Origin of the sequence: Natronosalvus caseinilyticus (assembly GCF_017357105.1) — an archaeon.
GTDB classification, from domain to species: domain Archaea; phylum Halobacteriota; class Halobacteria; order Halobacteriales; family Natrialbaceae; genus Natronosalvus; species Natronosalvus caseinilyticus.
The window spans coordinates 2,551,537-2,665,287 of sequence record NZ_CP071596.1 but is presented as its reverse complement, the minus strand read 5'-3'; the positions used below and the strand labels follow the sequence as shown (position 1 = coordinate 2,665,287).

Sequence of the window (113,751 nt, the reverse complement as noted above, 5' to 3'; positions counted from 1 at the left end):
AGGCCGAACGCGGGAACACCCAGCGGTCGTTTGCCCTCCGGTACGGGGCCTCGACGCCGGACGGCCGGGGATCGGACCGGTCGTATCGCGACGCGTTACACTTGGACGTCCACGCCTACGGCGGCGACCTCGCGCCAGCCCTGGGCTATCCCGAGCACACCGGCTTCTGGCGAGATCCAGACTCGCCCGCCGAGTTGTCGGCGTGGCCGAAGGGAGAGCACTGGACGTCGAACACGATCAGTCACAACACTGTCGTGGTCGACGAGTCCCCGCAGTCGGAAACCGAGGGTGGGTCACCCCACCACTTCAGGGAGACAGATCGGGTACGCCTCGCCGACGTCGACTCGACGGGCGCGTACCCGACGACGAGCCAGTACCGCCGCACCACTGCGATGGTGCGGATCAACAACCACCACTCGTACGCGGTCGACTTCTTCCGGATCGTCGGTGGCGATGATCATCGCTTCAGTTTCCACGGTGCGGCCGAGTCAACCACGACGAGCGGGCTCGACCTCGAGGCCCAGGACGGCGGAACCTACGCCGGACCAGACGTCCCCCGACCAGTCTACGGCGAGGAATCCGCCCACGACCGGAGGGTCGGCAACGGCTTCGACTACCTGGACGCCGTCGTCCACGACGACGACCCGGACGAGCGATTCAGCGTCGACTGGGAGGTCACGGACGCACCGGGAGTCGTCCCTGACGAAGGGGATGCCCACCTCCGGCTGACGATGGTCGGCGACGTCGACGAGGTCGCGCTCGCGGACGGCCGGCCGCCTCGTCACACCGGGAATCCGTGGAGCCTCCGCTACGCTCTCGCTCGACGTCACGGGTCGAACCTCAAGAGCACGTTCACCTCCGTTATCGAACCCTACCGCGAGTCGCGAAACGTCGAGTCGATCGAACCGGTACCCGTTCACTCGGACGACGGCGTTGCGAGAGCCGTGCAGGTGACGCTGTCGAACGGCCGTACTGACTACGTCGCCTACGCACCCGGCGACTCGACCTGCCGGGTCGGGGACGTGTTCCGGTTCGAGGGGTTCCTGGCCGTCTACTCCGAGCGCGACGGGGTTGCGAAGTCGGCGTTCCTCGAGGACGGATCGATGCTCGCGCCCGCTCGCGATGGACCGCCACTGATTCGCGATCAACCCGACGCATTCGACGGGCACGTGGTGGACTTCACACGCGAGCCGTCGCGGACGAACGAAATTCAGGTCCGACTGACGTCGGAGCATCGACCCGACGACGCCGACGACCTCGTCGGCGAGTGGCTCTACGTCGAGACGGGAACGGGCGCCGAAGCGTACCGCATCGAGGGCGCGACGAGCGACCGGGGCAACCAGCTCACCCTGGATATCGGCGAAACGACGACCGTCGAGAGGTACGTCGATCCGTCGAATCCCGACGCCGGCTACGAGTACACGATCGAATCGGGCGCACCGATGCGCATTCCGCTATCCCACACCTGGGAACGCGTCGACTGACCGTTCGAAAACAACTACGAGAACTCACGAATGACACGAATTCGACCATTGACAGAGACGAAACACGACGGCATATTCGGCGACGCACCGCTCGGAACCGACGCGACCCCTCGCGACGAAAAACATCGACCCTACGTTGAACTACAGCGGGTACTCGACCACCTCGAGATGGCCGGACGGCTGTTCTCGAGGACGACGGTCGGCACGTCGAACCAGGGCTGGGACATCGACATGATCTCGGTCGGCCGCGGCGACACGGACGTCCTGTTCGTCGGACAGCAACACGGGAACGAATCGTCCGGGTCGACGAGCCTCGTCGCGCTCTTGCACTACCTCGCGAGCGGAAAGTCCGAGGCCCACCTGGACGACGTGACCGTTCACGTCGTCCCGCGGGCGAACCCGGACGGCGCGGAGATCGAGTTCCGCGGGAACGTCGATCCGGACGCGCCGGACCCGAATACCGACGAGGGCATTTTCACGACGACCTACCAGGGTCGTGGCTGGGATCCGAACCGGTATCACTTCCCCGACTGGACCGAGAGTCGCCTCTACAGGCACCACCCGGAGCAGTTCCCGGAGAATCCGGTTCCAGAAGCGCGGGCAGTAACCGAGGCCGTCGATCGCGTCGACCCCGAATTGTTCGTCGACATCCACGGGCAGGGCGAGAAAACGACCGATGACGGAGCAGCCGTCACGCACTCGGTGATGTGGCCCGTCCTGGGAGAAAAGCCGGTTCCCGAGGACGGACTCACACTGTCCAAAAAGATGTGCGTGCAGGTCTACGACCACCTCAGCCGATTCGATCGCGTCGTCAGCCGATATCCGGCGACGGCAGCGTATCCCGGCGTCGCTCACAAGGCGTATGGATTACAGGACAGAGGGAGCATCATCTACGAAGTCGTCGAACCGAAGTCGGTCGATCAGTATCGGACTCGAACGCGCACGACGCTGCCGTCGCTCCTCTCGCTGATCGGAACGGCGGCTACCGGTGACATTCACGATCGCGATCCCGATCGCGTCGAGGAAATCCCACACGTCAGGTGAGTGTTCCGGTCGGGTAGAACGGTGAATGGAGTGGTGAACCTCGTCGTTCGTGACAATCGCACGACGTACTACCGATTCGACCCTCCAGAAGTCTCGACGTGACCGTCGCCGTTTTCTGGTGTCACCACTTGGACTACGTGTTTTCTCGAGGACGTCGGTTTCGTTCCGTACACTACCGAATTCCAGCTATCGGCGTGTGAATCCGTAACTCTTCGCGAACTGGTTCCTGGTGAAGTGTATGTATTCCATAAGTTTCAACTATTACTCTGAATACTGAGAGAATAGTTTCCGTTCGACTCGAGTCCCGAGCAAACGAGACGTCAGCTAGATCGGGAGACTGTCATCGACGAGTGGGGTGTTGCTGAATCCCAGGCCGAACGGGTGAACAAATCAGATACGCCAACCTTGTTATGACTCCTTTGGGCGGGTTTTGACGGCCGTTTTGGACGGACGATTCAGGTCACTGTCTCCTGATTGCCGCATCCAGAATTCGAACCGTATTCGGATTACCGGGAGTGCGTCGAGGAGTATTTAAAGCTTTATTGCCATTTATAGGACTAACCTCAAACGGAGCGTTTTGCTCTGGTACGAAGCGAGCTATCACCATTCAAAGTATAAAGTAAATTCGATAAAACTGGTATGCAGTTACCCGTCCCGTCTCGTTCGACCGCTCGAGCGACCTCACTCGCGGGCGGTTCGAGCCAGCAATCGTTGCGCTTCGCCGCTAACCTCCGGGGTCCGCCTGTCGATCCCTTCGCCGGAGAGCACCTCGAGCGCTGTCGTCGTGAGCCAGCGGTGGGACTCCGCCCGAATGACGTTCAACAGGACGAAGAGTTCCGCCCGTCGGGTTTCGGGATCCCAGATCGACCGCTGCAGTCGCGGGTCGTTCGGCGCCGAGCGTGCCCGCGAGAGGTTCGCCCCGACGCCCGTGTGGAGCCAGTTGGAGTACCGTTCGTAGAACACCTGAACGGCGATTTCTTGCCAGTAGGCCTCGAGCGTCGCCGCGTCGGTGGTGATCTCGGCGAGACGGTTGAGGTACGACAGGTAATCCTCACGATCGCGAGTCAGTCCGAGCGGGTGAACGACGCCGTCGACGGTCTCGGTTGGAACGAGTTCGACAGCAACCGGCGTCGACCCGTCGAATTCGACCTCCAGAACGAGCCCCCAGGACGTGTTCTCCTCGTCGGCCATGCTGTCGAACAGGAAGTTGCCGAGGCTGTAGAAGATTGCCCCGTCGCCGTAGCGCTCCCAGCCCTGGGGGACGTGCGGGTGGTGCCCGACGACGAGATCGGCCCCGATGTCGACGAACTCCCGCAGGAGCCCCTGGAGCTGGGGAGCCGGGAACGGGACGTACTCCACGCCGCTGTGGGCGACGACGACCACGCTGTCGTACTCGCGATCGGCCGCACGGATGGCCTCTCGAGCGCGGCGATCAGAGAACCACGCCGCCCCGTGGCCCCGCTCGTCGACGAGGTTGAACTCCTGTTCGCAGACGTTGACGATCGCGGTCGACCCGTTGGGCCCGACCGCGAGCGGTTCGTACGCTTCATCGGGCGTCGAGCCAACGCCCACGGTCGCGAGGTCGGCGTCGTGAAGCGCCTCGAGCGTCGTCACGACGCCCTCGGGTCCGTAGTCGCGGACGTGATTGTTCGCGAGCGTGCAGACGTCGAAGCCGACGTCCGCCACGGTTTCGGCCGTCCCGTCTGGGTTCTCGACGCACGGCCCGCTCTTGTCGATCGGCGTCGCCGCATCGGAGACGATAGGGGCTTCGACGTTGAGGATCGAGACGTCGGCCGCGCCGATCCGTTCTCGAAGGGGCGACGACACCGTTCGGTCGGCGGTCGGTTCGTCGTCCCGGTTGAGTGCGCAGTCGCCAGCGACGACCATCGACCAGCGGTCACCGCCGGATCGGTCGCGATCCGTTACGAGGTCGAGGTCGATCACCGTTTCCAGGTCGTCGCTCAAGACGGTCGAGTCTTCGACACTCGAGTCCTTCGAACGATCGTCACTCGTACCTCTCGAGCCCTCCTCACTCATCGGCTTCCTCGTTTCCCTGGCCAGCGGTTTCGGGATCGATTCGGAACCGGCTCTCGAGCGATCGGACGTCCATCGGCCAACCGGTTTTTTCGGCTCGACCATATACCTTTGCTCGAGCGCGAGGTCAGGCCTGGTCGGCGATCCAGTCGAAGATTGCGTCCCGTCGGTCCGTGGAGAACGCCTCGGGCGACTCCTCGGATCCGCCGCCGAGACGGGCCTCGTGATAATCGAAGCTCAACAGGTCGTCCGGCGCGCGGACCTCGAGCGCCTCGGGCACCCCGTACAGGTCGTAGACGGACCGGGCCTCGGAGACGCACCGAAGGACGTCCGCCTGTGGATGGGTCCAGTCGAGCGACGGGGCTACCGCGAGCGTCGGTCGGGGTGTGATCAGTCCGAGCACCTCGTGGAAGTCGAACGGGACTCGCTCAGGGTCGTCCCGAAACAGCCCAAGACGGGGTTGGAGCCCGTGCATGTGCGACAGTCGGCCGATCACCGCGTTGGCTCGTTCGGTTTCGGAATCGCTCGTCCGGAACGGCGCGAACCCACCGACCGAGGCGACGCCGGCAATGCGCTCGTCGAGCGCCGCCGCGTACAGCCCGACGGTGGCTCCGAGGGAGTATCCGAGGACGAAGATCCGGTCCGAGTCGATGCACTCGAGCCCCGAGAGTGTCTCGACGGCGGCCAACGCGTCGTCGACCAGCTTGCCCATCTTCGACCAGTTCGGGTGGCGCTCGTAGAAACGTTCACCCTCCTCGATCCGGGTGCCGAAGCCGAGTTGGTCGTAGGCGTACAGCGCGAACCCGCGGTCGGTGGCCCCCTCGACTGGGACCTGGCCACGTCCGCCCGCTCCGGACCCGGTGTTGTAGGCGTAGGGATGCAACCAGACGATGGCGGGCAACCGTTCGTCCGGACGGTCACTATCGGTCGACTGCGGATAGTAGAGGTCGCCCTCGACACGTTCGCCGTAGGTGCGCGACGGCGACAGCCACCGTTTCTCGACGCCGTCCGGCGGGTCGGGTCGACCGATGACGTCCGCGAGGTAGTCCGGTTTCCCGCCTCGACCCGCCTCCTCGAGCGAGGACGCCGGCGGGTCCGACGCGCGCGGCGGTCGCTCGCCGAAGCTCCAGCGGATGCGGTCCCGGAGAGTCGATTTTCGATCTGCCCACTCCTCGATCGTCTCGGCTCGGGTACCATCGTCGAGCAGGGGGTCCTCGAGTCCGCGTTCGGGGAATTCGGCGACGTCGATGTCATCGGCCGCCGTCCGACACCACTCCTCGAACGAAAAGTCGTGGTAGAGCCGCGTCGGGTCGTCGTACTCGCCGCGTCCGAACGCGTCGTCGAAGAAGTCGAGGATCTGGTGAATATCTCGCGTGGTCCTGGCGTGACGACCCTGGCGATACTGCAGGGCGAGTCGGTCGCCGGCGTCCAGGAGGTCGTAGACTGAGTTGGCGGAGTGGTACACCTGCGCGACGGCCCACGCACTCGTCGTCCGCTCGTTCAGCGCCGTGTGGACCAGACAGGCGCGCGGCGCGACGAGCGAGACGAGGTGGTTGGCGTCGACGGGGAGGCGATTCTCCCGGCCCACGAAGAACCGCCAGCGCGGGTGGAACCAGCTGCGCCGAAGCCGCGCATGGACCGACATATCGCCGGCGTAGCAGTCGTCCCGATCGAACCGTGCTGGAACGACGGCGCCGCTCCCGGCGCTACAGGGGGCGACCGCGGCGATGCGGTCGTCGAACGCCGCGGCGATCAGCGACTGCTTGCCGTTTCGCGACGCACCCGTGATCGCAATCTGATCGTCGTCAGCCTCGGGCACCGTCTCGAGGTAGTCAACGACGCGATGGGCGGCCCACGCCCGCCGAGCGAGCAACTGGAAGTCGTAGTCGGGGTAGTACTCCCCGTAGTCGGCCGCGTCGTCCCGGGCGTCGGCCGCCGCGTAGACGACGGCCGCGTAGCCCCGCTGGAGGGCGAGCAGCGCCCACTTGCGGTGGTTCCACTGGGTCATGAACACCGGAAACGGCCCTTCCCCGTCCGGGACCATGAGTTCGAGGTCGAGCGTCAGGTCGTGGTTCGGACCGAACTCGAGGCGGACGTCGCGAATCGTTGCTCCCTCAACTGACCGAGAGTCGAGATCGCTCGCCCGAACGTTCCCCGGTGCAGGGGGCATCCGTCCGTAGAGCCAGTGCTCGAGCTGGTGTTTGTATCGATCTCGCTGCTGTTCCCACTCCTTGCGGGTCGTAACCTCGGCGTGGCGTTCCCCTCCAGGTCCGTACTGAACGAGGGGGTCGGGAAGTTCGGCGAGTGCCGGCAACCGCTCGAAGTCTGGTGGAAGTTCGCCGGTCCGTTCTTGCCACTCGAGCCAGCTGTCGTCGCGGTGAGAGACGCGAGGATCGGAGCCGTACTCGTCGGCCTCTGGCGCGAGCAGGGGGCGCAGTTCATCGAGATAGTCTCGTCGCCGTTGTCTCTCCTGTGCAGACGATGGCTGTCCGTGGATACGTTCGGGGTGTAGCGGGTAGTCGTCGGGAGGTGTGTCTGCTGGCATGGTGTCGGTTGGTTCGATGGGTACTGGTCGGCCTCGAGAGTGAACTACCCCTGCTTACTCACTCGCTTGTGCTCGTTCCTTGAGGCGGGGGCTTCCTGTTTCCACGACGCGACTTGCAGACATGGAAACCGAGTCCACAGCGGTCGCAGTCTTCACAGGCGTTGCTTTGGAGTGAACCACTCCTAGTTTCGACAGACCACGCGATTTCACGTTCAACGCGGCGTTCCAATCCCTATCCAACTCGAACCCACACGCGGGACACGAGTGTTCCCGAACCCACAGCGGTTTCTCGGTTTCTACGCCACACGACACACACTCCTTCGTCGTGCCTCGTGGGTTGACTTCCACGTAGTGCGTGCCGTGCTTCTTGCAGTGATGTTTGAGTGCCGAACGGAAATCACTCCAACCCACTTCAGCCTTGTTCCGAGCGTTGCCCTCCGACTCCAGCATCGACTTCACGTTCAAGTTCTCGACGAACACGGCGTCGTACTCCGTCGCGTAGAAATGCGCGAGTTTGTGCTTGTAATCGCATTTCTTGTTCGACATGCGAGCGTGAACCTCAGCAACGCGGAGGCGCTGTTTCTCCCAGTTATTCGACTCGTATTGCTTTCGGGAGAGCGAGCGCTGCTCGCGTTCCAGGCGCTCTCGCTCATCGACCAAGTCGAGTCGCCCGATGGAGCAACCGTCCGAGTCGTGGATGAAGTTGAGTACACCGAGGTCGAGACCTACAGTGTCTTCGGCATTGATATCATCTGGAGCGGGTTTCTCTGGCGTCTCCGTGCTGATGCAGAACGAGGCGTACCACGCCCCGGTGGGTTCTTTCTTCACCGTAACCTCTTTGATAGCGTCGTGTGCTGGAAGGTCTCGGTGGAGTCGGATTGGGATTTCCAGGGTGTCGCCGCGGACTTTTTTGAGTCGGAGAATTGCTCGGCCTCGCGGGCCACTCTTCTTGTCGAGTTCGAAGCCCGATTGCCGATACGTGAACGACCTGTACTCTCGCGGTTTCTTCCAGTTCAACGAGCCAACATCGTACCCTTTGGCTTTCAACTTGCCGAGGTTTTGGATGTTGGTTCGGATACGTTCGACAGCTTTCTGCAAGACGGTTGAGTAGACGTTGGTGAGTCCTGCCCACCAGTCTTTCCAGGCTGGCAGTTCGTCTCGGACGCTCCAGACGCGTTGTCGAAGGGTTCCGTCGTCTTCTGGTATCTGGTTGAATTCGTAGAGTGCGTGGTTATACACTTGTCGCACGATGTCACGAGTCCAGTCGAGGCTCTCGCGTTGGTCGGTCGTTGGGAAGAGCCTGTATCGTGAACTGTACTCCATGCGACTTGTCCTCTGCTAGTGGTTGTGGTTAATTAAATGTTCTGATTAGAATGGTTTGACACTCGTGCGGGGGCTTAGCGCCCTCTCTTTCAGCTAAAGTCATTGGGTCGGTTGGGTCGACGTCCTCGGACTGACGTCCTCAGATCAGTGTCCGCAGCTCGACGTCCTCGAGTCGAGGTATTCGGATCGGTGTCCGCGGCTCGACGCACTCGCCCACTCGAGCTCGGTGGATGTCCCGGTCTATCTCACTGGACCTGATGCCCGATCTCTATTTATTGTACCTATCGCACCTATTTATTCTATCGCACCTATTGTACCGTTCTCGAGCCGCCTACCCGCTCGCCGAGCGCCTGCGCGTGCTGTAGGATCCGTTCTTCGGCGTTCGGGTCGAGCGGTCCCGAAAACGTCGACCGACGGATCGCCCCCTCGCTCTCGTAGCCACCCTCGGCCCTCACTCTGGCCGTCGGCACGTACGTGAACTCGTCGTTCGCGTACCCGGCCATCCAGACCGGCCCCTCGAGGCAATCCTTCAATTGAATCCCGTACTCGACGAGCACTTCGCCGCCAAGGGCCACCAGCGTGAGGTCGTCGCCGAAGCCGAACGCCTGTATCGGATACGGGTGCTCGGTTCGAATCGCACCGGTCTCCTCGAGTTCGTCGAGGAGCGCCTCCGCACGGACGCGCAGGTGTCGTACGTCGCCTTTCCGCATCGCCTCGAGTTCGTCCCTGCTCGGCGGGTCCTCGAACTCGAGTTCACAGTCCTCGAAGCCGGTTCTGAGCGGCCCTCGAACCGGCCGTCTTCGGGACTCGATCGCCGCGCGGACGGTCGTGGCCATCGTGCGTCCGTGGTGTTTCGCCAGGTCGACGTCACCGCGGGGGTATGGATTCTGGTCGCCGGCACAACCAAGGAGGCAGAGCGCAGTGACTCCCGGGTATCGTTCCTCGAGGTATCGACGGGCGAACCCGGCCCAGTCGCTGCAGTACTTCGTGAACGAGAGGGTCGTCGTGTGACACGCGTAGCCGAACACGATGGCCGAAGGCGTCGCTCCGTCGGTTGGGTTGCCCCCTCTGTCAGTCCTATCGGGCCCGTCGTAGGGTTCGACGACGAGAACCGGAACCTCGTGATCGACCGGTCCATCAGGGTTTTGCTCGTGGGCGATTCCGTCCTCGACAGGCAGTCGTCGATTCATCGCGAACCCACACCGGGCGTGGCTGTGACTGAGCCGTACCGGTGCTCGGTCCTCGAGTGCCTCGCCGATCACGGCGACCAGTTCGTCCTCGAGTCGTTCGCGATAGTCGGCCGCGTTCGTTCGATATCGCTCGACGTCGTCGGCGTACATTTTCACCTTGAAATCCCGGAACTCGGGTCCGCAGTGGGTGTGCGTCGCCGCGAGCACGATGGCATCGGGATCCAGTCCGTATGTCGCCTCACAGCGCTCTGTGACCGCGTCTCGGATCGCTCTCGGAATGAACAACACGTCGGCGGAGACGATGGCCGCGAGCATTCCCGACTCGTCCTCGAGCGCCAGCGCCGTCGCCTCGAGGTCGTGTTCGACGCCCGTGGCAGGGTCGTCTCGCTTTGCGAAGCCTGCCATCCACATCGGTTGCTCGGGCGTAATGACGCGGGTAGCGGTGCCGGCTTGCCACCCGTACTGGCTCGGCGACGTATCGCGTGCGTCTCGTGGCATCGAAGATCGGTTATCGGTTCGGTCCGATCCCATATGGGTGTGGCGGCGTTTCGTGCTCGGAGTGCTCGAGGTGCTTGAGGCGCTCGGAGTGCTCGAAGCGTTCGGAACACTCGAGCACCAGTCCTCGGCCGTTAGTGAGCGGTCAGTTCAGGCTGACAGACTCACGAGACTGCTACTCCGTCTGCGTGGAGGCGCCCTGCTGCTCGAAGATCGACGCAATCTCCTCGGCAAATTCGACGGCCCGCTCCGGCAATCCGTACTTCTCCTCGGAGCGATCGATCGCCCGCATCTTCTCGACGAACTCTCGCCGATGGTCCAGGTCGACGATGGTCTCACGGACGTCGAACGTCACTCTTCCGTCCTCGTCGGTCTCGAGCCACGCCTGGGTTCGTTGCTTTTCGTCGTAAGTGACCGTGTACGTCTCGTTGCCGATCACGTCCACGATGGTATCGAGGTCACCGATCTCGAGGTCCTCATCGTCGGTCTCGAGGTAGACCGTTCCGCCTTCGAGCCGCGTTTCGTAGCGTTTCATACGTTGGCGTAGCGTGAGTCACGCAAAAGTACGTTTGGATCACCAGGCGGTCGACCGGTCTTCTTTTCGGTCTCAGATTAGGCGACCCATCTCCTACCACCCTGGTCAGCCGACGACGTCCTCGAGCAGTGCCTCCCAGAGGGTGGGAAGGCCGTCCCACTCGAGGAACGCCGGCGGCGCCCAGTGGGGCGCACAGTCGGTGGTGAACGCGAACGACCGTCCGTCCCCGTACGAGCCGACGGCGACCAGAGGATCGTCGCCGACCGTCGCCCAGACGTCTGCGTCGGCGTCGGCGACGACCCGGTTGTAGCCGAGGACGGCGGGCCACTCGTCGTCGAGGGTCGCTCCTGGAACCCCTTCGTTCGTCGGCCGAACGCCGGCCGGCGCTTCCACCCGGTCGTCGCCGGGACCGATCGAGACCGGCAGAACGTCGGCGAGCGCGGTGCGGTCGTACCGCGCCTGGCCGTTGACGCCCGCGAAACTCATGTAGCCGCCGATCATCCCCAGTGCGCCGCCGTCTTCGACGTACGACGCCAGGAGTTCACAGCGGTCGACGTCGGCCTCGCCCCGCCGGACCTGCGGCGTGAGCTGGAGGGTGTCAGCGCCGATGTCGCTCAGGATCACGAGGTCGTACGCCTCGAGTTCGGCCCGCGTGCGAGGGAACTCGCGGGTCGCGACGTGACAGGGCTGATAGGTCACCGACGCCCCCGCGACCTCGAGGGCTGCTACGAGGTGGTCCGGTGCTTCGTCGTAGGACGCCCCGGTGAGGACGTCCTGTCCCTTGATCTCGAAGGTGAGCAACTGCCAGGACTCACCGGCGAGGAGTACGTTCGTCATGGGTCGCTCGACACGAGGGAGCGTCCGGGTATCAAGCCACCGGTCGTTGGCATGCACTGATGTCAGTCGCCAGCTATCGACGTCAGTCCTCATCGAGTCGTTTTCGAGCGTCGAACACCCCACTTTCGTCCCTGTTCAGGGCGACGGCCGAATACTATGCCCCTGGCCGGCACCAAGACAACGTTTGGGCGCCTGGGACAGCACGTCCACGAACGAGCGATCCCACGTCGTGGTACCTGAAACGGTTTGAGGAGGCTCGAATTGGCCTCGAGTTCCCCGTCGACGGGGACTGCGCTAATCGGGCGATGACGACGGTCGCATCGGGTTCACCGACGAGGAGGCTAAGTTAGCCCTCCTGGCAGACGTATACCGTATCGGGATGGCGCTTTCGAAGATTGTTCGGCTAATCGTTTTGAATAGCAAAACAAAGGGTGAGATTTGGTCACAAACTGTTACAAGCCTACGAGAGTCACGTTTTGTTTCTCTGTGGCAGTCTTACTCGATAGAATGGGCGTAAGAAGGCGATAGTGACGTTCGCTCTCGAGCGTAAACAGTTGTTTACGTATGGTAAACAATATCCGGCTTTTTTTACGCTCGCTATTCGGTCGTGACGGCGTTTGCGACTACGGTCGCTCGAGAATAGTGCCAGCGAGGTCGACTCCGTCCGCCACTTGTGGTGACGAGTGTTCGATTTTGGAATCTCGAAACCACCCGTGTGTCGAGAGTGCCACGTCTCTCACCGCAACGTACATTACAACTTGCCACCATGAACAGGTTAGTAACGATGCAGCTATGCGAATCGGATCTCCCGCAGGTGAGCCTGACGTGATCCCTCCTGGTCCCCGAACCCGACACGAACCGTTCGAATCGAACACCGTCGGCAGGCAGACAGTGATGCTGACAACCGTCGCCCGCCACCAGTTGCGAACGATGCGGTGCAACAGGAACGATGACCGTCACCGCGACGCTTACACGGTCGAACGAACTGACGACCACCTGGAGGCAACGAAATGACGGAGCGAACCGTTGGCTACGTCGGACTCGACCACCACCACGCCGAGCCATATCTGCAGACACTCGACGCGCTCCAGGCAAAGGCGACGGTAACGTGCGCATGCGAACCGAACCCGGCTTTCGACCCGTCCACCGTCGACTCCCTCGTTGACGCCCCCGTCTACGACTCTCTCGAGGCATTGCTGGCGGCCGAATCGGTCGACGTGGTCTTCCTCACGCTTCCAAACCGCGATACGCCCGACGCCATCGAACGGGCGCTCGACGCCGGGGTCGACGTCTACACGGAGAAGCCGGCAGCCCGCCAAGTGGCCGACCTCGAGCCCGTGCTCGAGCGGGCCGCCACCGCCGACGAAACCGTCTGCGTGTCGTATCCGTGGCAATCTCACCCGATCGCTCGAGACCTCCGTGGGCTGGTCGAAGACGGCTTCTTCGGCGACGTCCGCGCGTTCGAGGCGCGCTACGTCGCCTCCCAGCTGTCGTTCCGGGACACCGACCACTTCATCTTCGACGAGGACGCGAGTCGCGGCGGTATCCTCCAGTGGCTCGGCATTCACTGGCTTCAGCTGATCGACTCCCTCCTCGAGGAACCCATCGTACGCGTCAACGCGAACATGGTATCGGGTACCGAAGGGGTCGCCGTCGAGGACGTCGCGACGCTCCAGCTGGAGACGGCCGACGGGGCGATCGGGACGCTCCACTGCGGGTACCACCTCGGCGAGGGTGTCTACGACACCAGGTTCGACCTGTACGGAAGCGACGGACGAGGAAGCTGGGACCCGATGGGGCGGGAGTTCGGGTTCGACGGCGAGACGACGCTCGAACTCGACGACGCGAGCGGCGAGTGGGCGTGTACGCCTCACCGGACGATCACCCACGAGTACGACCCGGCACCGGGCTACGGTGGGTCGTGGGGCAAGGAGTTCGTCGAGGCGTTCTTCGAGGCCTGCGACGGCAAGCGCGATCCGCCGGTTTCGCTCGAGGACGCCGCTTCGGTCCTCCGGGTTCTCGACGCTGCCTACGAGTCCGCGGAGACGAGCGAGTGGATCGACGTCGATACGGACGCTTCCGCGACGTAGCCGCCCTCGAGGCCACCGCCACGCTTATAGGACGGTCGCCGGAACTACGATTCGTTACACCATGAGCGACTACACGGTTGGAATCGTTGGAACCGGGCCACATCCCGAGGGCTCGGATCACGACGGCTACTCCATGGGTCACCGCCACGCGCGGAGTTTTCGACGGGCCGACGGCTGCCAGGTGGCCGCCTGCGCGGACATCGTGGCCGATCACGCGGCCGCGTTCGGGGACGAGTTCGGTCTCGACGACGACCAGGTCTTCACGGACGTCCAGGAGATGCTCGACGGGGCGACCCCCGACGTCGTCAGCATCTGCACCCCGCCGTCGACGCACGGGGCGCTGGTCGAAACGTGTGCCCACCACGAGTCGGTGCAGGCGGTCCACTGCGAGAAGCCGATGGCCGAGACGGTCGGGGAGAGCCGGCGTCTCGTCGAGGTCTGTGAAGCCGCTGACGTCCAATTGACGATCAACCTCCAGAACCGGTGCAGCGACGCCGCTGGCGAGATCAAGCGGATCATCGAGGACGGGGCGATCGGCGACCTCGAGCGCGTCGAGATCGGTCGCCAGGACCTGCTCCAGACGGGGCTCCACCACGTCGACCTCGCGAACTACGTCCTCGGCGACGAACCGGTTGCGTGGGTGCTCGGGCAGATCGACTACCCGGACGAGCACGTCTGGTACACGAACATGCCGTCCGAACGCCAGGGGCTCGGCATGTGGGCGTACGAATCCGGCGTTCACGCGCTCTGTTCGACGGGCGCAGGTGCCGAGGCCGTGGGCCCCCACACCAATCGCTTCGTCGGGACCGACGGCGAGATTGAGTTCCAACTCGGAGACGAGTATCGCATTCGAACCGACGGCGAGTGGCAGACCGTCGAAGTCGGCGGCGGCCCCACCCAAGACGCGGCCATCGTGACGCTCCTCGAGGCCCTCGAGACCGGCGAGGAACCGATTATCAGCGGCCGACGAGCGCTCGGGTCGACGGAGATCGTCTTCGGCATCTGGGAGTCGGCGCGCAAACGGGGACGCGTCAGTCTTCCGCTGGACATCGAGGACAATCCGCTGGCTGCGCTCATCGAGTCAGGGGAGTTGCCGCCGGACGAGTGAGTGTGTGAGTACGCGAGTGCGGGAGTATTCGTATGAGCGAGCCGAGCGACGAGGGGAATGACGGGCCAAACGAGCGATGGCATACCAGGGCGAGACACCCTTCGAGCGGCGACCGACCGCGTACCCTGCCGCTCCCCCTATCTCTTTGGTGGCGGGGTCACAGTACCCACACATGGAGTACCGACGACTGGGCTCGACCGGACTGACGGTGTCGCCGCTGTGTCTCGGCACCTGGCGGTTCGGCAAGGAATCGAACGGGACGCTCGAGACGGATCGCGAGACCGCACACGACCTGCTAGACGCGGCCTGGGAGCAGGGGATCAACTTCGTCGACACGGCCAACAGTTACGGCGGCGGAAGGAGCGAACGCTGGATCGGCGAGTGGCTCGCCGACCACGACCGCGAGGATTTCGTGATCGCGAGCAAAGTGTGGTGGCGAACGCGTGGCGTGCCCAAGACGAGCCTCTCGCGGAAGTCGATCCGCTCGGAGATTCAGGACACGCTCGAGCGACTCGGCACGGACTACCTCGACGTCTACTACATCCACCGATTCGACGACGGGACGCCCCTCCGAGAGACGCTGCGAACCCTCGACGACCTCGCCCGAGAGGGCACCGTCCGCTACCTCGGGGCGTCTGCGGGCGCCGCCTGGAAGCTGACGAAGGCGCTCTGGGAGAGCGACCGCGAGGACCTCGAGCGATTCGAGATCACCCAGCCGCGGTTCAACGCCGCCTACCGGGACGAGGTCGCCGACTACCTCGACGTCTGTGCCGACCAGGGCCTGGCTGTCTGTCCGTACTCGCCACTCGAGGGCGGCTTCCTCACGGGGAAGTACGACCGCTACGGCGAGGCACCCGCCGGATCGCGGGGCGACCTGGAGGGGTGGAACGACCGGTTCGACGAGCGTCAGTGGCGCGTCCTCGAGGTCGTCCGGTCGGTCGCGACCGAGACCGGGGCGACTCCCGCGCAGGTCGCGCTCCGGTGGTGTATGGCTCGCGACCGGTTTACCTGCGTCCCTATAGTCGGCGCCCGGACGGTCGACCAGCTCGAGGAGAACGCGGGGGCGGTGGACCTGTCGGTGACCGACGACCAGCTGGACCGTATCACGGACGCCTACGCCGACGTGGAGGGAGCGCGATGACGATTCGCGTCGGCCTGTGTACGATCTCGGCCAAAGGGCGCTCCCTCGAGGAAGTCCTCGATCTGGCCGCTGAGGCCGGGTACGACGGCGTCGAACTCTGGGGCCGCGATCACGTCGGTGACGGCTCCGAGGCGACTTGCGAGCGGATCAACGAGGCGACGAGCGCTCGCGGCCTCGAGATTGCCTCCCATGGCTCGTACCTGCGCTGTGGCAGCGACGACTTCGCCGCCGACCTCGAGCACGAACTCGCGGTGACCGACCGCCTCGACACGGATATCATCCGAGTCTGGGCGGGTAGCCAGGAGTACGGTGATCACGACGAGGATCACTGGAATCGAGTCGTCGCCGATCTCGAGCAACTGACCGAGCGCGCCGCCGACTACGACGTGCAGATCACCGTCGAGAAGCACAACAACACGGTCACGCACACCCGCGAGGGCGCCAGACGGCTGATCGAGACGATCGACGACGAGCGCTGTTGCCTGAACTACCAGCCGGGCTTTTCGATTCCAGCAGCCGAACTCGAGCGCGAGGCCCAGGAACTCGCGCCGCTCTCGAATCAGCTTCACCTCCAGACGACGCGTGAGCGAACCGAACGCGCTCGCGCCCCGCTCGCGGAGGCGTACTACGACCTCGAGGCGATCCTCGAACCGTTCCTCGAGGGCGGGTTCGACGGCTTCGCGAACGTGGAGTTCGTGACCGACGAGCGTCCCTACCGGGAGGCGATCGAGGCCGACCTCGAGACCGTCCGATCCATCGTCTCGACGGGACGGTAACGTATTTGACGCTCCAGTGTTTCGTACCGGACAACGAGAATGCACGCACTCCGAGTCGCGCTGTTGAACGCCTCGTACAACGACGAGGCGACGGCGCGGAACTTCGATCGAGACGTACGAGCCGAGGTCCACTCGTTCGCGGTGGACGAAGGCGAACTCCCCGACACCTACGACTACGACGCCGTGATCGTCAGCGGGTCTGGCGCGTCGGTCTACGGCGACGAACCGTGGATTCCGCCACTGCTCGAGTGGGTAGACGAGGCGATCGATCGCGACCTTCCCGTGCTCGGCGTCTGTTTCGGCCACCAGTTACTCGCACACGTCCTCGGCGGCCGAGTCGAACCGATGGGGGAGTACGAAATCGGCTACCGGGAGATCGAACGCGTCGGCGATTCGCAGTTGCTGTCGAGTCTCCCCGACCGTTTCCTGGCGTTCACGACCCACTCCGACGAGGTGACGAAACTCCCGCCTGGAGCCGAACTCACCGCCGAGAACGACTACTCGATCCACGGCTTTCGCGCCGGCCACGTCTTCGGCGTCCAGTTTCACCCGGAGTACGACCGCGCAACCGCCGAACGGATCACCCGCGAGAAGGACCTGCCCGAGGAACGAATCGCCGCCGTCCTCGACGGGATCACCGAAGAGAACGTCGTCACGGCGGCTGACGCCAAAGTGCTGTTCGACAACTTCCTCGAGTACGTCGAGTCGCTGTCGGCCGAGCGGCCGACGAGCGAATCGCGAGCCTGACCGTTTTTCGAGCGTTCCTTCGTTTCAACGAACCTCGCTCGAGTACTTCGCCGTTCCACCCGAACACCGCTCGAGCGCCATACTGTTCCAGCGAATCCTGCTCGCTCGAGCGGTGGAACAGGCGGCGAGGTTCAGGTTGAGTACGTCGAACGAGGGTCTGGAGTTACTGTTACTCGACGAAAACGGGAACGTGAACGCCAGGACAGAAAATCGGAAACCGTGACCGCCTACTCCCGCGACCACACCGACGTCAGCGGAATCCGAACGTCGTCGCCTTCCTCGATGATGTAGTTGTACCCGCCGTCCTCGAGCCGGTCTGGGTCGACGAAATCACGGGTGAAGGTCTTCTCGCCGACGTCGACCGTCAGCAGGTTTCCGCGCCCGCCCTCCAGGGCCTCGACCGGATAGGAACCGTTCCCTCGGCCGCGCTGGTCGCGACCCAGGACCGGGTTCTCCGGGTCGGGTTCGCCCCGCCAGGGGTCGCGCTGGTCGTTGTCGACGTAGACGAATCCGGTGTGGCGCTCGAGGAGGTTCTTGTCGGCGGCAATTCGGATCGTCAGTTCGTTCTCGAGGCTCATCTCCCGGGTGAAGTCCTCGACGGTGCCCCGGACGAACCCCTCGGCTTCCTGGATGAGCGGTGATTCGTCGAGGGGCTCGAGGTGCGTTCCGTCCTGGACGTAACCGTACTCGGGCTCGCCGTCTTCGACCGAGTAGAGGCCGAAGAAGCCCTTGAACTCGAAGGTGTCGTCGACCGTCAGCGTGTCGGTCTTCTCGAACGAACAGACGACGTAGTCGGTGCGCCCGTTCGTCAGTTCGACTTTGACGGCGTGGCCCGGCCCGCCCGAAACCGGAACCTCCTCGATCGAGTCGACGACTCGGTCGCCGTCGAAGTGCTCGATCACGGACGTGTACGTCGTTTCGAGGTCCGATCCACGCCGGTTGAGGAAGGCGTACCTGAGGCTGTCCTCTGGCGCGGCGCCCCCGGAGCTGTTCGGGGGATAGCCGTTGGCCAGTTCGACGTCGTCGAAGTCGCCGAACGACGTGAGTCGCAGGTGGACACCGTCGGCGTCGTCGTCCCGCATGTTGAAGTGGTCCTCGATATCCCAGTCGAGGACGACCCGGTCTGCGGGGTCGTCGTCGCGTTCGACCTGGTCGAAGTAGTTGAGCCCGGCCCCTCGCGAGTCTGGCGACCGCGGACTGTTGTACGACGAATCTGCGTACGGCACGCCTTCTCCGGCTAACGTCCCGCCGTCCTGGGCCTCGGGGTTGAGGCCCTCGGTGGCGAGGTCGGCTTTCGTGGTGTGGAAGCCGTAACGGTGGTCGTCGCCGCCGGCGACGCGGAAGAAGTCCACGGCGTAGGAGTGTTCCTCGTCGACGGTGATCATCGCGGTCGTTCGCCGGTACTCGTCGGTCTCCTCGTAGACGTGAGGTGCCTCGACGTCGATCAGGTTCACCCGTTCGTCCTCGCCCTCGAAGTGTCGTGGCTGGCCGACCCAGTGGTGATCCTGGCCGCGTTCGTTGACTACGACCGTGTTGTGGCTGATCGTGTTGTCCGTGAAGAACTGTCGCGGCGGGTGGGAACCAGTGGCCTCGGGATAGCCGAGGTCCCGAGAGAGTTCCATCTCGTGGGCCGCACCGCCGATCTGTAGCGTATCGCGGTGAGCGTGCGGGGTTCCACCGCCGCCGATTCCGTTCCGGCCGTAATACATCCAGAACGCGCGCTTCGCGTTCCCCAGTTCGGCCGCGTCCCGACGTTCGCGGGCTTCTTCGTCGAACAACGTCAAGTAGTACAGCGCCATCTTGTACCCCCCGGAGTCGTCGTTCTTGCCGACGCACTCGAAGCGCATCGTGTTGGTTCCCGCGGGCAACTCGAGCAGGTACGAGATGGTGTCTCGACCGCTGCCATCGGCCATAAAGTCGATGGTGTCGACGTACTCGCCGTTGATGGACAGGTCGTAGATGCCGTAGGTGCTGACGAACAGCGTCTCGAGATCGAGTTCGTACTCGTCGGCGTCTGCGACGTCGAACTCGAACGTCCACCACTCGCCCGCCTGGCTGGCTTCGAACTGGATCGCCTCGTCGAAGCTGTCGTTGATCGGGGCGGAGGCCTCGGCGAACAGGTCGGACGTGTCGTAGGTTTCGCCGAAGGATTCGGTCGTGTAGTTCTCGCCGTCCCGGAGGGCTGCAAAGCCGAAGCCCGCAAGGTTCTGGCTCGGCAGGTCGAGGGGTCCCTCGGCGTCGACGATCGACTGGATTTCCTCGGCGAGTCCCTCGGGTTCGGCGTCGTAGATGGAGCCTCTGATTCCAGTCGTCGAGTAGCCGTTCGAGTAGTGCCACAGCTTGGCGAATCGGGAACCGCCCGTCACCTCGTAGCCGTCCGAAATGCCGCTCTGGCTCATCTCGTTGCCCGCCGGGTGGTGGGTGTCCCCGAGCGCAGGCGAGAATTCGTCCAGGAGCAGGAGGTCCGAGTTGATCTTGAGGGCGCTCTGGAACTTCGGATGCTGGTAGAGGTCGGCGCCGTCGAACCCGTCGTAGCCCTGCAGGTTCTGGGCGACTTGCAGGATCGAGGACATCCGGATCCGGTTGTAGCCGAGGGAGCCCTCGTGCCAGTACCCGTCGCGGTCGCACTGGTCGACGATCGGAGCGAGCACGTTTCCACCCGTCGTGTACCAGTTCTCGGGTTCCTCGTTCCAGACGTCGCCGTCGAAGTACTCGTTGCCGGGCTGGAAGATCCACTCGATGGCCTCCCGCGTATAGCCGTTCTCGCGCGTGTCGTCGAGCACCCGGGCCGAAATCGCGAGTGCCGACAACTGGCCCCGCCCAGGGGCGATCTGGGACGCCTTCGCGGCCAGGAAGATCTCCTGGATGTAGTTCTCCTCGATGTTCTCTCGGATACGCGCAACCGAATCCTTGGCGGCCAGTCCGGGGTATTCGTCGGTCTTCCCATCCAGGAATCTCACGACATCGTCCGCGACCGCCGGATCGTCGAGCGCGGGGAAGAACGCGTCGTAGGCGACAAGCAGCCGCCGGGCGAGGTTGCCCTCCCAGTGTGACCCGATGATGCGACCGGTCTGGCGGCCGCCGTGGCTGTTCCAGAAGCCGTGGGCGTTCTGCTGGTAGTCCGCGATCGTCATCTCGGGGTAGACGTCCGCGATCCGATCAATGAGTACCAGTCCGGCGACCGCGTACTTCGATTCCTCGGTGAGCAGGTAGGCGTCGACCAGCGCGTCGAGAATTCGACGAACCCCACCGGGGCGCCAGACGAACCAGTGGTTGTAGTAGGCGACGAAGTTCCACCGGTTGCCCTCGCCCATCCCGAGGTCGTCGTTCTCGTCGACCCAGCCCCAGCCGTCGTCGACGCCCCAGCCCTCGCCCATCTCGGGGTGTTCCTCGTTGACCAGCAGCGAGTCGTCGGCCAGGTCAGGGTCGAACATTCCCCGGTCGTTCAGGCCGCTCTCTCGGTAGGCGCCGAAGTCGTTCGTCGGTACCGTCAACTTGCCGTCGCCGTGGGGGTCGTCGACGTTCGTCTCGATCTTCCACAGGCGGTCGGTGCCGGGGTCGCTGTCGCCGCCCAGGACGAGGCGTTCGTTCGAGAGGCCACCACCACGCGGAACCTGCTGGGACGTAACGAGGCTCCAGAGGCTATCGAGGTCAGGACCGTACTTCTCGAGGTAGCTATCGGCCGACTCGACGGCGTTGTCGCGCTGGCCCGCGGCCCAGTCGTAGCGACCGATGTTCCGTCGAGCGTTCGCCCGCATCGTCTCGGTCCACATCGTCGGCCGGGTCTTGCGGTGATAGCGCTCGTCGTCTTCAGCCGCGGTGACGGTACCCGTCGGGACCAATCCGGCGAGCAACCCGGCACCGGTCGCCGTCAGGACCGATCGCCGCGAGAGATTCGGATTCGTCAGGGGATTTCGAACCGCGCCCAACTGGTCAATTTCCCACTGGTGGTCGTCACCCGTTTCGGAAGGGTGCTCCTCACGCTCACGTTGCTTGCGCTGTGACATCAAATAACACTCTAACTCGTAGGATATATAGATTTTCATGGTTGAGATACATTTCACAATAACACGAAACGATAGGTCCCTTCGGAGCGAGAACAGGTGGCTCGAGACGGAACGAGGATGCGCGTCCGACGGCTAGTCAGCGGGACAGTTGCCGTCCACGAGCGGTGGATTTAGGACGGGGGCCGCGAATTGGGTGTGCATGAGCCTCGATTTACTCGTCGAGAACGCCCGGATCGTCGATGGCACGGGCGCGCCCTGGTTTCGTGGCGCGGTCGGCGTCGTCGACGGTCGCATCGATCGAATCGCGACGGCCCCCGACCACGGCCTCGACGCCGACACGCGGATCGACGCTGACGGGAGCGTCGTTTCCCCGGGCTTCATCGACGCCCACTCCCACTCCGACCTCGAGCTGTTCGCCGACCCCTCCCTTGCCCCGAAGACCCGACAGGGGATCACCACCGAGATTCTCGGCCAGGACGGGTTCTCGATGGCCCCACTCTACCGGGAGGAGGGCATCGGTCCGTGGCAGGAGTACCTCAGCGGCCTCGCGGGGCGACTCGAGCGCGAGTGGACGTGGAACTCCCTCGGCGAGTACCTCGACGCGGTCGACGACGCGAACATCGCGCCGAACGTCGCGACGCTGGTCGGCCACGGCACCGCCCGCTACGACGTGCTCGGCATGGACGATGTCCAGCCGACCGACGACGAAGTCGAAGAGATGGCAGCGCTCGTCCGCGAGGGGTTCGAGGACGGCGCGATCGGCTTCTCGACGGGACTCGTCTACACGCCGCAGGTGTACTCGGAGACCGAGGAGGTGTCCCGACTCGCGGCCGAACTCGCCCCCTACGGCCGGCCGTTCGTCGCCCACATCCGCAGCGAGGGTCGCTGGATCTGGGAGGCACTGGACGAGTTCGTCGACATCGGCGCCGACCACGACATTCCGCTGCAGATTTCGCACTTCAAGGTCACCGGCAGCGAACAGCAGGGAAAGGCCGACCGCCTGCTCGCACAGGTCGAGACTGCCCGCGAGCGCGGCGTGGACGTCACTGCGGACCAGTACCCCTACACGGCGGGCAGTAGCATGCTGACGTCGTTGTTGCCGCCGTGGGTGCAGTCGGGCGACGCAGACGCCCTCCGCGAGACGCTCTCGGACCCCGACCAGCGCGAGGAGATTCGTCGCGACATCGAGGAGTGGCGCATCGACGGCTGGGAGAACGTCGGCGGCAAGACCGGCTGGGACCGCATCGAGGTGACGAACCTCACCTCCGAGGAATTCGGCGAGGAGGGTGGACGCGACATCGCGACCATCGCGACCGAGCGCGACAGCACGCCGATCGACGTCCTCTGTGACGTCCTGCTCGCGGAGGACTTCGAGGCGTCGATGATCGCCCACGGACTGATCGAGGAGGACGTCCGGACGATCATGGGGAGCGAGCGCGTCATGGTCGGCACCGATGGCCTGTTCGGCGCTCGTCCCCACCCCCGCGTCTACGGCTCGTTTCCCCGAATCCTGGCGAAGTACGTGCGCCAGGAAAACCTCCTGTCGCTCGAGGAGGCCGTCCGATCGATGACGTCGCTCCCCGCTCGAGCGATGGGACTCGATTCGAAGGGCGTGCTCCGTCCGGGCCTCGACGCGGACCTGGTCGTCTTCGATCCGGCGGTGGTCGACGATCGCGCGACGTTCGACGACCCGGAACAGTACCCGCTCGGGATCGAACACGTCGTGGTCGACGGGACGCCAATCGTTCGCGACGGCGAGGACACCGGCGCTCGGCCGGGCGGTGCGATTCGGGCCTGAGTACCGCCTCGATCGACCGATTACTGGCGGGATCGAAAGAACGTTGGTGTCTCGCGGGAATGCTCGAGTGACAATGCGAACGGTACGATTCAGCGACCAGACTGGCTACGCACGACGCGGTGAGTGGACCGGCGACGGCATCGTCGCCGACGGCAAGACGTACGATCCCGACGAGGTGGACGTCCTCCCGCCGTCGGAACCGACGAAGATTATCTGCCAGGCCGGCGGCTACATGGACCACCGCCGGGAGTCGGGCTTCGACGACCGACCGGAACGCCCGGAACTCTTCTTGAAGACGCCCAACTGCGTCGTCGCCCACGGCGACGCCATCGAACTACCGCCAGGACGCGAGAGCGTCGAGTTCGAGGCCGAGTTCGGCGTCGTCATCGCCGAGCAGTGTCGCGACGTCTCGGTCGAAGAGGCGATGGACGTCGTCGAAGGCTTCACCTGCCTCAACGACATCTCGAACCGGGACGACCAAGCGGAGGAGCGCAACTGGGTGCGCGGGAAGGCCTTCGACGCCTCGCTCCCGATGGGGCCCGTGGTGGCCACGCCGCACGAGGTGCCCGACGACGCCACCCTCGAGTTGCGCCTGAACGGCGAGACGAAACAGGAGAGCACGCGCGAACACCTGATCTTCACGGTGCCGGAACTCGTCTCGGACGTCTCCGAACTCATCACCCTCGAGCAGGGCGACGTCATCGCGACCGGGACGCCCTTCGGACCGGACGATCTGAGCGAGGGCGACGTCGTCGAGGTCGAGTTCGAGGGTGTCGGCGTCCTCGAGAACCGGGTGATCGCCCGATGACGCTCGACGGGGACACGATCTACGACGACCTCGGCGTCCCGCCGGTCGTCAACGCGACCGGGACCAAGACACGGATCGGCGGCACGCTCATCCGGGAGGAGTCCCTCGAGGCCATGAATCGTGCGGCAGAGGCGTTCGTCCGCCTCTCGGACCTGCAGGCGGCCGCTTCCGAGCGCATCGCCGAGGCGACTGGCGCTGACGCCGGCTACGTCACCAACGGCGCGAGTTCCGCGCTCACGCTGGCGGCGGCCGCGTGTATCGCCGGCGACGACCTCGAGGTCATGGCCCGGCTGCCCGACACCGAGGACGTCCCGAGCGAGATCGTGATGCCTCGCACCCACCGAAACGGCTACGACCACGCCCTGCGCGTCGCTGGCGCCGAAATCGTCGACGTCGGGGCGAACGACTATACCCTCGGCACCGGTTCGGAGAACACCGAGCCATGGGAGATCGAGGCGGCGATCACCGACGAGACGGTCGCGGTGGCCTACATGGAGAAACCCTACACACGACCGCCGCTCGAGACGGTCGTCGAGATCGCCCACGACCACGACGTCCCGGTCATCGTCGATGCGGCGGCCGAGTTGCCGCCGACCGAGAACCTCTCGAAATTCGTCGAGCAGGGCGCCGATCTCGTCGCTTTCAGCGGCGGAAAGGCGATCCGCGGCCCCCAATCCTCTGGAATCCTCGCCGGACGCGAGGACCTGATCACATCGGTCGCTCGCCAGCACCTCGACATGCACGCTTCCGAGCCCGTGTACGACCCGCCTGAGAGCCTCGTCGACGTCGACGACCTCCCCGGCGTTCCCCGACAGGGGATCGGTCGGTCGATGAAGGTCGGCAAGGAGGAACTGGCCGGACTGATCGCCGCGCTCGACGCGTTCATCGAGCAGGACGACCAGGCGGTACTCGAGGAATGGCACGACCGCGCCGAGCGAATCGCCGGCCGACTCGAGGGGATCGACTGTCTCGACGCTGACCTCGCCAACGCCGGGAAGACCGACGCGGTCACCAGCGTCGTCGTGACCGTAGACGAGGAGCGGTCGCCGGTCGATACCGTATCGCTGGTCGGAGGGCTCCGGGCGGAGAACCCGCGAATCTTCGTCGGCGCCGACGACGTCCACCAGTCCCAGTTCACGATCAACCCCCGGTGTCTCCCGGACGACCAGGCCGAGTACGTCGTCGAGCGGATCGCCGCTCACGTCGGTTTCGAGACCGAGTAAGGGTACCTCGAGGACGACCTTCGGGGGTTGCCCGGCTCGATGTCACCGATGGACGACGTCGAGCCGGCAATAGACGAAAACACCTATTCTCCTGGACGAGAATCTCACCCTATGCGGATACTGTACATCGACGTCGATTCGCTACGACTCGATCACCTCGGGTGTTACGGCTACCACCGGGAGACGTCACCGAACATCGACGAGATCGCCGCCGACGGGCGCCGGTTCACGAACGTTTACGCGTCCGACGCGCCGTGTCTCCCCTCGAGGACGGCGTTCTACACCGGTCGGTTCGGCATCCACACCGGCGTGATCAATCACGGCGGGCTCAACGCCGATCCGCGCCGACACGGTCCCGCCCGCGGCGAACGCTACCCGCGACGCTTCAGAACGCTCGCCTCGATTCTCGGCGAACAGGGGCTTGACACGGCGATGATCAGCCCGTTTCCCGCCCGCCACGACGCCTGGCAGGTCGTCGAGGGATTCGACGAACTCTACGACACCGGCGGCAACGGCTCGGAGCGAGCTGACGAGGTCTACCCCTACGCCCGCGACTGGCTCACCGAGCACGCCGCCGAGGACGACTGGTACCTCCACGTCAACTTCTGGGACCCCCACACCGAGTACACGACGCCGCTCGAGTACGGCCACCCGTTCGCGGACGACGCCGCCCCGGACTGGCCGACCGGGGACGTGATCGAGCGCCACTATCAGGGAACCGGCGCCCAGAGCGCACAGGACCTGTGTAGCTGGGGCGACAAGCGAGACGCGCCCCGGATGCCCCCCGATGTCGCCTCGCGCGAGGACTTCGAGACCATGGTCGACGGCTATGACGTGGGCGTCCACTACATGGACCACCACGTCGGGAAGCTGTTCGACCTCCTGCGCGAGGCCGGCGTCTTCGAGGACACGCTCGTCGTTGTGAGTGCCGATCACGGCGAGAACCTGGGCGAACTCAACGTCTACGGTGACCACCAGACGGCCGACGAGCCGACCTGCAACGTCCCGCTGATCGTTCGCGGCCCCGGGATCGAACCGGGCGTCGACGACGAATTCCGGTACCAGATCGATTTCCCGCCGACCCTCGTCGACCTCGTCGGCGGCGACGTCCCCGAGGGCTGGGACGGGCGGTCGTTCGCCGAATCAGTCACCGATGGGATGGACGACGGAAGCGGCCGCGAACGCCTCGTGCTCAGTCAGGGAACCTGGACCTGCCAACGGGCCGTTCGCTGGGACGACTGGCTGCTGATCAAGACCTACCACGACGCGTACAAGAGCGACCTCGAGGACCTCATGCTGTTCGACCTGGCCCACGACCCGCACGAGACGACGAATCTCGTCGACGAGCACCCCGATGTCGTCCGCGACGGATTGAGCACGCTCCAGCAGTGGGTCGACGACCGCCTGCTCGAGGCCGCTCGGGGCGACCGGGGCGGCAACCCCGGCGCCGAAAACGCCGTCACCGACCCGATGTGGCAGGTCCTCCGCGGCAAGGGGCCGTATTACACGTGGGACGCGCTCGAGGACTACGCCGAACACCTTCGACGGACGGGCCGGGGCGAGCACGCGACGGCGCTGCTCGAGCGACACGGCTGACCGCTCGCGTACTATTAGCGATCGCTTCTAGCGGCTCTCGGCTATTTTTTGCCACTGTGATAATTGCAGATGAAATGGTGCTCGAGCCCCTCGAGGCCTCAGAGTCAAGGGCCGACGGAATCAGGGGGACACGAGATCCGAGGCGAGAGGCGACGTGAGGTCGCCGCCGTACTCGGACACCTCGAACGCCTCGGCGTACTCGATCTCCCGGCCGCGTTCGGGTCCGTGCTGCTCGATCAGGTCGTCGCGGAACCGATCGGCCGTCGCGCGCATCTCCGCGAGTCCCGGAATCGGATCCGTCTCGAGCCACTCGCGCCGGTCGTCTGGATCGTCGGGAACGCCCTCGAGTTCGCCCTTGTTGTACGGCAACCACTCGTACATCTGGGACTCGTGGCAGTCGAGCGCGTCGTACTTGCACTCGACGTGTTCGGGAGCGATCGGCACGACGACGTCCGGCGTGAACGGGTACGGTCGTTCGAACGTGTCGAGCAGGTACGCGAACACGGGATTGTCATCGAGCGCCGGCGTCTCCGGACAGACGTTCGGGACGGTGACCATGTAGGCCGCGTCTCGAACCAGTTGCGAGGTGTACCGGTGATCCGGATGGTAATCGTTCGTCCGGTGGGTCAGCACGAGGTCGGGGTCGTACTCGCGGATCAGTTCGATGACCGTCTCGCGGTTCTCGAGGGTCGGCTCGAGCAGGCCGTCCGGGTTCTGGAGGACGCGGTACTCGATTCCGGCAGTGTCGGCGGCCGCAGCGGCTTCCCGACGCCGTCGTTCGGCGAGTTCGCTCCCGTGCTGTTCGTGGTGGCCGCCGCGGCCGTCGGTCATCGAGACGAAACGGACGTCGTGGCCGGCGTCCGCCCACGAACACGCCAGCCCGCCGGCGCGAATGTCGGGGTCGTCGGGGTGGGCACCGATCACCAGCAGTCGTCTGGACATGGCTACAGTACGGCCGGTGGGTGCGAAAACGTTCCGGTCGCTCGAGAGCGAGGTCGTGGTTGGTGCCGAGAGCGGTCGCGACCCTGGACGACGTACGGATCGCGCTACGAGAGCGCCTCGCCGATCCACTCGAGGTGCGTCTCCGTCAGCAGTGAGTGGTGATAGATCGAGAGGCGGCCGTCGGTCGCCGACCGGATCCCCTCCACGAGGTCGGTCACCTGATTGGCCCCGGAGACGACGGCCGGATCGAGCGTGATTCCGGCATCGATCGGACGGTCGACGACCCGCTCGAGCGCCGCAATTCGCTCGCGGGCCGTCTCCGCGTCGGCGACGTAACACAGCGCCGTCACCCGATCGAGGTGGGCCTCGAGGCGTGCCAGGTCGACGCCCGCCGCGGGGAGCGCCGCTGGCGCCTGGCCGTAGGCCTCCATCGCGTAGTAATTGAGCGGGGCCGATCCGGACGCCGCGGCGAGTCGCTCGATCAATGCCTCGATCACGGTCGCCCGGAACTCGAGCAGGTCGTCCACGAGCGGTTCTTGCTCGCGAAGGTCGTCGACCGGTGGCAGCGAGGCGTTTGGATCGGCGAGCGAGGGGCGAACGAGGTCCTGGACGCGCTCTCGCGCTCGCTCGAGGTCGACTCGGTGTGACGCGGCCGTGGATCGACAGCCGTCGCAGAAACACTGCGAGAGGAGCACCGATTCGCTATCCGTCGTCACTGTCTGGCGCTTGTCGTGGCCGTACTGCGATCCGTGGTCGTGGAACGCGCTCGGGAACCCGACCGACTCGAGCTGAATCTCGTCGATGCCACGGTCGCGGATCGATCTGACGACCGCCGCGAAGTAGTCCCGGACCGCGGGGTGAGACGGGCACAGCGAGTGGTCGTGAGCGTCGCCGAACGCGCTCTCGAACCGGTAGTCGGGGTTCGTCGATCCCAGTCGCGTGTTGTGGAGACAGACCGTCCACGCGTTGACGGCCATCCCGTGATCGTGTGCGCCGTCGACGACTTCCGCGAGCGGTTCGTCCCACGAGCCGACGCGGTTGACCGGCGGCTCAATCGGCAGGTCGTCGAACCGTTCGCCGGGCTCGAAGTAACAGCCGCCGCCGTAGGCGCGAAACAGGTCGTCGGGAAACCGGGGCTGCATCGATCGAACCGAGTGATAGTGGCTGGCCACGTTGATCGCGTCGATCCCGTGATCGCGGAGCCGTTCACAGGCCGCCTCGAGTCCCTCGTGCTCGAGTGTCCAGGGATAGGTCCACAGTGCTGGCATGTCGGGAACGTCGAAGGGGACCGGCATAAAGGTAGTCGCCTCGTCCGTCGAAAGGACGGGAATCCTCGGACCCCAGGGTCGTACGGGGTCGCGGTATCTTTATGCCGGCACAGAAATGAGAGGGCTACCTATGGGCGAACTTGCCATCGACGGCGGACCGAAAGCAGCCGAAGCACTCTCGATCCCGGAGTGGCCACAGCCGACGGAGACGTCTCGAGCGTATCTCCTCGAGGCGTTCGAGAGCGGCGACTGGTGTCGCGGCCCGTGGATCGAACGCCTCGAGAACGAATTTGGCGCGTACCACGACGCCGAACACGCGATCGCCGTCAGTAACGGGACCGTTGCGATCGAACTGGCGCTCCGGGCCGTCGGCGTCGAGCCCGGCGACGAAGTGATCGTCCCCTCCTACTCCTTCATTGCGAGTGCGAGCGTCGTTCCCGCCGTGGGGGCAATCCCGCGATTCGCCGATACCGACCCGGAGACGTTCAACATCGATCCCGACTCGGTACGCGAGCAGATCACCGACGACACGGTCGGGGTTATCGGCGTCCACTTCGCGGGGTATCCGATGGACATGGACGAGTTGCTGCCGATCGTCGAGGAACACGACCTCTTCCTGATCGAGGACGCAGCCCACGCGCAGGGATCGGAGTGGCGCGGCCAGAAGGTCGGCACCTTTGGCGAGTTCGGGACGTTCTCGTTCCAGGAATCGAAGTCACTTCCCAGCGGCGAAGGCGGCATCGTCGTCACCGACAACGACGTGCTCGCGGAACGAGCCCGGGTCATGCAGAATATCGGCCGTTCGCAAGGTGAGACGGGATATCGTCACTACAAACTCGCCTCGAACTCCCGGATGTCCGCGTTCCAGGCCGCCGTCGCGATCGGCCAGCTCGAGAAACTGCCCGAGGAGAACGAACGACGCGAAGCGAACGAGGAACTGCTCCTCGCAGAATTCGAGGAGATCGACGGGATACACACCAAACCGCGAGACGATCGCATTACCGCTCGTGGCTACTGTCTCGAGAACGTTCGCTACGACGGCGAGGCGTTCGGTGGACTTAGCCGCGACCGATTCATCGAAGCAGTGCGCGCCGAGGGCGTGCCGGTCTACGACGGCTACGAAGTGCCGATCTACAAGCAACCGGCGTTCTTCCGCGATCAGGTTCGGCGGCTTCTCCCACCCGGAACGGACGTCCCGGACTACTGGAACCTGCACCTTCCCGGTGCGGAGCAACTGTGCAGGGAGAACGTCGCTTACAGCCATCCAGTGTTGCTCGCCGACGAGGAGGGAATCCGAACGATCCCCACCGCGATTCGAAAGGTGAAAGACCACGTCGACGAACTCCGTGAGCGGTAAGATGACCGACGGTAACGACGATCGACCCGTCGGTGATCGAGCGGACGTCGATTACTCTGCCGACCAGGTCGACGTCAACGGAATCTGCACGTCGTCGTTGTCGTCGATGATGTAGTTGTAGCCGCCGTCCTCGAGTTGGTCGGGGTCGACGAAGTCCCGGGTGAACGTCTGGCGACCAGTGTCGAACGTCACCAGATTCCCGTTGCTGTCCCCGACCTCTTCGATCGGGTAGGTACCGTTGCCCTGGCCGCGCTGGTCGCGGCCTTCGATGGGGTTCGTCGGGTCCGGTTCACCTCGCCACGGATCGGAGTCGTCGTTGTCGACGTAGACGAAGCCGGCGTGGCGCTCCAGGTGGCCTCCGTTACCCGCAACTCTGATCGTCAGTTCGTTCTCGAGGCTCATCTCGCGGGTGAAGTCCTCGACGATGCCCTGCACGCGGCTGACCGATTCCTGGACGAGTGCGGGTTCGTCGAGGGGCTTGAGCCGCGTTCCGTCCTGGACGTAGGCGTACTCGGGCTCGCCGTCTTCGACCGAGTAGAGGCCGAAGAAGCCCTTGAACTCGAACGTGTCGTCGACCGTCAGCGTGTCGGTCTCGTCGAACGCGCAGACCACGTAGTCGGTGCGCCCGTTCGTCAGTTCGACCCTGACGGCGTGACCGTCGCCGCCCTCGACGGAAACCTTCTCGACGTTCTCGACGGCGCGCTCGCCCTCGTAGTGCTCGATCGTCGAGACGAAGTCGCTCTCGAGGCCGCTCCCCTGTCGACGCAAGAGTGCGTAGCGCAGGGAGTCGGGATTGCCGCTCCGGTCAGGTGGGTGGCCGTCCGCGAGGGCGACCTCGTCGAAGTCGCCGAAGGAGGTCAGCCGCAGGTGGACACCGTCGGCGTCGTCGTCGCGATGATTCCAGTAGTCCTCGATGTCCCAGTCGACGGCCACGCTGGAACCGGGATCGGTGTCGCGTTCGACGTTCGTGAGGTAGTTGAAACCGCTCCCGACTTCGCGGTTGTAGTCGGTTTCCTCGCCGTAGTCCGGCTTCCGGATGTCCTCACCTGCGTAGGTGCCGCCACCCTGAGGGACGAGGTCGACGCCCTCGGCCGTCGTCTCGCCGACCTGTCCGTGGAAGCTGAACACGTGATCGTCGCCACCGGCGACGCGGAAGAAGTCCACGGCGTAGGAGTGCTCGTCGTCGACGGTGATCGTCGCGGTCGTTCGCCGGTACTCGTCGCACTGCTCGTAGGCTCGGTAGGCGTCCACGTCGATCAGGTTCACTCGCTCGTCCTCGCCCTCGAAGTGACGCGGCGTGGCGACCCACCGCTGCTCCTGGCGCGATCGGTCGACCGTGACGGTGTTGTGGCTAATCGTCCCCTTCGTGAAGTCGTGTTTCGGCCAGTTGCCGGTCCGCTCGGGGTAGCCAAGGTCGGGCGAGAGCTCGAGCCGGTGAGCTGCCACGCCGAGGTTGAGCGCGTCGCCGTGATTGTGGGTGCTGCCGCCCGCGTTGATGCCCGTTCGGCCGTAGTACATCCAGAACGCGCGCTTGGCGTTGCCCAGTTCTTTGGCGTTCTCCCAGTCCTCGCGTTCGTCCTCGCCGACCACCGTGAGGTAGTACAGCGCCATCAGGTAGTTGCTCGACTCGTCGTTCTTGCCGACGCACTCGAAGCGGAGTTCGTTGGTGCCAGCCTCGAGGTCGACCGTGTACGTGATGGTGTCGCGGGTGAACGAAGGGCTGTAGAAGTCGACGGTGTCGACCTGCTCTCCGTTGAGAAACAGGTCGTAGATGCCGTACGAGCCGACGAACAGCGATTCGATCTCGAGGTCGTACTCGCCGGCTTCGTCGGCGTCGAACTCGAAGGTCCACCACTCGCCGGGTTCGTAGCACTGGAACTGAATGGCTTCGTCGAAGCTATCGTTGACCTCCGTAGAGGCGTCGGCGAACAGGTTCGACGTGTCGTAGGTCGTCCCGAACGACTGGTTCAGATAGTTCTCGCCGTCCCGGAGCGCGGCGAAGCCGTAGCCCGCGAGGTTCTGGCTCGGCAGGTCGAGGGGCCCCTCGGCGTCGATGATCGCCTGCACGTCGTCGCTGAGGTCCTCGGGCTCGGCGTCGAAGATGGAGCCGTTGATCCCCGCGGTCGAGTAGCCGTTCTGGTAGTGCCACAGTTGGGCGAAGATCGGCTCACCAGTCAGCTTGAATCCTTCCTCGACCGAGGTCTGGCTCCACTCGACGGCGGACGGGCCGTGTGCGTCGCCGAGTTGGGGTGTGAACTCGTCGATCAACAGCAGATGCGTGTTCTGGAGGAGCGACTGCTGGAGTTTGGGGTGCTGGTAGAGGTCCGCGCCGTCGAACGCGTCGTACCCCCGGAGATAGTCGGCTACCTGTCGAACCGAGCTGTGTGGGATGCGGTTGTAGTGTGGCGCCTCGATTTCGAAATACCCGTCGCGGTCGGCCCGGTCGACCAGCGGGGTGAGGATGTTTCCGCCGGTAGTGTACCAGTTCTCGGGCTCTTCGTTCCAGACGTCACCGTCGAAGTACTCGTCGCCGGGCTGGAAGACCCACTCGATCGCCTCCTTCGTGTAGCCGTCGGGCTCGTCGAGTGCGCGAGCGGCCTGCACGAGTGCGCTCCCGCCGCCGCTCGCGACGATCATGTTCGAATCCTTGTTCGCTGGCAGGATCTCGCGGTGGATACCATCCTCGATGTTCTTTCGGATCTTCTCGATCGAATCCTTGTCCGCCAGACCCGGGTACTCGTCGGTTCTGTCCTCGAGGAACGCGACGAGTTCGTCGTCGTCCTCCATGCCGGGGAAGAACGCGTCGTAGGAGCGGACGATCGGCCGCATGAGGTTCGACTCCCAGAACGCACCGACCACCTTCCCCGTCTGGCGGCCGCCGTGGCTGTTCCAGAACCCGTCGAGCGTGAACGTGTACTCGGTGAGGTCCATTTCGGGATAGACGTCCGCAATCCGGTCGAGGAGAACGGTTCCCGCCCTCGAGTACTTCCGGTCGCCGGTGTAGAGGTAGGCGTCAGTGAGGCGGCGAACGAGTCCGAGAATGCCTCCCGGCCGCCAGATGTGCCAGTGGTTGTAGTAGGCGACGAAGTTCCACCTGGTACCGGCGCCGCCGCCCAGGTCGTCGTTCTCGTCGATCCATCCCCAGCCGTCGTCGACGCCCCAGCCCTCGCCCATCTCGGGGTGTTCCTCGTTGACCAGCAGCGAGTCGTCGGCCAGGTCGGGATCGAACATTCCCCGGTCGTCCAGGCCGCTCTCGCGGTAGGCGCCGAAGTCGTTCGTCGGCATGGTGAGTTTCCCGTCGCCGTGCGGATTGTCGACTTCCGTCTTCATCTTCCAGAGGCGGTCGTCGCCCGAATCGTGGTAGCCGCCGAGGATCTCGCGCTGGTTCACCAGTCCACCGCCGCGAGGGATTCCCTGGGCAGTGACCAGGCTCCAGAGGCTCTCGAGGTCGGGGCCCAGCCGTTCCAGACGCGCGTCGGCTTCCGCGACAGCGGTGTCCCGTTGACTCGTGGCCCAGTCGTACCGGCCGATGTTCCGTCGGGCGTTCGCTCGCATCTCGTCGGTCCAGATCGTGGTTCGGGTCTTCGCGTTGAGCGCGTCGGACTCCGCGGCGCCGACCGTCCCGGTGCTCGAGAAGAGCCCGCCGAGAATACCGGCGCCCGTCGTCGCCAGCATCGATCGCCGCGAGACGTCGAAGGCGCTCGACCGTTCGGTTACTGCATCCAGTTCCTCTCGAGACCGCTCGCTACGGTCCCGACGTGGCTTGTCATATGACATCCACCCACACATTATTTTACAATACAATATAATTTTCGCAAACTATTGTATCGTTATCACATATCTCGAGTATATAAAACAGGCGTCTGCTCTGGCTAATGATTTAGCCGTTACTCCCGGTTCTAATTCGTCAAAACCGATACGGTGTACTCGTCGCGCGTCGATCGTTTTGCATCCGAATCCACTTTCCAGAGAATTTCGCTCCGATAGGACCTCAAATTCGGTCAGCAGGCCACGAGGGGCCTCGGAGTGGACTTGAAGGTACCACGAGTGGGCCACGAGAGGACCGCTGAAGGGACTACGAGAGGGACTCGAGGTGTGCTCAGGGCCGGTCGAGAACGCCCCGACCGTCTCGCTCGGCGACCTCGACCAGCCACTCGAGTGACGATTCGTACGCCGATGCGGTTTCGGGATAGATCGTCCGATCGGTCTCGCGCAGCCTCGAGAGCGTCTCGATCGCCGATCGGTAGTCCGCCTCGGCCTGGGCGGGCGTTCGATCCCGGAGCGAACGATTCACGTGGGCGAGCAGCGTTCCGGATGGGCGCTTCCACCACGTCGGCAGAATCAGTCCACCCAGTTCGCGATACACGTCGAACCCGTCCGGGACGAACGGGCCGAGCGCGTGTCGGGTCACCGACAGCGAGTAGGATTCCCGGTCGTCGACGCCCGTCGAGTTCCAGAGTCGGTCCGCGAAGATCGGCATCGCCGACGGGAGCGCCCGCTCGAAGTACGCCCGCTCCGCCTCGTCAGAGGGTTCCCACGCGAGCAGTCCCCCGCCGCGAACCTGCGACGCCCGATCGTCCGGGACCGTCGGCCGACGCGTGGGCGCCCACCCGAGCATGTAGTCCTCCGTGATCCAGCCCCGGACGTAGGCCGCGTGGACGTAGGAGTTGATCACGTCGAATCGCCCCTCGAGGAACCGCTCCAGGCTACACCCCTCTACCGGACCTCGGTCGGGCGCCGCGACGCGCCAGAAGTGGATCAGCAGGTCCCGGGGGAGGTCGGGCGACATCGAGATGTCGATCTGGTCGTTCCAGACAATTGTCCGGCGGTCGTGGCCGGCGAGGAAGTCGTGGAGGTGGCGAACGAACGCGTAGAAGTGCTCGGTGTCCGTCTCGGAGCCGTCCGCAGCCATCTTCGCCTGGCAATCGACGCACTCGTTCCAAGAGTACCCCTGCATCTCCCACTCGTCGCCGCCAACGTGGACGTACTCGAAGGGGAACTGCTCGATCACCTCCTCGAGTAGCGTCTCGACGAACTCGACGGTCTCTTCGGAGCCGATACAGATCGTTCGGTCGGCGGGCTCGCCGTCTTCGACGGTACACCGGAGTTCGGGATACCGCTCGAGGAGGTGACTGGCGTGGGCCGGAACGTCGATTTCGGGAACGATGTCGATCCCACGGTCGCTCGCGTAGGTGACGAGTTCATCGACGTCCTCCGGCGAGTACGCGGGGTGGGGCGCGCCGTCCGCGTCCTGGTTCAGTCTGGGGTAGGCCGCAGACTCGAGGGCGTACCCTTCGTCGTCGAGCAGGTGGAGGTGGAGTCGATTGTACTTTGCCCGCGCGGCCTGGTCGATCCGTCGTTTCACCTGCTCGACCGGGAGAAAGCCGCGAGCCGGGTCAAGCATGAACTCCCGCCAGGACGACTCCGGCCAGTCGTGGATTTCGCAGCCGGGCAGGGTCCACTGTTCGTGTCCGTCGCCCTCACCGACTCGTGAAATTCCGGTCACGAACGTCTGGCAGCCGTGTCGAAGGCCGTCGGCGCTCGCAGCGCGAATCGTTACCCTCTCTGCGTCGGCGTCCGCCTCGAGGACGTACCCCTCCGGGTCGCCGACCGCGTCGGAGGGTGCATTGGTGGGCGAGTCCTCAAGACGGAGTTCGACGTCCGCGTCGTCGGTTCCCCGCTGTACCGGAGAGTTCGTCTCCCGTTCGAGGAGCGTTTCGAACAGGGAAACGACGACTGGGGGGACGTCCGCCCCCGTGGCGAGCGCAAATGGCGGCTCGAATCGGACGGTTCCGCTCGCCGTCTCGACGCGACGCGGTCGAGGAACGACGCGTAGCTCGGTCGCTGTCATGTGCTATCGGGTCCGATGGAGGCGAGGGTCTTAATCGTTTGTACCGCCAATCGTCGTGCAATCCCTCGACTGAACACGATAACTGATCGTCACGCCTTCGCTCGAGGTGCGACGCGTCGTTTTTTGGTGGCGACGACCACGAACCCATACCGTGCCAGTATTTATAATTGTTCGAGAATACCCTACACCAGATGGCGATCCAACCAGCCCTGTTCAGCAAGGTTCTGCGCGACCGGAGCCTCGAGAAGGCCGTCGATCTGACGGCCGAAATCGGCTACGACGGGTTCGAACCGATGTGCCGGGGCCCCCACCTCGACGTCGACCGGACGACCGACGAGGTCGCTGCCCTCCGGGAACGACTCGACGATCACGACCTCGACGTTCCGTGTCTCGCGACCTACACGGGTGCGTACGTCGGCAAGTCCCGATCCGAGTGTGAGGCTCAGATCGAGGCACTCGAGCGATTCCTCGAGTTCGCGACCCTGCTCGAGTGCGACTTCGTTCGGCACAATCCCGGCGGACCGGCCCCGTGGAAAGCGACCGACGAAGACGTCGAGACGGCCGCGACGTGGTATCAGCGGGCCGCTGATCGGGCCGCGACGTACGACGTCACCCTCCTGATCGAAATTCACGCCCGCTGGCTCTCCGAGACGGTCTCGGGTACGGAGCAACTGCTGTCGGCCATCGACCGGGACAACGTGGGCGTCATCCACGACGCCGGAAACATGTTCCTCGTCGGCGAGGCGTACGGTGCCGACTCCGTCGACCGACTGGGCGACGACCTGCGCCACGTCCACGTCAAGGACGAGCAACTGGTCGCCGACGGGGACAGGGACAGAAACGGGGGCGAGAACGGGGGCGCCCCCGGAGCGTTCCGCCTCGAGACCGCCGACGGCCTGCGGACGTATCGACCCCGCCGGCTCGGCGAAGGCGAGGTCGATCACACGCCCCTGTTCGAGGCGCTGGCGGCGACCGATTACGACGGGTTCGTCACCGGCGAGTGTAGCGTACCACAGGACGAACCCGGCGACGACGTCGCGATTGCAACGCACGAATTCGACCAACTCACCACACTCATCGACCATGTCAACTGACGACTCTACGACCGACGCTCGTACCGAAACCGACCGACCAGCAACGCGGTGGTCCCGATGACCGACGCCGACGGTCCGCGACTCGCGACCCCGGAGGAGTTCTCGGAGATGATGGGGCTGCTCGACCGTTACTTCGCCTACGAGCGCGGCGGGATGCAAGCCAGCCTCCCGTTTGCATATGACCCGGACCACAGCGACTACCACGCGATCATCGTCGAGGACGACCGCATCGTGAGCCACATCGGCGCCGTCCCACAGACCCTCTCGACCGGAGTCGACGGCGAGACGGTCGAGTGCTGGGGTATCGGCGGCGTCGCCACCGACAGACGATACCGCGGCAACGGCTACATGAGCCAGTTGCTCGAGTTCTGGTTCGATCGGATGGCCGACGAGGACGTTCCCCTCTCCGATCTGAGCGGTAACCGTCAGCGCTACGCCCACTTCGGCTACGAGAACGTCGGCACCGAGTACCAGTACAAGCTCACCGAGCGATCGTTCGACGGTGACGCGACCGCCTCGGAAGCCGTCGTCGGCTACGACGCCGACACCCACCTCGAGACGCTCCACGAGATCCACGAGGCCGAACCGTACCGCGTGGTCCGCGACCTGGACGGGACTCGAACCGTCCTCGGACAGCGCGACCTGGAGACGTTCGTGTACGGCGGTGGCGGTGCCGACGGTGACGCGGATGACGGTGCCGACGCCAGCGCGAACGGCCCCGCCTACGTGAGCCTCACGCGAACGAGTCGCAGCCGCACGATCGAGGAGTTCGGCGGCTCCAAACGCGGCCTCGAGACACTGCTCTCGCACGTCCTGGCGCTGCTCGACCTGAACGAACTGACGGCGCGCGTCCCGCCGTGGCACCCGCTCGAGCCGATCGTCTCTCGTCACAGCCGGTTCTGGACGGCGCGTCCACACCGGAAGTTCCGCATCAACGACCTGCAGGACGTGCTCGAGGCGTTCGAGGGACACCTCGAGGAGCGCTGGCTCGAGAGCGGGCGATCCGGCGAGGGAAGCGTCGAACTCGCCATCGCGGGTGAGCAGTCGGTCCGGATCGTGTACGGTCCCGATGGGGTATCGGTCGAGCCTGGAAGCGACGGACGAGAACCGGACATCGAGTGCGAGCGAACGGCGATGTCGTCGCTCCTGTTCGGCATGCACGACCGGTGTGCCCACCTTCGGGCGGGCGATCCGCTGCTCGAGACGGCCCTGCCGCTCAGATTCTTCGTGTGGGCATCCGAGCACGTCTGACGGTCTCGCTCTCCATCTCGACACGGGTTCCACTTCGGACTCCGTTTTCGGCGTAAGGAACGTCTCGAGACGAGCTTATCGCTTGCTCGGCCGGGTCGGCGTCTCGTCGCTCCCGAAGATTTGCTGCTGGAAGCTCCAGTCCAGGCCAGCGGTGAGCCCGCCGTCGACGACGAGGTGGGTGCCGTTGACGAACGAAGACATGTTCGAGGCGAGAAAGAGAGTCGCGTCGGCGACCTCTTCCGGTCGGCCGAATCGGCCGGCGGGGTACTGGTCGATCCACTGGTCGCGTTGGGTCCACTCGCCGTCGTGTTCGTCCGACGCGCGGCTCTCGCCGGTCTTGTCCATCTGCCCGCTTCGTCGGTCGGTCTCGATGGTCCCCGGGCAGACGACGTTCGATCGAACGCCGTGGCGGCCGTACTGCGTCGCGATGAGTCGCGAGAGGCCGAGGACGCCGCTCCTGGCGGAGGAGTAGGCGATCTGGCCGATTCCGTCCAGGCCGTTGACCGAGGACATGTGGACGATCGAGCCACCGCCACTCTCGACCATCGGCGGGAGCACCTCCCGAGCGGTCAGAAAGAGCGACTTCAGGTTGAGTTCGACGGTCCGATCCCACGCGTCTTCGTCGATTCGATGGAGGTTGTCGTCGTTGATCGAGCCGCCGGCGTTGCTGACGAGGGCGTCGATCTCGCCGAATCGCTCGAGGGTCGCGTCGACCAGCACCTCGATTTCGTCGACGTTCGTGACGTCACAGGGAACGCCGACGGCGTCGACGCCGTACTCAGCGCGAAGTTCCTCCGCGACGGTCGTCACGTCGTCTTCGCTGCGCGAGGAGACGACCAGGTTCGCTCCCTCGGCCGCGAATCGGTCGACGATGGCCCGGCCGATTCCGCGGGTTCCGCCGGTGACGATCACCGTCTCGTCTGCGAGTAGTCCCGACATCGTACTCGAGGTATGCGATGCTATCGTCTTAACCGATTGGGTCACGTCAGGAACCAATCGACCCATCGCTGGCTCACCGTTCGCCATCCGAATAGCCGGTCCAGAAAGACCTTTGAGCTATCGCTCGAGAGAGGACGTATGGCCGACTCACCGACGACCATCGAAGAGCTATCGCTGGAGGCGAAGGTCGGACAATTGATCCACGCGGGAATCGGACTCGGAAACTTCGAGACCGATGCCGGGTGGCCCACCGAGGAGATGAAGACGGTCCTCGAGACCGTCCGACCGGGCGCACTCCGGATCTACGGAAACCACCGGGTGACGCCCCACTTCATGGCCCAGTACACGAATCAGTTACAGGAGTGGGCAGCCGACGTGGACCCCGGAGCACCACTGTTGATCTCCGCGGACTGCGAGTACGGGACCGTCGACATCGTCAGACACGAGACTCGTGCGTACCCGGCGCTCATGGGACGGACGGCCGCCGGCGACGTCGACCTCGCGAGAGACGTCTCGGCGGCCATCGCCCAGGATATGCTGGGTATAGGCCTCACCATGAACCACCAGCCAGTCGTCGACGTCAACACCAACCCCGACAATCCCGTCATCGGCGTTCGTTCTCCCGGCACCACGCCCGAGACGGTCGCCACGTACGCGACGGCCACGCTCGAGGGAATCCACGCGGAAGACCAGGTCGCCGTCGCCAAACACTTCCCGGGCCACGGCGACACCGAACTCGACTCCCACATGGAGTTACCACACGTCACCTACGACCGGGAAACCCTCGAGCGCGTGCACCTGCCGCCGTTCGAGGCGATGATCGAGGAGGGCGTCGACTGCATCATGACCTCCCACATCATCGTCGAGTGTCTCGATCCCGAGCTTCCGGCGACGCTCTCCCCGACGATCCTCACGGACCTCCTCCGGGACGACCTCGGCTTCGACGGCGTCGTCGTCACCGACGCGATGATGATGGACGCCATCGCCGACAACTACCCCGTCGGCGAGGCTGCCGTCCAGGCGATCGAAGCCGGGGCCGACCTCGTCCTCACCGGATTCGTTCCCGCCGACGACCTTCTCGAGACGCGTGACGCGATCCTCGAGGCGGTCGAGTCGGGTCGCCTGTCTGAATCTCGAATCGACGAGTCCGTCGAACGCATCCTGGCGCTGAAAGCCCACTACGATGTCGGTGAGCGCCGGTACGTCGATCCGCTCGAGGCCATCGAGTCGATGGCGAGTGCCGAGCACGAAGCGATCGCTCGCGAGGCCTACGAGCGGTCGTTCTCCCTCCTCGGCAACGGCGACGTCCTCCCGCTTTCTGCGGATTCGTCCGTGCTCCTCACCGGGATCAGGGGCGTCCAGGATCTCGAACCACACCTCGACGCCGCCTTCGGCGACGTTCTCTCCTGCTCGCTCGCCCCCGGCGACGTGCGTACGCTCGACGATCCGAAGCCGACGATGGAGCCGGAGTCGACGGATCGATCCCTCGAGACGCTCCGGTCGGTCGCCGACAGCGTCGACGTCACCGTCGTCACGACCTACGCCCGCGAGGCGTTTCCGGCGGGTCAGCGACGGATCGTCGAGGAACTCGCGACGACGGTGCCGGTCGTCGTCGTCTCTCTCGGCCTCCCGAACGAGTACCGTGACCTGCCAGAGGGCGTGGCCTACGTCGCGACCTACGCCCAGGACCGTCTCGGTCTGCCCTCGCCGCTGCCGGACTCGGCCGGGGTGGCACTCGCCGACGTCCTTACTCGGGATCACGACGTGCTAGAGTCACTCCCGGTAGAGTAAGGATCGTCGGGCAGTCGTTTCGATTGGATACGGTTTTTCGTCACCCGAACATCCGAACTGCCGTGTGACCCTTTGGTTCGCTTCTCGAGCACGTCTTCGGCTATCGTCCGGACTGGCTATCGTACTCGAGATGGACGATCCAGAACAGTACTCGCGCCTTCGACTTTTACGAATCTCGAAGACGACTCGAGTGTGGCAGTGTTGCAGATAGTCCGTGTGGTCCCGACTGCATCGATCCGCGTCGAAAAGATGAAGGAGAATCGCTCGTCCGGTCGTTTCCTCGGTTACTTCGGGGAGATGTGCCCGCGCATGGCGGCGTGGAACGCGCCACGGTAGGCTTCCCAGTCGCTGTTGTCGGTCGCAAACTCCCAGTTCTCGACGTTGCCCCACGAACCGGACATCGGCTGGAACAGGTCGATTCCGGGGAGGTAGAAGTTCCAGAACCAGGTGAACGTCTCGGCGATCTCCTTGCTCCGTTCTTCGGTATCCGCCGTCATCCACTCCTGGAAGAGTTCGTACAGGTTGACCTCCTGGGTCGACCCCGAGAGGTCTTCCTGGCCGACTTCCTCCGGAATTTCGACGATGAGTTCCTTGCCGTTGTACGGCGAGCGACTCTCGCCGTTTGCCAGGGCATCCTCGATGAGCGCTTCGTCGCCCAGGTCGTTGCCGGCAGCGTGCGTCGGTCGGAAGTACGCGTACGGGTGGGCGATCAGCGAACCGTGGTTACCCATGGAGAGGTCGAAGTCGACGTGGTCCTCGGTGCTGTCGTTGTACGCTGCACCCTCGAGAACTTGCAGATCCGTCTCGAACCCGAAGTTCGAGAGCTTGTCCGCTGCCGTTCGGGCGGGGTTCGAGGCCCAGTCGGGGACGACCATCTCGAGCGAGATGGGCTCGCCTTCGTCGTCAACCCAGCTGTCGCCGTCCTGTTCGTAGCCGATCGAGTTGAGGAGCTCCGCTGCGCCCTCTTCGTCCGCGCCGACGGGGTATTCGATGAAGTCGTCGGCGTAGTCGCCCAGGCGCTGCTCGGTGACCGCCTCGGGAAGTCCCGTCTGTGCCGTCCGAACCGTGTTCGGTGGCGCGAAGTTCTCGGAGACGTTCTCGATGCTGAGGAGGTGTGCGATGGCTCGGCGGAACTCGAGTTGACGGATGTGCTTGGAACCTTGCCCGTCCATCATGAACTCGAGTTTCCGCATGAACGTGCTCTCGAACTCCCCGATCGTCTCCAGGTGATCCACCTCCTGGTCGCCGAGCCAGTTCGAGAGTTGGGCGAACCCGAAGTCGAGGTCGCCGCCGACCATCTGCTGGGCGATGGCGTCGCCGGAGGCGAGCACGTAGTCGAGCTTGTCGATCTCGATTTCGTCGGCGTACGGGTGATCTTCGAACAGTTCGCAGTAGATGCCCTGTTCGTCGTAGTCGACGGCCTGGAAGGCACCCAGGCCGAGACCTTCGTCGATGAAGGTGTCCATATCAATCGGCATCTCCTCGCCCAACCGCTCCTCGATTTCGACCCGTTCGTCGTCGGTCGTGGCGTCCTGGAGTTCTTCGGCCCACGGTTTGTACTTGTCTCGGTGTCCTCGCATCATCTCGCCGAGGTAGCCCCCGAGGTAGTTCCCGACCAGTTCGGGGTTCTGCGGCTCTTTGTACTCGCGGATGATTGTCCCACCGTTGTTCTCGAGGTGGAGGGCCGCGTAGTCGCTAGAATCCGGGTTGAGCAAGCGAGCGACCTCGCCGTACCAGTACTTGTCGGCGGCGTTGACCACGTCGCCGTTCCACCAGTAGAAGTCCTCGTTGTGGTGGACGGTCAGTTCCTGGGTGTCGGCGTCGTACTCCCAGTCCTCGATGAGGTCGAGGGACATCGAACCGTCAGCGTACCACCGCTGGACCGGCTCGAGGAGCAGCCACGAGGGCGTCCACGGATAGCTCGGTGCCCACGTGTTCCAGTTCATCTCGGTTGGGATCGACTGCATGAACGTCGTGATCGTGGTCGAATCACCGCCGTTCCCACCGTTCCCACCATTTCCACCATTGCCGTTACCATCGTCTTCGGTACTGAAGCAACCAGCAACGCCACCGGTGACCATTGCTGAGGTTGCTGCCATCATCTTCCGCCGAGTGAGGTACTCCTTCGCGGAAGAGATAGTCTTATCTTTGTTACCTTGCGGCATACGATGACTACGTTACAAACAGTACCCTAAATATATTTCCATAATAGTTCTTACACAACTATCTTAGGACAACGAGGAGTTGACGTGTTTCAATCGATCGAACGGAGCCGAGTAGCGAACGGAGGACGCGCACATCGGTCAGCTCGTCCTGGTGACGATTTGTCTGGGGACGCGTCGGAGAGGAAATCGCCTTACCGTTGCTGTACGATTTTGAGCGCGAGGTAAAAGAAACTCCCAGCAACGACCGCTGAAATTCCGAAGACGCCAAACATCGCCGCGAAAACGCCGTCGTGTTCGGTCAGCATCAGGTAGCTCTGGTTGACGACCTCGAAGAACACCGCGATGAGAAACAGGATGACGCCCATCACGATGGTGGACAGCAAGAGCGATCCTCGGAGGGTCTTGAGAACCCGATAGAGATGCTCGGTCGCGAGGGTCGAATCCGTCGTCGTTTGGGTAGACATTTCGTACCAGGGGTTTCACAACAGGTCGATATAAATCTTGTCTCGGCGTCGAACGGTACGGGTTCGAACCAGGAACGTGGTCAGTGCTCGTGATCCTCGCTGCCGCCAACTTTCTTCGAGTGACGCGCCCTGATTCGGGGATTGAACACGCGATCCATCCCCTGGGAAAAGAGGATCAATCCGAACGAGATGATGACGACTGCCATCATCGGCCAGAAGATCTGGTAGAAGTTCGCCATGTTGACCAGGGCGAACCCCTCGCTGTAGGCCGTGTCCATCATGATCCCCCAGTTCGCCGTCGTGAACGGCAACACGCCGAGGAAGTACAGCGCGACGGACTCGAAGATGACGCTGCGCCCCGCTTGCGCGGCGTTGATCAGGATGTACGGCATCAACTGCGGCGTGATGTCCCGGCTCAGGATCGTCGTCGACGGGATTCCCATCGTCCGGGACGCCTCCACGTAGGACTCCTCCCGGAGCGTCAGTACCTGTGAGCGGAGCGCTCGAGCGAGTCCCGGCCAGGCGTCGATGGCGAGGATGACGCCCACGAGCCAGGCCTCGCGGGGCGGGTAGATCGCCGCGATGACGATGACCAGTGGAATTGCCGGCATCGTCATCACGATGTCGGTAATCGACATCAGCACGGAGTCGGTCTTGCCGCCCTTGTATCCGGCCGTGATGCCGATCAGGATCGCGAGGCCGACGGAAACGAACGCGCCCGCCACGACCATCTCGATCATGTCCGGCGTCGAGTGGATCAACTGTCGGCCGATCGGTTCGCCGTAGTTTGTCGATCCCAGGGGTGCGTTGAACTCGACCCACGGGAACGACGCGGTCGTATCCATCCAGCCGCCTTCTTCCGTGATCGCGGCGAACCCGCCGTCGAACGGCTGGTGATTCGTTGGCGCCTGGTTCGTCGCGGGAGATTCGACGATCGTTACGTGTTCCAGGAGCCACCAGTTCGAGGTCGAGGCCTTCGCCACGACCCCGGTGAAAAAGAACAGCGAGATGACGAGGATGCCGACCCGAGTCCGCCAGTCGCTCCAGGCAACACGGCCGGGCGTGAGCACGTAGGCGTCGAGGAGCAATCCGAACCGTTCTCTCCGCGAGAGTTGCACTCTGTCGGCCTCGGCGAGTTGGCCGAACAACTGGTCGTCGCTGAGCTGTTCGCCGCCGTCTGTTGCCGTTTCCGTTTCGTCAGTATGCTTCACTCTGATCACCTGAACCCGCTCGTGGATCGACGATTCCGTACGTGAACTCCGCGATGAGGATGCCGATGAGCGTGACGATCGTGAAGAACAGGAACGATCCCATGAGCAACGGATAGTCACGCCGCATGATCGCGTCGTAGGTGTACCAGCCGACACCCGGATACGTAAAGATATACTCGAGAACGACGCTGCTCGAGAAGACGGCGGCGATACCGATCATCATCTGGGTGTACAGCGGCAAGATCGCGTTCCGGGCGACGTACCTGGTTGCAATCCGACTCGAGCTAATCCCTCGCAATCTGGCGACCCGGAGGTAATCCTCGCCCAGGATCCGCACGGAGTTGCCGCGCATGGCGAGCGCGCCGCCGCCGAAGCCGACGATGAAACTCGACATGATCGGGAGCGTCCCGTGATGAACGATACTCCACATGAATTCGGGATTGAGTCCCTGCTCGAGGCCCCTGCCGTATCGTCCACTCCCCGGGAACCAGCCGATATCGTACGCGAAGAACGCCAGGAAGAAGAAAGCTCCGACGTAGTACGGAATCGAGTTGAGGAAGGTGGCGGCCACCGTGGAGTAGCTGTCGAAGCGCGACCCTTCTCTGTAGGCCATCGCCGCTCCCAGCAGGATGTTCGCCGTGTATCCGAACGCCAGGCCGTAGACGCTGATGAAGATGGACCACGGCATCGCGGCGAACAGGATGTCGAACACCGGGTCGCCGTACTGGATCGACTGGCCGAAGTCCTGGTAGATGATGACGTCCCGGAGATACTCGACGTACTGGATGTAGATGGGTTTGTCCGGATCGAATCCCGTGTGGACTCGAATCATCTGATCGACCACTTCGGGATCGGCGGTCTGCCCGCTCCCTGCGAGCCGACGCTCGAACTCCGCGCGCATCGCGTCGGCCGGACTACCGGGCATCAGTCGAAACAGGGCGAACGTGATCGTCGTCACCGCGAGAAGCGTCACGAACGCGTGGGCGATGCGTTCCCAGTAGTATCGTAACCCGACGAGCATGCCCACGAGCGAGACGAGCCCGTTACGGATACGGTCTAGATACTGTCTCATGTACTGCTATCGTGTGTCGTCCGGATACTAATATAGTTTGTCCCACCGGTGGATTTTCGAACCGGTCGACGAACCGACACCAGATTTCAGTACGGCCCACCGCGTTATCGACACCGAATCAGCACGAATCCGCTCAACAGGGAGAGCACCGACAGTCCAACGACGTTCATCACCGTGACGACGTACGTCGGACTTCCGGGGTCGGCAGTGTAGAGCCAGATGATCGAGAGGCCGAGAAACCCGACCGAGAACGTGAACAGGAAGCGCCAGCCCTGCTCGTAGTCACAGAGGTGCTCGAGGAAACTTTTGTCGTATTTACCGGTCATGTGCCATACGATTCGTCGGGGCATGAAAACAGTTGCCCCGCCGTCGGCCACGGACTCAGTGCAACTCGTCGACCGACACCGACTCGTCGTCGTACAGCGGGTCGCTCTCCCAGTACTCGTGGGTCTCGTCCTCCCGGAAACAGGCCGCGACCGAGGCGCCGTCGGTCTCGAGGAGGGCCGGTTCCTCGCGCTGGCAGACCTCGCGGGCCTCCGGACAGCGCGTGTGGAACTCACAGCCACTCGGCGGATCCGTCGGATCGGGGATGTCGATCTCTCGAACCGGCGGTTTGGTCGACTGGGCCTCCTTCGCCGCGTCTGGGTCGAGGGGCGGCGTCGCCCATCGGAGGACCTTCGTGTACGGATGCTTCGGCTCGTGAATAATCTCCGCCGCCGGGCCGATTTCGACGAGGTTGCCCAGGTACATGATGCCGATTCGACCGCCGGACTTCTCGGTGAGATACCGTGCGTTCGAGAAGTCGTGAGAGATGAACAGGTAGGAGGTATCGAACATCTCCTGGAGGTTGAGCATCAGATCCATCATCTCCACGCGCAAGGAGACGTCGAGCGCGCTGACGGCCTCGTCGGCCAGGATGAGGTCCGGACTCATCAGAAGCGCCCGCAGGAGGACGACGCGCTGTTTCTCCCCGCCCGAGAGCTGGTGGGGGTACCGAAGGGCGTAGTCCTCCGCCGGCTTCATGCCGACCCGCTCGAGCAGGTTGTACACCACGGTCTCCCGATCCGTGGCGTTGAGGTCCGGCCGCCATCGCTTCAACGGCGCCGAGAGGCTCGTACGGACGGTTCGGCTGGGGTTGAGCGAGCTTCCCGGATCCTGGTGGATGATCTGCAGCGAGCGCCGAATCTCGTCGAAGTCGATCTCGCCGTCGCCGCGTCTGGCCTCCCAGATGTCCTGTCCCCGATACGCGACCGTTCCGCCCGTCGGCTCCTGGAGACCGATGGCGGTCTTTCCGAGCGTCGTCTTGCCGCACCCGGACTCGCCGACGAGCGCGATGACCTCGTTCTCTCTGATGTCGAGGGAGATGTCGTCGACCGCACGAACCGTCATGTCCTTGTCAAAGAGCCGATCGATGAACCCGGACTGGTCGAAGTGCACCTCGAGGTCGGTCAACGAGACGACGGTGTCCTCCTCGGAGACCGTCGCCTGATCTAGCTGGGCGTCGACGTTTTCGGTCCCGAGCGTGTAGGGAATCGCTTCAGCCGACTGTTCCCAGTGGAAACACGTCGCCTTCTGTACGTCGTCGACGTCGTGATACCCCGGGTCCTCGTTGATACACTTCGGCGTCGAGAGCGGACAGCGCGGTGCGTACGAACAGCCAGCCGGCGTGTCGACCGGATCCGGGCTCTCGCCTTCGATCGGGTGCATCTCCTCGAGGGGGGCGTCGACGCTCGGGACGGACTTCAGCAGGGCGCGCGTGTACGGATGGGCCGCCTCGCGAATAATCTGCTCGCTGGGCCCGTACTCGACGAACTCGAACGCGTACATCACCGCCAGTCGATCCGCCAGGCCGGCAACGAGCGGCAGGTCGTGAGTGATGAAGACGATGGTCAGATCGTACTCGTTCTGGAGCGTGTCCAGAAGGTTCATGATCGACCGCTGCATGAGCAAGTCGAGCGCGGCGGTCGGTTCGTCCATGACCAGCACCTGCGGCTCGAGGACGAGACTCAGGGCGATGAGCGCGCGCTGTTTCATGCCGCCGGAGAGCTCGTGCGGGTAGGAGTTGAGCACACGATCCGGGTCGAGATAGAGGTCCGCGAGAAGTTGGCGGGCGTGGGCCATCTGCTCGTCCATGTTCGCCCGGTGAGCGTGGATCGTCTCCTCGAAGTGGTCCCCGATCTTCATCGTCGGGTTGAACGAGCTCATGGCCCCCTGGAACACCATCGCGATCTCTTCCCAGCGGAACTTCTCGAGCTGGTCGTCGGTCAACGAGAGGACGTCCACGGGCTCTTCGCCGGGGGGACGGTAGGTAATTTCGCCGGTAGCGACGCCCGGATCGACGACCGCGTTGAGCAACGCCGAGGCGAACATCGACTTGCCGCTTCCACTCTCACCGATGATACCGAGCATCTCGTCGCGGTGGACGTCGAAGCTGACGGTATCGAGCACGCGAGAGGTTCCCCGATCCATGTCGAACGTTACGGAGACGTCGTGTACCTCTAGAATCGGTTCTTCTGTTGCGTTTCGATACTCGAGTTCGGATTTAGACTGTGTCATTTCGTTACCATCGATCTGATCTTGGTCGTGATAAGTTGCGTGTTATCGGTGTTCACTGCGTTCGTCTTCCTGAGGTACGTGTTTGAATATGAGCTATATAAACTTTGTCTGCATGGCGACAATGGTCCCTGCCGTGCCTTTCGAGGTGGTCGACGTGAGGACTATTCGCTGTCGAGCGCCCCGTCGAACCGCCCACAGACACGGGTAGCGGTCTCTCGAACCCGTTCGTCAGGGTCCGAGTCGGCGAGGTCGGCGACAGTCGACCGATCGCTCTCGGTCCCGGCGGTGCCGAGGGCAATTACCGCGTTCATCCGGACGGACGCGTCGTCGTCCGAGAGCAGGTCCCGAAGCGTCGGGCGTATCGACTCGAGCGATTCCGGCCGAGCCAACGCCGCGTCGGCGACCAATGCGACGCCGGCCCGCCGCCGATCGACGTCCGACGACTCGAGAAACCGAGACAGGTCGTTCGCGAACGGGGCCACCGCCTCACCGACGCACTCGGGTCGTTCGGCGTCGAGGGCGACCAGTGCATCCGCCGCGCGCCACGGAACCGGGTGTTTCGTGTCGGTCGCGACCCGTTCGGCGAGCTCAGACGCGAACGGCTCGACGGACGCCGGATACGCCGTCGCAAGGTCCTCGAGCACCTCGCAGGCGCCGGCTCGAATCAGGCGGTGGTCGTCCTCGAGGAGGGAAGCGATCGACGGCGCGGCGGATCGAACGGCTGCCGGATCGTCGGCGGCGAGCAGCGTGAGCGCCGCGATCGCGTGGAGGCGCGCCTGATCGCGCTGCTCTCGCTCCGGCTGAAGTGCTGCCGCCGCGTCCGATCTGCCGGCGGGGCCGCCGCGTTCGGCTCGAGCCGACGCGGGTGCAGAAATCGGATCGTCACAGATGGCGACGAGTGCGTCGACTGCCGGGGCGATCGATGCCGGCCGCGTGTGTGCGAGTTTCGCGATGGCGACGATGGCCGCCTCTCGCCCGGGTTCGGCCGGGTCGGTGCCGACCGATCGGAGCGCAGGGACCAGCCCGTCAACGACGTCAGGATGGTCGTCGGCGAACGCGGCGGCCGTCAACGCCGCTCGCTCGCGGACGTCGGCCGCGTCGTCGGTGAGGTGGGACTCGAGTCGGGCACCGACGCCGTCGGCGACCGTTGGCCGGTCCGAGACGAGGGTCCGATAGGCCTCGAACGCAGTCCGGCGGGCCTCCCTGGATTCGGACACCAGGAGGTCGGCGAGCTCGTCGATGTCGACCGTTTCCGGGTTCGATTCGATGGCGGTCCGAATCGCCTCGGCGCGTTCCCTGTACTCTCTCGACGACATGGTACGCAGTTACAACCATCTCGACTTATAATTGCTGCTCGGAACGCGGGCGGTCCGCCCGTAGCGACGACGGCGCCGGCCGGGTGTATGCTCGAGCGTAGAACCACGTCTCGAGCGTCTCGACTCCTCGAATGTATCGAGAATTCGAGTATCTCGATCCTGCGAGTCTCGACACTGGCGCTCTGCAGGTTCCGCAGGCTTCGACAGCCGATCTGACCGGAACAATAATGAGTAGGAGTTTCTAATACGTCTGCTATGACGACCGCATACGGTGACTTACGCGAGAGTCTGCAGAGCGTAGCGTTCACGACACCGACGCCGTTTAGCGCCGACCGTGATCGAGTACTCCACGAGAAAATCGAGCAGAACGCTCGAACGCTCTACGACGCGGGCGCTCGAACGTTCATCCCCTGTGGAAACACGGGCGAGTACTACTCGCTCTCCCAGGACGAACGAATCGACGTGATCCAATCGACGGTCGACGCCCTCCCCGACGACGCGACGGTCGTCGGTGGCGTCGGTGGCAGTGCGAAGAACGCCGTCGAACTGATCGAGGCGTACGAAGCGGCCGGAGTTGACGCCGTCATGGTCATGTACCCGAGACACACCTACGTACACGAGCAGGGGTTGATCGAGTACTACCGTACGCTCGCTGCGGCCACAGACCTCGGAATCGTCCTGTACAAGCGCGGCGACCTGCTCAGCGAGACGGTACTCGGCGAGCTCTCGACGATCGACAACGTCGTCGCCGTGAAGTACGCCGTCAACGACGTGAAACTCTTCTCTCGGCTGGTCCAGACGGTTCCGGGAGACGTCGAGTGGCTCAACGGCGTGGCCGAGCGATACGCGCTCGCGTACGCTATCGAGGGTGCCGACGGGTTCACCACCGGAATCGGGAACTTCGTCCCGAAACCAGTTCTGGCGCTCGACGAGGCGCTCTCGGCCGGCGACTGGGCTCGCGCCAGACAGCTCAAGGACGCGCTCCGACCGTTCGAAGATTTCAGGGAAGAACACGGTGGCGGGTCCGCGTTCAGTTCGGCAAAGAACGTACCGGTAGTGAAATACGGACAGGAGTTACAGGGAATGGCCGGCGGTCCCGTTCGTGAACCCCTCGTCGAACTCTCGAGCGACGATCGCGACCGCGTCGAACGGTACCTCGAGCGACTCGAGAGCCAGAACGAGACGATCTCTCTCGAGGCGTAACTCGAGCGAAGGGCTGTACAGTACGGCAGGGTAAGGTCCCTGGAGCACTCGCTCGCTGACCGCTCGCGTATCGATAGCCGCTGAACAGACAGGTGGTCGCTCTGTCCGGTCGTTCCGTGTATCGTTTCGCGAGGACGCTGGGTCGAACGCGCGCTTTCTCCACCCCCCGTGAGAGCGTTCCCTGATACCGAACGAAATGGGCCTACCCTGGCTCCTTTGACTCTTTACGGTAGATACTGCGGTCGAACCCCACGAACCCGATCCGCTCTTCGATTGCCCTGAGATAGCACACTGAAAGGTACTCGAGGTGATGAACTCGGCCTCGAATCGGAATCGAACGTACCAAAGCGCCCTGGTGTTCCCTCACACCGAACATCCATACTTTTGTAGGGAACGAAAATTGTAGATGACATTCCGATTAGCGTCGTCGGTCCGGAGGAGACGAGAACATTACATACCTAAGTCAGTAACGAGTGTGGTATCGTCTCACAATAGTGGCTCCCGGAAAACGGTGCGGTCCATCGTTCGAGCAAACGGGAGTCAGTCGAACACGAGCCAAATACTGAACAGTCCGACGAAGAGGGGCGATTACGAATAGATCACGTTGATTTCGATGACGCGAGCGGTATCCCGTACCAGTTCCGGGAGCGTCGATCGGAAGGTTTCGTCGTCGATTCGCTTCTTCGGACCGGAGACGCTGATCGAACCCAGCACCTCCTCGTCTGATTTGATCGGGGCAGCGACACACCGAAGCCCTTCGATCCGTTCGCCATCGTCGAACGCGAAGCCACGCTCCCGGATATCCTCGAGTCTGGCCGTGAGCGCTCCTCGATCGGTGACCGTATTCGAGGTCACTTCGGGGAGTCCGTACTCGTCGAGGATGGCCTCCCGTTCCGATTCGTCCATGTAAGCGAGAATCGCTTTGCCGACCGCTGTCGAGTGCAAGAACACGTGCGTTCCTACGTGAGAGTCCGTCGTAACCGCCTGTTTCGACCGGGCCTGATAGAGGTAGACGCCTTTGCCACCCTCTTCGACGACGATCTTGGCCGTTTCCCCCGTCTCTCTCGCGAGTTCGTCTATTTCGTCTTTCGCCATCCGGTAGAGGGGATGTTTGACCCTGGCGTGACCGCCCAGCTGGAGGGCTCGAAGGCCGACGGTGTAGAACCCGTCCTCGTTGATCAGGTATCCCTCGCTCGTCAGCGTCCGCAGGTGGCTGTGAATCGTGCTCTTCGACCGATCGAAGTGGGTGGCGAGTTCGGTCACGCCGGCCCCGTCTCGGCGACGAATCTCGTCCAGGATGTCGAGCGAAAGGTGCGTCGCTTGCACCTGGCCGCCGGGGGGGAGGGCTTCTTGGTTCATAGCGGGGAATGGGACTCGACCACAATAAACGTTCCTTACTGCCGAACACTTTCCGTGACGTTTCGTCATTTCAAACCCAATGTGTGCGAAACGGGCCCGTTCCGGGTCCGAGAGCTGTTCGTCGGGAAGTCCGTCGTGTCTGGCTCCGTGTTCGACGGGGCGAACGGACGCTAGTGGAGTCGACGTCACCGCTGGAATTGCGGTCCATCGATGGGATCGGGACCGTCGTCTCGGCTCGGCTACCCTCGAGTCGACGGTGGAAAACGGAGGTGGGTGCTACAACGCCGCGACGACTTCGATTTCGACGCCGATGTCGATCGGGAGGTCGGACACCTCGACCGCACACCGCGCCGGGAACGGTTCGGACATGTACTCGGCGTACACCTCGTTGACCGCGTCGTAGTTGTCCATGTCGGTGACGTACACGTTGGCCTTGATCACGTTGTCGAGTGACGCCCCTGCCGCCTCGAGGATGGCGCCGATGTTCTCGAGGGTCTGGGCCGTCTGGTCTCGAATGTCGTCGACCTCGACTTCCCTCGATTCGGGGTTCGCTGGCCCCTGTCCGGAGACGTAGACCGTGTCGCCGTGGACCATCGCTTGCGAGTACGGGCCGATACTGGCGGGCGCATCGTCGGTACTGACCTCTTTCATACGCTCTCGAGGACGGAGGCCCGATGAATAAATCCTCCTACTCGTCTCTCGTCTCTCGTCTTCCGTTTCTCCCCTCTCGCCTCTCAGCCATCGACTCTCGACTCTCGCCTCGAGTGGTAGTCGGTCCCCGCGCTACTCGCCATCACCGCTGACGTGTCCGCTTCTGGAAACGACGGCTACTGGTAGCCCTACGTCACCGACGTTCAGATGAGCCGAAGAGTTAAGCCGAATCGATCCATCGAACCAGACCGATGACGAAGGTCAGCGTCGACACGATGACGTACGAGGAGGCCGTCGACCGACTCCCCAACGACCCCGTCCCCGAGTTCTGGGTCGGAAGCCTCGAGGCGCTCGAGGATCGGTTGCGATCACTCGAGCGCGGGTCGATCGAAGAACTCCCCGACTCGGCCGGTGGCCGACCGATTCGATTGGTTACCTATGGGGCGTTCGAGGAACTCGAGTCGCGGGCGAATTTCAACTCGGCGGTCGCCTCCCGGGATCCGACGAACTACGCCGACAGAGAACGGCGCGAGAAGCCGGCCGTCTGCTTCGTCGGTCCCGTCCACGGCCACGAGGTCGAGGGACTGACCGGACTCTGTAACCTGCTGTCGATCCTCGAGACAGGTCAGGATATTCGGGGACGAGCACAGCCGACCCTCCGCGACCTCGCCGACGAATGCCGGGTCGTGATCCTCCCGTGTGGGAACCCCGACGGACTCGCTCGATTCGAACCGGACTCGCTACAGGGACTCACGCTGGCCGACCTCGAGTTCTGGGGACAGGGAACCTGGGCCGACGACCGCCTCATCGGGTGGCCCGACGCGAAACAGCAACACCCGATGACGGGCGACGACGTCGGCTTCCTCGGGTGTTACTTCAACGACGACGGGGTCAACCCGATGCACGACGAACCCTTCGATCCGATGGGGGTCGAAGCGCCAGCGATTCTCGACGTCGTTCGACGGGAGGCGCCGGACGTGACGGTGTCGCTCCACAGTCACGGTTACCCGCCGACGCTACACCGGCCGCAGTTCGTCCCCCTGCACAAACAGGCGGACTCGCGATCGATTCACCGGACGTACAATACGCTCCTCGCGGACCTCGACGTTCCCCGGCTGTACCTCCACGACGTCACCGGCGAATCCGGGCGGCCGGGGCCGAACTTCAATCTCGTGAGCGCGGCGTACCACGTCAGCGGCACGACCGGCGTACTCCACGAGTGTCCCCACGGCCTCTCCGGCGACGACGTGTTTCAGATCAGCCACGAGGGCATCCTGGACGTGCAACTCGCGTTCTACGAGGCGGTCTTTCGGCACGCGGTCGAACCGGCCGAGCCAGCCGGATCGTAGATGTGAACAGTCAGTATCGAGCGCCTCGAAGCGGAGCGCTCCAATTCGACTGAAGGAACGGCGAGTCTCGCTTGCGTCACTCCGCCATCGTGACGACGTAGCCGTCGAAGTTGAGGATGACCGACTGGGCCGTGTCCCCGAACAGCGCCTTACCGGTCGGGCTTCGTTTGCGTCCCAGGAGGAAGACGTAATCGCAGTCGTTCGCCGCCGCGACGTCGAGAATCGCGTCGGCCTGGTCGTTATCGTCTTCTACGTACTTCCCGACCGCTTCCGCCTCGAGAGCAAGGTCGGAGAGGAGGTCATTGATCGCCGTCTGGGCAACTTTCTCTGCGTATTCTTCGGGATCCGGTTCGAAACCCGACCGTTCGACTCGGTCGATCGTGCCGAGTACGTCGACGTCCTTCTCGTACTCCGATTCGGTCACGACGGTCAGGACGAGCAACGGCGCGTCGGTTGCTGCCGCGAGTTCGCCGGCTTCACGGATGACCTCGACGACTGCGTCGCTCGAGTCCGTCACCACGAGTGGTCGTTCCATGCGGTCACATTGCCCATTACGTACTAATCACTTGTGGCGGGGACGAAACATGTTCGGCCCTCGATCCCACTCGAGACGTTATTGCCTCCCTGTTAGTGGTGGTCGGTAAGTTTATGGTCGAACTCGCGGTCTCTCTGGACGAAGCGAGACCCACTGACACACAGAGTTATGAGTGACGGAAATTCGATTTCATCGACGATAACGACCGAAGCACAGCTAGAGGATCTCCTCTCTGAACCCTACCCCGAGGACGTCGAATTCGCGGAACAACTCGAGGGCGATATCATGGTTCTCGGTGCGGGCGGGAAGATGGGGCCGACGCTCATCAGGCGAATGCTCAGAGCAATCGGCGAGGCGGGATCCGATTCGACCGTGTACGCCGTCTCGCGGTACTCCGATTCCGCTGTCGAGGAGAGACTCCAGTCGTGGGGCGCCGAGACGATCCGGGCGGACCTCCTCGAGGAGGGCGCGCTCGAGTCGCTGCCGAACTGCGAGAACGTCATCTACCTGGTGGGCATGAAGTTCGGTACGACCGGCCAGGAGCCCAAAACCTGGGCGATCAACGCCTACCTCCCCGGCCGCGTCGCGAGCCGGTTCGCGGATTCGCGGATCACCGCGCTCTCGACGGGCAACGTCTACCCGCCGGTACCGGTCGACTCCGGCGGCTCGGTCGAGACGGACGAGACGGGGCCGGTGGGCGAGTACGCCCAGTCGTGTCTGGGACGCGAACGCGTCTTCCAGCACTTCTCGAAGGAGAACGGGACGCCCACGTGTCTCCTCCGGCTCAATTACGCCGTCGAGTTGCGCTACGGCGTGTTACTCGACCTCGCGAAGCGAGTGTACGCCGAAGACCCGGTTCCGCTCGAGATGGGCCACGTCAACGTGATCTGGCAGGGTGACGCCAACTCCGTCTGCTTCCGCTCCCTGGACCTGGCGGATTCACCGGCCGACATTCTGAACGTCACCGGGCCGAACGTCCTCTCGGTGCGCGACCTCGCCGAACAGTTCGCCGACGAATTCGGCTGCGACGTGACGTTCCAGGGCGAGGAGAAGGAGACGGCGTTACTCAACGACGCGAGTCGATGCCAGAAGCAGTTCGCGGTTCCGAAGATGCCGGTCGACGACGTCGTCGAACTCGTTGCCTCGTGGGTCGAACAGGACGGTCCCACCCTCGGCAAACCCACGAAGTTCCACGTCCGGGACGGCGAGTTCTGATCCGTAGACCGGATCCGATCCGGAACCGCTGTCTCGAGTGAAACAGTCCAACCCCTCGCAATACTCTCGAGCACCGAAAACGTGTAGTCGTTCGCGTCGGTACTGACGAGTGGATGGCCGACACCTATCTGAACTTCGTCGACGGGACGTGGACCGAAGCGTCTACCAGCGAAACGTTCGAAAACACGAATCCGGCCGACGTGAACGACACGATCGGCGTCTTTCAACGATCAGACGCCGAAGACGCCGAACGAGCGATTGACGCGGCCAATGCGGCCAAAGACGAGTGGGCCGCTACGCCGGGCCCCGGGCGCGGGCGCATCCTCCGAGAGACGTCGAAACGGCTCGCAGATCGCAAGGACGAGGCGACGACGGCGCTCGTCAGGGAAGAAGGAAAGACTGAGCCCGAGGCGGCGGGCGAGGTCCAGCGAGCGATCGACATCTTCGCCTACTACGGCGAGAAGGCCGCCGATATCGGGGGCACGGTGAAGTCCTCGAGCAGTCAGGACACCCGTCTGTACTCAGTCGACGAACCGCTGGGCGTCGCGGCGTTGATCACGCCGTGGAACTACCCGATCGCGATCCCGGCCTGGAAACTCGCACCGGCGCTGGCCGCCGGCAACGCCGTCGTCTTCAAACCCGCCTCGCTCGCTCCCAACGTCGCGAGGATCCTCGTCGAGTGCCTCGAGGACGCCGGACTGCCGGACGGCGTCGTCAATTACGTCACCGGTCCCGGGAGCGCGGTCGGCTCGACGTTCGCGACCCACGAGGACGTCGACGCCGTCTCGTTCACCGGCAGCGCGAAGGTCGGCGACACGGTGCATCAGCAGGCGACCGAGGACCAGAAGCGCGTCCAGCTCGAGATGGGTGGCAAGAACCCGGTCGTCGTCACCGCCAGCGCCGACGTCGAGGAGGCCGCCGACATCGCCGCCGGCGGTGCGTTCGGGGTAACCGGCCAGGCCTGCACCGCGACCTCGCGGGCGATCGTTCACGAGTCGCTCTACGACGAGTTCGTGGAAGCCCTCGTCGACCGGGCGGAATCGCTAACGGTCGGCGACGGTCTCGACGGAGCGGACGTCGGACCGCACGTGAGCGAGAGCGAACTCGAGAGCACCCTCGAGTACGTCGACGTCGGGACGAGAGAGGGCGCGACCCTCGAGACGGGCGGGGAGCGCCTCACCGAGGGCGACCACGCGAACGGCTACTACGTCGAGCCAACGGTGTTCTCCGACGTCGCACCCGAGATGCGGATCGCCCAGGAGGAGATTTTCGGCCCCGTTCTCGGCGTTATCCCGGCGGCGACGTACGACGAGGCCGTCGAGATCGCCAACGACGTCGAGTACGGCCTGTCGGCCAGCATCGTCACGAACGATCTCCGCGAGTCGAACGCGTTCGTCGACGACGTCGAGGCGGGCGTCGTCAAGGTGAATCAGCAGACGACGGGGCTGGAACTCCACGTCCCCTTCGGCGGCATGAAAGCGTCCTCGAGCGAAACCTATCGCGAGCAGGGCGACGCCGGTCTCGACTTCTTCACCATCAGCAAGACGGTGTACGTGGGCTATTGAGGGCTGAAACCCGATCACACGTCTCGATTGACTGATCCCGTCGTCTTCGTTTTGGACGAGTCTCGAGAGAGTGTGAGCCGTCTCAGCGAGGAGGTACACGCAATCCAGTGGGACGCTCCGGTCAGCAGCCGTCGTCCACGGTCTCTGCTCGAGCACATCTGTCCGCGAACGTGGCGCTTCCACGTGCGAGCGACGCGAGGGGCTTCTCGGTGAGGCCGTTCTCGCAGATGAGCCACTCGGTGCCCACCGACGCCGCTGCTGACGCGCAGGCGTCGACGTTGACGACACCGTCCCCGACGTCGACGTGGAGCAGGGACTCGTCCCCCGGTACCGTGTCCGTGAGGTGAACGAGCGGTGCCTTCCCGCCGTACACTCCAGCAACTCGAGGGGATCGTAGCCGGCGTGAGCCGCGAGGCCGACGTCCGGTTCGAATCCGAAGCGCCCGTCGGCGCAATCGGCGAACCGCTCGAAAGCGACCCTCCCGTCGACGACGTCGAACTCGAACGTGTGGTTGTGATAGAGCAGGTCGAGGTCGTGTACGTCGAGTTCGACGGCGACGTCGGCGAGGCGACCGGCGGCCGCTTCGATCCCTTCGACCGACTGGAAGGCACGTGCGTCGTACGACGGAACGACGACCCTGGAAACGTCGACCGACTCGCACGCGCTCACGACGTCGTCGAACTCGTCTTCGATCCGGTCGACGTCGACGTGTACACCGGCGACAGCGAGGTCCGTCTCGACGAGTGCGTCCACCGTTCGTTCGAGGGCCGATTCGTCCGCGAAGGAGTCGAAGTGAGCGTCGTAGAGTTCGACGCCCTCGAAGGTGGTGTCAGCCACGCGCGAGAGCGTCTCCCGGATCGGCTCCTCGAGGCCTCGCAGCGTGTACAGCTGTATCGCCGTGCGTACCATACTCCGAAGATGTCGAGGTGGGGTAAAAAGTACTGTTGCACGGCCCCATCTCTGTCGAGAGTGCTCTCTTGTGCGTTCGACCCACTGACCGAACGTCGTGGTACCGGTCGCGTCGAAACGAGTCGCGGCCCGTCCTCGAGTTACTCGTCGACGGCCTCTCGATGGTGGACTCGAGGCGTGAGTCGACAATCAGCTGTCCGAACTGCAGTCGTCCGGATTTCCGATATCGTCTGGCCCGGCATCCGTCGGGACGAGTTCCCCGTCCTCGACGAACCCTTCCGGTCTACCCGCAAGCTGGTCGATCATCGCGATTCGGGCGCGCTCGAGATCGCTCGCGTGTTCGGCCTCGCTCGAGAGGTCGCGCTCCTCGCCCGGATCGTGTGCGAGGTCGAAGAGCAGTTCGCTGTCGGTTACGGGGTTCCAGACGTACTTGAACCGACCGTCGACCAAGTACTGGGTGCCGTTCTCCGGATCGTAGCTCCCGGCGGCGTGCTCGCCGTGGTACCACTCGCGCCAGTCCTCGCGGTCGGGGTCGCGAACGAGGTCGAGCAGGTTTCGTCCCTCGACGGCGTCCGGAACGTCGACGTCGGCGACCGATAGGAGCGTCGGCATCACGTCCTCGAGTCCGACGGGCCGGTCGATGAGCCGCTCCTGTGGGAGCCCCATCGAGTCGGGGAACCGCAGCAGGAGTGGGACGCGAGCCGAGCCCTCGTAAGCGTAGGTCTTTCGCCACATGTGGTGATCGCCGAGCATCTCGCCGTGATCGGAGCAGAACACGACGAACGTGTTGTCGCGTTCGCCAATCAGACGGAGTTTTTCGAGGACGCGTTTGATCTGATGATCGATGTGGGTAATGAGACCGTAGTAGGCCGCCCGCGCCCGGTGGACGACCATCGGCGGAAGGTCGGCGACCCAGGCGCTGATCCCCGGATAGTCGGGTATCTTCTCGCCGTGTTCGTCGTCGACCCAGTCGCCCATGTACGGCTCCGGGGTATCGCGGTCGACGTACATGTCCCAGTACACCTGCGGCGGATCGAACGGCGTGTGCGGGCGGACGTAAGACAGGTTGAGGAAGAACGGGCGGGAGTCATCCCGCTGATCGAGGAATTCGATCGCTCGCCTGGTCGTCCAGTTCGTCGGGTGCTGGTACTCCTCGAGGTGCCACGGCCGCGAATCCCAGGAGTTTCGCCCGAGTCCGTGGGCAAGCTCGTCGCACTGACCGTCGGTCTCTTGTTCGAGCCAGCGAGCGTAGTCGTCGTCGGGGTGGGCGTGAAGCGCCTCGTGCTGGTCCATGCTCTCGAAGCCGACGTGATTGCGAATCGGGAGCGAGTGGATCTTGCCGGCGAGCTTGGTCTGGTAGCCCGCGTCGCGAAGCTCCTGGGGGAGCGTGTGTTCGAACTCCCACGGCGTCGTTACCCATCCGGGCGCACCGTTGGTGTACGGCGTCTGCCCGGTAAGCAGTGATCGGCGTGCGGGGATGCACGATGGAGCGGGCGTATACGCCCGGGTAAACATCGCCCCCTTCCGGACGAAACTGTCGATGTTCGGTGTGTGGAGGAGCGATCGGCCGTCGGCATCGGTCGGCGCGTGCGGATCCGCACCGATACAGTCGCCTCGCTGCTGATCGGTAACGATACACAGGATGTTCGGGCGCTCCGACATACTGCACGTCACTGACGGGGGCACCATAAGTTTACGTCCCCCTTCAGACCTTTCCGACGGACATTTGGGGCGTTTCCGACTCGTGCGTACGCCACTGCGACGTACGCATCTCGAGAATTCTCGACGGAGAACGGCTGGAACCGGACCGACCGTCTCTGACGCCGGCCCACGGTCGTCCTGACGGCGTCGTTCGGTGTGTCGACTCGATTCTCGACCGAGCGGTTCGGACCATGGGTCGACTCGCGTGCGAGGGTCTATTATCGGTGGTGCGGTTCGCTCGACTTCAAAAGCGGTTATCTCCTCTTCATTCGAGTCGCCGCTCGAGTGGCGACCACCAGTAGGTGCTCACGAGACTACTCGAGGACGGAGCTTCCGAACTGTCCGGAACGGAACTGACCCAGTATAGTAGTCGTCGAGACGATTTAGCCACCTGTTGCAGGCAGTCGGTCGGAACCAGCCGTTCCGGCCCTCCAGTCGCGACTGGGGTGCAACGACGTTCAACGCCTGCTATAGTTGAACGCGGTAGCAGACTGTTAGGCCTCGCTCGGGTTCGTGTCTTCGTCTTCGTTCACCCTCGTCAAACGGTGCTGGACGTAGAACCGGAAGTAGATCGTCCAGATCAGGGCGAACACGAACATGATTCCGAAGAACGGTGGTCCCTCGACGTCGTACGTCATCACCACGAATCCGCCGCTGATCAGGACGCCGAGGTTGTACATGAACATGGCTCCGTCAGCTATCGTGAGCTTCATGGGCTACCTAGTCCGGAAGCCCGTAAAAATGAGGGGGTTCGTCGAGCCTGCACGCTCTGACGGAGAGCCCCGACCGGTCGAGAATCTCTCGGGTCCTCCCGGTGTGATTGCCCTCGAGGGGCGAAGGCGATCACAGCGACGTCAGATTGATCTCGATGACGTTGACGCTCCGCCTGATCAATTCCGAGAGGTCGCCACGAAGCCGACCTTCGCCCATTCGGCTGGCCGGTCCGATGACGCTCAACGCGCCCAGCACCGTCCCCGACTGGTCCGTGACCGGCGCACCGACGCCGACGAGCCCCTGTATCGTTTCCCCTTCGTTGTACGCGATGCCGCGTTCTCTCACCGCCTCGAGTGTCTCGAAGAGATCGTCGGTATCGGTGATCGTTCGGTCCGTCTGCTCGGACAGTCCTCGTTCCTCGACGATTGCCTCGACGCGTCCTTCGGGAAGGTGAGCGAGGATCGCTTTGCCGACGGCCGTGTGGTGGAGTTCGCTCCGGTAGCCGACGTGCAGCGGCGTCTGTACCGCCCGTTCGCCGTACGCGACGTGGAGGCAGACGCCGACGCCGTGTTCTTCGACGGTGAACAGCGCCGTCTCGCCGCTTCGTTCTGCCAGTTTATCGACCTCCGTTCGCGCGACATCGAGCGTCGAAACCCGCGATTTGGCCCGGTGGGCGACGTCGAGAAAGCAGAGACCGAGGTGGTACGTTTCTTCGGCATCCTTGATCACGTAGTCGTTCGCCTCGAGCGTCGCGAGGTGATTGTGGACGGTCCCCTTCGTAACGTCGAGCTCCCTGGCGATTTCCGTGACTCCCGCGCCGCCGTTCTCGCGGAGAACCTCGACGATGTCCAGGGTCGTCTGCACCGCCTGGATTCGTTTTTTCTCGTTCGAGTCCTCCCGACGCTGGGGCATGTTCTCGCGATACGTTCCTGATTCCCTTAACTGTTCAGTCCTGGTAAACCAGACGGTTACTCGAGACTCGAAACTCGAGGCTCGAGATTCAAGACCGTACGCTTCGCTTCGACGACGAGTGAGTCGAAAACCGAAAACCGAAAACCGACAACCGACAATCGAATTCGAAATACTGGAAATCGGAAACTGGAACCGGAACCGCCTCACTACGGCCGGAGAACCGCCTTGACGACGCCATCGCGCCGTTCACGAACGGTCTCGAGCGCCGTCTCGAACTCCTCGAGTGGGAACTCGTGTGTGACGACGCCGTCGATCGTCAGGTCGTCGCGCCGGAACAGTTCGATCACCTCGTCGACCGCGTGGGAGGCGGTCACGCCACCGACGACGGTCAGTTCCTTCGCGACGATCTGGTCCGGGTCGAGTTCCTTTCGCTGGCCGAAGACGCCAGTCAGGACGATCTTCCCCTGCTTGGCCGCGCTCTGGACGCACGTGTCGAGGACGTCGCCAGCCCCGGCGGCCTCGACGCAGACGTCGACGCCCTTCCCGTCCGTATGCTCCATGATCGCCTCGACGGGGTCCTCCTCGTAGACGTTGACCGTGCGCGTCGCTCCGAGGCGTTTCCCAGCCTCGAGTCGTGCCTCGCGCGTGCCCGTCAGGACGACGTCCTTCACGCCCTGTGCTCGCAGGAGTTGCACGCCGTAGAGACCGAGCGACCCCGGTCCGAGGACGGCGGCGGAATCGGTGAACGACGTCTGAACGCGCTGGAGGGCGTGGAGCGTACATCCCGCCGAGTCGATCTGGCTCGCCTCGACGTCGGAGACGTCGTCCGGGAGCGGCGTCAACGTGTACGCCGGCCAGGCGGCGTACTTTCGATAGCCGCCGTCGACCGTGAACCCGATCTCCTGCAGGTCCGTACACTGGTAGTACCGACCGTCCCGACACGCCTCGCAGGTTCCACAGTAAACGAACCCGTGGAGCGCGACTCGTTGTCCGACCTCGAGGTGGTCGACGCCCTCGCCGAGTTCGACGACCTCTCCGGCGACCTCGTGGCCGAGCACGACCGGGTAATCGGTCCACGGCGGCCCCTCTCCCTCGATGAGGCCGACGTCGCTGCCACAAATTCCGATCGCACTGACGCGAACCAGCGCCTCGCCGGGTGCTGGTTCGGGAACGTCGCGTTCTTCGGCCCATACGTCACCGGTTCCGTCGGTGACGACCGCCTGTTGTCCCTCCGTTCGATCGACGTTCATGTCGTCGACTTCACCTCATTACCGTGTTCGCTCGCGTCCATTGTCGCCGCGTGAACGACGTCCGAAACGGCCGTTTCGAACGACGGCCGAAGCGAGTCATCCGATCGACGTTTGCCACCGGAAAGCCGGCTACTGCCGGCAGTCCTGGTGATCGAACCGATCACTCCTGAAGCGCTGCTCGTGTGAATTACTTCCATAGTCCCGCTCAATCTGGTGGTGACGCTCGACGTCGATAATACTACCGATGCTCCTACTCCCTTTCGGCGTGGTGGTTCGCCTCGTGAACCATTTCGAGCCGTGCGTTGTTCACAGAAAGCCAGCCCAACCGCAGGCTGACCGGGCTGAACCGAGCGAGGACGAGAGAACGGACGCGCTCACGGTCTGTGCCGGCTTCGGATCTCGAGACTCGCGCGTAGCGTCAGTAGTAAGGCTGGTAATCCTCGAGGAACGCCCGCCCGTCTACGTCGTAGGCCGCTAACGAGTCGGACGTCGGCGTGATCGTTCGACCCGTTTCGAGTGCGGCGTTCGCCCCGAGCAAGAGGGTCGCAGCGTCGAGCATCCGTTCGTCAGTCGCGTCACGCGTCCCAGCTACGGCCTCGAGGAACGCGTTCAGATAGCCCCGATACATCGCCTCGAGGTCGCCGTCGCTGGTTCCGACCTCTCGGACCACCGTCTCGTCGCCGACGCCGACGAACGTGAACGTTTCACGGTCGCTCGCCCCGTCGAGACGAACGGTCGCGTGCGAGCCATCGACGAAGATGACGTCGACCGATCGGCCCGGGCTATCAGCAGGGCTGACACTTGCCCACCGATGGCCGACGAGAACACGGATCGCGTCGACGACGTGACAGCCGTAGTAGAACGGATCACCGTATCCAGCGCCGTAGAACAGTCGACCGTTGCCGGCAACCCGAACCGAGCGAAGGGAAGGGTGATACGGTACCGCGGAGCCGCCGAACAGAGTCGTGTCGTCGGCGGCCGACTTGATCGCTCGAACGTCCTCGAGCGATCCAGCGATCGGCTTGTCGATGGCCGTCGGAACGGCGTCCCGTAGAAAGGGGACGGCGAGGTCGCGGTGCGTGGTCCAGTCCACGGTCAGAATCATGACCGCGTCGACGTCGTCGGCCATCTCGAGCGGTTCGTCGTACAACGTCGCTCCGTTTCGTTCACTGTAGGCTCGAGCGTACGCTCGATCGCGAACGGCTCCCCCGTCCCAGACGCCGGCGATCGAGGTTTCGGGGTGATTTCGTATCGCCATCGCGTACGACTCGGCGTGGCTCGTATCTAACCCGACGATGCCGATTTCGACCATTACCGGACACTGACGGTTCGTCGGCTTAAATTGCTCACGAAGAGGGACACGGTGTCGAGTGAGCAGAGAGTATTTGTATAGCTCAATGTAGTTTATCAAGCCGTGATTTATATACTAACTCAGTCGAATTGCGTCTGCTCACGGGGGAGTGCGAGCGAAGCGTTCTCGAGCGCAAGCGTCATCGGGCAATTCGAAACCAGACTGTTGGCGAGAACAACGACGTTTACCTCTCCTTCGCTGGGACCGACCGGGCGTCGATCTGGCGATCTCCGGGCGTCCGAAGTTGTTGATCTTCGAAGACTGGCTCATTGGAGAGTCGAAACGCTGTCTCGAGGCCAACTATCACTCGGACGCTATCACGAACGGCCCGCTTTCCCATGGTTCAGCCTGCTTCGGCGTAGACGTACGTTCACCAGAATCTCTGTAACTTACCGTTCGATACGATATCGGGAGATGTCGTTTCAAGTCCGGGGGAACGTGGCGACCAATGGGGACCACCTGTATCGCCACCCACTATGTGCGTTCCACTGTGCGAGATGCGCACGCAACCCTTCCAGGATTCCGCATCACTCGAGTGACGTCCACATTACTGTCGGGGCCGTGGACTCGAACGATGCCGAGCTCCCCTCCTCGGACCGCAACACACCAAGTTGGGGTACTACCCGACCTGGGGTCCCAACAGTTCCTGAAGCACTATACGCAGCGAAGGTGCCTATGTTACCTTACTAATCTGCCCACCCTGAGCCATCTTAGTGACCTGGCCACCCTTCCTTTGACAAGCTACCTGAGCCAGCTACCTCAGGTAACCCCCCGTAGGTGCCCACCCTGACTATTCAGCCTGGCTGGCCCAAACTACCTATTCCAACTATTATTCCTTCTCAGCCCATTGCACCTGTCCAGGCCATACTGACTATCTGATCTATTGCACCCATTCAGCCTATTGTACCTACTCAACCTCGGGAAGGTCCCTACGGTAGTTTTAAGCCGACCACGTGAGAGGATGCAACCGACAAACGTGATAGTTCAGAAACGAAGAATAGGCACAATAGGTGACTATTCCACTATCCAATTCGAGGCACGGAGGGGAGCGCATGAGTGACGCAGAACCGACTCGCGCAGTGAGCGTCGTCATCCTGAAAGGCGGCGTCGGGAAATCGACGATCTCGATGAATCTCGCGCGCCAACTGACCGAACGCGGGCGAGTCCTGTTCGCCGATCTGGATCCGAACGGTCACGCGACCAACGGCCTCGGATTCGGAGACGCCTATCGCGACGACCTCACGCTCGGCGACGTGATCCTCGATCAGGGAGACGCGACCGCCGGCGACCTCATCGTCGAGACGCCGTTCGGATTCGACCTCCTCCCGTCGTCGAACACGCTCGAGGATGTCGAAAAGGATCTGGCTGGGGCCCTCCAGGGGTCGGCCCGGGTCAAAACCAAGATCGTCGATCCGCTTCTCGGCGAGCGCTACGACTACATCGTGTTCGACTGCCCCGCGTATCCGGGTATGCTCAACAACAACGCGCTGGTCGCCACGCAAAACGTCATCATCCCGCTCGAGCCCGGCTCGAGTTCGATCGGCGGGTACAAACGAACGATGGATCGGCTCATCAAACCGGCGCGGGAGTACATCGACATCGAGGTTCTGGCGCTGGTTCCGAACAAGCTCCGCGAACGGATCGACCAGCGGACCGAGGATCGCGAACTCCTCGAGAACCTGAACACTGCCGAGGCAACCCAGGGGAAGATCCCGAACTTTGCCCGGATTACGTCGGCGGAGTTCGACGCAATTGACGACGGCGAGATGAAACCGCCCAAACCAGGCGTCCGATACAGCGCAGCACTCTCGAAGTCGCTCAAGGCCCACCAGCCGCTTCTCGATTACGACCCGGAGAATAGTCAGGTCGAGAACTTCGAGGAGCTCGCGTCGATCGTTGCGAACGGGGGTGTCGAACGGTGAGCGGCGAGAACCCGTTCGACGACCTCGGCGGGCTCGAGGCCGAGGAGACGGATGCGGCGGACGAACAGTCCGAACCGACGACCGAAGCCGTTTCGCAACCCTCGTCCGACCCGCCGGCGACCGATCGAGTGCAGTCGGATGCGTCGAAACAGGAGGAGACGAGCACGGGCGCGGATGAGAATACAAACGCCGAGACGGATGCGGACCTCTCGGGACCGTCGTTCGAATACGCGGAAGTCCAGCAACGACCACTGTACGTCCGTGAGCGCACGTGGGAAGAATTCGAGGACGCGGTCGGAATCTCCGTAGTTCCCGAATTGCGACGGGAGGGCGTTCGGGACGAAGCGAAACGCGAGATTCACGACGCCGTTATCTCTCTCGCGGTGGAAGAACCGGAGCGACTGGTCGAACTCATCCTCGAGCGCCGCCGAGACTGAATTTCGCCGAGTCTCGTTCGATTCGCTAGTCGTCTTAGCGGCTCGAGACAGCGTTCGTCCCAGGAAACTGTTCGCATCGAGCCAGGGTTCAGAGAACGTGAGGTCCTGTCAGTCGTAACGGGATGGTACTCTCTCGCCTACCTCCCTCTTTGCTAGACTAATCGGGAGTGAAATAGTTCGGTGTCGAGCGCAGGCACGTCTGTTCCGCTAGAGCATCGAATAGTGGGTAGACGTCACTGGCAACGTCCCCGCAGCACACAGTCCGTTCGATAGAGGTACGATTGGATTCGTCGAGACGTAAGATGGTGTGAATACAAGCTATATCCCGCATTGATGGCGCTTGCAACGTTCGAAGTCCTGGTCGAGAACGCTCGAGATGCAACGGCCCGGTCGCCACTACTCTCGCGACCCCCAATTCAATTACATCGCACATCTCGCCGAGAGTTTCGGCTCCGATACGAGTGTAAGTAAAATCATTTTTCTGGTAGTTTATCGAAATTCTAATCTTTTGAATAGGTATACGAGAACCGTAGTGAGCGCATCTCACACATCGAAGTACGTCTAGTGAATGAGATTCGAACGGAGCCCGTCGCTACTCGAGGGGCGCTGAGCTATCGGACGTGGACGCGCGTTACGTGTCCGCCACACCCACACTGCTCGACGTACTCCCAGTCGACGTCGGCGTCGCCGTCGAATCTTGTCTCGAGCGTCTCGTACAGGTACGATCGGGGTGACCGTGGGCGCCGTGGGTCACGAGGTTGACGTGGTGGCCAGCGGTCGTGTGTTCGACCGCCTCGAGAGCCTGTCGCCGGACCAGATCGGTGTCCTCGCCGTGGGCGGGTTTCTCGAGGTTGGCCGACCAGGAGTTGTCGTGGACGCGGTCGGTGATCGGTTGGGCGTCGTGGTCGTGGTCGTGTTCGTGTTCGTGTTCGTGGTCGTGTTCGTGGTCGTAGTCTCCACCGGAATCGTTCTGGTGACCATGATCGGTACCGCTTGTGGTGGTCATACTCGTAACTAGTGCCTCGAGCGTGAAGACATCGGCCCCGAATATATTCGCACGCCTCGATTCGGACTCAGGCGTGTTCGATCCGGACCTCCCACTCGTCCGCAGCAACCTCGGTCGTCTCGTGGGTGAATCCCTTACCCTCGAGGACGCCGTAGAGCGGGGCTGGTTCGAAGCTATTGATCAACAGGAGCGTCTCGCCATCCTCGAGTGCCTCTAGTTCGCTCATGATGTCGCTGAACGGTTCGCCGTCGATCCCCCGGGCGTCGAGAACGCGGTCTGTGTCGGTATCGTCGCTCGTCATCGGTCTACTGTACGAAAACCACTGTGGTAGGGGTTTCGGCGATCATATTCCCCTCGTCCCGGTTCAGCAACCGCCCTCGTCGTCGTCATCGTCCACTGTCCGAATATGTTCGACGGTAGCTACTGGGCGCGTCCCCACCCATTTGAGATATGCCACGCGCAACGCTCCAGATCGCGATTCCCGAGGCGATGTGGATCGCTCGCCTCTCACGAACCGACCTGCTCGAGGAGGTTCGCATCCTCTCGGCGATCCCGAGCGGCGCCCGCGGGACCGCCGTCGTCGAGCTCACGGCACACGATCCGTCGTCGACGATCGACGCGATTCGCGACGTCGAAACCGTCGCCGACGTCGAGGTGCTGCAACTCGAGGACGACCGAGCCTTGCTCCAGCTCGAGACGCAACTCCCGGTGTTACTCAACGCCGCCCGCGAATCGGGCGTGCCGATCGGCATGCCGTTCACGATTCGAGACGGGACGGCGACCTGGGAGATCACGACCTCCCACGACCGGCTCTCGGAACTGGGAGCACAACTGGAGGCGTTCGGCGTCGAGTACGCCGTCGACTCGATTACGCCGGATATCGACACGTCTCAACTGTTGACTGACCAGCAGTTTCGCGTGATGGAGACGGCACTCGAAGCGGGGTACTACGACACGCCCCGGACCTGTACGCAGTACGAACTCGCCGACGCCGTCGGCGTGGCTCGCTCGACGTGCAGCGAGGTCCTTCACCGGGCCGAGGAACGGATCGTCAAGGCGTTCATGGACGTGAACACCGATCCAGATCCAATCGAGGCCTAACAGCAGAACATAAACGGGTTCATCAACGCGACGCGATCACCCTCTTCTAGTCGCGTCTGGAATCCCTCGTTGTGTTCGTTGAATCGGCCGTTCACCAGAATGCGCGCGTACGCTCGCGTCTGCTCGCCTTCGGGATTCTTCCGCCAGGTGCCCGGTAGCTCTGCGGGTGCTGGAGCCCATCCCCTGGCCGTCGACTCGGCCTCCGTCTCGGCGATGAGGAGGTCAGCGACGTCGTGCTCCGCGAAGAACGCCTCAAGGAACTCCGCGAGCGTTGATCCTTCGAAGGTGAACGGGAAACGGTGTCGACCGACGGCGGTTCGAACGTGGCCGGTACAGGTGACTTCCACCGTCGTCGATTGCGTCGCCTCAGCGTGATCCTCGGCAGTCGTTCGTGTCGCCATACGTTCGATACGGTGGCCAGGAGCAAACGTCCGGCTCCGAATATGTTCGTCTCGAACGGCACCCACCGGTCACTTCCCTCGTCGCTCGAGGAACACCGAGAACACGACGAATGCGTACACTATCGAGCCAGCCAGGACGACGACGCGACCACCTCGCTCGACCACTGAAGCCGATCGGAGCAGACCGCCGACTTCGACGAGGAGACCGCCGGCGAGCAGTGCAATCGAGAGGCTGGCAGTCCGATCGTCGACGAGGGAGCTCGAGGCGACAGCCGGCGGGTAAAACTGGTACGTGACGCCGACGACAGTCAGCCCTAGCAGGCCGGCGAGCGCCAGCCGGTAGTGCGCGTCGAAGGGATTGCCGGGGATGCCGAACCAGTCGGTGGCAAAACTCAGCCCGAGAAGGGCCACACCGGCCCCGCTGAGGACACCGAGCGTGACGGCGTAAAACCCCACCCGACGACGGTCGCTCCGGGAGAACATGTCGACGTAGGCGAGCGCGAACCCGACCAGGGCGGTCGCCTCGAGCACTGCGCCGACGAGAAAGAGGGAGTCGCCGAGGAAGTCGCCCGCCAGGAGCGCCGGGCCGAGCGCGCCGACTGGTAGGACGAGGGCGACGAGCCACGTCCGGGGCGAGACGGCCAGAAATCGCGGGAGAAGGCGAAACCCCACGGCGAAGATTAACAGGGCGGCGCCGCCTGCCGCGAGGAGGTGCGTCACCGGCGGCCCGCCCGCGACGAGGGACTGGGTGAGCTCGAGCCACTCCAGGACGGGAATCGTCGCTCCCGCGAGGACGTAGAGGGCGACGACGGGGACGAACGCGTTCGCGTATCGGTCGACCCAGCGACGGTCGGCGTTCGCGTCTCCGGTCCCGGTTTCGCGCCCCGAGAGGTTGTCACGGATCGTCCACCCGATCGTGCCGACGAAGACCAGACACCCCGCAAGCCAGAGGGAGGCACCGATCCCGGTCAGCGTCTCACCCATCGCCGTGGACAGTGGATCGAGGCCGAGGTCGATACTGCCGCTCGAGGCCGCGCCGAGGGCCAGACAGGCCGTTCCGAGGGCGGCCAGCGGCAGGTGGACGGCGGGTGCCCTCGGGAACGCGAGCGTTCGATCGAAGTACGAGGGCAACAGCGTGTACCCCTTGCCAAAGACGACGTGGAAGACGAAGCCGTACAGCCCGAGCGCGACCCCGACGCGACGGCCCGAGCCAGCGACGGTTGCGAGCTGCCAGGCCACGAACCACACGATGCCGACCGCGACGAATCTACGCGCCCACCGGGCTTTGATCGCCGTGCTCATTGGTTTCCTTCACGAGATGGACGGTATAGAACCTTGACATCAGGTCGAACACGTTCGCCGAAATTGTTTGGACCGTCGTTCCGCCTTGGTGTCGGTATGGCGTCGACAGACGAAGATCGGTCGGTACCGGAGGCGGACTGTTCGTCCGAGGAGTGGTGGGCGTACGTCGAGGCAGTAGAACGAGAGCAGGTTGCAACCGCCCACCGGACGCTCGAACAGTGCGGGACGCTGACCGCGGCGCAGCGACGCGTCCTCGAGGAACTGGCGGCGATCCTGGTCGCTGCGCTCGCCCCTGCCGCCGGTTCGATTCGCCGTGGAGCGTCGTTCAGGAGAGACGAATGAGTGTGCGTCGGGCGTCCCGTCAGGCGGTCACTCGCCGTCTGCTGGAACCGTCCGTTTGTACCGCCGTAGCGTGGCGCCGTCTTCGTCGCGAAGTTCGACGGTGAACTGCTTCTGACCGACGACCGTCTCGAGGTCGGACCGTCGGATCTCGAAATCGTACGGCGGCTCTTCGACAGTCTCGATGCGTTCCCGACCAGAAGTGACGACCACGTGGTCGATCTCCGAAGGATCCGACAGCGAGCACTCGACGAGCTCGTCGACGACGGTGCACTCGAGGTCGGGGTCAACGTCCGGGCTTTCCGTTCCGTCGTCGACGAGCGTTCCGAAGTCGAGCAGCATGGGGGACATTGGGACCATCCCGAGCACGAGGACGATCGTCAGGAAGATCGAAAGGTTGAGCATCGATCCTTTGCGAGCGATCGTTCGCGTCAGGGGGTGGCTCGCCGTACGGCGGAGCCGGATCACCCACGGGAGCAAGGCCAGGTGCGTCAGCGGCCCCCAGACGATGAGCGCGAATCCGTAGGCCGCGACGAAATACAGGAACGACCAGGAAGGGCGATACGAGAGCAACAGATTCGAGGCCGACCAGCAGAAGAAGCCGAAAAACAGCAGGCCGACGCTCTTCAACACTCGCCAGATGGGGGTGTTGGCGTAGTAAACGCTCAGGACGTCGTTCCAGGTCCGTCTGCACAGACCGCTGGCGAACGAGAATACGGATGAAGACGTATGGTCGATCATTGTTGGATGTCGTGGTGTTGTGGCAGTGGTTGAGAGACGAAGGCAAGTGGAACGGCTACAGGCCGATCTTCCAGAGTTGGCTGAGCAGGTACCAGTTGAGGAGGTACGTGATCACGAACGCCGTCAGGAAGACGAGACACAGGACGAACGTCCCGCGCATCTCGTAATGGTGAACGGATTCGCCGCCATCGGCTGCGAGGCCACCGTCGGGCGTGATGTCGTCGTTGTCGCCGGGCTCGATGCGCTTGCCGAACAGGACCGAGCCGACGGCGAGCACCAGAAACAGGACGCCACCGGCGATCGCCAGCAGGGCGAACACGCCGAAGACGCTGAATAGCGGCCCCGCCGCGCTCAGGCTGAAGTCGGTCCCGGGGATATTCTCGACGACCTCGGTCGTCCGACGGGGGACGCCGTAGAGGATCCCGACGTACATCAACATCAGCGTCCCGATCGCCATCGCGCCAGAGTAGAGGTACGGCTGGAGCGAGGCCAGTTTCGGCGAGATGAACTGGCGCATGAACAGCGTCCGGATGACGAAGTACGTCAGCCCCATGAAGGCGAGCGTCGTGCCGAGGACGACGGTCGCGTGGAAGTGACCGACCGTGGCGAGCGTGTTGTGCCAGGTCATGTTGAGCTGGAGCTGCCCCATGATGACGCCGGTGATCCCCCCGAGGAACCCGAACAGGATGATCGAGAAGATCGTCGCCGAGAACATCGGGTTGCGCCAGGGCGCGCCGGTGAGCCAGCCGAACAGCCCGCCACCCAGTCCGCGCCTGCGTCGTCCGGCCTCGATACCCGCGGGAATCGCGAAGGCGTGAATCAGGCTGGCGAACGTCGCTCCGTAGAACGCGTAGGAGGTGTTGAAGATGCGCCACCCGGTCGAGACCGCGGGATCGGACAGCAGGTGGTGAGCGGCCCCCAGGTTGATGAAGAACAGGTACAGGATGAACGCTGTCCGCGAGACCTTCTCGCTGACGACCTCGGCTCCCCCGACGACGTGGGTCAGGAAGTACCAGACGGCGATCATCGCCACGAGGTTAATCTGCTGCGTCCCGTGGCCGGCGATCCAGTACAACTGACGGTAGATCGCGGCATCGACCGAGGCGATAATCTCCATTCGCCAGAGGAACGCGTAGCTGAACGCGGCGAGACCGCCGAGGATCGCCTCGACGGCGATGACAGCGGTGGTGAACGCCGCGAACGTCACGAGCGGGAGCGTCTGGCCCGCGTTCTCGCGCTTCTCGACCCAGAGCGTAGCGAAGAACGGGAGGGCCGCGACGGTCGCCCCCAGCAGGAAGACGATCGCACCCACGTAGAAGACCGGCTCTGACGGGTTGGGGACGTACGCCGTCAGCAACGGCGCTTCGTTCGGCGCGCTCGTCGTCCAGATGCCGTAGTTGACCGCCACCGCGCCGAGCACCATCGTCACCCAGCCGACTTTGGCGAGGATCGGGATCGACAGTCGACGACCCAGAACCATCGGCCCGCCCACGTAGAGGATGGCGATCTCCATGAAGATCATCCAGAAGATCAGCAGGTTCCACGCGTGCATGCTCAGGTGCGTGTAGAAGTCGCCTGCCTCGAGCAACCCGACGAACTCCCAGCGCGTCATCGCCACAGTGAAGGCGAAGATGCCGCCCACGAGCAGCGCGACGATCGCCGTCAACGCGAAGAGTTTGGTGGGATTTTCGGCGGAGCGATGAATCCGTAGCCCCGTCACCGAGCACGTTCGAAAGCCGTCGGGACCGTAGTCGTTGTCGAAGAGATCCAGCATCTATTCCCCCTCCGTAACGACGATCGTTCCGTGCATGGTTCGGTGTCCCTGGCCACAGAACTCGTTACAGATGATGTGGTAGGTGCCCGGCTCGTCGAACTCCATCGGCACGACCCACTCGTAGCCTGGCAACACCTGCAGGTTGATCTGCTTGCTCAGGTTCGCTTCGGGCCGCAGCGAAAAACCGTGCTGGACGTCGTAGGAAGTGAGATGGATGTCATACTCCACCCCGGTCTCGAGGACGACCGGCGCGCCGTCCCACATGAATCGCATGCCAGCCAGGTACACGTCCGTCCCGTCGGGGACGAGACCGTCCTCGGTCTCTTCGGCCGCGTCTTCGTAGGTGGCCATCTTCTCGCGGAACTCCTCGGCTGACACCTTGTAGGTCTCGCCGGTCGGGTTCTGGTCGCCCGTTCGCGTCCAGACGCTCATCCAGCCGAACAGGATGATCGACCAGATTCCGCCGAGTCCGAGCCAGACCGTCTCGCGTCGGTTGATCTTTTGATCCCACCAGTTGCCCTCGGGCGGTTTGATTGGTGACGTCATGGTTCACCCCAGCGGAACCGAAAAGACGTCGATTGCCCCCCAGATCACGTACACGAACAGGAAAAACGCGAACGCGAGGATGGCGAGCACCCATATTCGATCGTACACCCGCTGCATGAACGGTATCTCGTCAGCTGACTGTGTCGTCATTCGAATCTCCCTGTCGGTCATTTGGATAACGGTTCCATGGGCGTTCTCACGCACATGTTCGCACCCGTTCCCGGCCGCTGGGAGACGATTCACGCTCTTTCGGTCACTGATAGCGACTCGAGAGGCGGTCGGAAATACGTCGGCCGTGACTCGATAGATAGAGAGAGCGAGTCTGGCTCTCAGCAAGCTACAATTCTTCATTCGTTCGGGACAGCTAAGTGGATTGAGGAGATTCGAACCACAGTCGTTCCGTTTTGGTGATCCCCTCCCCCTGGTTCAAACTGCCTGACGAAACGGACTGCGCCTCACGGTTTTGACCGGGCAAAAATAGTGAGCCGGGGCAGATTTGAACCTCGTCGAGACGTGCTCGCTTCGCTGCGCGCGCCTCGTCTGGTTCAAATCTACCGTAACAATTTTCGAGCGACGTGTTCGTCGCTGCGCTCCTCACAATTTGTCGCTCGAGAATGGGTTGGGGCAGATTTGAACTGCCGACTTCCTCCGTGTGAAGGAGGTATCATAACCGAACTAGATCACCAACCCTCAACCGAGGGTATCCGCGGGCGAAACTTAAGCGTTCCTTTCACGGACGGCTCAATACGTCGGAGTCTCTTCGCCCTCCCCGTCGCGCTGATTGACCACTCGAGCCAGCGTAAACAATCCGTCCGACAGCCGATTCAGGTATTGCACCGCGTTTTCGTTGACGGCATCTGGCTCAGCGTCCGCCAGCGCCACTGCTCGTCGTTCGGCACGTCGACAGACCGCTCGAGCGTGGTGTAACCTGGCGCCCGACTCCCCGCCGGAAGGGAGGATGAACGATTGAAGGGGCTCGAGGTCCTCGTCGTGGTCGTCGATCCACGTTTCGACCCGCTCGACGTGCTCAGCGGTGATTACCGGGTCGTCGTCGCCGGGATCGGGATTCGCGAAATCGGCCTGGACGACGTGGAGGTGATTCTGGACCGTCCGCAATTGCTCGTCGACGTCCGCGTGTCCCGTCGGTCGGATCGTCCCCAGAAGCGCGTTGAGTTCGTCGACCGTTCCATAGGATTCGATCCGCGGATCCGTCTTCGACACGCGCGTCATGTCCCGCAGGTCCGTACCGCCGTCGTCGCCGCGTCCGGTGTAAATCGGCATCGTACGCGAGCAAACGGCCGGCTACGTCTTAGTTTCCCCGCCGAACGCTGCCTCGAGATGCGGTTCGACTCGTTTGACGAGCGTACTGCGAGCTATCGCCGCGTTCTACACCGTCGCCGACGAGGGCCTCGACCGGGAACTTGAGTCCGCGGGATGCAGGAAACGAGAGTCACGCACCAAATTCCATATACCACTATGTCGTTCATGTACGGATCGAGAGCGAATCGTACATCGGCGAATCAGTACGTTAAACTCGTTCGAGGCGTAATCGGCGAGCATGACGATGGAACTCGAGGCCGAGTGTCCCGACTGCGGTGAACAGACGTTCTACCGGGCGGCGAGTACGACCGTGCATCTCGGCGAGAAGGTGAAGTGGCACTGCCCGGACTGCTCGTACGGGTTCGTTCAGATCGACGGCATCGACTCGAGTGCGGTATAGACGGCGTACGAAACGTAATTCTCGCGAACGGAACCCGACAGCTCCGTTCTGTGAGAGTTCAGCGTCGAATTGGGTACACCGAACGAGTGCGAGGGTCCTTGCCGTTCTGGACGACGATCCATCGGACGGTGGGAGTGTGACCTGCGACAGCCGGAATGCTCGGCAATTCTGGTGACGGGGCTATTTCCGAACCGCTAGCTTCACGATACCGCCTGAACCCACTGCGAAACCGGGTGTTTCCAGTGAATAATCGAGCAATCTACCTCGAGAGTCGGCCACGGAAATCGTCGAGGACGACTGGAACGCCCAAGTCTTGCCCTGCGCTCTTCGACGGCTGCGAAAACGAGTAATCGTCCGTACGCGTTAGTTCAACGACCCACATCAATAAACTACATTTCGCGATATGTATTGCTGCCAGGGTCACCGATCGACGGTCGTTCCCCACTGGCTCCAGGCGAAGACGAGCACGAGGACGACGCCGAGGACCAGGAACAGCGACCAGTGGACGAACGGCGAGTTTCCGAGCCATCCGGGAAGCGTGATGAGACCGGTCGCCTGCATCGCTCCGAACGCGATCAGGCTAATCCCGACGATGGAAATGAGACCGACTGCGATCGTCTCCTTGATCATCCAGTAACTCTCTCGAGCCTCCTGCTCGCTATCGGTGACCGGCTCATCGATCGCGTCCGCGTCGGGTTCGTTTCCCAGGAGTCGGGCGTCCTCGTTGATCTCCTCCTGGTCAGTGCCAGGGGTGTCCGACCCAGAGTCAGGAGTGTCCGACCCGGAATTATCGGTGTCGCTCACGGGAGACTAATTGCTTCCAAAACCGGTAGCCGTTGTACTTGCACTTACAAGCGCTCGAGGCCCACAGCCCGCTCAGCGGCCGTGTACGTACTCGATACGGGGACAGGCGTCCCGTTGAGAAAACAATTTCTGTGGGCCGCGAGCCCCGTTCCGACCGACCTGTCATTGAAGACGGCAATACTGGCCACTCTGCGCAGGGTAATGCCTCGAGCCACGCTGTGTCATCGTATGAGCGACGACCGAGACCGATCGTTCGCCACGAACTCCGTCCACGCCGGACAAGAGCCAGACCCTGCGACGGGTGCGCGAGCCCCGCCGCTGTACCAGACGACGTCGTACGTCTTCGACGACGCCGACGACGCCGCCTCGCAGTTCGCCCTCGAGGAACCGGGATACATCTACTCGCGGTTGATGAACCCGACCCTCGAGACGCTCCAGGAGCGACTGGCCGCACTCGAGGGCGGGGTCGGCGCCGCGGTGACGAGTTCAGGGATGGCCGCGTTCGACCTCACGACGTTCCTCCTCGCCAGTGCCGGGGACAACATCGTGAGCGCCTCCTCGCTGTACGGCGGCACCTACACCTACCTGACCCACTCCGTCGAGCGCCGCGGGATCACGACGCGATTCGTCGACACGCTCGACTACGACGCCTACGCGGAGGCGATCGACGAGGAGACCGCCTTCGTCCACCTCGAGACGATCGGCAATCCAGCCCTCGACACGCCCGACCTCGAGCGCGTCGCGGAAATCGCTCACGACAACGGCGCCCCGCTGGTCGTCGACAACACGTTCGCGACCCCGGCGCTCTGTCGCCCGCTCGAGCACGGCGCCGACATCGTCTGGAACTCGACGACGAAGTGGCTCCACGGGTCGGGGACGACCGTCGGGGGTGTCGTCGTCGACGGCGGGTCGTTCCCGTGGGCCGACTATCCCGAGAAGTACCCCGAACTCGCGGCGGACAACCCGGCCTACCACGGCGTCAACTTCGCGGAGACCTTCGGCGAGGCGGCGTTCACCTACGCGGCCATCGCTCGCGGCCTGCGCGACCTGGGTAACCAGCAGTCGCCCTTCGACGCCTGGCAGACGATCCAGGGCCTCGAGACCCTTCCCCTCCGGATGGAACGCCACTGCGAGAACGCGCTGGCCGTCGCGGAATTCCTCGAGGACCACGAGGCCGTCTCCTGGGTGAACTACCCGGGCCTCGAGTCACACGAGACCCACGAGAACGCGAGCCGCTACCTCGAAGGCGGCTACGGCGGCATGATAACCTTCGGTCTCGAGGCGGGCTACGAGGCCGCCAGGGAGACCGTCGAGTCGACCGAACTGGCGAGCCTGCTCGCCAACGTCGGCGACGCAAAGACGTTGATCATCCACCCGGCGAGTACGACCCACCAGCAACTGAGCGCCGAGGAGAAGGAGGCCTCGGGCGTCACCGACGACCTCGTTCGGCTCTCGGTCGGCATCGAGGACCCCGGCAATATCATCGCGGATCTCGAGGCGGCCATCGAGGCGGCGACCTCGAGCTAAGCCGCTCGCAACGGTTCGGACTGACGCACTTTTTTAGGGCGACGCTGCGTCGTAACCCATATGAGCGACGTCCAGGTGCTGGCAGTCTGTGGCAGCCTCCGCGAGGAGAGCTACACGCGAATCGCCCTCGAGCGGGCGCTCGAGGCGTCGGCCGACGCGGGCGCGGAGACGGGGTTAGTCGACCTTCGAGAGTACGACCTCCCCCTGTACGACGCCGACGTCGACCGCGAGGATGCGGGTGACGCAGCGACAGTCGCCGCGCGCGTTCGGGACGCGGACGCCGTGCTCCTCGGCTCGCCGATGTACCACGGCTCGTACTCCTCGCCCCTCAAAACGGCCCTCGACTACTGCGGATTCGACGAGTTCGAGGACAAGACCGTGGGGCTGGTGGGGGTCGCCGGCGGCTCATTTCCGGTGACGACGCTCGAGCACCTGCGATCCGTCTGTCGAGCGCTCAATGCGTGGGTGCTCCCCCACCAGGTGGCCGTACCGCGCGCTCACACCGCGATCCAGGACGGGTCGTTTGTCGATGACTCGCTCGAAGAGCGCGTCGCGACCCTCGGTGTTCGCGCGGTACAGTACGCGACGATCGAACCCGATCCGGGAACGTTCGAGGGCGATCAGAACGTCGGCGCCTGACCACGGATCGGAATTCCAGGCGATCACGGCTCGAGCGCGAACTGAAATCGCCGCTGGTGAGCGAGGAACGCGAACGCGCCGAAGACGAGAAAGCCCAACTGGTAGGCCTCGATGCGGAAGACGACGGTGGTCGCCCCGAACGCGACTGGCTCCGTGAGGATCGTCCAGTTCGTCAACCAGGCCGACGCGAGCAGGGTCGTCGCGCCGACCGCGATCAGCGCTCCCGAGAGCACCGACGTGACTCGACAGCGTCGCGATTCTGGGAGCTGGAACACGCGCCGCTCGAGGTGGAGTTGGACGGCTACGACGCCGGCGAGGAGTGGTCCGGCGACGAGGAGCCCCTCGGGATTCCCGGTTCGTTCGGCGACGAGCACCCAGGCGGGCCAGGCAGCGACGAAGAGGAGCGCCGCTCCGATTCGGCGCGGCGTGAGCAAGGCGTACATCGGGGTCGTCGTCGCACCGAATACGCCCGTTCGGAGCAACGCCCCGCAGAAGAGGATGCCCAGCCCGGCGAGGGCGGTCGATGGCGTTCGCGATTCGACGACGATCAACGTGAACCAGAGCCCGACGGCAGCGGTGTCGAGTGTCGCGGCACTGCCCGCCGCCGTGAGGCCGACGAGTCGGCGGCGGGTGTGGCGGCTGAAGCGTCCTGGCTGGCGGATGACGCTCATACCGGCGACATGGACCGGATCGGTTTCGTTATGGGATGCGTTCTGCGAACCGGCACGACCGAACGCCGGCTGAACGGAATTGGAAACCGATTTAACCTCGGCTTTCCCCGCTTTCATCCGATGCACGCGATCACGAAGAGTGGCTGGATCGAAGTCGTGACGGGGAGTATGTTCTCCGGAAAGACCGAGGAACTGCTTCGACGGCTCCGCCGGGCCGAGATCGCGGGCCAGGAGGTCGCGGTGTTCACGCCGGCGCTCGACGACCGTTACGGCGAGGACTTCGTCGGCTCCCACGACGGACGGCGCTGGGAGGCGACCGCCATCGATCCGGACAGCGACCTCGAGCGCGTGTTCGACGGCCTCAACGGCGAGGAGGTCGTCGCCTTCGACGAAGCCAACTTCTTCACGGAGTCGCTCGTCGACGTCTGTGAACGACTGGCCGACGACGGCCGGCGCGTCATCGTCAGCGGGACGGACCAGACGTTCCGCGGCGAACCGTTTCACCCGCTTCCACAGCTGATCGCCTGCGCCGAGTACGTCGAGAAGTTCCGGGCCATCTGCGCCCGCTGTGGTGAGCCGGCTACGCGCAATCAACGGCTCGTTAACGGCGAGCCAGCCCACGTGGACGATCCGACGATCCTCGTCGGCGCGGACGAGTCCTACGAGGCCCGCTGTCGACACTGCCACACGCTCCGGCGCGACTGACTGACGAACCGAGATCGGCGGAGCCGAAACCAAAACCGTTCCCGATGACCCAGTGGATCGAGGACCCCCACGGCGGACGCGAGCGCGGCCCGAGAGGGCTCGCTCGCGCGTGGGTCGAGGTGCTGGTCCGGCCTCGAAACTTCTTTCGGGTGGGGGTCGCGCCGGGGGATCAGGCGCCCGGCTTGCTCTTCGGGATGACGATGGTACTGATCGCCGCGACCTCCCACTATTTACTGGTCCCCGACAACTTCCCGTCGATCCCCGTCTCGCCTATCCTCGAGGGGGTGTTCTGGATTAGCCTGCTCGTGTTGTTCGTCGCCCCGTTCGGGCTGCACATGATTTCGGCCGTCCAGACGCTCTTGCTCCTGGTGGTCGTCGACGACCGCGCCGGCATCAGCCAGACCGTGCAGGTGATCGCGTACGCGACGGCCCCGTGTCTCGTCGCCGGGGTTCCCGCGCCCGCGATCCGGCTCGCGGCCTGCCTGTACGGGGCCGTTCTCCTGTGGATCGGCCTCCAGGTCGTCCACCGAACCTCGTTCGTTCGCGCCGGCGTCGCCGGTGTAATTCCCGCGGCGCTCGTCTTCGGGTACGGGTTCGGTGGATTCGGCGCGCTCGAGGCCCTCGGTATTGCGACCCCGTTTTGAGGTGCGTCTCGCGAGCGATCGTTCGATTGCTCGAGCGTCGCATCGTCGAATTGTCGGCTCGAGTCCGTCAAAGACTCCAGTACGCGTATTTTGCGTCCATGGGTTCCGTAGGGACGTCCTACCACTCCACTGAGTGGCGGCCCAAATTGAAACATTGCACAGAACTATTTATCGGGATGTGGATGGTCGAACTATGTCCGAAAAAGAAACGCCCCTCTCGGAGCGCGTCGTCAAAGAAGCGATCGGCGCCGGCATGGACTCACCGATGCGAGACTCGATCCTCGAGGCTGTCGAGGAAGCCGACGGCGGCAGTTCGTCGTCGAAGCGAATGGTTCCGGCGGCGGGACTCTTGCTCGGCGCCGGTGCAGCCGTAGGCTACCTCCTCGGTCGCTCGGAAATCCCCGATTCGGAGATGCGAGACGAGGTGAAAGAGGAACTTTCCGACATCGATATCCCGGACGCCCAGCTGGACTCGGTGACGGAGCCGGATACTGACGAATCGAAATCCACAGAATCGTCCGACGGATCCCGTGGCTGGCTCTCGAAACTCGTGGTACTCGGGGTCACCGTCGCCGCGGCGCTGGCCTGGCGGCGTCGCCGAGCCGCGGAAGACGAGTGGGAACCGATCGAGGAGTTCGAACCGGCTACCGACGCGGTATCGATGGACGCCTCGGAGGAAGGCGAAGACGAAGAGGCGGCAGAATCCGAAGACGAGGACGAGGACGAAGCTGAAGCCGAAGACGAAGAGTAATCGAACCCAGCGACCGTCCCCGCCTTCTCGAATCGTTTCTGACCGTTCGGCCCGTGATCGCGGAGTGGAAACGCTCCACAGACGGATATGGCGTCGAGGGAGTTGGCACCCAGAACCCATTACTTCAAAATATATAGTCTCGCGACAGTCAACTCGACCGGGAATCGAGCCCTGCCGCGTCACGCCCTCGAGTTGGATCTTATTGTTCCGGATCTCACCGTTCCACCTCGGTGTCGGCCGACGGAAATCGCCTGCCCCGCCAACATCGGGTAAGAAGACCTAAGGGGGCCACGGAGACACAGACACACGATGGAGACGACCCACCGCGTCGTGACCGGCGACGCCCGCGACCTCGCTGCCGTCGCGGACGAGTCAGTCGATCTCGTCGTGACGTCGCCGCCCTATCCGATGATCGAGATGTGGGACGACCTCTTCGCCGAACTCGACCCGACCGTCGGCGACGCCCTCGAGCGAGGGGATGGTCGGGAGGCGTTCGAGGCGATGCACGTCCAGCTGGATCGGGTCTGGGACGAACTCGAGCGCGTGCTCGTCGACGGCGGCATCGCCTGTATCAACGTCGGGGACGCGACCCGGACGCTCGACGACAGCTTCCGGGTCTACTCGAACCACGCCCGCGTGCTCGAGGCGTTCGAGGCCCGCGGGTTCGACCCCCTCCCCGATATCCTCTGGCGCAAGCCCGCCAACAGCGCCGCGAAGTTCATGGGCAGCGGGATGATTCCCCCGAACGCCTACGTCACCCTCGAGCACGAGTACATCCTCGTCTTTCGGAAGGGTGACTCCCGGCGGTCGTTCCCGCCGGGCGACGACGACCGCTACGAGGCGGCTTACTTCTGGGAGGAGCGAAACCGCTGGTTCACGGACCTCTGGTCGGACGTGACCGGCGAACTGCAGACACTCGACTCGCCGAACGACGACCTGCGCGAGCGCTCGGCGGCGTTCCCCCTCGAAATTCCCTACCGACTGTGCTGTATGTACTCGACTTACGGCGACACCGTCCTGGATCCCTTCTGGGGCACGGGGACGACGTCGCTGGCGGCAATGTGTGCCGGCCGTCACTCGATCGGCTACGAACTCGAGGCGGCGTTCGTCTCGGCCTTCGATGACCGCGTGCAGGAGGTCCAGGATCGTTCCCGATCGATCGGCGAACGACGACTCGAGCGCCACCGGGCATTCGTCGACCGAGAACGCCAGCGGACGGACGGGCCGAGTCTCGACTACGATGCCGACCACTACGAGACGCCCGTCGTCACGCGTATGGAGTCGGGGATACGTCTTTACGAGGTGGTCGACGTCCAGGGTTCCGATGCGGGTGACGGAGAGGCCACCGGTGATGGCGACGCCGATAACGTAGGGTATCGACTGACCCACGCGCCGCTCGAGTGACGAGAACCGACGAGTGGCTGATCCGTTCACACGTATACCGACGGGTAGCCGACCGGCTGCACGCAGGTCGAGTCGACCTGCGTGCGATCACGTTCCAATTATGCGTGTTCCAACTACGCCCGCAGCCTGGCGACCGTCTCGTCCTCGCTCTCGTCTAACTCGACGAGTCCGTCGTCAGCCAGATCCGACAACAGTCCCTCGAGCCACTCGCGCCCGTGCTCGCCGACGGGGGTGTAATCGACGCGGATTCGCGGCCCGAGCGTGTCGAGGGCCAGTTCGTCGTACTCTCGGAGCGTCCGGACGATCCGCCCGCGGAACTGGCGGCGGCTGCCCTCGAACGTGGACTGCGTCGGCACGTCGGGTGCCGAGAAGTCTCCCGTCGCGTAGGCACTGCAGTGCTCGCGCCAGGGACAGCCAGCCTCGTCGCACCTGGGCCGCTGGGTGCAGGCAACTGCGCCGAGTTCCATGATCGCGTTGTTCCAGACGCGCGAGCGACCCTCGGGCATGAGCCGATTGGCCGCCGTCTCGAACGCCGCGTCGTCGTCCGGCACGTCGAACGCGCGGTAGCAGACGCGCTTGACGTTCGTGTCGACGACGGCGTCGCCGGCGTTGAACGCGAAACTCGCGACGGCGTTGGCCGTGTAGGGGCCGACGCCCATCAGTTCCTGGAGGCCCTCGGGCGTCTCCGGGAAGGCGCCGTCGAGCTCGTCTTCGATCTGGGTCGCGGCCTCGTGGAGGTACTTCGCCCGATTGTTGTACCCGAGGCTGTGGCTCGACCAGAAGCCGACGACGGCCGAACGGTCGGCCGCAGCGAGCGCTTCCGTCGTCGGCCACCGCTCGAGGAACGCGTCCCAGGCGTCGACGACGCGATCCAGCTGGGTCTGCTGGCTCATCACCTCGCTCACGAGAATCTCGTACGGATCGTCGGTCTCGCGCCAGGGGTAGTCCCGATGGTCGGCCTCGTACCAGGCGATCAGCCCCTCCTGGACGTCCTCGAGGTTGTCTCCGTCCGGAAGAGCGGTCGACTCGCGCGACCCTCCTTCGCCATCGGTCGATCCAGCGTCCTCGCTCATTGTCCTGGCTTGCGAACCGACGACCTTACGGCTAGCGATTCCTTCGCTCACGGCGAGCGCGAAAGGTCTATCAATCGTCCTCGAGTTGGGAATGCCATGAGCCTCGACGCGCTGACCGACGAAGTAGAAGCGACCTACGCCGACCTGGGCGAGGAGTGCACCGTGGCCCTCGACCGCGAGACCCGGAACGAGTTGGCCCTGCTGGCGACGGCGCTCGAGCCCGAATCGACCGACGAGCTCCTCCGCCGGGCGGTTCACATGCTCTTCCAGACGACGGTCGACACGGGCAAACTCGACTTCCAGCTTCGGTCGGGGTACGACGTGACCTACGACGAGTACCTCTCGGGGATGACCTACGACGAGATGACGGGCGCGAACGACTACCCGCAACTGGACGACGAACGGCGCTACCAGTTTTGACCCTCCGCCGCCGACAGGGTTTTGGCCACTCGTATCACAATCTGTGACATGGATACCGGATCCGTCGAGGACGGTCCAGCCCCCAGCGACGCGTTCCAGGCGCTCGGAAACGAGATCCGGATGCGTACCGTCCGTACCCTGCTCGCGGACGGCCCGTGCACGTTCTCGGAACTGTTCGAGGCGAGCGGCACCGACACGTCGGCGGGGTTCGCCTACCACCTCCGACAGCTAACCGGCGAGTTCGTCCGACAGCGCGAGGACGACCGGTACGAACTCACCTATGCTGGCCGCGAAGTCGGCCGGGCGGTCCAGGCGGGCACCTACACCGACAGCGTGGATCACGAATCGATCTCCCTTCCCGAGCCCTGCCCGTTCTGCGAGGAGACCGAACTGGTCGCGACCGTCACCGACAACGTCTCTCGAGTGGCGTGCCGGTCCTGCGATGCACCCATTCTGGAACTGTCGTTCCCACCGAGCGGGTACGCGACCCGCGGTTCGGACTCGATACCGACAGCGCTCGACGCCTACCATCGGCACCGCATTCGGACGTTCGCCGACGGCGTCTGCCCCGATTGCGGCGGGGCGACGACGGTGGATGTCGAACCAGTGGTCGGGACGACAGACGAAGAGGCCGACGGTCCAGACCGCGTCCAACTGGCCTTCGATTGTGAGGCTTGCGGAGCGTCGCTTCGCTGCCCGGTCACCCTCGCAGTCCTCGAGCACCCAGCGGTCGTCTCGTTCTACCACGAACACGACAGCGACGTCCGGGAGCGCTCGCTCTGGAACGTCGGTCGCGAGTGGCGCGAACGCGTCGTCTCGAGCGATCCGTGGTGTCTCCTCGTGCGTACGCGACTCGAAGACGAGACGTTGCTGCTCTACGTTAGCGGAGACGGGACCGTCGTGGATAGCCGCCGACGGCCGATTACCGACGACGACGCCAGGTCCGATGCCGGTTCCGTCGCGGATGCGAACGAACCATCGACGGCCGAGGACGACGAGAGGCAACCTGCGCTCGAGACTGACTCGAGCGACGAGAGCGCGACTGTCTGATCGGCCCTCGACAGTACGTTCTTCGGCCATTGAAACCCTCGATGAATGAGAGGTCTCTGTGACCGTGCTGAATACAGAGCGTTAATGTGGCACTCGATAGAGTTGTAATCAGCGGAGAGTCAAACGCTCAGAACAGGGCAAGCAGGTAACGCAAGACAGTTTCCAATTGTCCATAAATCTAAACCAATCGAATGACTATTCGGGTTCAATTTCAAGTGGTAGATGATGGAAGGGACCAAACGTGTCGAGCGTGAGTTGAGTAGGTTTCGAGAGCAGTACGACGAGTATTCGATAGAGACAGTCGAGAGAGAAGTAGCGGCTGAGAACTTCAAACTCGCAATGAAAGACGCTGGGAAGGTAGTTGACGTGAGAGTGTGGGTAGAGCGAGGTGGAGAGGTTCTATTGATTCGCGACAGAAACGCACCAGCGGATTGGACAGAACCAGGCGGGACACCAGAATCAGATGAGGATTACGAAGATACCGCTCGTCGTGAGACGAGTGAAGAAACAGGTGTTGTCTGTGAGATTACTGACCTTCGGGGCGTGGTTCGTCATATTATTCGAAACGAAGACGAGCCCGAGTCTGCTGTCCAGATGATTCAAGCCTTCTTTCGGGCAGAATCGCCTAGCGGGACTATCGAGGTACAGAACGAAGAAGTGTGTGAAGGCCGTTGGTGGTCGACAGTTCCCGATGCCTTCCACTCAGATTTCGGTGTACCAGACACATTTTCCGGCTAACAAAGCGACTGGCGCTCAATAGACAGATCTACTGATCAGCTGATTCAGCACAGCCCGGGTGGAAGAAGCGAAGTTGGTTTGCTGCACCCATGCTCTGAACCTCGCACTACGTTACTGTCTGTTTCTATGAGTTTAACAGACTCCAGCTTTCGAATTTTTGATATCTATGGAGGCGATTTGGCTTTGACCGGTGAGGGCTTGATATCGGCCAGCACTCTCCGTGATCCTGAGGGCGTGATCGACTTACGTGAGCCCGGCGTCCACCAAAGCCTGTGCACACCGCTGTGAATCGAACCGATCGATTCCACTCGAGTCGATTACACCGATGTCGACCGACCCACCGGACCACTCCTCGCCTCGAGCATCCGCGAGCGCCTGGAGCGCGATCCGAACGCCGTCGTCGCTGCCTATTTCGCTCTCGTACGTGGCCTCGAGCGTCGCCCGAATCGCCTCGCTGTCGCCGCCGATCGCCGTCGCTCGCCAGCGCCGGGTTAGCCCGGAGGGGTCGAGTTCGTAGAGCCGCGGCTCCGGGTCGACCCCGCCGAGCAGGAGCGCGGTCCCGAACGGTCGGGTACCGCCCGACTGGGTCGTCTCCTGGACGTGGTCGGCCACGGCAGTCGCGACCGGTTCGACACCCGGCGCCTCCCCGTACCGGAGTCGCTCCTCCTGGGCGTACCGGCGAGCGTAATCCACGAGGCGGCGCGCGTCGGCGACGTGGCCCGCGCTCGCGGCGGCCAGTCGCCCGTCCAGGTCGTGGAGTTTCTCGACGCTGTCGGTCGCGAGCAAGGGCGAGGGCGTTCGGCTGTCGGCGACGAACACGACGCCGTCGGTCGTTTCCACCCCGACGACAGGACTCCCTCGAGCGACGGCCTCGCGGGCGTACTCGACCTGGTAGAGTCGGCCGTCCGGCGAGAAGATCGACGTCCCGCGGTCGTAGGCCTGCTGGTTCGACTGCATCAGCTCGCCCTCCGCTGATCGACGGTCACGCCATCGGCCGTAATCGTCGCGGTGGTCACCCCATCACCGCTCGCGGTGTCGCGCTCGCTCGCGGCCTCGACGGCGGCGACCGCGGCGTCCGTCGCCGTATCGAGTGCGGGCGCCTGGTCGTCCTCGAGTCGCCCCTCGAGCACGCCATAAGCGACCTGCATGCCGCTCCCGCCGGCCGCGTAGCGGTCTTCCACGACGCTCCCGCCACCGTCGAGTTCGTAGACGTGGCCGCCCGTCTCGTCGACGCCACAGAGGAGCGGGGCGACGGGGAGACCGCGGACGAGGGCTCCCGCCGTTCGTGCGAGTGCGGGCAGGCTCATCGATTCACCTCGGCGGGATTCGTAGAGTCCGGCCTCCGCACGTAGCCGCCTGATGACGTCCTGTGCCGGGCCGACGGATCCCGAAATCGCCATCGCTGCGGTCGGGTGAACCGCTGAGATCTTTCGAACGTTCTTGTTGGCGGTGAAGCGTCCGCCGAGGCTCATTCGCTGGTCGGCGGCCATCACGACGCTCTCTACCGCCTTGATTCCGATGATCGTCGTTCCGGTCGAGAACTCGAGGTCGTGCGAGTCGCCGTCTCCAGTCGCTGGTGCGTGCTGTGCGAATGGTTCGGTTCGGTAGCCCGGACTCGAGGTTTGCTCGCCGAACTCGAGTCCCATCTGCAAGTCGTTGCCCGGCCGCGAGTCGTTGCCCGGCCGCGAGTCGTGGTTGCTGTTGTATCGCATCATCACTCGAGTAGACGCGGTCCGTCGGAATATATGTTAGCTAAAATATATTTTAGCCAGTCGAGTCGCAGGCCGTCAGGCGGTCGTTGCCGACTGCGTCGCGACGTCGTCGATCGCCTCGAGCAGGAGCCGCGAGCCGAGATCGATTTCGCGCTCGGTGACGTCGAGCGGCGGCAGGATTCGCAGCGTCTTGTGTCCACAGCCGAGTGTGAGCAACCCACGCTTCATCGCCGCCTCGACGACGGCCTCGCGGCGCTCCTTGGTGTCGAACTCGAGTGCGAGCATCAGGCCACGGCCTCGTACGTCGGTGACTCCCTCGACGTCGCGTTCGGCGAGGATCGAGCGGAACTGCTCGCCGCGTTCGCGCACGTTCTCGAGCAAGTTCTGCTCGCGAATCGCGTCGATGGTGAGCACTCCCTGGAGCGACGCGACGACGTCGCCGGCGCCCCACGTCGAGGAGATGCGGCCCGTCTCCTCGGGGAAAACGTCCGAACGGGAGATGGTCGCGCCGACGCGCAGCCCCTTCGCGCTGGTGATGACGTCCGGGGTGAGATCCAGGTGGTCGATCGCCCACATTTCGCCGCTCCGGCCGAGTCCGGACTGGATCTCGTCGGCGATGACCCGCAGACCGAACCGCTCCCGGAGGGCCTCGACGTCGCGGGCGAACTCGGGATGGGGAACGCGGTAGCCGCCCTCGCCCTGGACCGGCTCGAGGATGAGGTAGGCGACCTCGTCGGCATCGACGACGCCGCGGCCGGGATCGAGTTTGTCGGCGACGACGTTCCCTCCGGGTCCGTCCGTGAGCCAGTCGTTCTCGTAGTGCTCCTGGCTCGAGGGGTAAGGAACGCTGATGACGCCGGGTACCTCGGGGTACCCCTTCCGGTGGACGGCCTTCGACCGGTTCAGCGAGAGCGCGCCCAGGGTGCGCCCGTGGAACGCGCCGTCGAACGTGATTGCGCGGTGGCCGCCGCTTGCGTAACAGATCTTGATCGCGTTTTCGACCGCCTCGGCGCCGGAGTTCGAGAGGAACACCCGATCCATGTCATAGTGATCGGTGAGGTCGATCAGTCGATCCATCAGCTGAGAGGGTCCGGGAAAGTCCGGGTTCGAGGGGGAGCCACCGCCGCTCACGTAGAAGTCCTGGCCGGCGATTTTCGTCGGGTCGACGAGGTCGAACGCCTCCAGTTTCTCCTTCACCGCCGGATTGTTGTACCCGAGCGGGGCCGCCGCGACGTGACTCGTGAAGTCCATGAGGACGTTGCCGTCGACGTCGGTACAGAACGGGCCGATGGCGTCGGCCTGCGTGTCCCAGACGAAGTCGTAGACGTAGGTGCTCGGGGCGGCAAACTGGTGGTGGTACTCGGCCCACTCCGTCGCTCGTTTGCCCGGCATCGTCTCGACTCGCGGCTCGACCGTATCTCGGTCCATACCTGAGTTGCGCCGTCCGTTGATTAAAAATATTCGTTGTGGTTCGGGCAATACTCAGACGACGATGAGTGCGGTGGCGACGGCCCCGCCGGCCAGGAGCGCACCACTGGAAATCGCGACCTTGCGTTTGAACTCCCCATCCGAAGACGTCGCCGCGAGTAACGCCTTGACGACGATGCTCGAGACCGTCGCCAGCAAGATTGCGATGGTCGCCTCGGGGGCAGTGAGCGTCCCGCCGCGATAGAGAACGACGGCGGAGGTGGTTGCCCCCGCACTCGAGACGAGCCCGCTCGCGACGGCGGTGGCGTAAAAGCCGAGCGTGCCGAACCAGGTCTCCGCCAGCGAACCGAAGACGAGGACCGCGAAGAAGACGGCTCCGAACGCGAGGGCGTTCTTCAGCGAGAACGGGTTCTCGAGGTTCATTTCCGTGGATTCAGACCAGTCGGCGATGAGGAACGCGATGAGGAACGCGAGCACGATAACGGCGCCGAGCGGAACGACGGCCTGGAAGAGCGGCGGGACGGCGCTTCCTGCAGTGAACGCGACGGCGATCGCGAGATTTCGCACCGCCATCGCCGCGTTCGCGAGCAAGATTGCGGCGACCGCGTACGAGGCTGCCTCCGGGCGCTGTCGAACGTGGTCGAGCATCGTCCCGACGACGGCCGTCGAAGACGCCAGGCCACCGAAGAACCCGGTGACTGCAATGCCGCGGCCACCGTACGTCGAGACGATGGCGTAGTTGACGATCCCGATTCCGGCGACGGCGACGACCATGAGCCAGATGACCTGGGGCTCGAGCGGAATCGTCACCGTGCCGAGTTCGAGGTCGTAGTGGGCCGGCAAGATGGGGTAGATGACGAACGCGAGGATAGCGAACTCCGTCGTCGAGCGCATCTCCTCGCGCGAGAGTCCCCACGCGAACTCGTGGAGTTCGCGCTTGAGCACGAGCAAGAGCGAGGAGAGGACGGCGACGGTTACGCCCTCGATAGCGAATCCTGCCGCGACGAGCGAGCCGACGCCGTAGGCGACCAGCATCGAGACGGACGTCGTCAGCGAGAGGCCGGTGTCGTCCTCGCTCATCAACCCCTGGACGGCGAGCAATACGCCCTGGACGATGACGAGCAGCCCGCCGAGGAGCAACAGGCTCTCACCGACGTCGGCCTCGAGGACGAGAATCGTGAAAACCGCAGCGAGTAAGCTGATCAGTGAGAATGTCCGGATGCCGGCGGACTTCTGTGACCACTCGCGCTCGAGCCCCAGGAACATCCCGAGAGCGCCAGCGAGAGCGATTCGAACGACTGCCTCGTCGAGTGGGGCTTCGAGTATCTGTAACTGTATCTGCAGGGGAGCGTCAGGTAACATTGCGTCGTACACAAACCGGATTTCGGGCTAATCGAGTGCGATACCTGGAGAGAATGCGTCTCAGAGTTCGACGTACTGACCCTCCCAGTCCCGACGGGCCTCGAGTTCACGTCGACCGCGTCGAGTGAGCGTGTAGAAGTTGGTCCGTCGGTCTCGGCTCCCCTTCTCGACGAGTCCCTTGTCGACGAGCGTGTCGAGGTTGGGGTAGAGCCGGCCGTGGTGGATCTCCTTCTCGTAGTACTGCTCGAGTTCCTCCTTGATCGCGAGGCCGTGTGGCTCTTCTTCGCCGGCGATCACGTAGAGGAGGTCGCGCTGAAATCCTGTCAAGTCGTACATTGGGAACGTACCACTCGTACTTCTTGTCGAATTTTAATAAATATATCGGGTTGCAGTCGGAACACGGACGGAGTGTTCCGCCGAACACGCGGCTGGCGAGGCTTTCGAAACGTAAGGGCTTCGACCAGTATGGAACGTGTGACGCATAACGAAGTCCTCATGTCTACGATGATTTGTGTTCAGTCTGGAATTAATTGTGATCTGTGCGGCCCTCCGGTGCTCAACTCTATCGTCCGTCGTCGACTGTCGCCGGCTGTCGTATATGCCGATACGAAACCGATGGTGGCCGATACGAAACCGATAGCGGACGGTACGACTACTCGACGTGCAGGACTCTGCGCTCAGAAGCGTTGTAAACAGGAAAGCAAACCACGCGGCGTGAAAAGGGCCGCGTGATTGCTTGCCGCCCTGAATTGGTCCCCGCTGACGCTTCGGCCCTCCAAAGCGAAGCGTCAATTGGTAGAATTCACCGAAGAACCTTAAAGGTACCGACACCGCCTCGAAACGTGACTGGTCAGTGTCGGACTACGTTCGGGCCCGACAGTCACATGTGTTCTTCCTCGAGGACCCAGCCCAGCGCCCGGCGGTAGTACGTGAACATCTGTCTGACGCCCTCGTGGCGCATCTCGTCGCTCTCGAGTTGCTCGACGAGGAATTCGTACTGCTCGCGGATTTCGTTCTCTTCACGCATAGGTCTGTCTCGTAACCGCACGGTAAAAAGTGGGACCCCGGAACCCGATTCGCGATTTACCGGGTGTCGTACGCCTGCTCTCGAATCCCGGCCTATCGATGGATCCGGGTCAGACTTTTCGAGCGGTCAACGGTTGTCGACGACGCAACTCGCAGGAAAACTCCGGATGCTCCAGGACGTGCCAGACGAGTATGTGTCGCCGGCTGCCAGAGAGCCCCGTTCGCCCGACGTCGTCCGCCGTGAACGTCGTCGGGAGCGCCTCGAAGAGGTCGACCACCGCCTCGAAGGAGTCGAAGACCTTTCGGTGGCCGCTCGAGGTCGCCCCGCGACGGGTGACGACGTAGGACCCGTCGGGCCGATGCGTCGCTTCCGTGTGGGTAAACGTTCGGGCCCGCGAGAGCGCGTCGGCGAGCTGGTCGCGAAGCTGTGCTGCGTCGGTACTGGTCAACGCGTAGGTGGTGGAACCGACCTCGAGGACGACGCCATCTTCGGTCGTTCGTACCTGCGTGTCGTCGCTATCGACGAATTTCTCGACCAGGAGTGTGGGTACTCCGTGTCATCGTGTCCGTCCGTTCTCGGGCTCGAAATAAAATCGTTTGGGCGACTCCACGACGTTCGAGCTCGACGATCCGTCGACCCGACGCGTGTGGTGACGCTGTTCGAAAAGTGAGCGAGACGAGTCGCGAGGGACTCGTTATACGTCTTCGTCGTCTTCCTCGTCGTCCGTTTCGTTGTCGTCACCGACGTCGGTCTCGTTGTCGTCCGACTCGTTGTCGTCGCCGATGTCGGTCTCGTTATCGTCCGACTCGTTGTCATCGCCGATGTCGGTCTCGTTGTCGTCTTCCTCGTCGTCCATTCCGTCGTCGGTCTCATCGTCGTCGCCGACGTCGGTTTCGTTCTCGTCGTCGCCCATTCCGTCGTCGTCCCCATTACCGACACCGTCGTCCACTCCGTCGTCGGTTTCGTTGTCGCCCGGGCCCTCGTCGGTACACCCAGCGAGGGCGGCCGTACCAGCAGCGCCAACTGCAACGACGAACTTCCGTCGGCTGAATCTGTCTTGGGACATGCGAATTCGGGTATTTCACTCGAGCTTCTGGCTATACGCATTGCAATTGCCGTCTCTTCATTCCCCGGTGGGTAAGCACTCGCCGAGCTAATGGGACCTGGCTGACAAAACCACGAGTCGAACGATCAGCTCGAGGCCGCCGGTGTCGTACATCGACGGGACTTTTGGGCTCGCGCGCGTAGCGAACGGCGATGAACGTCCGCGGCGAACGCGAGTGTACGGCCTGTGGGACCCGCTGGTCGTATGCCGAGACGGGGAGCGTCGGCTGTCCGGCCTGCGGGAGCCTCAAGAGCGTCGGCACCGGCGAGCGCACGGCGACCACCGACCGACCCGCGTCGTTCGACCTCACGAGCGTCCGCGGAGCCGTCGACGAGGCGGCCAACGACGAACTCGCCGACCGCGCCAGGCAGATCTGTCGCGAGTACGTCCGGAACCGCGGATTCGTCGCCGATGGGGACTTACGCCCGCTCGACGACACGTATCTCGCCGCGATGGAACTCCGCCACGCCGCCGACATCGTCGCCCGGACCTCTCGACTGACCGAAGACGAGGAAATGTACTTCCTCTCGCTGTTGCGCGATGCCGACGACGGCACGCGCCCCGACCCGGAGACGGTCCCGCCGTCTTTTCACGAGGCTCGAGGCCTGGCCGTTGCCGACGCCGTGCGTGTCTATCGGCGCGACCTCAGGGTCTGGGTCGAGGAGACGGACCGGGAACCGGAACCCAAACTCGAAGCCGAACTCGAGAACGCCCAGAGCACGCTCGAGAGCCTGATTGATCACGAAACCCGCCTGCGTATGCTCGAGGGCGACGTCGAACCGGCGATCGCGGAACGACTGCTCGAGACGACTCGGCACCTGGCGAACGGCGTCCAGGGGGACGGGGCAGAACTCGAGGCCGCTCGGGAGGGGCTCGAGTCGCTGGCGAAAACGTTGTAGCGACCGCGTTCGACGAAGTCAGGGAGAGGGAGGAGTCAGGGTCAGGATCACGGCAGCTCGACGTCGACTCCCTCCTGCAGGCTGGCGGCTTTGACCGTGTTGTAGAGCAACATCGCGCGCGTCATGGGGCCGACGCCGCCGGGGACAGGGGTGATCGCACCGGCTCGCTCCTTCGCGCTCTCGAAGTCGACGTCGCCGACGAGTTCGTACCCCTTCTCGGTGTCGTTCTCGACGCGGTTGACACCGACGTCGATGACGGTCGCACCCTCGTCGATCATCGAGCCGTCGATCAGTTCGGGGACGCCGACGGCGGCGATCACGACGTCTGCCGCGCGCGTCTTGGCCACGAGGTCGTCGGTCCGGGAGTGACAGACGGTCACCGTCGCGTTGCCGTCGTCGGCCTTCTGGATCAGTAGGTTCGCGAGGGGCTTGCCGACGATGTCCGAGCGTCCGACGATGGTCACGTCTGCGCCCTCGGTGTCGATGCCTGCGGCCTCGAGCAGTTTCTGAACACCGTGGGGGGTACAGGGCCGGAAGCGAGCGTCGCCGGCGACCAATCGTCCGACGTTCTCGGGGTGAAAGCCGTCGACGTCCTTCATGGGGTCGATTCGCCGGATCACGTCCCGATACTCGACGTGGTCGGGGACCGGCGACTGGACGAGGTAGCCGTGGACGTCGGGATCGTCGTTGAGTTCCGAGATGACCTCGTACAGGTCCTCGGGGGCAGCGTCGCCGGGGACGTCGACGTGGTGAGGCTCGATGCCGACCTCCTCGCAGTCGCGCTGTTTCATGTTCACGTACGTCTGGCTCGCCGGGTCGTCGCCCATCAGGACGGTCGCCAGCCCTGGACGGGCGCCGGCGTCCGCGAGCGTCTCGATCGCTCCGGTCAGATCCGCTCGTATCTCGCTCGCGACCGCTTTTCCGTCGATAATCGTCGTCATACCGGAACCGGACACCGCGAGCCTATTCAATGCTCGGGTTCGTGCCCATCTTTTCTCTCGTCCCGAGTATATTATTCACGTTCGTGCATTTTACGATCGACTCGTCTCCCCCTTCACCCTCGATCGTCTACCCCAGAACGAGCGATTCGTCGAACTCTTCGCGCCGCCAGCCGTCGCTCTCGAGGTCGACTCGGGGAAGGGCGACTCGCCTCCGCCTCGAAGCGGTTCAATGCCGTTATTTCACTTCGATGCCTCCGTACCCTCGTGGAGAACGTCACCGACCGTACGAGCAACCCCTTCGGGATGCGACCGCCCTTCCAGAAGCACGACCCCGGTAACGTCCCCGCCGTGTTCGGCTACGGCGACGCCAACGCCGACTTCCACCTCATCGGGGACCATCCCGGTATCCACGGCGGCGAGACCACCGGCATCCCGTTCACCGAACACGAGACGAGCGAGCGCCTCCTCGAAGTCTTCCGTGCCGTCGGATTCGTCAGCGGTCCCGCCAGCGAGCCGGTCTTCTCGAACTTCTTCGCCGACTACCTCCACATGTGTACCCTTCCCGGCGGCCGGCCGCCGACCACCGACGAGTACGACGAACTCGAGCGCTACTTCGACGCGGAGTTGCGCGCGATCAACGCCCACGTTCTCCTGCCGGTCGGCGCCAGGGCAACCGATCACGTTCTCCAGGAGTACACGACCCAGCGCCATCGAATCGACCTCGACATGCCCGCCCTCCACGCGACGGAGCTCCGCGGTCGCGGGTTCATGGTCGTCCCGATTCTCGACCCGGTCGAGTGGGAAGCCGGGGACCGAGAGCAGTTGCTCGAGCGACTCGAGGCGATCCTCGATTCGGACTACAGGCAGACGAAGGGCGTAGCGACGCGGATCGGGTGAGCGCGATTCGGCCGCCACAACGGCGACAATAGCCACAATAGGCACCTACCGTCCGAACCGTTTTCGAACGCTCACGCGGAGCGGAAGCCCCAGCGCACCGAGCAGCGGAACGACGACGAACAGCGCCAGATCGGCCGGGAGCGTCGCGTACCCGGCGGCGGCGACGGCGAACCCGACGAGCGGCGCCAGGACGCTCAGAACGTAGAGGTACGAGGGCGACCACCCGGGAAGCTGGTGGGTTCGGTGTACGACGACGCCGATCAGCAGCGGCATGAGGACGCTTCCCGCGAGCAGCGGCCCGCCGACGACCATCGTCGCCGCGGTGAGCGCGACCCCGACGACGATGGTCTCGTCGAGCGAGATCGGCCCCCAGGTCTCCTCGCGCCAGGCGATTCGTGCGGCGAGCACGAAGAGCAACGAGAGGCCGACGGCTCCGGCCAGGACGCCGTACCACTGGATCGGTTCGAGGGGCGAGGGCGGGGCAACCAACTCGACGCTCGAGACGAACGCGAACGGGGTCGAGATGCCGTGCCGACTGGTCGAGAGGGACGTCCAGAGGGCGTTCGGCTCGGCGCCGATTGACCGTAACTCCAGCGCCAGGTTCGAGAGCGCGTTCTCGTGCTCGAGTCCGAAGTGGACGAATCCGGCGAGATACACGAGGATCGACGTCCAGATGAGCGGCCAGGCGAAGTTCTGGTCGCGCCACCACCGGACGAGCGCGTTGTCGGTCAGTCGACCCGGCCTCGAGTGAGCGTGATTGCGAGAGTGAGCGTGCGGGGTCGACTCGGTCCGGGCACTCGACGTACCGGCGGTGCCGGCCGTCGTCCCGCCCGCGCTAGCACTTGAGGCGGTTGCGTTCGAGCGAGCGTTCGTCCCGGTGCCGGCCCTCGTTCCGGTTCCAGTGCCCGTTCCAGTGCCAGTGCTCGTACTCGAGGTGGACGCACCGGCCGATCCCGCGCCGGCGCTCGCACTCTCGCTCGATGTTCGCGAGTCCGTCGTCCCGCCTGCCGACGTCGCGCTCGAGGCAGTCGCTTTGGTGGTACGGGAGGTGGTCGACGACCGCGACCGCGATTCTGATCCCGAATCTGAATCGGATTTCGAACTCGAGGAATCGTCTCCCTCGTTCTCGTTTTCGTCCGCGTTTGTATCCTTGTCTGCGTCCGTAGCCGACTTCCAGAGATCAGGAGAGGGAAGTCCCGACGTTCGCTTGGCGACGTAATCTTCGTGCCCGAGGCGATCGTAGGCCTGGCGTTCGACCGGATCGCCCAGAATGTCGTAGGCCTTCTTGAGCGCCGTAAACTGCGCCTGTGCCCGGTCGTCGTCGTTCAGATCCGGATGATAGACCCGGACCTGTTCGCGAAACGCCTGCTTTACGTCGTCCTGGGAGGCGTCAGATGAGATGTCGAGAAGGTCGTAGAAGTCGATATCGTCGGTCATGGAAGATCGGTCGTCTATAGCCCCGGGACTGGTCTGTTAGACCGTTTTCCTGCGACAACTTATACTTTCAATATCGCTGATTGTCTCCGCGGCGTATCTGGCTATCGTGAACGAACTGGCATGGGTATTTCGGCCGACGACGTCTTCACCGCGTTCAGCAGCCTCTACTCGAACTCGTCGAGAGAGACCTGTCCGGAGCCTCGAACCGACGTTTCGCGGTTCGCTCGTTCCTCGTCGTCTTCGTCGGTAGACCGTTCGGTCTCGTCCCGATCGCCCGAATCCGACGCGAGAGCGGTTTCGAGGTCGAGTTGCTCTGCGGCGTCGGTCACCCGTTCGGTGGGTGAACTCGAGTCCGCTCCGCCAAGTGCGTCGTTCTCGCCGTCATCGCCGCCGTCGGTACTCGAGTCCGCCTCCTCCGATCCCGTTCGATCCTCCCAGTTGATGCCATCGAGACTCGTCTGGTCGGCCTCGCTGAACTCGAGGTTCGCCACCCTGACGCCGAGTTTGCGCACGGGCTCGGACTCGAACTCGGCGAACAGGTCCAGGGCGATCTCCCGGACGAGGTCAGGTTCGTCGACCGGTCCGGGCAACGACCGCTCGCGCGTGTTGACCTCGTAGGGCGGACGGACGGCCTTCACGCCCACGGTCCGGTACAGCGCGCCCTCCCGTCGAGCGCGGTCGGCGACGGCCGCCGCGAGCGTCTCCACCAGTTCGCGTTTCGGCTCGCGCTCCTCGACGGGGCCGTCGAACGCCGATTCCCGCGAGAAGCTCTTCGGAAGTCCCTTCGGTTCGACGCGTCGGTCGTCGTCTCCCCGCGCGCGGTCGTAGAGTTCGCGACCGCGCTCGCCGAATCGGTCGACGAGGGGTTCCGGATCGGCGGCAGCGACGTCCGCCGCCGTCTCGAGCCCCATTGACCGCAGTTCGCGGGCCGTCACGGGGCCGACGCCGTGGAGCAGGTCGACGTCAAGCGGGGCCAAGAACTCGCGGACCTCGCCCGGACGAACGACCGTTAGGCCGTCCGGTTTGTCGAAGTCGCTGGCGATTTTGGCCGCGCTCATCGAGGGCGCAACGCTGACGCTGACGGTGATGCCGACCTCGCGACGGATGCGGTCTTTGACGTGGCGGGCGAAGCCGTCGACGACCGACCAGGCGGTGCGCTCGGTCACGTCCAGATAGGCCTCGTCGACGCTCACCTCGCGGACGACGTCGGCGCAGTCGTGGAGGATGTCCTTCACCTCGGCGGCGACCGACTGGTAGTAGTCCATGTCGACCGGACGGTAGTGACCGGTTTCCTCGAGTATGAGGTTTGGATCGTCCTCGGCGTCCGCTCGCCGGGGCAGCACTTCGAGTGCCGTCGAGATGGCCTGGGCGCTCTCGACGCCGAATGCGCGCGCCTCGTAGCTGGCGGTGGCGACGGCCCCCACTGAGTCACCGGGTTCGTACCCCATGCCGACGACGACCGGTTCGCCCTCGAGGTCGGGTTCCCGGAGGCGCTCGCAGGCGGCGTAGAAGCAGTCGGCGTCGACGTGGAGGACGATGCGGTCCTCGCGCTCGTCGGTGTGGTCGACGCCGGGGAGGTACGGTTCGTTGGCCATGGGCTGGTGTCGGTGGGTTCGCTACCCCGTTCGTACCGACGTTTCGACCCAGTGGCCGTGAACGTTGCGCCCGACGACTCGAGATCACTCGACGAAGCTGCTTTGCAGATTCCGTTCCCGACCACGCACACACTATAGATATTATAGTTTAGAACGGCGTCCCTCTGTCCTCGTCCCGGCCTGCCGGAACGCCCGCACTTTTGACCCCCGAGCGAAAGCCCCTGTCATGAGCACCGACTACGACCTCGATCGATTCGACTCGAGACGCTCCTCGGTCCACGCCACCGGCGGGATGGTCGCCACGAGTCAGCCCCTGGCGGCTCAGGCCGGCCTCTCGATCCTCGAGGACGGCGGGAACGCCTTCGATGCGGCCGTCGCCACCGCGGCCGCGCTGAACGTCGTCGAACCCACGTCGACCGGCCTCGGCGGCGACGTCTTCGCCCTCTACCGAACCGCCGATGGCGAGGTCGGCGCCATGCGTGCCTGCGGTGGCGCCCCCGCCGAGGCGACCATCGAGAACGTCACGCGCTCCGTCCAGGAATTCGAGGACGCCGCCGACTGGTACCCCGAATCCAGGGGCTACGCCGTCGACGACACCGCGAGCGACGACCTCGAGATGCCGTTCCTGGGGCCGCACGCAGTCACGGTTCCCGGGACGGTCCGCGGCTGGGAGGCCACCGTCGAAGAACTGGGGACACTGACGCTCGCTGACGTCCTCGAGCCAGCCATTCACTACGCCCTCGAAGGCTATCCCGTCTCGGAGGTCATCTCCTACTACTGGCAGGGCGCACCCCGCCTCTTTACCGACGACCACGCCCGCGAGACCTACCTGTTCGACGGCGAAGCGCCCGATCCGGGCCAAGTCGTGACGCTCGAACGCCTCGGCGAATCGATGCGAACGATCGCCGAAGAGGGCGCGGACGCCGTCTACGAGGGCGAGATCGGCGAGGCCATCGCCGACGAGGTGCAGTCGAAGGGCGGCTTCCTGACCCTCGAGGATCTCTCCGCCTTCGAACCCGAGTTCCTCGAGCCCGTGCATACCACCTACAACGGCGCGGAGATTTTCGAACTGCCGCCGAACAACCAGGGGCTAATCGCGCTCGAGGCGCTGAACATCGCGGAGGAAATCGGGGCGGGCGAGCACGCGTACGACTCCCCCGAGCGGGTGCATGCGTTCGCGGAGGCGACGAAGCTCGCGTTCGTCGACGGCCACCACTACATCACCGACCCCACCTACGAGACGGTGCCGCCGCTGGCATCGAAGGACTACGCCCGCGAGCGCGCCGCGGCGATCGGCGATCGGGCGATTCAGGACCCCGCGGTGGGCGTGCCGACGATAGCCGCCGAGGACGCCGACACCGCGCTCCTCACCGTCGGCGACGCGGAAGGCAATCTCGTCTCGTACATCAACTCCCGCTTCGCCGGCTTCGGGAGCGGGCTGGTCGCCGGGGACACCGGTATCGCCCTCCAGAACCGGGGCGCCTCGTTCTCGCTCGATCCCGAACATCCAAACCGCCTCGAGCCCGGCAAACGGCCGTTTCACACCCTCGTGCCAGCCATCGCGAAGTTCGACGAGGACGACTGGGCGGCCTTCGGTGTAATGGGCGGATACATGCAACCCCAGGGCCACGTCCAGGTCGTCTCGAACCTGGTCGACTACGGGATGGGCGCCCAGGAAGCGCTCGACGCGCCGCGCTGGCGCTACCGCGAGGAGGGGTCCCTCGGCGTCGAGGAACGGTTCCCGAACCAGACCGGACTCGTGCGCAAAGGCCACGACGTGCAGGTGCTTCCACCCGTGATGTTCGGGGGTGCACAGCTCGTTCGCCGCACCGGAGACGTGCTTACCGGGGCGACGGAACCGCGAAAAGACGGGCAGGCAGTCGGGTTATAGGGCCCGAACGGCGCTCGAGTTTAAGTCGACGATGGACCTCGACTATCGACTATCCGCTCCAGGTACCGCCGAGATCGTCTGCGACGTTGTCGCGCCAGGTATCGAACTCGACTCGACAGTCGGGGTTGACGCCGATGTGGTCGACGAATCCGGCGCCCGGGTCGCTCAGTTCGCCGCCGCAGAACGGGCAGGTCGCGGTGCCGTTCCAGTGTGTTGCGTGCGTTGACATACGCTGGTCGTCCACAAACCTGAATATAGTTCTAGTCCACATACGTATAAAATACCTATTACGTGAATAAGGACCATATAGAAAACCACTTGATCGTCTTCGGGACGGATAAACTGTCACTGCCCGTCTACCGAATCGTAGCAGGGATATAATCGGAGTACACCTCTGGCTCGAGCGACCCGCGTTCGACCCTCGAATCCCTCGGTTCGGAACGCGTCTCTCGACTCGACAACGAATCCCTGGATCTAGCAACGACTCTCTGTGCCTGACAACGAACTCCGTAGCCTGACGTCGGGAATCCGACTCGAGACGTCGGCGACGTGACCTCTCGAACCGGCGGAACTATACCGGAACCCTTCCAATTGGCTCGACGACAGATGACCCGTCCACCGCACGTCTCGAGACGACAGGTCCTCGCCGGGGGGAGCTTGGCTCTGGCGGGACTCGCCGGTTGTGCGCTCCCCGGGTACGGCACCTACTCGCGAGATCAGGACTCGTTCGACCCCGAGATCCTGCCCTACGACGAAGCGTACCCGGACCGCGACGACGCGGCGATGTTTCGCCACGGGCTTCGCCGCCTCGGCTACTACCCGGACGAGACCGTGCCTGAGTCGGTGTCGGTCAACTGGTCGCTCCCGGTCAACTACATCGGCCACACCGCGGCGAAGTCGAGCCCCCTGCCGACGCCCGACGGCGAGACGATCCTGATCCCGTCCGACACGGGCCGCATCCACGCGGTAACCCCGCGCGGCGAACACAGGTGGACGCGGATGACGGGCGCCTCGAGATCCCTGGGCTTTCACGGGACGCCAACAGTCATCGGCGACGTCGCCTACCTCGGGGGCTACGACGGCGACATGTACGCCTTCGATCCCGAAACCGGTGACGAGATCTGGCACACGACGGGCGGCCAACTCGACGGCTCGATCGCCATCGGTTCGAGCCCGGCCTACTGGGACGGCGTGATCTACGTCGTCACCGAGTACTCGAACCCGAACGCGGGAACGATGTGGGCGCTGGACGCCGGCACGGGCGAGCCGCTGTGGAAAGACGACCGCCTGTGGGGGATGCCCCACCCCTCGACGGCAATCGACCCCGAGACCGAGCGGATGGTCACCGGGTCGAACGACGGCGTCGTCTACGCTTGGGAGTTCCCCTCCCTCGAGTTCGCCTGGGAGTTCGAGACGGGCCACCACGTCAAAGGGACGATCCCGACCTACGACGGCAGCGCGTTCGTCGGCTCCTGGGACGGGCACTTCTACCGCCTCGACCTCGAGGACGGGAGCGAGGAGTGGTCGTTCGAGATCGGCGAGGTGGTTATGTCGAATCCGGGAATCGACCCCGAGACGAACGTCGTCTACACGGGCGGCGACGACTGGAACGTCTACGCGCTCGATGCGGACACGGGCGAGGAGCTGTGGTCGACCCACGTCGAGGGTAACGTGCTGGGATCGCTGACGGTGACCGCCGACGCGGTGCTGGTGGGCTCCTACGACGGCCACCTCTACGCGCTCGAGAAGGACACTGGCGACGTTCGATGGAAAGTGATGAATCGCGGCCACGTGACCAGCGAACCGATTCCGCGCGATGGCCGGATCTACTACGCCGAACGGGCCAGGATCTCGAATTACTGGGGCGACAGCGAGGAGGCGGTCTTCGAGGCACCGGGCCACGCCTACTGTCTGGTCGAGGACGAGTAGCGGGTTGGAGGTGGGGACACTCGAGGATCCGGATTGTGCGACTGCTGGCAGAGACGGATTGTGCGATTGCTCGAGGATGCGTTCGAGTACCGTTTGCGGCGAGTCGTACGGCTTCCGGGTACGACTCAGTTCGTCCGTTCGAGCACGTTCGCGACGGTGAGGATGATATCGAGTTCGGTGGGGGATTCGACGAGTTCGACGACGCCCGCCTCCGAATCGTAGTGAATGAAGTCGTACTCGTCGGCTTTCTGGAGGTGGTTGTGATGAAGTGAGAGTTCGATATTGTTCCACTTCTCGTCCGGGAGGGGAGAGGACCCCTCGTCCGTTTCCATGTCCGCTACCGCTTCCACGACCTCCTCGACTGGCACTGCACCATCCTGTTCGTTGAGATAGTACAGTGCGTATCGGCGGCGCTTCTCGTTGAGAAGACCCAGTACATTGTCAACTGTTACCATTGGCCGAATGGAGATTTCGAACGGGCATAAGATGCGCGGTGGTGGATTGTAGCCCGTTCGACGTGAATTTCTCCGGTCGAAACGAGTGACTGCCGACCTTCCGTACGGTTTTGACTGGTGCACTGGCCCCGGCGTCTCCGACGCGGGTGTCCGAATGCACAATCGTCGCGTGCACATACTCACCTGAACCTGGATTCACCCGACACGTGTTTTATCACTTCGCTCGATGACGAATTCCCATGTCCGAAAAAGCACTCTTCGGGTTGTTTCTCGCCGTCGTAGTCGTCTTGCTCTTCGTGACGGGCATCGTCCTCATCACGTTCTGAGGGCGGGTCCCCCGCGCGACCCCGCTCACGCGACGATCGCGTACGCGAACAGGAATCCGAAGTACGTCACCACGAACACGATCAGTGCACCTAGCACGTAGCGTCTGTGAGCGCCGCGTTCCGCCGCTGCGACCGTCGCATACGCTTCGCGCTCTCGAGCGGTGAGTCGATCCGGGTGCTCGAGGCCCCGGTGGAGCAGGCGACGCTCCTCGGTCGTGAACGGACGGCCGCAGTCCGGACAGCGTGAGGCTGCAGCCGTCGGTTCGCTCCAGGTCGGTTCGTCGTCGGAATCTGCGATCATACTCGGTGTCACCGCTCGGGTGTCGCTTCCTGAAACCGCACGGCGACGACGTACGTGACCAGAAACAGCGTTCCCACGAGCGAGAAGATGAGCCCGTAGACGACGGCCAGCGACAGCAGGTCCCACCCCCACGGGCGCTCGAGGAGCAACCACCCGGCGAAGAACAGCAGCACGCCGAGGGGTACGAGGTTTCCCGATATATCTCGAATCGACTCCCTGGAGAGGCCGAGCGTCGGCATGGTCCGTCGATGCACACCGCCAACGATGATAAAGGAGTGGGTAAAATTCGTCGGGAAGGAGCCGCCTCCGATCGTATCGAAGCGGTGGGACGACCGGCTATCCGGGCGAGTGGGTGAATATTATACTCTACACGTTATAGGGGCAGATGGTGGAGCCAATCGGTCACGGTGCGATGGCACTGTTGTTCGCCGTTCCCGCCTGGATCCTGTGGGGTCGTCGACCGGCGCTAACGTTCGCCGCGCTCACACAGGTCACGGCGTTGCTTCCGGACGTCGACCTCCTGTTCGACTCCTATTTTTCACATCCTCAACTCCAACACCACGGGTTGACACACACCGTTCCGTTCGTCCTGGTGGTCGGTCTCGTCTTCGGGGCCGTGGCCGCACGGACACTCACGGGGGCGTTGAACGCTCATCGATTGATTCGAAGCGACTCGATTGCTCCCGAGACGACGTTCGTCTTCGCAACGAGCGCGTTCTGGGCTGGCGGCCTCAGTCACATCTTCGTCGACCTGCTCTCGTCGGCGCCGCATGCGGCGATGGAACCCTTCTGGCCGGTCTACAGCGGGGAAATCGTCATCAACGTCGTCGCGTACGATTCGACGCCGGTGAACGTGGGACTGGTCGTCGTCGCGCTGGTAACCCACGTAGCGCTGTACCGCGCCGAGCGCTACCCCTACGAAACTCGGTGGAGCGTCGGGTCGTAGTCGTTCGCCTACTCGCCGTGATTTTCTCGAGTGCGCCCCGAGGTCGCTCACTGGGGATATTTGTCCCTCGGGAGTGTCGAACCCGTATCCGTATGCGCGCTCGCGGAGGCTCACCGTCCGAGGATATCGACCGACAGCAGGCCGCTATCGCCGTCGCCCCGCTGGTAGCCGTCGGTCTCTTCGCGATATTGCTGGTGGTACTCTGGGGAGCGAACTACCTCTGGGGGTTCGTCGTCGCACTTCCCGTCTCGTTTTTCATCGCGCTCGTCTGGATCGCCTTCCGGTCTCGACCCGCATCCTCGAGTTAGTCCACTAGTCTCTGGCCGCCGGTGCGTCAGTCACGTTTTCCTCGCCTTCGTGGTTCACGAGCCACGTCTGGTACGTTTCTTCGTCGACGACGACGATCGTCGCCCGCATGTGTGCGTGCTGGGCACCACAGAACTCCGTGCACTGGACCTGGTAGGTGCCGGGTTCGTAGACATTGGTCCGAACGGCGCTCTCCTGTTCGGGGAAGACGTCCTGACGCAGACCCAGACCGGGAACGGCAAAGCTGTGGATGACGTCCCTCGAGGTCATGACGAACGCGACGTCGCGATCCGCGGGCACGACGATCACGTCCTGGGTCGTCACGTTCGCCTCCGGATAGGTGGCCTGCCAGCCCCACTGGTAAGCCACGATTTCGACGACCATGTCGTCCTCGGCGACCTCGACTGGATTGTCGCCAGTCCCGGCCAGATCCTCGTCGGAGAGGACGCCCGGCGACAGGTACGGACTGGCAAGTACCGCGTACGAGGAGACCCCGACGAACAGCAGGATGACCGCCGTCGCGACCGTCCAGGTGATCTCGAGGGCTGGGTCCTCCGCGGTCGGCCGAGGATCCTCGTTGTCCCGAAAGCGGACGACGGCGTACGAGAGGATAACCATGACGAACAGCGTCAGCGGGAGTGCGACGTACAGCAACTGGACGTAGAGGCCGTCGATGAGGTCGCGGTTGGCCGACTGAGCGGCGACTGGCATCGTCGTGGCGACCACTCCTGCCGCCACGACGATCAGCCACCGGACGAGACGGACGTACCGACCCTCCATCCCGGCAATCGACCACGCTCGAGACCAAATAACTACCACGGTGGCGTCAGCGTAGCGAGAGGTTGCGTCGGCAGGGTTTCATTACGAAGTTCGTGGTAGCGTGGTGAGATCGACGCATGAGGAGTCGTCCGAACGTCGAGGCCCAGGTGCGTATTTTGTGCTCGAGCGGCCGCTCGAGGACCCTCGCGAGGGTAGCGTCACCCGGGAGGTCCCCACCATGATGCCCGACCCCGCCCTCTTACGTGTCAGCCTCTTCGTCGCAATTCTCCTCGGCTGTCTCGTTATCGCTCACCGTGCGAGCCGACACGGCGCCCGCCCGGACGGCGGAACGCACGTCCGTCGGGATCTGACGGTCGACATCGCCAGCGTTCGGGCCGGCCTCGAGCGCTGGACGACGACTACCAACCACCGCGAGATCGGTCTGCTGTACATCGCGTTCGGTACCCTGGCCGGCATCTGGGGTGGCATCGACGGAATGATGATGCGGACGGAGCTGCTCGTCCCCGCTGCGTCGGTCTGGAACGAGCCGACGTACAACGAGCTGTTTACGGCCCACGGCATCACGATGCTGTTTTTCTTCGTGACACCCATCTTCTTCGGCATTGGGAACTACTTCCTGCCGCTCTTGCTGGGGGCCGACGACATGGCGTTCCCTCGACTCAACGCCATCGGGTTCTGGATGCTCCCGCCGGCGCTCCTGCTGGCTCGAGCGGGGCTCATCTCGGAGGTGACGGCGAAGATTCTCGGGTCCCTGTTCGGCGAGAACGCACTCGTCAACTTCTTCGGGGCGCTGAGCGAACCCGGCCTGGGGTGGACGCTGTACGTGCCGCTGTCGGTCCAGACGGCGAATCCGCAGATCGACCTCCTCCTCCTGGGGCTCCATCTGAGTGGCATCGCAACGACGCTCGCGGCGATCAACTTCATCGTCACCATCTTCTACGAACGCGCTGGGGACGTCACCTGGGCGCGCCTGGACATCTTCTCGTGGACGATTCTCACGACCAGTGCGCTCGTCGTCTTCGCGTTCCCGCTGCTGGGGAGTGCCATCGTCCTGTTGTTGCTCGACCGGAACGTGGGCACGACCTTCTACGCGGTCGAGGGTGGCGGGCCGTTGCTCTGGCAACACCTCTTCTGGTTCTTCGGCCACCCGGAGGTGTACATCATCTTCCTCCCCGCGGCGGGCCTGATGAGCCTCATCTTGCCGAAGTTCTGCGGACGGACACTCTTTGGCTACCAGTTCGTCGTCTACTCGACGCTGGCCATCGGCGTCCTCAGCTTCGGCGTGTGGGCCCACCACATGTTCGTCACGGGGATGGATCCCCGCCTCCGCGCCGGGTTCATGGTCACGACCATCGCTATCGCCGTCCCGAGCGCGATCAAGGTGTTCAACTGGATGACGACCATCTGGGACGGGACCGTCCGCCTGACGGCACCGATGATCCTCTGTGTCGCCTCAATCCTTACATTCGTCATCGCCGGCGTCACGGGTATCTTCCTCGCCGTGGTCCCCATCAACGTCACCTACCACGGGACCTACTACGTCGTCGGCCACTTCCACCTGATCGTTATGGGCATCATCCCGTTCATGATGTTCGCCGCGAGCTACTACTGGTACCCCATCATCACCGACCGGTTGTTCGACCGACGGCTGGCCCGCTTCCAGGCGACCCTGCTCGTGGTCGGTTCGACGACCACCTTCACCGTCCTCGTGATCCTCGGCGTGCTCGAACTTCCCCGTCGCTACGCCGACTACCCACCGGCCTACGCGCCCCTCCAGCAGGTCGCCACGATCGGCGCCTACCTGATCGGCATCAGCGTCCTGCTGTGGCTCTACAACATGCTCTGGTCGTACTGGGCCGGCCCGCCGGTCGACGACGCCGACGTCTGGAACCTCAAGCGAACCGAGCAGTTCACCCGCGAGTGGCAGTGGTTCGAGCGCCGCCTCGAGGACGATTACGGGATCAAACCGAGCGAACCGGCGACCACGAGACCGGCGTCGACGACCGACCCAACGATCGGCAGTCCATCGATCTCGAGGCAAATCCGTCCGCTGGTGGGATCGGTCACCGAGAACGTGTTCGTCGGGGCCGTCGCGGGACTGGTCGGGACCCTCCTGATGACCGCCGTGCTGGCCGTGGGCGTCGCCATCGGCGTCTTTCACCTGCAGGCGTTCATCGAACTCGCCGCCCTGATCGGCGCTCCTGAGCGTGCGTCCGTCGGATACGCGCTGTTCGTTCTGGCCGGGTCGACCGTCTGGCCCCTGTTGTTTCTCACCATCGCCCGATACCTTCCCGGTCGGACGCCCATCGCTCGCGGCCTCTCGTTCGCAACCATCGTTACCTCGGGGTTCCTGCTCGCGTTCTACACCGGTCAGGCTGGGCTCGCCCTCGTCGGCTACGTCGGCCTCTCGATACTCGCCCACTGGGCCTACGGCGTCGGCCTGGGTGCCGCGCTCGACTACGCCACGTACAGGTGGGACGTGGAGGTGTGACGATGGTGGCTCGAGACGATCGATCGACGCGTGAAACGGACGCCGAGAACGGAAACGGGAGCCGGGACGAGGAGTCCCGACTCTTCTCGTACGCGCTCCCGTTTCTCGCCGCGCTCTTTCTCGCGCTGGGGATCGCGGGGACCGTCCTCGGCGGCTGGTCCATCGTCCAGCCCGCGATCGGCGGCTGTGGGGATCCCGTCATCGGCGTGTCGACGCCCGAGGAAACCGAGCAGCGACTCTCGGAGGCCGGCCCAGTCGTCGAGACGCTCGAGTTCGAGTCGCTGACCGAGGCCGAACGGCGCGCCGTTCTCGAGGCGTTCGACGATCCCCACCGGGAAGGAACCGTCGAGGGATCGTTCGACCACCACGAGGCGTTCGACCGTGGCGTCGTGATCAGCGGCGGCGAGGTCGGCGAAGCGCGGTACGCGACCCTCCGCTCCGAGAGTCGGTGTCTCGGCGTCGACCCGGTCGCCCTCCCGCTTGGGCTCATCTCGTTGCTCGTCGGCGTCGGCGCGTTCACGCTCGTCGGCGTCGAGAACTATCCGTGGGAGTTCCGGTGGTCGCCCGCTCGAGAACGAACGCGGGAGGACGGGCGGTCTCGAGACAGTGAAGATGGCGATGACGACGAAGGCCGCAAAGGCAGCGAAGACGGCGAAGTTGGCGAAGACATCGAAAACGACCGCGGTCGAAACGATGACGAGGTGAGCCGAAACGCCGACGAGCGACGTTGGGACCGACGCGAGCGCTGACTCACACCGAAACGACCGCTCCGACGTACAGCGTGGCCACGAGGAAGAGCCAGACCGCGTCGACGAAGTGCCAGTACAACCCAACGGTCGCGACGGACGTGTCGCGTTCTGGGCCGTACTGACCCTGCGCGCCGCGAACGAAGACGATCGAGAGCAACACGACGCCGAGGGCGACGTGGAGCCCGTGGAGGGCGGTCAACCCGTAGAACGCGCTTGCGAACACGCCGTCGGTGATCGAGAACCCCTCGTGGACGAGGAACTCGTAGTACTCGAGTGCCTGGCCGGCGAGGAAGACGACGCCCAGGAGGACGGTCAGACCGAGAAGGCCGAGGAACGCTCGACTTCGTCCGCGCTCGAGGAAGCCGTGTGCGACGTGAAACGTGACGCTGCTGACGAGCAGGAGCGTGGTGTTGACCGCGACGAGGGAACCGAGCAGCGGCGGGAGATCGGCGGGGGGCCACGTTCCGACGCGGACGAACGCGTAGTATATGAAGCCGGCGCCGAAGGTGCCGAGGTCGGTCGCGAGAAAGAGGATCATGGTGGTGACGTAGGCGCGTCGCGCCTCCGGGTCGGCTACGGAACGGTCCTGATGACGGAGGAACGCCTGTCGGAGCCAGCCGAATAGCCCGGTTATCAGGAGTCCGCCGCCGAGGACTGCGACCGCGAGACCGAGGAGAGCCGGGACGGTCCCGACGCCGAACGCCAGGGCGAGAAATGCGAATCCGACGTACAGCGTGGCTGCGCCCGCGGCGCTCACGATGGGCCAGCCGCTGCGATGGTGGGTATGGTCGTGATCGTTCCCCCCACCGGACGCGTCGGGGGCGTTCGGGGGGTCCGATCGGGTGTGTGGCGGCGGTGTTGACGAGATGTGGATCACCTGCTGGGCTCGAACGTGGCGTCGCGTTCGCTGGATTCGAACGGTGCCGCGTTCGCTTGGTTCGTTTGACGCCGCGCTCGTTGTGCTCGAGCGACCCTGTGTTCGAGCAACGGAGGTATCCACCCGACCCAGTCCCAAGTAACTAGCAGCCAGTCGGTTCGTGTGAGTATCTCGCGCGTTTCTATAGCCGACCGGTCGACCGGATCGTTACTGGCGATCGGATGACCCATCGCTCGAGACGGCTGGTTCGGCCCCGGATCGTCCGGCCTCGGCTGGTTCGGCCTCAGTTCGTTCCGCCTTTGCGGCCTCGAGACGTTCGCCACGGTACTCGGTGAGCCGGGCCTGTCGAACTCCTGGCGGATGGCCGGTGAGGACGTACGGGAGGAGGATGGAGACGGCGTTGATCACGAGGATCAGCAGGATGGGGGCGAGGAACAGTCCGTAGAAGCCGAAGACGAGCGGTCCGACGATGTAGGAGACCAGGAGCATGCCCGTGTGGGTTTGCTTGCCGCTGATGTGCGCCCGGATGAAGAAGTCGGGGATGAAGTCGACGACGACCGCGCTAACGGCCGCCAACGCGCCAACCGGGACGAGCAGCGAGAGGTCGCCGGTCGCCCACGCGTTCGCCGCGAGGAGGACGATGACGGGGACGTAGACGAGTTTGATGCCGACGACCGGAATGAGGCTCCCGATGCCGGTGAGCGCGCCGATCAGCGCCGGAAACGGAACGTCGACCGCAGCGGGGGCAAAGAAATTGTACGTGTAGAACGTCACGACGCCGACGATGGCCGTGACGAACACGTTCACGATGTTGCCAAAGAGCGTCATCGAAAGTTCGGGGTCCACGGCGCGTGCGTATGCACGCAGGACGCCCGACTCGTCGTAGGTCTCGAGTAACCACGAGACGAATCGCGGCCCGTCGATGAGCATGTAGTACGCCAGCGTGACCATGATGATCAACTGGACGACCGCGCCGCTGACGACGCTGACCGTCCCCGCGAGGCTCAACACCACGACGCCGAGGGAGGCCTGCGAGGAAATATCCGTGACGATGTTTCGAATCTCGTCGAGGTCGAGGCCGGTCACGTCGATCTCCGCGATCACCTCGTTGAGAAACCGATCCTGCACGCCGTAAGCCTCGAGCAACGTCTGGGTTTCGATGACGATGATCGCGATCGTGTAGGTGATGAGCACGAGGAACGGCACGCCGAACAGCACGAGCGCGAGGATCGCCCGCGGCCGTCGCGGGAGGTTGAACCGCTCGAGAGTGCGGTAGATCGGGCGCACGGCGTAGTAGAGGAAGACCGCGAAGACGAGGACGCCGAGAAACGAGAGGGCGACGTGGGCGACCACCAACAGCAAGGCGGCGACGATCGATCCGACGGCGATCCGACGGCCGAGTACGCGGTCGCGTTGCATTGTCCCATGCTACGACAGGCGAGTATTTCACTCCACTGGCAGGTAGCGCTGTTTGCCCACTAACCGGACGCGAGACCTCGCTACCGAACACCAGTGGTGGCTTTACGGTTCCCTCCGTCGAATCGAACCAGTATGGCACGCTCGATTCTCGTCCCCCACGACGGATCCTCGCACGCACAGGCGGCCCTCGAGTACGCCCTCGAAACCTTTCCGGACGCCTCGATCGTCCTGTTTCACGCGATCGATCCATTCGAGGTGGCCCCGACCGAGGAACAGCTTTCGCCCCTGACCGACGCCTGGCTCGCCGACCAGGAGTCGGAGGCCGCCGATCTCTTCGCCGAAGCGACGGCAGCGCTCGAGGGCGACGCGTCGATCGAGACCGCGACCGCCGTCGGGTCGCCAGCCCAGTCGATCGTGGCCCACGTCGAGGACGCGGACGCCGACCAGATCGTCATGGGCAGTCGCGGACGCGGTGGCGCGGCCGGTCTACAGATGGGGAGTACGGCGGAGATCGTGGTCAAACGAGCGAACGTTCCGGTGACGGTCGTTCGATAGTCGCCGAGTCTGCCGCCCGCCTGGGACGGGAGTCCTTGAACCCGACCAGAGCTACTCGAGCAGGACTACTCGAGCAGCCCTCGTAACGTCGATTCGTCCTGCATCCCGACCAGCTGTTTGGCGGGCTGGCCGTTCTCGAAGAGGATCAGCGTTGGAAGCCCGCGGACGCCGTACTGCTGGGCGACTCCCGGAAGCGCTTCGGTATCGACTTTCGCGATCGTCCCCGGCGTTTCGGTGGCGAGTCGGTCGAGGACGGGCGCGAGCATCTGACAGGGACCACACCAGTCGGCGTAGAAGTCGACCAGCACACGATCGTGCTCTTGGAGCACCTGTTCGAAGTGCGACTGGCTCTCGACGGCGATCGGCTGGTCCGGACTCGACGCGCGCTGGTGGTCCTGCTCGGCTTTCGTCTTCAGTTGCTCGATCTTGCGTTCGCGTATGCGCTCGAGTTCGTCGTCTCCCTCCGGATTCGTCTCGTCGTCGGTGCTCATACGTCTCGCTCGTTCGCCGCGTCGAAAACGATTTCGCTGTGCTCGAGATGCTGAGGCGCTCGTCAGAACGGGAGTTTCGAACGGAGCCAGCCTAGGAAGCCGCTCGAGTCCTCGCTCTCGCCTCCGTCGTCCGTCGGAACGAGGTCCGTCTCTTCCGATTCGGCGTCAGAGACGACGAGTGCGGACTCCTCGCCTGATACCGACTCCTCGTCCGACGCGGACGACTCGAGGGAGTAGTCGACGCGTCCGGCTCGAGCGGCGGTGTCGGATTCGGGGGCACGTTCGTCGGTGTCACTGCCGTCGCCGCCGTCGTCGCCAGCCTCACTGACAGCACTCTCCGATTCGTCGACCGAGTCTGCCACCCGATCAGGCTCGTCTCCGTCCTCGTCCATGGTCTCGTCGTCGAACCTGGGTTCGGGTTCGGATTCGGATTCGGGTATGGACTCGGGATCAGGTTCGGCGACAGATTCAGATTCGGACTCGGAATTGGAATCGCCCTCGACTTCAGCCGCTCCCTGGACCGAATCAGCCTCCGTCGCTCCCGAATCACCGTCGCCCGCGGAAGACGAGTTGTCACCGCTATCGACCCAGAGAAATTCGTCGGATCGCGTCCGGCCGGTGAGCAACAGGTCGTCGAGCGCGCCCTCGTCGACCAGCTCGTCGTCAACGTCGTAATCGGGCTCGTCGTCAACGTCCGCGCTCGCGATGATCTCCTCGGGGCTCTCGTCCTCGAGAACCTCGTCCATTCCGGAGTCGGCGGCGGCCTCGTCGCGAAGCTGACTGAAGAGGTCGGCGGCAGTCACGTCCTCGACGTCGTCACCGTGTGCCGTCTCGCCGGGATCAACCGGCTCCTCGTCGGCCGAGTCGTCTTCGATCTCCCCGAAGAGCTCGTCCATGCTCGGACCGATATCGAAATCCCCCTCCCTCGATTTTTCATCGGTCGTACTATCGGTCATGTGCTCTTCTGTCCGAATAGATTATCAATCGGCATTAAGCTTTGGAATATTAACAGTCACTGAAGTGTGATATTCGATCCACGTTTCGAACGTCAGCGGTCGATTTCCGAAGTATACGTATCGCTACACGAGATGCGGAAACGGACGGGAAATCAAGGTACACAACGCAGTTGGCACACTCGACGGGCCGAATCGGGAATCGTGAGAGTAAAATCCGGTGGTCGTCACGGTTCAGGCAGATGGCAGACCGCGGGTTCGACCTCGAGGAGCAATTGACGTCCCAGGCCGGCGCGGACCGACGGTACTCGCTCGCGCCGACCGACCGAATCGATTCCCGCGGCTACGTCTCCGAGCCACCCAGGGGCGGCCTCCCGGTCCTCGAGGCCGAC

At 63.8% G+C, this 113,751-nt stretch carries 102 protein-coding genes, 1 tRNA gene and 1 pseudogene (2 of these 104 cut by a window edge); 43 read left to right on the top strand and 61 right to left on the bottom strand.

Features of this window, described 5'->3' with window-relative positions; all coding sequences use genetic code 11:
• Positions 1–1,484, top strand: partial view of a carbohydrate-binding protein gene (locus J1N60_RS12720; RefSeq protein ID WP_312907945.1) — the final stretch only. 2,287 nt of this gene lie to the left of the window's left edge; the window shows 1,484 of its 3,771 coding nt (coding positions 2,288–3,771); its start codon lies beyond the left edge, outside the window; the stop codon is at positions 1,482–1,484.
• 30 nt (positions 1,485–1,514) lie between these two features.
• Complete coding sequence (locus J1N60_RS12715; RefSeq protein WP_312907943.1) at positions 1,515–2,528, top strand: M14 family zinc carboxypeptidase; 1,014 nt, start codon at positions 1,515–1,517, stop codon at positions 2,526–2,528.
• A 681-nt stretch (positions 2,529–3,209) separates the two neighbouring features.
• On the opposite strand, the gene J1N60_RS12710 is transcribed toward J1N60_RS12715, so the two are convergent.
• The 6 genes from J1N60_RS12710 to J1N60_RS12685 form a co-directional block, all read right to left on the bottom strand.
• The gene (locus J1N60_RS12710) at positions 3,210–4,565 is read right to left on the bottom strand and encodes a CapA family protein (protein WP_312907940.1); all 1,356 of its coding nucleotides are present in this window, start codon (positions 4,563–4,565) and stop codon (positions 3,210–3,212) included.
• Positions 4,566–4,689: 124 nt separating this feature from the next.
• Positions 4,690–7,107 (bottom strand): alpha/beta hydrolase, encoded by a 2,418-nt coding sequence (locus J1N60_RS12705; protein WP_312907938.1) that lies wholly within the window; start codon positions 7,105–7,107, stop codon positions 4,690–4,692.
• 54 nt (positions 7,108–7,161) lie between these two features.
• On the bottom strand, positions 7,162–8,430 hold the full coding sequence (locus tag J1N60_RS12700; protein WP_312907936.1) for an RNA-guided endonuclease InsQ/TnpB family protein: 1,269 nt from the start codon (positions 8,428–8,430) through the stop codon (positions 7,162–7,164).
• Between the two features lie 308 nt (positions 8,431–8,738).
• On the bottom strand, positions 8,739–10,118 hold the full coding sequence (locus J1N60_RS12695) for a neutral/alkaline non-lysosomal ceramidase N-terminal domain-containing protein (protein ID WP_312907934.1): 1,380 nt from the start codon (positions 10,116–10,118) through the stop codon (positions 8,739–8,741).
• Between the two features lie 172 nt (positions 10,119–10,290).
• Positions 10,291–10,650: a hypothetical protein gene (locus J1N60_RS12690; RefSeq protein WP_312907932.1), complete on the bottom strand. Its 360-nt coding sequence runs from the start codon at positions 10,648–10,650 to the stop codon at positions 10,291–10,293.
• A gap of 105 nt (positions 10,651–10,755) precedes the next feature.
• Positions 10,756–11,487 (bottom strand): glutamine amidotransferase, encoded by a 732-nt coding sequence (locus J1N60_RS12685; RefSeq protein ID WP_312907930.1) that lies wholly within the window; start codon positions 11,485–11,487, stop codon positions 10,756–10,758.
• A gap of 1,010 nt (positions 11,488–12,497) precedes the next feature.
• On the opposite strand from J1N60_RS12685, the gene J1N60_RS12680 reads away from it, so the two are divergent.
• The 5 genes from J1N60_RS12680 to J1N60_RS12660 all read left to right on the top strand — a co-directional run bounded on the left by J1N60_RS12680 (position 12,498) and on the right by J1N60_RS12660 (position 17,349).
• Positions 12,498–13,577, top strand: coding sequence for a Gfo/Idh/MocA family protein (locus J1N60_RS12680; protein ID WP_312907928.1), 1,080 nt, complete (start codon positions 12,498–12,500; stop codon positions 13,575–13,577).
• Between the two features lie 61 nt (positions 13,578–13,638).
• A complete protein-coding gene (locus tag J1N60_RS12675; protein WP_312907926.1) occupies positions 13,639–14,685 on the top strand; it encodes a Gfo/Idh/MocA family protein in 1,047 nt (348 codons plus the stop codon).
• 172 nt (positions 14,686–14,857) lie between these two features.
• Positions 14,858–15,826 (top strand): aldo/keto reductase, encoded by a 969-nt coding sequence (locus J1N60_RS12670; protein ID WP_312907924.1) that lies wholly within the window; start codon positions 14,858–14,860, stop codon positions 15,824–15,826.
• Positions 15,823–16,602: a sugar phosphate isomerase/epimerase family protein gene (locus tag J1N60_RS12665; RefSeq protein ID WP_312907922.1), complete on the top strand. Its 780-nt coding sequence runs from the start codon at positions 15,823–15,825 to the stop codon at positions 16,600–16,602. The genes J1N60_RS12670 and J1N60_RS12665 overlap by 4 nt, the downstream gene beginning before the upstream one ends.
• A 39-nt stretch (positions 16,603–16,641) precedes the next feature.
• Positions 16,642–17,349 (top strand): type 1 glutamine amidotransferase, encoded by a 708-nt coding sequence (locus tag J1N60_RS12660; RefSeq protein WP_312907920.1) that lies wholly within the window; start codon positions 16,642–16,644, stop codon positions 17,347–17,349.
• A gap of 227 nt (positions 17,350–17,576) precedes the next feature.
• Here J1N60_RS12660 and J1N60_RS12655 read toward each other — a convergent pair whose 3' ends face one another.
• The gene (locus tag J1N60_RS12655; RefSeq protein WP_312907918.1) at positions 17,577–21,356 is read right to left on the bottom strand and encodes a carbohydrate-binding protein; all 3,780 of its coding nucleotides are present in this window, start codon (positions 21,354–21,356) and stop codon (positions 17,577–17,579) included.
• Between the two features lie 199 nt (positions 21,357–21,555).
• Here J1N60_RS12655 and J1N60_RS12650 point away from each other — a divergent pair, with 199 nt between their 5' ends.
• The 4 genes from J1N60_RS12650 to J1N60_RS12635 all read left to right on the top strand — a co-directional run bounded on the left by J1N60_RS12650 (position 21,556) and on the right by J1N60_RS12635 (position 26,781).
• Positions 21,556–23,154 (top strand): N-acyl-D-amino-acid deacylase family protein, encoded by a 1,599-nt coding sequence (locus J1N60_RS12650; protein WP_312907916.1) that lies wholly within the window; start codon positions 21,556–21,558, stop codon positions 23,152–23,154.
• A gap of 73 nt (positions 23,155–23,227) precedes the next feature.
• On the top strand, positions 23,228–23,962 hold the full coding sequence (locus J1N60_RS12645; RefSeq protein ID WP_312907914.1) for a fumarylacetoacetate hydrolase family protein: 735 nt from the start codon (positions 23,228–23,230) through the stop codon (positions 23,960–23,962).
• The gene (locus tag J1N60_RS12640) at positions 23,959–25,185 is read left to right on the top strand and encodes an aminotransferase class V-fold PLP-dependent enzyme (protein WP_312907912.1); all 1,227 of its coding nucleotides are present in this window, start codon (positions 23,959–23,961) and stop codon (positions 25,183–25,185) included. Before J1N60_RS12645 ends, J1N60_RS12640 begins: the two co-directional genes overlap by 4 nt.
• A gap of 111 nt (positions 25,186–25,296) precedes the next feature.
• On the top strand, positions 25,297–26,781 hold the full coding sequence (locus J1N60_RS12635) for a sulfatase family protein (protein WP_312907910.1): 1,485 nt from the start codon (positions 25,297–25,299) through the stop codon (positions 26,779–26,781).
• Between the two features lie 120 nt (positions 26,782–26,901).
• Here J1N60_RS12635 and J1N60_RS12630 read toward each other — a convergent pair whose 3' ends face one another.
• Positions 26,902–27,723 carry a PIG-L deacetylase family protein gene (locus tag J1N60_RS12630; protein WP_312907908.1) on the bottom strand — a complete coding sequence of 274 codons (822 nt, stop codon included), beginning with the start codon at positions 27,721–27,723 and terminating at the stop codon, positions 26,902–26,904.
• 104 nt (positions 27,724–27,827) lie between these two features.
• Positions 27,828–28,991 carry a hypothetical protein gene (locus J1N60_RS12625; protein ID WP_312907906.1) on the bottom strand — a complete coding sequence of 388 codons (1,164 nt, stop codon included), beginning with the start codon at positions 28,989–28,991 and terminating at the stop codon, positions 27,828–27,830.
• A gap of 130 nt (positions 28,992–29,121) precedes the next feature.
• Here J1N60_RS12625 and J1N60_RS12620 point away from each other — a divergent pair, with 130 nt between their 5' ends.
• Positions 29,122–30,348 (top strand): DegT/DnrJ/EryC1/StrS family aminotransferase, encoded by a 1,227-nt coding sequence (locus J1N60_RS12620; protein ID WP_312907904.1) that lies wholly within the window; start codon positions 29,122–29,124, stop codon positions 30,346–30,348.
• 51 nt (positions 30,349–30,399) lie between these two features.
• Here the strand turns inward: J1N60_RS12620 and J1N60_RS12615 are convergent, their stop codons facing one another.
• Both J1N60_RS12615 and J1N60_RS12610 read right to left on the bottom strand, forming a co-directional pair.
• The gene (locus J1N60_RS12615) at positions 30,400–34,125 is read right to left on the bottom strand and encodes a heparinase II/III domain-containing protein (RefSeq protein WP_312907902.1); all 3,726 of its coding nucleotides are present in this window, start codon (positions 34,123–34,125) and stop codon (positions 30,400–30,402) included.
• Between the two features lie 322 nt (positions 34,126–34,447).
• Complete coding sequence (locus J1N60_RS12610; RefSeq protein WP_312907900.1) at positions 34,448–36,199, bottom strand: family 20 glycosylhydrolase; 1,752 nt, start codon at positions 36,197–36,199, stop codon at positions 34,448–34,450.
• A 191-nt stretch (positions 36,200–36,390) separates the two neighbouring features.
• Between J1N60_RS12610 and J1N60_RS12605 the strand changes: the two genes are divergently transcribed.
• Both J1N60_RS12605 and J1N60_RS12600 read left to right on the top strand, forming a co-directional pair.
• Positions 36,391–37,293: a sugar phosphate isomerase/epimerase family protein gene (locus tag J1N60_RS12605; RefSeq protein ID WP_312907898.1), complete on the top strand. Its 903-nt coding sequence runs from the start codon at positions 36,391–36,393 to the stop codon at positions 37,291–37,293.
• Between the two features lie 57 nt (positions 37,294–37,350).
• Positions 37,351–38,544, top strand: a complete 1,194-nt coding sequence (locus J1N60_RS12600) for a GNAT family N-acetyltransferase (RefSeq protein WP_312907896.1) — start codon at positions 37,351–37,353, stop codon at positions 38,542–38,544.
• Between the two features lie 75 nt (positions 38,545–38,619).
• Here J1N60_RS12600 and J1N60_RS12595 read toward each other — a convergent pair whose 3' ends face one another.
• The gene (locus tag J1N60_RS12595) at positions 38,620–39,483 is read right to left on the bottom strand and encodes an SDR family NAD(P)-dependent oxidoreductase (RefSeq protein ID WP_312907894.1); all 864 of its coding nucleotides are present in this window, start codon (positions 39,481–39,483) and stop codon (positions 38,620–38,622) included.
• Positions 39,484–39,621: 138 nt separating this feature from the next.
• On the opposite strand from J1N60_RS12595, the gene J1N60_RS12590 reads away from it, so the two are divergent.
• Positions 39,622–41,274, top strand: a complete 1,653-nt coding sequence (locus J1N60_RS12590) for a glycoside hydrolase family 3 protein (RefSeq protein ID WP_312907892.1) — start codon at positions 39,622–39,624, stop codon at positions 41,272–41,274.
• A 284-nt stretch (positions 41,275–41,558) separates the two neighbouring features.
• On the opposite strand, the gene J1N60_RS12585 is transcribed toward J1N60_RS12590, so the two are convergent.
• From J1N60_RS12585 to J1N60_RS12555, 7 genes are all read right to left on the bottom strand, one after another.
• Positions 41,559–43,373: an ABC transporter substrate-binding protein gene (locus J1N60_RS12585; RefSeq protein WP_312907890.1), complete on the bottom strand. Its 1,815-nt coding sequence runs from the start codon at positions 43,371–43,373 to the stop codon at positions 41,559–41,561.
• Positions 43,374–43,630: 257 nt separating this feature from the next.
• On the bottom strand, positions 43,631–43,903 hold the full coding sequence (locus J1N60_RS12580; RefSeq protein WP_312907888.1) for a hypothetical protein: 273 nt from the start codon (positions 43,901–43,903) through the stop codon (positions 43,631–43,633).
• Positions 43,904–43,983: 80 nt separating this feature from the next.
• Positions 43,984–45,114, bottom strand: coding sequence for an ABC transporter permease (locus J1N60_RS12575; RefSeq protein WP_312907886.1), 1,131 nt, complete (start codon positions 45,112–45,114; stop codon positions 43,984–43,986).
• Entirely contained in the window at positions 45,101–46,135 is a 1,035-nt protein-coding gene (locus J1N60_RS12570; RefSeq protein WP_425499353.1) for an ABC transporter permease, read from the bottom strand. The genes J1N60_RS12575 and J1N60_RS12570 overlap by 14 nt, the downstream gene beginning before the upstream one ends.
• A gap of 155 nt (positions 46,136–46,290) precedes the next feature.
• On the bottom strand, positions 46,291–46,512 hold the full coding sequence (locus J1N60_RS12565; RefSeq protein WP_312907882.1) for a hypothetical protein: 222 nt from the start codon (positions 46,510–46,512) through the stop codon (positions 46,291–46,293).
• A gap of 55 nt (positions 46,513–46,567) precedes the next feature.
• Positions 46,568–48,742, bottom strand: coding sequence for an ABC transporter ATP-binding protein (locus tag J1N60_RS12560; protein ID WP_312907880.1), 2,175 nt, complete (start codon positions 48,740–48,742; stop codon positions 46,568–46,570).
• 161 nt (positions 48,743–48,903) lie between these two features.
• Positions 48,904–50,058: a HEAT repeat domain-containing protein gene (locus J1N60_RS12555; protein ID WP_312907878.1), complete on the bottom strand. Its 1,155-nt coding sequence runs from the start codon at positions 50,056–50,058 to the stop codon at positions 48,904–48,906.
• Between the two features lie 255 nt (positions 50,059–50,313).
• On the opposite strand from J1N60_RS12555, the gene J1N60_RS12550 reads away from it, so the two are divergent.
• Positions 50,314–51,261: a dihydrodipicolinate synthase family protein gene (locus J1N60_RS12550; RefSeq protein WP_312907876.1), complete on the top strand. Its 948-nt coding sequence runs from the start codon at positions 50,314–50,316 to the stop codon at positions 51,259–51,261.
• A gap of 588 nt (positions 51,262–51,849) precedes the next feature.
• Here J1N60_RS12550 and J1N60_RS12545 read toward each other — a convergent pair.
• On the bottom strand, positions 51,850–52,620 hold the full coding sequence (locus J1N60_RS12545; RefSeq protein ID WP_312907874.1) for an IclR family transcriptional regulator: 771 nt from the start codon (positions 52,618–52,620) through the stop codon (positions 51,850–51,852).
• Between the two features lie 276 nt (positions 52,621–52,896).
• Positions 52,897–53,271: a RidA family protein gene (locus tag J1N60_RS12540; protein WP_312907872.1), complete on the bottom strand. Its 375-nt coding sequence runs from the start codon at positions 53,269–53,271 to the stop codon at positions 52,897–52,899.
• A gap of 251 nt (positions 53,272–53,522) precedes the next feature.
• Between J1N60_RS12540 and J1N60_RS12535 the strand changes: the two genes are divergently transcribed.
• The gene (locus J1N60_RS12535) at positions 53,523–54,620 is read left to right on the top strand and encodes a M14 family zinc carboxypeptidase (protein WP_312907870.1); all 1,098 of its coding nucleotides are present in this window, start codon (positions 53,523–53,525) and stop codon (positions 54,618–54,620) included.
• A 76-nt stretch (positions 54,621–54,696) separates the two neighbouring features.
• Here J1N60_RS12535 and J1N60_RS12530 read toward each other — a convergent pair whose 3' ends face one another.
• A complete protein-coding gene (locus tag J1N60_RS12530; RefSeq protein ID WP_312907868.1) occupies positions 54,697–55,155 on the bottom strand; it encodes a universal stress protein in 459 nt (152 codons plus the stop codon).
• A gap of 168 nt (positions 55,156–55,323) precedes the next feature.
• On the opposite strand from J1N60_RS12530, the gene J1N60_RS12525 reads away from it, so the two are divergent.
• Positions 55,324–56,370 (top strand): NAD-dependent epimerase/dehydratase family protein, encoded by a 1,047-nt coding sequence (locus J1N60_RS12525; protein WP_312907866.1) that lies wholly within the window; start codon positions 55,324–55,326, stop codon positions 56,368–56,370.
• 113 nt (positions 56,371–56,483) lie between these two features.
• Positions 56,484–57,935 carry a 2,5-dioxovalerate dehydrogenase gene (gene xacF / locus J1N60_RS12520; protein ID WP_312907864.1) on the top strand — a complete coding sequence of 484 codons (1,452 nt, stop codon included), beginning with the start codon at positions 56,484–56,486 and terminating at the stop codon, positions 57,933–57,935.
• 121 nt (positions 57,936–58,056) lie between these two features.
• Here the strand turns inward: xacF and J1N60_RS12515 are convergent, their stop codons facing one another.
• The 6 genes from J1N60_RS12515 to J1N60_RS12490 form a co-directional block, all read right to left on the bottom strand.
• Positions 58,057–58,308: a hypothetical protein gene (locus J1N60_RS12515; protein ID WP_312907862.1), complete on the bottom strand. Its 252-nt coding sequence runs from the start codon at positions 58,306–58,308 to the stop codon at positions 58,057–58,059.
• A 725-nt stretch (positions 58,309–59,033) separates the two neighbouring features.
• Positions 59,034–60,506, bottom strand: a complete 1,473-nt coding sequence (locus tag J1N60_RS12510; protein WP_312907860.1) for an arylsulfatase — start codon at positions 60,504–60,506, stop codon at positions 59,034–59,036.
• A gap of 533 nt (positions 60,507–61,039) precedes the next feature.
• On the bottom strand, positions 61,040–61,258 hold the full coding sequence (locus J1N60_RS12505) for a DUF8074 family membrane protein (protein WP_312907858.1): 219 nt from the start codon (positions 61,256–61,258) through the stop codon (positions 61,040–61,042).
• A gap of 130 nt (positions 61,259–61,388) precedes the next feature.
• Entirely contained in the window at positions 61,389–62,171 is a 783-nt protein-coding gene (locus tag J1N60_RS12500) for an IclR family transcriptional regulator (protein WP_312907856.1), read from the bottom strand.
• Positions 62,172–62,377: 206 nt separating this feature from the next.
• Positions 62,378–63,421: a zinc-dependent alcohol dehydrogenase gene (locus J1N60_RS12495; RefSeq protein ID WP_312907854.1), complete on the bottom strand. Its 1,044-nt coding sequence runs from the start codon at positions 63,419–63,421 to the stop codon at positions 62,378–62,380.
• A gap of 418 nt (positions 63,422–63,839) precedes the next feature.
• On the bottom strand, positions 63,840–64,733 hold the full coding sequence (locus J1N60_RS12490) for a Gfo/Idh/MocA family protein (RefSeq protein WP_312907852.1): 894 nt from the start codon (positions 64,731–64,733) through the stop codon (positions 63,840–63,842).
• Between the two features lie 1,091 nt (positions 64,734–65,824).
• Here J1N60_RS12490 and J1N60_RS12485 point away from each other — a divergent pair.
• Both J1N60_RS12485 and J1N60_RS12480 read left to right on the top strand, forming a co-directional pair.
• Complete coding sequence (locus J1N60_RS12485; protein WP_312907850.1) at positions 65,825–66,694, top strand: ParA family protein; 870 nt, start codon at positions 65,825–65,827, stop codon at positions 66,692–66,694.
• Complete coding sequence (locus tag J1N60_RS12480; RefSeq protein ID WP_312907848.1) at positions 66,691–67,131, top strand: DUF7970 domain-containing protein; 441 nt, start codon at positions 66,691–66,693, stop codon at positions 67,129–67,131. Before J1N60_RS12485 ends, J1N60_RS12480 begins: the two co-directional genes overlap by 4 nt.
• Positions 67,132–67,742: 611 nt before the next feature.
• Here the strand turns inward: J1N60_RS12480 and J1N60_RS12475 are convergent.
• Both J1N60_RS12475 and J1N60_RS12470 read right to left on the bottom strand, forming a co-directional pair.
• Positions 67,743–68,137, bottom strand: a pseudogene (locus tag J1N60_RS12475) (CGCGG family putative rSAM-modified RiPP protein).
• A 67-nt stretch (positions 68,138–68,204) separates the two neighbouring features.
• On the bottom strand, positions 68,205–68,438 hold the full coding sequence (locus J1N60_RS12470; RefSeq protein WP_312907846.1) for a DUF2249 domain-containing protein: 234 nt from the start codon (positions 68,436–68,438) through the stop codon (positions 68,205–68,207).
• A 149-nt stretch (positions 68,439–68,587) separates the two neighbouring features.
• Between J1N60_RS12470 and J1N60_RS12465 the strand changes: the two genes are divergently transcribed.
• Entirely contained in the window at positions 68,588–69,238 is a 651-nt protein-coding gene (locus J1N60_RS12465; RefSeq protein WP_312907844.1) for a helix-turn-helix domain-containing protein, read from the top strand.
• Here J1N60_RS12465 and J1N60_RS12460 read toward each other — a convergent pair.
• Both J1N60_RS12460 and J1N60_RS12455 read right to left on the bottom strand, forming a co-directional pair.
• Positions 69,235–69,639 (bottom strand): MoaD/ThiS family protein, encoded by a 405-nt coding sequence (locus tag J1N60_RS12460; protein ID WP_312907843.1) that lies wholly within the window; start codon positions 69,637–69,639, stop codon positions 69,235–69,237. The two genes, J1N60_RS12465 and J1N60_RS12460, sit on opposite strands and share 4 nt — an antisense overlap.
• A gap of 69 nt (positions 69,640–69,708) precedes the next feature.
• The gene (locus tag J1N60_RS12455; protein ID WP_312907841.1) at positions 69,709–70,941 is read right to left on the bottom strand and encodes a hypothetical protein; all 1,233 of its coding nucleotides are present in this window, start codon (positions 70,939–70,941) and stop codon (positions 69,709–69,711) included.
• Positions 70,942–71,037: 96 nt separating this feature from the next.
• On the opposite strand from J1N60_RS12455, the gene J1N60_RS12450 reads away from it, so the two are divergent.
• Complete coding sequence (locus J1N60_RS12450) at positions 71,038–71,283, top strand: hypothetical protein (protein ID WP_312907840.1); 246 nt, start codon at positions 71,038–71,040, stop codon at positions 71,281–71,283.
• Between the two features lie 27 nt (positions 71,284–71,310).
• Here J1N60_RS12450 and J1N60_RS12445 read toward each other — a convergent pair whose 3' ends face one another.
• From J1N60_RS12445 to J1N60_RS12420, 6 genes are all read right to left on the bottom strand, one after another.
• Positions 71,311–72,021, bottom strand: coding sequence for a hypothetical protein (locus tag J1N60_RS12445; protein WP_312907839.1), 711 nt, complete (start codon positions 72,019–72,021; stop codon positions 71,311–71,313).
• 55 nt (positions 72,022–72,076) lie between these two features.
• Positions 72,077–73,795 carry a cytochrome c oxidase subunit I gene (locus J1N60_RS12440; protein WP_312907837.1) on the bottom strand — a complete coding sequence of 573 codons (1,719 nt, stop codon included), beginning with the start codon at positions 73,793–73,795 and terminating at the stop codon, positions 72,077–72,079.
• Entirely contained in the window at positions 73,796–74,341 is a 546-nt protein-coding gene (locus J1N60_RS12435) for a cupredoxin domain-containing protein (RefSeq protein ID WP_312907836.1), read from the bottom strand.
• Between the two features lie 3 nt (positions 74,342–74,344).
• A complete protein-coding gene (locus J1N60_RS12430; RefSeq protein ID WP_312907835.1) occupies positions 74,345–74,491 on the bottom strand; it encodes a hypothetical protein in 147 nt (48 codons plus the stop codon).
• A gap of 465 nt (positions 74,492–74,956) precedes the next feature.
• Positions 74,957–75,031: transfer RNA gene (locus J1N60_RS12425), tRNA-Val, on the bottom strand.
• A gap of 51 nt (positions 75,032–75,082) precedes the next feature.
• Positions 75,083–75,622 carry a cob(I)yrinic acid a,c-diamide adenosyltransferase gene (locus J1N60_RS12420; RefSeq protein WP_312907834.1) on the bottom strand — a complete coding sequence of 180 codons (540 nt, stop codon included), beginning with the start codon at positions 75,620–75,622 and terminating at the stop codon, positions 75,083–75,085.
• A gap of 277 nt (positions 75,623–75,899) precedes the next feature.
• Here J1N60_RS12420 and J1N60_RS12415 point away from each other — a divergent pair, with 277 nt between their 5' ends.
• Entirely contained in the window at positions 75,900–76,061 is a 162-nt protein-coding gene (locus J1N60_RS12415; protein WP_312907833.1) for a DUF7838 family putative zinc beta-ribbon protein, read from the top strand.
• A 420-nt stretch (positions 76,062–76,481) separates the two neighbouring features.
• On the opposite strand, the gene J1N60_RS12410 is transcribed toward J1N60_RS12415, so the two are convergent.
• Positions 76,482–76,865, bottom strand: coding sequence for a hypothetical protein (locus J1N60_RS12410; RefSeq protein WP_312907831.1), 384 nt, complete (start codon positions 76,863–76,865; stop codon positions 76,482–76,484).
• A gap of 228 nt (positions 76,866–77,093) precedes the next feature.
• Between J1N60_RS12410 and J1N60_RS12405 the strand changes: the two genes are divergently transcribed.
• Both J1N60_RS12405 and J1N60_RS12400 read left to right on the top strand, forming a co-directional pair.
• On the top strand, positions 77,094–78,392 hold the full coding sequence (locus J1N60_RS12405; RefSeq protein ID WP_312907829.1) for an O-acetylhomoserine aminocarboxypropyltransferase/cysteine synthase family protein: 1,299 nt from the start codon (positions 77,094–77,096) through the stop codon (positions 78,390–78,392).
• Between the two features lie 60 nt (positions 78,393–78,452).
• A complete protein-coding gene (locus J1N60_RS12400) occupies positions 78,453–79,031 on the top strand; it encodes an NADPH-dependent FMN reductase (protein ID WP_312907827.1) in 579 nt (192 codons plus the stop codon).
• A 23-nt stretch (positions 79,032–79,054) separates the two neighbouring features.
• Here the strand turns inward: J1N60_RS12400 and J1N60_RS12395 are convergent, their stop codons facing one another.
• Positions 79,055–79,702, bottom strand: coding sequence for a hypothetical protein (locus tag J1N60_RS12395; protein ID WP_312907826.1), 648 nt, complete (start codon positions 79,700–79,702; stop codon positions 79,055–79,057).
• Between the two features lie 120 nt (positions 79,703–79,822).
• Between J1N60_RS12395 and J1N60_RS12390 the strand changes: the two genes are divergently transcribed.
• The 4 genes from J1N60_RS12390 (at position 79,823) to J1N60_RS12375 (ending at position 83,206) form a co-directional block, all read left to right on the top strand.
• Entirely contained in the window at positions 79,823–80,407 is a 585-nt protein-coding gene (locus J1N60_RS12390; RefSeq protein WP_312907825.1) for a thymidine kinase, read from the top strand.
• 44 nt (positions 80,408–80,451) lie between these two features.
• Complete coding sequence (locus J1N60_RS12385; protein ID WP_312907824.1) at positions 80,452–81,051, top strand: YIP1 family protein; 600 nt, start codon at positions 80,452–80,454, stop codon at positions 81,049–81,051.
• A gap of 193 nt (positions 81,052–81,244) precedes the next feature.
• Positions 81,245–81,802 (top strand): hypothetical protein, encoded by a 558-nt coding sequence (locus J1N60_RS12380; RefSeq protein ID WP_312907822.1) that lies wholly within the window; start codon positions 81,245–81,247, stop codon positions 81,800–81,802.
• Positions 81,803–82,111: 309 nt separating this feature from the next.
• Positions 82,112–83,206 carry a DNA-methyltransferase gene (locus J1N60_RS12375; protein ID WP_312907820.1) on the top strand — a complete coding sequence of 365 codons (1,095 nt, stop codon included), beginning with the start codon at positions 82,112–82,114 and terminating at the stop codon, positions 83,204–83,206.
• Between the two features lie 113 nt (positions 83,207–83,319).
• Here J1N60_RS12375 and J1N60_RS12370 read toward each other — a convergent pair whose 3' ends face one another.
• Positions 83,320–84,279 carry an HhH-GPD family protein gene (locus J1N60_RS12370; RefSeq protein WP_312907818.1) on the bottom strand — a complete coding sequence of 320 codons (960 nt, stop codon included), beginning with the start codon at positions 84,277–84,279 and terminating at the stop codon, positions 83,320–83,322.
• Positions 84,280–84,375: 96 nt separating this feature from the next.
• Here J1N60_RS12370 and J1N60_RS12365 point away from each other — a divergent pair, with 96 nt between their 5' ends.
• The 3 genes from J1N60_RS12365 to J1N60_RS12355 all read left to right on the top strand — a co-directional run bounded on the left by J1N60_RS12365 (position 84,376) and on the right by J1N60_RS12355 (position 86,487).
• Positions 84,376–84,699 carry a ribbon-helix-helix protein gene (locus J1N60_RS12365; RefSeq protein WP_312907817.1) on the top strand — a complete coding sequence of 108 codons (324 nt, stop codon included), beginning with the start codon at positions 84,376–84,378 and terminating at the stop codon, positions 84,697–84,699.
• A gap of 48 nt (positions 84,700–84,747) precedes the next feature.
• Positions 84,748–85,749 carry an ArsR/SmtB family transcription factor gene (locus tag J1N60_RS12360; RefSeq protein WP_312907816.1) on the top strand — a complete coding sequence of 334 codons (1,002 nt, stop codon included), beginning with the start codon at positions 84,748–84,750 and terminating at the stop codon, positions 85,747–85,749.
• 222 nt (positions 85,750–85,971) lie between these two features.
• Positions 85,972–86,487 carry an NUDIX hydrolase gene (locus tag J1N60_RS12355; protein ID WP_312907814.1) on the top strand — a complete coding sequence of 172 codons (516 nt, stop codon included), beginning with the start codon at positions 85,972–85,974 and terminating at the stop codon, positions 86,485–86,487.
• A gap of 243 nt (positions 86,488–86,730) precedes the next feature.
• Here the strand turns inward: J1N60_RS12355 and J1N60_RS12350 are convergent, their stop codons facing one another.
• The 8 genes from J1N60_RS12350 to J1N60_RS12315 form a co-directional block, all read right to left on the bottom strand.
• Positions 86,731–87,444: an archaeal proteasome endopeptidase complex subunit alpha gene (locus J1N60_RS12350; protein WP_312907813.1), complete on the bottom strand. Its 714-nt coding sequence runs from the start codon at positions 87,442–87,444 to the stop codon at positions 86,731–86,733.
• Positions 87,444–88,202 carry an Ntn hydrolase family protein gene (locus tag J1N60_RS12345; RefSeq protein WP_312907811.1) on the bottom strand — a complete coding sequence of 253 codons (759 nt, stop codon included), beginning with the start codon at positions 88,200–88,202 and terminating at the stop codon, positions 87,444–87,446. Before J1N60_RS12345 ends, J1N60_RS12350 begins: the two co-directional genes overlap by 1 nt.
• Positions 88,203–88,274: 72 nt before the next feature.
• Positions 88,275–89,627 carry an aminotransferase class III-fold pyridoxal phosphate-dependent enzyme gene (locus J1N60_RS12340; protein WP_312907810.1) on the bottom strand — a complete coding sequence of 451 codons (1,353 nt, stop codon included), beginning with the start codon at positions 89,625–89,627 and terminating at the stop codon, positions 88,275–88,277.
• A gap of 54 nt (positions 89,628–89,681) precedes the next feature.
• Positions 89,682–90,989: an MgtC/SapB family protein gene (locus tag J1N60_RS12335; protein ID WP_312907808.1), complete on the bottom strand. Its 1,308-nt coding sequence runs from the start codon at positions 90,987–90,989 to the stop codon at positions 89,682–89,684.
• 60 nt (positions 90,990–91,049) lie between these two features.
• Positions 91,050–91,325: a PadR family transcriptional regulator gene (locus J1N60_RS12330; RefSeq protein ID WP_312907806.1), complete on the bottom strand. Its 276-nt coding sequence runs from the start codon at positions 91,323–91,325 to the stop codon at positions 91,050–91,052.
• A gap of 544 nt (positions 91,326–91,869) precedes the next feature.
• Complete coding sequence (locus J1N60_RS12325) at positions 91,870–92,016, bottom strand: hypothetical protein (protein ID WP_312907804.1); 147 nt, start codon at positions 92,014–92,016, stop codon at positions 91,870–91,872.
• A gap of 109 nt (positions 92,017–92,125) precedes the next feature.
• Positions 92,126–92,464 (bottom strand): DUF7528 family protein, encoded by a 339-nt coding sequence (locus J1N60_RS12320; protein WP_312907802.1) that lies wholly within the window; start codon positions 92,462–92,464, stop codon positions 92,126–92,128.
• A 246-nt stretch (positions 92,465–92,710) separates the two neighbouring features.
• Positions 92,711–93,082, bottom strand: a complete 372-nt coding sequence (locus J1N60_RS12315) for a hypothetical protein (RefSeq protein ID WP_312907800.1) — start codon at positions 93,080–93,082, stop codon at positions 92,711–92,713.
• A gap of 191 nt (positions 93,083–93,273) precedes the next feature.
• Here J1N60_RS12315 and J1N60_RS12310 point away from each other — a divergent pair, with 191 nt between their 5' ends.
• On the top strand, positions 93,274–94,020 hold the full coding sequence (locus tag J1N60_RS12310) for a DUF7117 family protein (protein WP_312907799.1): 747 nt from the start codon (positions 93,274–93,276) through the stop codon (positions 94,018–94,020).
• 47 nt (positions 94,021–94,067) lie between these two features.
• Here J1N60_RS12310 and J1N60_RS12305 read toward each other — a convergent pair whose 3' ends face one another.
• Positions 94,068–94,961, bottom strand: a complete 894-nt coding sequence (locus J1N60_RS12305) for a bifunctional methylenetetrahydrofolate dehydrogenase/methenyltetrahydrofolate cyclohydrolase (protein ID WP_312907797.1) — start codon at positions 94,959–94,961, stop codon at positions 94,068–94,070.
• Positions 94,962–95,225: 264 nt separating this feature from the next.
• Here J1N60_RS12305 and J1N60_RS12300 point away from each other — a divergent pair, with 264 nt between their 5' ends.
• Positions 95,226–95,858: a uracil-DNA glycosylase family protein gene (locus J1N60_RS12300; RefSeq protein WP_312907795.1), complete on the top strand. Its 633-nt coding sequence runs from the start codon at positions 95,226–95,228 to the stop codon at positions 95,856–95,858.
• A 45-nt stretch (positions 95,859–95,903) separates the two neighbouring features.
• On the opposite strand, the gene J1N60_RS12295 is transcribed toward J1N60_RS12300, so the two are convergent.
• On the bottom strand, positions 95,904–97,295 hold the full coding sequence (locus J1N60_RS12295; RefSeq protein ID WP_312907794.1) for a J domain-containing protein: 1,392 nt from the start codon (positions 97,293–97,295) through the stop codon (positions 95,904–95,906).
• 164 nt (positions 97,296–97,459) lie between these two features.
• Complete coding sequence (dinB, locus tag J1N60_RS12290; RefSeq protein WP_312907792.1) at positions 97,460–98,890, bottom strand: DNA polymerase IV; 1,431 nt, start codon at positions 98,888–98,890, stop codon at positions 97,460–97,462.
• Between the two features lie 226 nt (positions 98,891–99,116).
• Here dinB and J1N60_RS12285 point away from each other — a divergent pair, with 226 nt between their 5' ends.
• Positions 99,117–100,781, top strand: a complete 1,665-nt coding sequence (locus J1N60_RS12285) for a gamma-glutamyltransferase family protein (protein ID WP_312907790.1) — start codon at positions 99,117–99,119, stop codon at positions 100,779–100,781.
• Positions 100,782–100,830: 49 nt separating this feature from the next.
• Here J1N60_RS12285 and J1N60_RS12280 read toward each other — a convergent pair whose 3' ends face one another.
• Complete coding sequence (locus J1N60_RS12280) at positions 100,831–101,010, bottom strand: DUF7501 family protein (RefSeq protein ID WP_312907789.1); 180 nt, start codon at positions 101,008–101,010, stop codon at positions 100,831–100,833.
• Positions 101,011–101,387: 377 nt separating this feature from the next.
• On the opposite strand from J1N60_RS12280, the gene J1N60_RS12275 reads away from it, so the two are divergent.
• Entirely contained in the window at positions 101,388–102,710 is a 1,323-nt protein-coding gene (locus J1N60_RS12275; RefSeq protein WP_312907787.1) for an outer membrane protein assembly factor BamB family protein, read from the top strand.
• Between the two features lie 125 nt (positions 102,711–102,835).
• On the opposite strand, the gene J1N60_RS12270 is transcribed toward J1N60_RS12275, so the two are convergent.
• From J1N60_RS12270 to J1N60_RS12260, 3 genes are all read right to left on the bottom strand, one after another.
• Positions 102,836–103,165 carry a DUF7344 domain-containing protein gene (locus J1N60_RS12270; protein ID WP_312907785.1) on the bottom strand — a complete coding sequence of 110 codons (330 nt, stop codon included), beginning with the start codon at positions 103,163–103,165 and terminating at the stop codon, positions 102,836–102,838.
• A 351-nt stretch (positions 103,166–103,516) separates the two neighbouring features.
• Positions 103,517–103,792 carry a DUF7410 domain-containing protein gene (locus tag J1N60_RS12265; RefSeq protein WP_312907784.1) on the bottom strand — a complete coding sequence of 92 codons (276 nt, stop codon included), beginning with the start codon at positions 103,790–103,792 and terminating at the stop codon, positions 103,517–103,519.
• Positions 103,793–103,800: 8 nt separating this feature from the next.
• A complete protein-coding gene (locus J1N60_RS12260) occupies positions 103,801–104,046 on the bottom strand; it encodes a DUF6684 family protein (RefSeq protein WP_312907782.1) in 246 nt (81 codons plus the stop codon).
• Between the two features lie 131 nt (positions 104,047–104,177).
• Here J1N60_RS12260 and J1N60_RS12255 point away from each other — a divergent pair, with 131 nt between their 5' ends.
• Together J1N60_RS12255 and J1N60_RS12250 are read left to right on the top strand one after the other, a co-directional pair.
• The gene (locus J1N60_RS12255; RefSeq protein WP_312907780.1) at positions 104,178–104,738 is read left to right on the top strand and encodes a metal-dependent hydrolase; all 561 of its coding nucleotides are present in this window, start codon (positions 104,178–104,180) and stop codon (positions 104,736–104,738) included.
• A 92-nt stretch (positions 104,739–104,830) separates the two neighbouring features.
• Entirely contained in the window at positions 104,831–105,046 is a 216-nt protein-coding gene (locus tag J1N60_RS12250) for a DUF8142 family protein (protein ID WP_312907779.1), read from the top strand.
• Between the two features lie 4 nt (positions 105,047–105,050).
• Here J1N60_RS12250 and coxB read toward each other — a convergent pair whose 3' ends face one another.
• Positions 105,051–105,824, bottom strand: a complete 774-nt coding sequence (coxB, locus tag J1N60_RS12245; protein WP_312907778.1) for a cytochrome c oxidase subunit II — start codon at positions 105,822–105,824, stop codon at positions 105,051–105,053.
• A gap of 220 nt (positions 105,825–106,044) precedes the next feature.
• On the opposite strand from coxB, the gene J1N60_RS12240 reads away from it, so the two are divergent.
• Together J1N60_RS12240 and J1N60_RS12235 are read left to right on the top strand one after the other, a co-directional pair.
• Complete coding sequence (locus J1N60_RS12240) at positions 106,045–108,315, top strand: DUF6789 family protein (RefSeq protein WP_312912584.1); 2,271 nt, start codon at positions 106,045–106,047, stop codon at positions 108,313–108,315.
• A gap of 2 nt (positions 108,316–108,317) precedes the next feature.
• A complete protein-coding gene (locus J1N60_RS12235) occupies positions 108,318–109,064 on the top strand; it encodes a hypothetical protein (protein WP_312907777.1) in 747 nt (248 codons plus the stop codon).
• 1 nt (position 109,065) lies between these two features.
• Here J1N60_RS12235 and J1N60_RS12230 read toward each other — a convergent pair whose 3' ends face one another.
• Positions 109,066–110,064 carry a cytochrome c oxidase subunit 3 gene (locus J1N60_RS12230; RefSeq protein ID WP_312907776.1) on the bottom strand — a complete coding sequence of 333 codons (999 nt, stop codon included), beginning with the start codon at positions 110,062–110,064 and terminating at the stop codon, positions 109,066–109,068.
• An 84-nt stretch (positions 110,065–110,148) separates the two neighbouring features.
• Positions 110,149–111,360: an AI-2E family transporter gene (locus tag J1N60_RS12225; protein ID WP_312907774.1), complete on the bottom strand. Its 1,212-nt coding sequence runs from the start codon at positions 111,358–111,360 to the stop codon at positions 110,149–110,151.
• Positions 111,361–111,492: 132 nt separating this feature from the next.
• Between J1N60_RS12225 and J1N60_RS12220 the strand changes: the two genes are divergently transcribed.
• Positions 111,493–111,915, top strand: a complete 423-nt coding sequence (locus J1N60_RS12220; RefSeq protein ID WP_312907773.1) for a universal stress protein — start codon at positions 111,493–111,495, stop codon at positions 111,913–111,915.
• A gap of 65 nt (positions 111,916–111,980) precedes the next feature.
• Here J1N60_RS12220 and trxA read toward each other — a convergent pair whose 3' ends face one another.
• Positions 111,981–112,406 carry a thioredoxin gene (gene trxA / locus J1N60_RS12215; protein ID WP_312907772.1) on the bottom strand — a complete coding sequence of 142 codons (426 nt, stop codon included), beginning with the start codon at positions 112,404–112,406 and terminating at the stop codon, positions 111,981–111,983.
• Positions 112,407–112,468: 62 nt separating this feature from the next.
• Positions 112,469–113,362 carry a hypothetical protein gene (locus J1N60_RS12210; RefSeq protein WP_312907771.1) on the bottom strand — a complete coding sequence of 298 codons (894 nt, stop codon included), beginning with the start codon at positions 113,360–113,362 and terminating at the stop codon, positions 112,469–112,471.
• Between the two features lie 239 nt (positions 113,363–113,601).
• Between J1N60_RS12210 and J1N60_RS12205 the strand changes: the two genes are divergently transcribed.
• A protein-coding gene (locus J1N60_RS12205; protein ID WP_312907770.1) for an aminotransferase class I/II-fold pyridoxal phosphate-dependent enzyme crosses the window boundary here: on the top strand, positions 113,602–113,751 show its start. 1,185 nt of this gene lie beyond the right edge of the window; only the first 150 of its 1,335 coding nucleotides appear in the window; it begins with the start codon at positions 113,602–113,604; its stop codon lies off the right edge, out of view.

What these genes read in the sequence shown, in the direction of transcription:
- J1N60_RS12715 (WP_312907943.1), top strand. Translation starts at nt 1,515, where the DNA reads ATGACACGAATTCGACCATTGACAGAGACGAAACACGACGGCATATTC.
- J1N60_RS12710 (WP_312907940.1), bottom strand. Translation starts at nt 4,565, where the DNA reads ATGAGTGAGGAGGGCTCGAGAGGTACGAGTGACGATCGTTCGAAGGAC.
- J1N60_RS12705 (WP_312907938.1), bottom strand. Translation starts at nt 7,107, where the DNA reads ATGCCAGCAGACACACCTCCCGACGACTACCCGCTACACCCCGAACGT.
- J1N60_RS12700 (WP_312907936.1), bottom strand. Translation starts at nt 8,430, where the DNA reads ATGGAGTACAGTTCACGATACAGGCTCTTCCCAACGACCGACCAACGC.
- J1N60_RS12695 (WP_312907934.1), bottom strand. Translation starts at nt 10,118, where the DNA reads ATGCCACGAGACGCACGCGATACGTCGCCGAGCCAGTACGGGTGGCAA.
- J1N60_RS12690 (WP_312907932.1), bottom strand. Translation starts at nt 10,650, where the DNA reads ATGAAACGCTACGAAACGCGGCTCGAAGGCGGAACGGTCTACCTCGAG.
- J1N60_RS12685 (WP_312907930.1), bottom strand. Translation starts at nt 11,487, where the DNA reads ATGACGAACGTACTCCTCGCCGGTGAGTCCTGGCAGTTGCTCACCTTC.
- J1N60_RS12680 (WP_312907928.1), top strand. Translation starts at nt 12,498, where the DNA reads ATGACGGAGCGAACCGTTGGCTACGTCGGACTCGACCACCACCACGCC.
- J1N60_RS12675 (WP_312907926.1), top strand. Translation starts at nt 13,639, where the DNA reads ATGAGCGACTACACGGTTGGAATCGTTGGAACCGGGCCACATCCCGAG.
- J1N60_RS12670 (WP_312907924.1), top strand. Translation starts at nt 14,858, where the DNA reads ATGGAGTACCGACGACTGGGCTCGACCGGACTGACGGTGTCGCCGCTG.
- J1N60_RS12665 (WP_312907922.1), top strand. Translation starts at nt 15,823, where the DNA reads ATGACGATTCGCGTCGGCCTGTGTACGATCTCGGCCAAAGGGCGCTCC.
- J1N60_RS12660 (WP_312907920.1), top strand. Translation starts at nt 16,642, where the DNA reads ATGCACGCACTCCGAGTCGCGCTGTTGAACGCCTCGTACAACGACGAG.
- J1N60_RS12655 (WP_312907918.1), bottom strand. Translation starts at nt 21,356, where the DNA reads ATGTCACAGCGCAAGCAACGTGAGCGTGAGGAGCACCCTTCCGAAACG.
- J1N60_RS12650 (WP_312907916.1), top strand. Translation starts at nt 21,556, where the DNA reads ATGAGCCTCGATTTACTCGTCGAGAACGCCCGGATCGTCGATGGCACG.
- J1N60_RS12645 (WP_312907914.1), top strand. Translation starts at nt 23,228, where the DNA reads ATGCGAACGGTACGATTCAGCGACCAGACTGGCTACGCACGACGCGGT.
- J1N60_RS12640 (WP_312907912.1), top strand. Translation starts at nt 23,959, where the DNA reads ATGACGCTCGACGGGGACACGATCTACGACGACCTCGGCGTCCCGCCG.
- J1N60_RS12635 (WP_312907910.1), top strand. Translation starts at nt 25,297, where the DNA reads ATGCGGATACTGTACATCGACGTCGATTCGCTACGACTCGATCACCTC.
- J1N60_RS12630 (WP_312907908.1), bottom strand. Translation starts at nt 27,723, where the DNA reads ATGTCCAGACGACTGCTGGTGATCGGTGCCCACCCCGACGACCCCGAC.
- J1N60_RS12625 (WP_312907906.1), bottom strand. Translation starts at nt 28,991, where the DNA reads ATGCCAGCACTGTGGACCTATCCCTGGACACTCGAGCACGAGGGACTC.
- J1N60_RS12620 (WP_312907904.1), top strand. Translation starts at nt 29,122, where the DNA reads ATGGGCGAACTTGCCATCGACGGCGGACCGAAAGCAGCCGAAGCACTC.
- J1N60_RS12615 (WP_312907902.1), bottom strand. Translation starts at nt 34,125, where the DNA reads ATGTCATATGACAAGCCACGTCGGGACCGTAGCGAGCGGTCTCGAGAG.
- J1N60_RS12610 (WP_312907900.1), bottom strand. Translation starts at nt 36,199, where the DNA reads ATGACAGCGACCGAGCTACGCGTCGTTCCTCGACCGCGTCGCGTCGAG.
- J1N60_RS12605 (WP_312907898.1), top strand. Translation starts at nt 36,391, where the DNA reads ATGGCGATCCAACCAGCCCTGTTCAGCAAGGTTCTGCGCGACCGGAGC.
- J1N60_RS12600 (WP_312907896.1), top strand. Translation starts at nt 37,351, where the DNA reads ATGACCGACGCCGACGGTCCGCGACTCGCGACCCCGGAGGAGTTCTCG.
- J1N60_RS12595 (WP_312907894.1), bottom strand. Translation starts at nt 39,483, where the DNA reads ATGTCGGGACTACTCGCAGACGAGACGGTGATCGTCACCGGCGGAACC.
- J1N60_RS12590 (WP_312907892.1), top strand. Translation starts at nt 39,622, where the DNA reads ATGGCCGACTCACCGACGACCATCGAAGAGCTATCGCTGGAGGCGAAG.
- J1N60_RS12585 (WP_312907890.1), bottom strand. Translation starts at nt 43,373, where the DNA reads ATGGCAGCAACCTCAGCAATGGTCACCGGTGGCGTTGCTGGTTGCTTC.
- J1N60_RS12580 (WP_312907888.1), bottom strand. Translation starts at nt 43,903, where the DNA reads ATGTCTACCCAAACGACGACGGATTCGACCCTCGCGACCGAGCATCTC.
- J1N60_RS12570 (WP_425499353.1), bottom strand. Translation starts at nt 46,135, where the DNA reads ATGCTCGTCGGGTTACGATACTACTGGGAACGCATCGCCCACGCGTTC.
- J1N60_RS12565 (WP_312907882.1), bottom strand. Translation starts at nt 46,512, where the DNA reads ATGACCGGTAAATACGACAAAAGTTTCCTCGAGCACCTCTGTGACTAC.
- J1N60_RS12560 (WP_312907880.1), bottom strand. Translation starts at nt 48,742, where the DNA reads ATGACACAGTCTAAATCCGAACTCGAGTATCGAAACGCAACAGAAGAA.
- J1N60_RS12555 (WP_312907878.1), bottom strand. Translation starts at nt 50,058, where the DNA reads ATGTCGTCGAGAGAGTACAGGGAACGCGCCGAGGCGATTCGGACCGCC.
- J1N60_RS12550 (WP_312907876.1), top strand. Translation starts at nt 50,314, where the DNA reads ATGACGACCGCATACGGTGACTTACGCGAGAGTCTGCAGAGCGTAGCG.
- J1N60_RS12545 (WP_312907874.1), bottom strand. Translation starts at nt 52,620, where the DNA reads ATGAACCAAGAAGCCCTCCCCCCCGGCGGCCAGGTGCAAGCGACGCAC.
- J1N60_RS12540 (WP_312907872.1), bottom strand. Translation starts at nt 53,271, where the DNA reads ATGAAAGAGGTCAGTACCGACGATGCGCCCGCCAGTATCGGCCCGTAC.
- J1N60_RS12535 (WP_312907870.1), top strand. Translation starts at nt 53,523, where the DNA reads ATGACGAAGGTCAGCGTCGACACGATGACGTACGAGGAGGCCGTCGAC.
- J1N60_RS12530 (WP_312907868.1), bottom strand. Translation starts at nt 55,155, where the DNA reads ATGGAACGACCACTCGTGGTGACGGACTCGAGCGACGCAGTCGTCGAG.
- J1N60_RS12525 (WP_312907866.1), top strand. Translation starts at nt 55,324, where the DNA reads ATGAGTGACGGAAATTCGATTTCATCGACGATAACGACCGAAGCACAG.
- xacF (WP_312907864.1), top strand. Translation starts at nt 56,484, where the DNA reads ATGGCCGACACCTATCTGAACTTCGTCGACGGGACGTGGACCGAAGCG.
- J1N60_RS12510 (WP_312907860.1), bottom strand. Translation starts at nt 60,506, where the DNA reads ATGTCGGAGCGCCCGAACATCCTGTGTATCGTTACCGATCAGCAGCGA.
- J1N60_RS12505 (WP_312907858.1), bottom strand. Translation starts at nt 61,258, where the DNA reads ATGAAGCTCACGATAGCTGACGGAGCCATGTTCATGTACAACCTCGGC.
- J1N60_RS12500 (WP_312907856.1), bottom strand. Translation starts at nt 62,171, where the DNA reads ATGCCCCAGCGTCGGGAGGACTCGAACGAGAAAAAACGAATCCAGGCG.
- J1N60_RS12495 (WP_312907854.1), bottom strand. Translation starts at nt 63,421, where the DNA reads ATGAACGTCGATCGAACGGAGGGACAACAGGCGGTCGTCACCGACGGA.
- J1N60_RS12490 (WP_312907852.1), bottom strand. Translation starts at nt 64,733, where the DNA reads ATGGTCGAAATCGGCATCGTCGGGTTAGATACGAGCCACGCCGAGTCG.
- J1N60_RS12485 (WP_312907850.1), top strand. Translation starts at nt 65,825, where the DNA reads ATGAGTGACGCAGAACCGACTCGCGCAGTGAGCGTCGTCATCCTGAAA.
- J1N60_RS12470 (WP_312907846.1), bottom strand. Translation starts at nt 68,438, where the DNA reads ATGACGAGCGACGATACCGACACAGACCGCGTTCTCGACGCCCGGGGG.
- J1N60_RS12465 (WP_312907844.1), top strand. Translation starts at nt 68,588, where the DNA reads ATGCCACGCGCAACGCTCCAGATCGCGATTCCCGAGGCGATGTGGATC.
- J1N60_RS12460 (WP_312907843.1), bottom strand. Translation starts at nt 69,639, where the DNA reads ATGGCGACACGAACGACTGCCGAGGATCACGCTGAGGCGACGCAATCG.
- J1N60_RS12455 (WP_312907841.1), bottom strand. Translation starts at nt 70,941, where the DNA reads ATGAGCACGGCGATCAAAGCCCGGTGGGCGCGTAGATTCGTCGCGGTC.
- J1N60_RS12450 (WP_312907840.1), top strand. Translation starts at nt 71,038, where the DNA reads ATGGCGTCGACAGACGAAGATCGGTCGGTACCGGAGGCGGACTGTTCG.
- J1N60_RS12445 (WP_312907839.1), bottom strand. Translation starts at nt 72,021, where the DNA reads ATGATCGACCATACGTCTTCATCCGTATTCTCGTTCGCCAGCGGTCTG.
- J1N60_RS12440 (WP_312907837.1), bottom strand. Translation starts at nt 73,795, where the DNA reads ATGCTGGATCTCTTCGACAACGACTACGGTCCCGACGGCTTTCGAACG.
- J1N60_RS12435 (WP_312907836.1), bottom strand. Translation starts at nt 74,341, where the DNA reads ATGACGTCACCAATCAAACCGCCCGAGGGCAACTGGTGGGATCAAAAG.
- J1N60_RS12430 (WP_312907835.1), bottom strand. Translation starts at nt 74,491, where the DNA reads ATGACGACACAGTCAGCTGACGAGATACCGTTCATGCAGCGGGTGTAC.
- J1N60_RS12420 (WP_312907834.1), bottom strand. Translation starts at nt 75,622, where the DNA reads ATGCCGATTTACACCGGACGCGGCGACGACGGCGGTACGGACCTGCGG.
- J1N60_RS12415 (WP_312907833.1), top strand. Translation starts at nt 75,900, where the DNA reads ATGACGATGGAACTCGAGGCCGAGTGTCCCGACTGCGGTGAACAGACG.
- J1N60_RS12405 (WP_312907829.1), top strand. Translation starts at nt 77,094, where the DNA reads ATGAGCGACGACCGAGACCGATCGTTCGCCACGAACTCCGTCCACGCC.
- J1N60_RS12400 (WP_312907827.1), top strand. Translation starts at nt 78,453, where the DNA reads ATGAGCGACGTCCAGGTGCTGGCAGTCTGTGGCAGCCTCCGCGAGGAG.
- J1N60_RS12395 (WP_312907826.1), bottom strand. Translation starts at nt 79,702, where the DNA reads ATGAGCGTCATCCGCCAGCCAGGACGCTTCAGCCGCCACACCCGCCGC.
- J1N60_RS12390 (WP_312907825.1), top strand. Translation starts at nt 79,823, where the DNA reads ATGCACGCGATCACGAAGAGTGGCTGGATCGAAGTCGTGACGGGGAGT.
- J1N60_RS12385 (WP_312907824.1), top strand. Translation starts at nt 80,452, where the DNA reads ATGACCCAGTGGATCGAGGACCCCCACGGCGGACGCGAGCGCGGCCCG.
- J1N60_RS12380 (WP_312907822.1), top strand. Translation starts at nt 81,245, where the DNA reads ATGTCCGAAAAAGAAACGCCCCTCTCGGAGCGCGTCGTCAAAGAAGCG.
- J1N60_RS12375 (WP_312907820.1), top strand. Translation starts at nt 82,112, where the DNA reads ATGGAGACGACCCACCGCGTCGTGACCGGCGACGCCCGCGACCTCGCT.
- J1N60_RS12370 (WP_312907818.1), bottom strand. Translation starts at nt 84,279, where the DNA reads ATGAGCGAGGACGCTGGATCGACCGATGGCGAAGGAGGGTCGCGCGAG.
- J1N60_RS12365 (WP_312907817.1), top strand. Translation starts at nt 84,376, where the DNA reads ATGAGCCTCGACGCGCTGACCGACGAAGTAGAAGCGACCTACGCCGAC.
- J1N60_RS12360 (WP_312907816.1), top strand. Translation starts at nt 84,748, where the DNA reads ATGGATACCGGATCCGTCGAGGACGGTCCAGCCCCCAGCGACGCGTTC.
- J1N60_RS12355 (WP_312907814.1), top strand. Translation starts at nt 85,972, where the DNA reads ATGATGGAAGGGACCAAACGTGTCGAGCGTGAGTTGAGTAGGTTTCGA.
- J1N60_RS12350 (WP_312907813.1), bottom strand. Translation starts at nt 87,444, where the DNA reads ATGCAGTCGAACCAGCAGGCCTACGACCGCGGGACGTCGATCTTCTCG.
- J1N60_RS12345 (WP_312907811.1), bottom strand. Translation starts at nt 88,202, where the DNA reads ATGATGCGATACAACAGCAACCACGACTCGCGGCCGGGCAACGACTCG.
- J1N60_RS12340 (WP_312907810.1), bottom strand. Translation starts at nt 89,627, where the DNA reads ATGGACCGAGATACGGTCGAGCCGCGAGTCGAGACGATGCCGGGCAAA.
- J1N60_RS12335 (WP_312907808.1), bottom strand. Translation starts at nt 90,989, where the DNA reads ATGTTACCTGACGCTCCCCTGCAGATACAGTTACAGATACTCGAAGCC.
- J1N60_RS12330 (WP_312907806.1), bottom strand. Translation starts at nt 91,325, where the DNA reads ATGTACGACTTGACAGGATTTCAGCGCGACCTCCTCTACGTGATCGCC.
- J1N60_RS12325 (WP_312907804.1), bottom strand. Translation starts at nt 92,016, where the DNA reads ATGCGTGAAGAGAACGAAATCCGCGAGCAGTACGAATTCCTCGTCGAG.
- J1N60_RS12315 (WP_312907800.1), bottom strand. Translation starts at nt 93,082, where the DNA reads ATGTCCCAAGACAGATTCAGCCGACGGAAGTTCGTCGTTGCAGTTGGC.
- J1N60_RS12310 (WP_312907799.1), top strand. Translation starts at nt 93,274, where the DNA reads ATGAACGTCCGCGGCGAACGCGAGTGTACGGCCTGTGGGACCCGCTGG.
- J1N60_RS12305 (WP_312907797.1), bottom strand. Translation starts at nt 94,961, where the DNA reads ATGACGACGATTATCGACGGAAAAGCGGTCGCGAGCGAGATACGAGCG.
- J1N60_RS12295 (WP_312907794.1), bottom strand. Translation starts at nt 97,295, where the DNA reads ATGACCGACGATATCGACTTCTACGACCTTCTCGACATCTCATCTGAC.
- dinB (WP_312907792.1), bottom strand. Translation starts at nt 98,890, where the DNA reads ATGGCCAACGAACCGTACCTCCCCGGCGTCGACCACACCGACGAGCGC.
- J1N60_RS12285 (WP_312907790.1), top strand. Translation starts at nt 99,117, where the DNA reads ATGAGCACCGACTACGACCTCGATCGATTCGACTCGAGACGCTCCTCG.
- J1N60_RS12280 (WP_312907789.1), bottom strand. Translation starts at nt 101,010, where the DNA reads ATGTCAACGCACGCAACACACTGGAACGGCACCGCGACCTGCCCGTTC.
- J1N60_RS12275 (WP_312907787.1), top strand. Translation starts at nt 101,388, where the DNA reads ATGACCCGTCCACCGCACGTCTCGAGACGACAGGTCCTCGCCGGGGGG.
- J1N60_RS12270 (WP_312907785.1), bottom strand. Translation starts at nt 103,165, where the DNA reads ATGGTAACAGTTGACAATGTACTGGGTCTTCTCAACGAGAAGCGCCGC.
- J1N60_RS12265 (WP_312907784.1), bottom strand. Translation starts at nt 103,792, where the DNA reads ATGATCGCAGATTCCGACGACGAACCGACCTGGAGCGAACCGACGGCT.
- J1N60_RS12255 (WP_312907780.1), top strand. Translation starts at nt 104,178, where the DNA reads ATGGTGGAGCCAATCGGTCACGGTGCGATGGCACTGTTGTTCGCCGTT.
- J1N60_RS12250 (WP_312907779.1), top strand. Translation starts at nt 104,831, where the DNA reads ATGCGCGCTCGCGGAGGCTCACCGTCCGAGGATATCGACCGACAGCAG.
- coxB (WP_312907778.1), bottom strand. Translation starts at nt 105,824, where the DNA reads ATGGAGGGTCGGTACGTCCGTCTCGTCCGGTGGCTGATCGTCGTGGCG.
- J1N60_RS12240 (WP_312912584.1), top strand. Translation starts at nt 106,045, where the DNA reads ATGCCCGACCCCGCCCTCTTACGTGTCAGCCTCTTCGTCGCAATTCTC.
- J1N60_RS12235 (WP_312907777.1), top strand. Translation starts at nt 108,318, where the DNA reads ATGGTGGCTCGAGACGATCGATCGACGCGTGAAACGGACGCCGAGAAC.
- J1N60_RS12225 (WP_312907774.1), bottom strand. Translation starts at nt 111,360, where the DNA reads ATGCAACGCGACCGCGTACTCGGCCGTCGGATCGCCGTCGGATCGATC.
- J1N60_RS12220 (WP_312907773.1), top strand. Translation starts at nt 111,493, where the DNA reads ATGGCACGCTCGATTCTCGTCCCCCACGACGGATCCTCGCACGCACAG.
- trxA (WP_312907772.1), bottom strand. Translation starts at nt 112,406, where the DNA reads ATGAGCACCGACGACGAGACGAATCCGGAGGGAGACGACGAACTCGAG.
- J1N60_RS12210 (WP_312907771.1), bottom strand. Translation starts at nt 113,362, where the DNA reads ATGACCGATAGTACGACCGATGAAAAATCGAGGGAGGGGGATTTCGAT.